Source organism: Tissierella pigra, from assembly GCF_018917845.1.
GTDB classification, from domain to species: Bacteria; Bacillota; Clostridia; order Tissierellales; family Tissierellaceae; genus Tissierella; species Tissierella pigra.
Window position 1 is genome coordinate 516358 of the sequence record NZ_JAHLPJ010000001.1, and the last position, 115343, is coordinate 631700.

Consider the following 115343-nt stretch of genomic DNA (forward strand, 5'->3'; position numbering starts at 1 on the left):
CTGTCCATGAGTTTCAAGAAAAGCTACATTATGAATGTTTTAATATAGGCTTTTCTTATAATAATCCACATTTTTGCTGATTTCATTTAAAAGATGATAAAAGAGATAAATTTCATTATAATCATTATATAATCCAAAACTTATTCTCACTAATCCAGGATCAGGTAAATACTCATCGTTCCTATATCGAAGCATTTCTTCCTTAGATATTTTAAGGAGTTTTTGGACATATGGCTGAGCACAGAAACAACCATTTCTAACAGCAATCCCACCTGCATGAGCTAAAATAAGAGCTAATTCATCGTGGTATAATCCTTCCATATTAAATGATATAATAGATACTTTTTCATCTATATTTTTGTCATCGTATAAAACAATTCCAGGAATATCTTGAATTAAATCTAAGGCATATTTAGTTAAACTTCTTTCATATTCTTCGATTTTTCTCATACCTAAGTTTTGTAATGTCTTTATACTTGTGGAAAGGGCAGCTACACCCATTACATTTGGAGTTCCCGCCTCTTCCTTCATAGGTGGGTCTAGCCATACTACATCTTCTATAGAAACATATTTTACTGTTCCGCCACCTAATTGTTCAGAGAATCCATCTTTAAAAGTTTCCTTTGGTGCTACTAATGCACCTATGCCAAAGGGAGCGTACATTTTATGGGCAGAAAAAACAACAAAATCAATATGTTCTGGATCATTTATATCCCCCATGCTAAAGGAACTATGAGGAATAAGTTGGGCAGCATCTACTAAGATTTTAGCTCCATATTTATGACAAATCTTTGCAATTTCGTATATGGGGTTAATATATCCTGTTACATTGGAGGCACCAGTAACAGCAACTAATCCTACTTTTCCTCCATATAACCTTAGTTTAAATTCCAAGTCCTCTAAACACAACCTTCCAGATTCATCTACTTCTACATAGTCTGTATTATATCTATATTTCCATGGCAGTAGATTTGAATGATGTTCCATGTATGTAGATAATACTACTTTATTCTTTAAAGTTTCTTGAAGTCTATAGGAAAGTTTGTTTATACATTCTGTAGTGTTTTTTAAAAAAACTACTGTATGATAATCTCTATTGCCACCTACAAAATCCAATACTATTTCTCTGCCTTCATCATAAATTCTTGAAGATATTATGGATTTATATCCTGTACCTCTATGAATAGAAGAGTAATTATGAGAAAAATTATTTATTTCATCCATTACTGATTTAAAAGGTGGAGTTGTAGCAGCATTATCAAAATTTATATAATTAACATAGTTTCCATTTGTAAGTCTTACAAGACTATCACTACCTACGATTAAATTTTTTTCCATAAAATCACCCTCATTATTTTTTATTAATATCATTTTATTAATAAACCAAGTTTTGGTGTATGTTTAGGGAAAGAAAGTGAAAAACATTTTAATGGAATAATTCTAATATGATATAATAAAGGGGAAAGGGGATGAGTATTTGGAAAAGAAAAAAATATTATATGCAGATATGTCTCTGCTTTTAGTAGCAATCATTTGGGGCTCAGGATTTGTTGTTACTAAAAATGCTTTAGACTATGTAACTCCATATTATTTGTTATTTTTTAGGTTTACTATTTCAACTATTATTTTATCCATAGTATTTTTTAAGAATATTAAAAATGCTTCAAAACAAGATATTAAAGCTGGAATTATAATTGGGTCATGTTTATTTGCAGCATTTGCTACTCAAACTGTTGGGCTTCAATATACTGAAGCTGGAAAACAAGCTTTTATTACAGCTACAAATGTGGTGATGGTACCATTTATTTATTGGATTATATCTAAGAAAAGGCCAGATAAGTTTGACTTAGCAGCAGCTTTCCTATGTTTAATAGGAATAGGGGTACTTAGTCTAAATAAAGATTTATCTATGGGATATGGGGATTTACTGACTCTTTTATGTGCTGTACTGTTTGCTATGCACATTTCTTCTACAGGACATTTTGCAAAGGAATCTGATCCTTATGTAATAACTATAATACAGTTTTTAACGGCAGCAATTTTATCATTTATATTTGCTTTATCATTTGAGGGAACTAATATTAAATTGGAGTCAAATACAATTTTCCCCATATTATATCTTGCCATTTTTAGTACAATGACTGCATTTTTAATGCAAACTGTTGCACAAAAATATACTAGCTCAACTCATGCAGCCATAATTTTAAGTTTAGAGGCTGTTTTTGGAAGTACATTTTCTATTATATTTTTAAAAGAACCATTGACTATAAAGTTTTTTATAGGATGTATGGCAATTTTAATTTCTGTAATAACAAGTGAAACGAAATGGGAATTTTTAAGGGGTAAAAGGATGGTAGAATAAGCCACTGGAGGTATAAAATGAAGATATTTGTTTTGGATAAAAATTCAAATGATATAAATATCTTGAAAAAGATTATACATAATAACAATTTAGGCTCATTAGTAGGGGAATCAAGGGATTTTAATGAAGGTTTAGAAGAGATAATATTTTCTTCTCCAGATTTAGTGGTTATAGATCGCTTAGGAGATGGAACAGACGGATTTCAAATTATAAATGAAATAAAGAGAAAAGGTATAGATATTAAGTTTATTATGATTTCAGAGTTTGCATCTAAGAAAGATATAGAAAAAGCATATGAAGAAGGTGTAGAATATGCTATTTATAAGCCAATAAATACTTTAGAAGTAAAAACTATAATAGAAAAAGTAAAATATAATATTCAATTGGAAGAAAAAATAAGAAAGATTCAAGAAATATTTAAAGAAACTAATCCACATTCTAACAGCACAGAAGAAATAAAGAATTGTGAACGAAATATCAATATAATTTTATTAAAGTTAGGAATTATGGGACAAATGGGAAGTGAGGACTTACTAAAGGTTGTTAAATTTTTGATTTATAACAATATAAAATTAAATGATATATCCATACGGGATATATGTTCTAAGTTTACACAAAATCCAAAAATCATGGAACAAAAAATGAGAAGGGCTATAAATACAGCTATGGTAAATGTTGCAGCTTTAGGAATAGAGGATTATATGAATGAAACTTTTATGGAATACTCCAATACATTATTTAATTTTGAACAAATAAAACGAGAAATGGATTATATAAGAGGAAAATCTAAAGATAGAGGAACCATAAATATGAAAAAGTTTTTATCTGGAATATGTATACTTTGTGAAAACCAAAACAATTAGAAATATTCTGATAACATATTTGAATAATTTTGAGTTTTTTTGAAGTGTCCCCTTTACAATAGGAATAATATAATAAAAGGGGGAGAGGTAATGGATCAATTAATGAGGTTAAATGAAATTATTAATGATTTTGTATGGGGACCGCCAATGCTTATCTTATTGGTTGGAACAGGGGTTTACTTAACATTACGCACTAATTTTTTCTCAATTACTAAACTAGGTTATATTTTAAAGAACACTTTATTAAAGATGTTTGCAAAGGAAGACAAAGGTGAAGGGGAAGTAACGGCTTTTCAGGCAGTTGCTACTGCATTGGCTGCAACAGTAGGTACAGGTAATATAGCAGGAGTTGCTACAGCTATATCTATTGGTGGTCCAGGGGCAGTATTCTGGATGTGGGTTGCAGCATTATTTGGTATGACTACAAAGTTTGCAGAGGTAGTTTTAGCAGTTCAATATAGAGAAAAGACAGATGATGGCAGATTCGTAGGTGGTCCAATGTATTATATTACAAATGGACTTAATCTAAAGTGGTTAGCCTATATATTTGCATTCTTTGGAGCTTTGGCAGCCTTTGGTATAGGAAATATGGTTCAATCAAATTCCATTGCTGAATCACTTCAAGTTACATTTAATATTCCTAAACTATGGACAGGAATTTTTTTAGCAGTATTTGCTGCTATAGTTGTTATAGGTGGTATTAAAAGAATTGGTCAAGTAACTGAAATATTTGTACCTTTTATGGCGGCATTCTATATTCTTGGGGGATTAGCAATAATTATTATGAATATTTCCCACGTTCCAGAGGCATTTGGTCTAATATTTGGTTCTGCATTTACAGGAACAGCTGCTATAGGAGGATTTACAGGCTCAGTTCTTAAACAGGCTATGAGATATGGAGTTGCTCGTGGAGTATTTACAAATGAAGCAGGACTTGGTAGTGCACCTATAGCTCATGCTGCTGCTACTACAGACCATCCTGTACGTCAAGGACTATGGGGAGTATTTGAAGTATTTGTAGATACAATTGTTATTTGTTCCATAACTGCACTGACAATTTTAACTACAGGAGTATGGAAAAATGGAGCAACAGGGGCTGCTCTTACAACAGAAGCTTTCAATGCTGCAATTCCGACAGTAGGTGGATGGATAGTTTCCATAGGTATTTTACTATTTGCATTCTCAACTATATTAGGTTGGGAATACTATGGAGAACGCTGTGCTGAATATTTATTCGGACCTAAAGTTAATATTTTTTACAGAATATTATATATTCCTTTTATAGTTGTAGGAGCTGTAGGTGGGCTTGAGCTTCTATGGGATATAGCAGATACACTAAATGGTTTAATGGCTATTCCAAACTTAATAGGAGTTGCACTTCTAAGTGGAGTTGTTATTAAACTTACTAAGGAATTCTTTGCCAAAGAAAATGCACTTAATAATAAATAGATAATAAACAGATAATAAATAAAATGAGCATATAATATGCTCATTTTATTCTTTTTGCATATCCTCTCTGTATTTTTCCATAACTCCTGAAAATATTTCTGCACTTGTAGGTGGAGTATAAGTTATTGCATTGGCTCCAGCCTCTATAGTTTCAAGTATGGATTTTTCTGTAGGACCTCCTGTTGCTATAATTGGAAATTCCTTTCCTAAATCTTCCCTTATTTTACGTACTAAATAAGATGTTTTAGCACCACCAGATACGTTTAATATACTGGCTCCTGCTTGAATTTTACCTTTATAATCATCACATTCTGATACTACTGTTGCTATAATTGGTATATCAATTCCTTCTTTCATTTGGGCAATTACATCATTTTTAGTAGGAGCATTTACTACTACTCCATAGGCTCCCATTAGCTCTGCCTGAAGAGCAATATTTACAGCTCTTTTACCTGTAGTAAGTCCACCTCCAACTCCAACAAATACAGGAACTGCTGCAACCTCAAGTATGGATTGAGTAATAGATAATTGTGGAGTAAAGGGATATACTGCTATAATAGAATTAGCATTGGAATTTTTAATTATGGCTACGTCAGTAGTAAATAACAATGATTTAATCCTTGTCCCCAAAATTTTTATACCACTTGCCTTATATATGGAAGATGGTACTTCTATTATTCTAGACCTAAGATGTGATTTTACTTCTGGTATATATTTTTCTTTTTCCATATTACACCTCCTAAATAAATTAGATAATTATATTATACCCTATAACCCTTGTTTACCCAATTATTTTATTTATAAGTAAAATTGTTGTGATTAATATGCTATAATGGGTATAACACTATAAGTTACAAAAAAATATAGAGGAGTGAATTGTTATGAAGGGTTTACAAGGCTTAGGAGCCTTATGGGAAACTGCTGCTAGCATTATACCCCTAGCGGCTATATTAGCCGTGCTTCAAATATTTGTACTAAAAAAACCACTACATAGTGTAAAGGATTTTAGTATTGGATTTTTATTATCTGTAGTAGGTCTTCATTTATTTTTAAAGGGGACAACTATGAGTCTGATACCTTTAGGAGATTCTGTTGGTAGAAATTTTGTCATGATTGAAAGAAAATGGCTTATACTAATAATAGGATTTGCAATAGGCTATTGTGCAACATTAGTAGAACCAGGATTAAAGGCATTGGCATTGGAAGTAGAGGAATTATCTTCTGGAGCTATTCCATATAAACTATTAATCCAAGGTGTTGCCCTAGGATTTGGTGGTGGAATGGCTATAGGTTTACTAAAAATATTATTAAATGTTCCATATATAAAGGTTTTAATACCATTATTATTAGTAGTAATGATTTTGGCATTTTTTGCACCAGAACCTTTTGGTGCCATTGCATTTGATGCTGCTTCTGCAACAACTGGTCCTGTGAATATACCAATTAATATGGCTTTAGCTGTAGGTTTAGCATCAGTTATTGAAGGGGTAGACCCATTGATTTCTGGTTTTGGAATAGTGGGGCTTACATCTATAGGTTCTATGATTTCTGTAATGATATTAGGAATATTAACTAAGATTTAAAAATATTGTTACCATAGAAATGAAAGGAGTGTTATTATGATAGAAATAAAATGTATAGTTGCTGTTGTTGAAAGAGGAAAGGCTGATAAAGTTGTAGAATCTGCTAAAAAAGCAGGAGCCAATGGAGCGACTATATTTTATGGTAGAGGAACAGGGGAATCAGAAGTAAAGAAGTTTTTAAGTATTCATGTTGAAGCTTCGAAGGAAATAATATTGATTCTAACAGAAGTAGATAAATATAAAAATATAATGAAAGCAATGGTAGAAGCTGGAGAATTGAAGAAACCGGGTACAGGAATTATATTTACAGTTCCAGTTAATAATTTAATAGGGTTACATCATAGAGAAGAATTTGAGGATTAAATAAAGATATAGGGGAACAGATATGAGAAAAGAATATGTTGAATATATAAAGGATTTACCTATAAATATATTTCTAGCAAATATTATGGAATATCCAATTCATTGGCAGGATTCTATTCAAGTTTTATTTGTACTGAGGGGTACCATAGATGTTGGTGTAGAAAATGAAATTTATACTTTAGAAGAAAGGGAAATAGAAATAATAAATTCAAATGAAGTCTATAGTATAAAATCTAAGGACCCTGATAATTTAGTTTTAATACTTAATATCGACCCGAACTTTTTTGAAAAATATTATGATGATGCAAAGGAAGTCTTTTTTTATACGGATTCTTCAGATAAAAAAGGACAAGAGGATGAGAAATATTACGAATTAAGAAGATATATCTCTATACTGGTATATGAGGCAATATCAAAGATAGATGATTATGAGGATAAAATAGAGGAATACCTATTGGATATGATGTATCATTTGCTTAATAACTTTCATTATCTTTTCTATGAAGGAGAAGAAAGCCTCAAGAAAGATGAAGAACAGCTTGAAAGATACCATAGAATAGTCAAGTATCTAAGCAACAATTATATGAATAAAGTTAGCCTACAAGATATTGCAGACAAAGAGTTTTTAACCTCTCAGTATTTATCTTATAAAATAAAGGATATATTTGGACAGGGCTTTAATGAATACTTAAACCAAATTAGAGTAGAGGAATCTACTAAACTGTTGCTTGACACAGATAAAAATATTTCTGAAATATCGGAAGAAGTAGGATTTTCTCATGTAAGGTATTATAATAAACACTTTAAAAACCATTATAATTGTACACCAATGGCATATCGTAAGAAAAACAAAGTTAATGAAGAACAATTAGAAAAAATGACCAAGATTAATTATCTAAATATTAAAGAAGCATTTCCATTTCTAAATCATTATATAGAGGACTATGAAAGATATAATTATGATAATAAGATAATTAAAATCGATATAGACCTTAAAAAAGATACTGGAGAAACATTTACAAGACCAGATGTAATAGACTTAGGAGATATTTATCTTCTGTTAGAGGAGGAAAATAGAAGGATATTAGAGGAAATACAAAGAGAAATAGGGTTTAAATATTGTATAGTAAATAGATTATTCTCTGAAGATATGGACATATACAGAGATAAGAACCACAAATTTATTAATTGGACTAGAGTGGAAACCATATTGGATTTTCTAAGGGAGCAGGAATTAATCCCAATAATTAGAACAGAAAATGTAGAAAAATATGTAATAGATGATTTTATAGAGCATTTTTCTAATCTTTATGAAGAAGATGTAGAGGAATGGTTGAATATTAAGTTAAAGAATTTAAAACCATATTTTCCTAAAAAGGATATACATGGAGTTCATGACAATTTAGCAATGGTGCCTTATATACTATACAATTATATTCAATTAAATAATAGAATAGTTTTAAATATGGTAGACGAAATATCTAAAGAAATTATTCTTTATAATGATACATTTTTTGGAGATAAAGGAATATTTACATCTAATCATTTAAAGAAACCTTCATATTATGGCTATATGTTATTATCCTCATTGGGAGACACTATAATAGACAGGGGTGAGGGTTATATAGTTACAAAATCAGAATATGGTTATCAAATAATGCTTTTTAATCCTGTAGAATTAGATGAAGAGTTGATATATGGAGAAAGCCCTCTTGAAAAAATTAAGGAAAGAAAAATATCTTTAAATATATTAAATATGGAAAGTGATTTTCAAGTTACAAAATATGTTTTAGATAAAAGGTATGGATCAGTATATGATAAATGGGTAGGACTTAATAAGCCTGAAAGGTTAGATAATGATAATTGGGAGCTTTTAAAGGAGTATGTTCATCCCAATATATCATTCTATTATGGTAAGAAATCTACTGTATATAATACTGTAGCAAATGTAAAACCCTATGGAGCAGTGCTATTTGTTTTAAATAGTGTACTTAATTAATGTTTTTTTGGATTATTTTAAGGTTTTGCAAAACCTAGATTTATTTAAAAGCCAAAAACAATCCAAAATAGATACTAAAGAAGTGAATGAAAAGAAACCTCCATTTATGTTAACATAATAGAGCAACATAAATGGAGGTTTTATTATGGGTAAAAACAATAAATTATTCGGAGAGGAAAAGATCGGGAAATTACTCCTTAGATTCTCTATTCCAATAATAATTTCATTTTTAGTATCGGAATTATATAATATGGTAGACACTTTGTTTGTAGGCAGAAGTGTAGGAGGATATGGAATAGGTGGATTGGTACTGGTATTTCCTATACAAAGAATAATAATAGCATTAGGTGTAATGATAGCAGTAGGAACATCTACAGCATTTTCTAGAGCAAATGGAGAAAAGAATTTTGAAGAATCTAGAAAGATTATAAGAAATGGTTTTTCCTTATGTTCTTTGATAATGTTGGTACTAACAGCTATTATATATATTTTTTCAGAAAAGGTACTTATAGCACTTGGTGCCAGTGAAAGGATATTACCCTATGCAAAGGAATATTTAGATATAATAATATTTGGGTCAACTTTTTTAACCTTAACAACTTTTATATCCAATATTATGATTGCTGTAGGGAATAATAAAGTTTCAATAATAAGTACTAGTATAGGAGCCATAGCAAATATAATACTAGACTATATTTTAGTTGTGGAATTTAAAATGGGAGTAAAGGGTGCAGCTATTGCTACAGTAGTCTCTCAAATCATAGGATTTAGTTATGCGTACTATAATTATGTAAAGATAAAAAAAGAATATAAAATACCATTAGGTTTTGAAATAGATAAAAAAATTATAATACCAATTATATTAGTAGGGTTATCTGCTTTTATTATAGAATCAGAAGATGGATTTTTAATGGCAGTTCGTAATCATTTATTAGTTAATACAGTAGGAGATACTGGGATTGTAGTACTAGGTGTTATATCTAAGGTGTATATGTTTTTATTTATAACAATGTTTGGAATAGCTTCAGCTATGCAGCCAATAGCAGCATTTAATGTTGGAGCAAAAAATTATAAAAGATTAAAAACAGTAATGCAGAAAACTACTATATATGCTTTTATCACATCTTTAATAATGTGGATAGGTGTAATGATATTTACACCACAGTTAATTTCCATATTTGTAAAAGAGCAAGAAATAATAGTTGAATCTGTAAAGGCATTTAGAATAATAGTAGCAGCACTACCTTTAGTTAGTATTTATTATGTTTCTATATTTTATTTTCAGGCACTTGGGAAAGCGAGGACATCCATATTTTTATCAATATCTAAACAATTGATACTAACTATACCAATATCTATTATACTGGTAAAGGTATTTAATTTAGGAGCTATGGGGGTTTGGCTAGGATACCCAATATCAGATATTTTAGCAAGTATTGGAGCATATATTTTAATTAGAGAAGAAGGACATGAGTTAAATCTAAAGATTGAAAAGGCAAAGACAACTACAAAAGGAACTATTCCTTTTCCATCAAATTAAGATAAAAAAAGCAAGAACATAATATTATGTTTTTGCTTTTTTTATTTTTATTTATATAATTGTAAAAACTATTGAAAAACTGTACTGAAAGTGTTATTATAAATCTAAGCACACTACATAAGATAAATAAACAATGTATCGATACAAAAAAGAGGGGAGAGATTGAAATGAAAGAGATGAATACAAAAACCATAACTAGAATGGCAGTTTTAATGGCATTGACTACAGTTATGACTATGGTAATTCATATTCCTACAATAGGTACAAATGGATATTTGAATTTAGGTGATATGGTAGTATTTTTAGCAGCTTTAACTTTGGGAAAAAAAGGTGGATTCTTAGTAGGAGGAATAGGTTCAGGATTAGCTGATTTGCTATTAGGGTATAGTCACTATGCACCTATTACTTTCATAGTAAAGGGATTAGAAGGATATATTGCAGGAAAAATACTAGAGACTAAACTAGGTCAAGATAAGCCCATTATAGCTACAGTAGTAGGTGGATTATGGATGGCATTTGGATATTATTTTGCTGAGATATTTATGTATGGAGCAAAAGCAGCGCTAGCATCTGTACCAGGAAATATAATGCAGGGACTACTTGGAGCAGTTACAGCAATAGTTTTATTTGAAGCATTAAAGAGAACTAAAGTAGCAAGTTAATATAAAAAATAAAATCGACCATTTTTAAATGGTCGATTTTATTTATGATGAATTTCTCATAAGAATTTTTTAGCCAGTGTTAGGTTTCTTTCGTTGTAAGGTGGATATAGTATATTGGTATCAATGGTTCCCATAGATTTAAATATACTTTTTTCATGAGAAAAAGTATCAAAGGTATATTTAGAGTGATATTTTCCCATACCGCTGAAACCAACTCCACCAAAGGGAAGATTGGAGTTTGCCACATGGGTTATTAAATGATTTATACATCCGCCACCAAATTGAAGATTATCTAAAATATAATGTTCTATCATCCTATCTTTTGTGAAAAGATATAATGCCAATGGATAAGGATTTTTTCTAACAATATCTACAACCTCTGAAATATCTCCATAGGTTAGTATAGGAAGAATTGGTCCAAAGATTTCTTCCTGCATAATTGGGTGATTTATATTTACTTGGTCTACCAATGTAGGGGATATGAATCTAGTTTCTCTATTATAGTCTCCTCCAACTAATATATTAGTATTATCAAGTAAACTTATTAATCTATCAAATCTTTTTTCATTAATTATCCTGCCTAAATTTTTAGAGTCTTGAGGATTATTACCATAATATTTTTCAATATAGCTTTTTATTTTTTCTATTAAGGTCTCTTTTTTAGATTCATGTACTAATAGATAATCAGGAGCAACACAGGTTTGACCTGCATTATAGAACTTTGCCCAGGTAATTCTTTTAGCTGCTAAATCAATATCTCCATCTTCGTGAATTATTGTGGGAGATTTTCCACCTAATTCTAGGGTGACAGGTGTTAAATGTTTTGCAGATAATTCCAATATTTTTTTACCTACATTCATGCTGCCTGTGAAAAATATATGATCAAATCTATAATTCTCTATTAAAGGTGTAACCACACTAGAGCCAGAACCTTCTACTGCACTAATATAATTATCTTCAAATATATTACTAATAATCTTTGAAATTATTTTTTCTATTTCCTTTGATTGGTTAGATGGTTTTAGGATAATACAATTGCCAGCCGCAATAGCACCTATTAATGGGGATATTGCCAATTGAAAAGGATAATTCCATGGGCTAATTATAAGAACTACACCTAAAGGTTCAGAATAAATATAACTATTGGCAGGTTGAAGATATACAGGAGTAGGAACTTTCTTGGGGTTCATCCAAGATTTCAAGTTTTTGATTGTATGATTTAATTCCTGATATACTACTCCAATTTCTGCTGTATAGGATTCAAAAATAGGTTTACCTAAATCCATAGTTAAGGCATTTATTATTTCCTCTTCATTTTTTTTTATTTCATCTCTAAGATTTTTAAGTTGTTTTATTCTAAATTCATAACTTCTAGTATAACCTTTGTGAAAGTACTCTTGTTTTGAGCTATATAAGTTTTCTGCCATGGAATCAATCCTTTCTATGATTCTATCTTAAATCAATTGTATCACAAAATAAGCAGAAATATTATTGGAATTTACTATATATTAGGGAAACATCTATCTCTGTTTTCCCAAATCCATAAGAGCATCTTCCTGTTTTGCATTGCAAGATTCTTAAGTTCCTCTTTTCCATTTAACCATGCAATGAAAATCATTTGAATGGAATATATTACATAAGGAATTGCAAGTTTTTCGGCTTCTGTCAATTTACAGATACTATCATATCCAGTAATTATTCCTTTTAATATTTCATCCCATTTTTCAAACCTATCAGCAATTGTAGTAGCTTCAGCTAAGATTCCTGTTGCACAGTAACAAGGATCAAAGATTCGTACATTTCTCTCGCTGATTTCAAAATCGACAAATCCACTTACTTCACCATCATGGAACATAATATTAGATGGATTGGGATCACGATGAATTATATGTCTTGGTAACTCATTGTAAAGTTTGCTAAAGTTTTTAGTAAAGTCCTCATAAAATTCATCGGGTAATGGACATTCCCATTGTTCCATAGTTATCTTTGTTTGTGGCAATGCCCAGTCTAATACAGTTTTGAGGAGATTACTGTCATTGACTTCTGAATTTTTATCCTGTTTTTTTAAAATCTTGTGTAAATTCCCAATGGCTTCACCGTATTTTTTTCCGGTTTCAATTCTATTGCCTGCATAACGTTCCTCAGGTGTCAGAAATTTACCTTTGATAGCATTGGTAAGACAGAAGTATCTATCATCTTCAATAACAAAATCCTCATCCTTAATGGTTTTAATAGGAGTTGCTGCAAGGACTCCAGATTTTTCTAGTTCCTTTGAAATGGCAATATGTGTTTTTAAACCTGCAATATTTTTTCCTGTTTTGAAGATATATTTTCCATTAATTAACCATGTATTATGAGATTTAACTGTACCACCTAAAGTAAGGGTATCTTCTATTTCTAAATTTGAGTCTAAATTCCAATTTGACAATATTTGTTTTATTTCTCTCTGTGTTAGCATAATTTTTGCCTCCCTAATTAAATTTACTGTTATTGGCCTTTTAACAGTATTTAGCTTTAAAAACTTTGTAGGAGAGCAACCAAATTCACGTTTAAATGCTTTGAAAAATCCTGCATAGGTATCAAAACCATATAAAAGAGCTATGTCTATTATATTCTTACCGTTTTGAATTTCATAGATTCCATGGTAAAGTCTGCGTTTAGTAATAAAAGCAGCTACAGGCATACCTACATAGTTAGAAAAAATTCGACAGAAATGATATACTGAAAATCCTGAAACCTCCGAAACTTCTAATAAGGAAATTGAAGATTTTAAGTTTTCTTCAATATAATCAATGGATTTTTGAAGCAATTGAATAGTAGTCATGGTTATTCTCCTCTCTGCCCTAGGGTAATATAAGTTTAACATAGGGATGGAGCAAAAATATTTCCTGTGTTGCTATATTAATTTTCTGCTTTAAGTTGTTTTCCGATTTTATGTCCTTTAACCGATAAAGAGTTTTTTTGTCTATCTGATGTTTTATATTTCTTAGTGGGATTATTTAAGTCCTGATTTTCTTTAGCCACAGATAACATTAATTTAATCCTATTTTCTTGATTAACCTTAGTAGCCCCTGGGTCATAATCAATGGGGACTATATTTGCATTAGGATAAATATCTCTAATTTTGCGTATCATTCCTTTTCCTACTATATGATTAGGCAAGCATCCAAATGGCTGAGTACATACAATATTTTCATATCCCATTTTAACCAAATCAACCATTTCAGCTGTTAGCACCCAGCCTTCCCCCATTTTACAACCTTCATTTATTATATCTGTAGACAGGGATTTTAAATGTTCAAATGAAGAAGGGGGGGTAAAATCACTATATTTCTTAACTGCATCGATAATCATATTCTCGTACATTCTAAGGTACTTCATTATTAATGATGCACTTGTTCTTTTAATCTTACTTCCACCATAAATATCAACATCTACCATGGAATTATCTACAGTATACATTGCAAACCCCATAATACCAGGGACCATGATCTCACAATCTTCACCCATAAGAAAATCTTCTAGATGGTTATTGCCTAACTTTGAGTATTTTATATAAATTTCTCCAACAATTCCTACTTTTATTTTTTTCTCGTTGAAAACTGGAATCTCTCCAAAGGATTTGACTATTCTCTCTAAGTTTCTATTTACTTCTTTTATTGTATATCCTTTGTCATGTTCAAATTGCATTCCTAAATGATTAATCCAAAAATCTACCAAATCTTCACTGCTACTCTTAGAGATTTCATAGGGTTTAACTTGATTTTTTAAAAGCATCAACATATCACCATAGGTTAAAGCTACTAATAATTTGTTAATCAAAGGTAAAGTAAGTTTGAACCCACTATTCTTTTCAATCCCCTTAACATTGAAGGAGATGACAGGGATATTCTTATATCCAGCTTTGTTTAAAGCTTTTCTAAGTAAATGTATATAATTGGAAGCTCTGCACCCTCCCCCTGTTTGGCTAATAATGAGAGCCACCTTATCTAAATCATATTTACCACTATTTAGGGCATCTATCATCTGACCAATAACAAGTAATGCAGGGTAACAGATGTCATTATGAACATATTTTAATCCCTCATTTACTACAGAAGGGCCTTCATTTTTAAGTATTTCTACTTTATATCCATACTGTTGAAATACGTTTTTAAAAAGAGAAAAATGAATTGAAGACATATCTGGAATTAAAATAGTATAATCTTTTTTCATCTCTTTAGTAAATACGACATTTGAATCCTTTATGTTAGTATGATCTGTTGTCATATTACCATGACTCCTTTCATTGGTTGAGAGTTTCCATCAGACTGCGAAGCCTGATTTTCACAGCTCCAAGATTTGTTATTTCGTCTATCTTTATTTGAGTATAAATCTTTCCTTCAATCTCTAATATCTCACTAACTTCATCTGTAGTGACTGCATCTAAACCACATCCAAAAGAAACTAATTGTACTAAATTCATATTATCTTTATCTCCAATATATTTAGCTGCAGCATATAGTCGAGCATGATAGGTCCATTGGTTTAAGACTGAAGTTGGAAATTTGGATATATTTCCGCTAATAACATCCTCTGATATAACTACAGCACCTAATTGACATATCAATTTATCTATTCCATTGTTTATTTCAGGATCTACATGGTAAGGACGACCTGCTAGAACTATAATAGGTAGATTATTTTTATTTGCATAATCTATATAATGTTTGCCCATGGTCTGAACCCTTTCTAAATAAGAATAGTATTCTTCATAGGCCTTGCTAGAAGCCAACTTTATTTCGTCTAAAGTAATATCCTTAAAGCTTCTGCCTAAAATTCCATAAATTTTCTTTATAAAATCTTTAGGTCTATGAAGACCAATATAATCATAGATAAAGTTAATATTCTTAATCTGTGGTATATTTGCATTGATGACTTCGGGATAGTATGCAACCACAGGACAGTTATAATGGTTATTTCCTAATCCCTCATCTAAATTATAACTCATACATGGATAGAATATATTGTTAATCCCACTATCTATTAGAGATTCAATATGTCCATGAACAAGTTTTGCTGGATAACAAATTGTATCAGAAGGAATAGTATGCTGACCTTTTAGGTATAAATCTCTATTGGATTTAGGAGAAATAATTACTTCGAATCCTAATTCTGTAAAAAATTTATGCCAGAAAGGTAATAATTCATACATATTTAATACCATGGGTATCCCTATTTTGCCTCGTTTTCCTTTAATAGACTGATAGTTATTTAAGAGTTTTATTTTATAGTCATATATACTTAATTGTTTTTTTCCTTCTTTCTTTGATAAAGGTTTTTCACATCGATTGCCACTAATAAACTTTCTGCCGTCATCAAATGTATTAATAGTCAATCTGCAATTATTGCTGCAAAGTCCACAGGTAGTACCTTGTACTTCATGGGAGAAGGATTTCAGTTTATCTTTTGTTAGAATAGTGGAGATATCCTTAGCATTAGATTTTGCATAAAGGGCTGCCCCATAGGCTCCCATTAAACCTGCAATATTTGGTCGAATAACTTCCTGCTCCAATTCCATTTCAAAAGCACGAAGTACAGCATTGTTCAAGAATGTACCACCTTGAACTACAATATTTTTACCCAGACCCTCTCTAGATGTAACTCGAATAACTTTATACAAGGCATTCTTAACTACTGAAGCCGATAAACCTGCCGATATATCTTCAATGGTAGCTCCATCTTTTTGAGCTTGCTTGACAGAAGAATTCATAAAAACTGTGCAACGTGATCCCAAGTCTACAGGGTTTGAAGCAAAGTTTCCTAGGTTTGCAAAATCTTCAATGGTATAATTCAAGGCCCCGGCAAAGGTTTGCAAAAATGAACCGCAGCCAGAGGAACAAGCTTCATTCAGAAATATATTATCAATAACACCATTCTTTATCTTAAAGCATTTAATATCTTGTCCACCTATATCTATTATAAAGTCCACATTAGGCTTAAATTTCTTAGCACCAGTAAAATGTGCAATAGTTTCTACAATACCATAGTCTATTTGAAAGGCATTTTTTATTATTTCTTCACCATATCCAGTTACAGTACTAGAACTTATGATGATATTTGGAAATTTGTTATAAAAATCTTGTAGAAAGTCCTTTACAATAGATACAGGATTTCCTTTGTTGAGAAGATAAACTGAATTTAGGATATTTTCCTTATCATCGATAATTACCATCTTTATGGTAGTTGAACCTGCATCAATACCAATATAGGCATTTCCATTGTATTCATTAGGATTTGAATATATTACCTTTTCCGCATTGTGTCTAGAAATAAAATTATTATATTCTTCTACACTATGAAATAATGGAGAAGTATGGGCAAAATCTCCATCACTATTTTGATTTTCAATCATAGATATAGTAGATTCTAGATTTATCTTTTGGGATTCAGACATAAAGGCAGCACCTAAGGCAACAAAATATAAGGAGTATTCTGGACAAATACCTTCTGTATTAAGAGTTCTGTCAAAGCTTTTTCTAAGTTCTGATAAAAAGGTAAGTGGTCCTCCAAGATATACCACATTACCTAATAACTCTCTACCTTGAGCTAATCCTGCTATGGTCTGATTTACAACAGCGTAAAAGATACTGGCAGCAACATCATTTTTCTTAGCTCCTTGATTTAAAAGAGGTTGAACATCTGATTTGGCAAATACACCACATCTTGAGGCAATTGTATATAACTTATCATAAGATTTGGCTAAATCATTCATTTGGCCAGGAGTAATATTAAGTAAAGTTGCCATTTGGTCAATAAATGCCCCTGTACCACCAGCACAGGAGCCATTCATACGAACTTCTAATCCATTGGTTAAGAATAGTATTTTTGCATCTTCTCCTCCTAATTCAATAACCACATCTGCTTCTGGCATCAGTTTTCCCACTGCTATACGTGTTGCATATACTTCTTGAACAAAGGGAATTTTACATCTATCGGCAAATCCCATACCAGCGGAACCTGAAATAGATAGATTAACATATTCGTCACATTGACATTCTTCCATAATTCTTTCTAGCAATTCTTTAGTTTTTTTAGTGATTTGAGAATAATGACGCTCATAGGAACTAAAAACTATATTGTCATATTCATCTAATACAATACATTTTAATGTTGTAGAACCTACATCAATACCGATTCTCATTTTTATCGTCCCTTCATTTCTATATAATTAACTTTATTATACTATATCATAGTTTTAATATTATTCAATATTCCGATAAAATTTAACAAACACCTCCCCAAAAATAAAATAGAGGACAGTAAGAATACTGTCCCCTATTTGGAAACTAGGCTGTTTTATTTATCTTTTCTATTATGGTCTAGTTCAGAAAGCTTTTTCTTAATATTAGGAAAAGCATTTTCTAAACGCCTATGAATAAAGCTTTTTTCTTTTGACAATTTTTCATATTTTGTCTTTAATTCTTCCATATGTAGCTTTCTTTCATCTATAATATCTTTAAAATCTGACTTCTGTTCTGCAAGTTTATTTTTCATATTATCTTTAGTTTTAATTGCTAATGTCATGCCTTTATAAATATTCTCACCTACATCTTCCGAATAGGATCTTAATTTTTCAGCTATTTCTTCAAGTATAAGCATATGTTTTTTTATTTTCATGATACCTAAAATTGTTATAAGAAAATCTGCTATAAAATATGCCAAAAGTATAATCAATATAATATTACCAATATTACTATTGAAGATAGATACAAACTTTGAAATTGATGGATGAATTATATCTATCATGAAGACTCCGGCAAGACCCCATATAATCGAAAAGGAGAGACATACATAACCTTTTATATTAAAAGGCATATCGTTATAGTCCCACCATTTATTATTAAATACTTTTTCAAGTATAAATCCTGTAATGAGTTCCAAAGTCGATGTAAGCAAAAATGCACCTAAAAATAATAGAAAGAAATTTTCTGATAGGTCTTCTAAGCAAAATATCAATATTATCATACCGAAGCCATAAATCGGACATACGGGACCGTTTAAAAAACCTCTATTAACAAATTTGCCAGATGTTACTGCGTGATAAGCGACTTCTACACACCAACCTAGGAAAGCATAAATAATAAAGAACCATAAATATTCAAGAATAAAATTTATCATATTATATCACATCACATTACTATATTTTTTTAGATTGGTTAATGATATAATTATAATTCAAAAAATCAACAAATGCAATTTTTTTCAGTAGATTTAAAGTTAATTAGGAATTTATTAATATTTTGCTATAATATTAGTAATGAAAGAGGTGTTTATATGATTAAGATACTTTTAGTAGAAGATGATGCTACTTTGGCAATGGGAATAGAATATTCATTAAAATCTGAAGGGTATGATGTGGATATATCCAGTACTGTTTCTAAAGGAAAAGATTTAGTGGATAAAATAGAGTACGATTTAATAATATTAGACATTGGTTTGCCAGATGGAGATGGATTTGAACTTTGTAAATATATAAGAGAAGATAAAGCAACTCCTATTATATTTTTGACTGCTCAAGATGAAGAAGTGAGTATTGTAATGGGATTAGAGATTGGTGGAGATGATTATATAACTAAGCCCTTTAGAATAAGAGAATTAATCTCTAGAATAAAGGCAGTTCTTAGAAGGACAGAAGGTACTAAAGGAAAAAACGTACTAATATCTGGAGATATTAAATTAAATCTAATGGAATATAGAGTTTATAATAAAGATGAACTAGTTCAGCTTACGCCATCGGAATATAAGCTTCTAAGTATATTGATGAATAATTCCGATAAAGTATTATCTAGAACTGTAATGTTGGAGAAACTTTGGGATATAGATGGAGAATTTGTAGATGATAATTCCCTGTCTGTTTATATAAGGAGACTTAGGGAAAAAATAGAGGAAGATTCTTCAAATCCCATATATATAAAAACCATAAGAGGTATAGGATATAGATGGAATGTTGAGGTAAGGGGGTAGGAATTTGCTTAGAAACGAAGAATTTAAATCTATCATATTAAAATTAATACTGTTACAATTAATGTTTGCAATTATAGGGTTTCTAATTGTAAATGTTTTTATAGATAGTATAAATGAAAAAATAATAGAAAGAGATATGGCTCTAGTTGGAAATATAATAAAGCATTATCCAGAAGTAGAAGATGAAATAATTTCATATATAACTAAAGAGGTAACTGAAAATGATAAGTTAATTGGAAAAGAAGTATTGAAATCCTATGGTTATCATGAGAAATTAGATAAGATTTTTCAACCCATATTGAAAAATACTAATATGGAAATATCCATGGCTCTATTAATCTTCTTTTTTATAATACCTTTAGGTTATATCATAAGAGCTGAATATAAAAAGATATATACTAAAGTACAAGATGTATATAATGTGGCAGAGAAAGTTGTGGAAGGAGATTTTAAAGTATATTTGCCTGAGGAAGGAGAAGGGGATTTTAATATACTCAACCATCAATTTAACCAAATGACAAATAGACTGAAGAATAGTTTGGAAATTTTAAAAGATGAAAAAATATTTTTAAAGAATATAATATCTGATATTTCTCACCAGTTAAAGACACCATTATCCTCTTTAATAGTATTTAATGATTTATTAATTGAGGATGATAATATGCCTTTAGAAGTAAGAAAAAATTTTCTGGAAAAAGAAAGGTCTCAATTAGATAGAATGGAATGGCTTACAATTAATCTTTTGAAAGTGGCAAGAATAGAAGCAGGAGCTATTGAATTTAAAAAAGAAAAAGTATTATTAACTGATATAGTAAATATAGCTTTATCTGCATTAAGCCATAGATTGGAAAATCAGATTGTAGAAATAGAAGGTAATAAAAATGCAGGTTTCTATGGAGATAAAGAATGGACAGGAGAAGCCTTAATTAATATAATTAAGAACGCCATAGAACATGGTAAAGGGCAAATCAATATTTTCTTAGAGGAAACATCTTTGTTTTCTACCATTGCTGTGAGAGATAATGGAGATGGTATAGATTATAAACATTTACCTCATATATTTGAAAGATTTTATAAAGTAAGTAATGAAGTTAAAGAAGATAGTATTGGTATAGGATTGAATTTAGCAAAGTTAATAGTGGAGTCTCAAAATGGGACTATTTCTGTAAAAAGTGAGAAAAATAAAGGTACAGAATTTACGATGACATTTTTAAAAGGAGTAGTTTAATCTTTTTTATATCTAAGAGATTTCTTACTAAACTGTAATCCTTCTATTCATGAAGATGTAAGGTTGACACCATATAATATAAATATGATGTTATTACTTACAGTTAATGAGATAAATATAATAGGAGGGATAAAATGGATGTGGTGAAAGTCGTTGATTTATGTAAATCCTATGGTACAGGAAATACTAAAGTAGAGGCTTTAAAAAATATTAATTTAACTATAAAAAATGGAGAATTTGTAGCAGTAGTAGGGGCAAGTGGTTCTGGGAAATCCACTCTTTTACATTTGTTAGGTGGAGTAGATAAGCCTACAAGTGGAAAAATATATATAGATGGAGTAGATATATATAATCTTTCTGAAAAGGAACTGGCTATATTTAGAAGAAGAAAGGTAGGATTTATATTTCAATTTTATAATCTTGTTCCAGTTCTCACGGCAGAGGAAAATATATTATTACCTTTACTTTTAGATACAAAGAAAGTAAATAAAGAACATCTTGAAGAATTAATAAATATTCTTGGATTAGAAGATAGAAAACATCATTTGCCAAATGAACTCTCAGGAGGACAGCAGCAAAGAGTATCTATAGGCAGGGCATTGGTATACAAACCCTCTATAGTGTTGGCAGATGAGCCTACAGGAAACTTAGATAGTAAAAATAGTAAGGAGATAATAGATTTACTTAAAATATCTGTAAGAAAATATAATCAAACATTGATACTTATAACCCATGATTTAAATATTGCTTCTCAAGCTGATAGGATAATAACCATAGGAGACGGCAATATTATAAATGAGGTGATTAACAATGCAAAGTTATAAAGAAATCACCTATAGATATTTGAAAGGACAAAAAAACAGGACATTACTTACTATATTGGGAATTATTTTATCTGTAGCACTTATTTCAGCAATAGGAACTATAATTGTATCTGTAAGAGGAGCATTGATTGCAGATGCCATAAGAGAAAATGGTTCTTATCATGCTAAATTTAATGAGATGAATAGGGATAGTATAAATAAATTAATAAATCATGTAGAAGTATCAGAAGCAGGAATTGGTAAGTTTGAAGGTTCGGCTATAGTACAGGAAACAACTCAAGGAGAAAGGGAAGAATACAGATGGGACATTCCATATAGATATATAGAAATAGAAGGTCTTGAAGATAAAGCTCTAGAAATGCTTCCTCTTAATATAGATGAAGGAAGGCTTCCAAAAACACCAGATGAAATAGCTATAGAGCATTGGGTGGCTAATTATTTTTATAAAGAGGTACAATTAGGAGATAAGATAAAATTAACAGTTGGAAATAGAGTGATTGGAAATGATGAAGAGACCTCAGACGGAAACATTATTAGAAAAGAAACCTTTGAGAAAACTGGAGAAAAGGAATATACAGTTGTAGGTTTTATAAAACCTCAATATATTTGGAAAGGAAACTTAGTTACTAAAGGGGTTATTGGATTAGATAATAAGACAGAAGAAGGAAGTTATAGTGCTTATATAAAGATTCCAAATGTAAAAGACGCATATGAAAAAGTAACATCAATTGCAAAGGATTTGGGAAAGACAGAAAATGACTTTGAATATAATTATAGAGTATTGAGATTATATGCAGAAAGCATGAGTGAAACATTTGATAAATCCATGGTAATTCTTTTATTGTTTGTAGTAGGATTGATTATAGTATCTACTATAGCAGTTATATATAATGCTTTTAATATTTCAGTATTAGAAAGAATAACTCAATTTGGACTTTTGAGATCAGTTGGAGCTACACCAAGGCAAATTAAAGGGATAGTCCTTAAAGAAGCTATGATTCTTAGTATAATAGGTATTCCAATAGGGTTGTTTTCAGGAGTATTTGCCATGAGAGTAGTTTTATATATCATTAATTTATTAAAAGCAGATATACTTGTTTTTAGTGATATGAAAATAACCATATCAGGAATTGTATTTCTAATCAGTACTGTAATAGGATTAGTTACAGTATTTTTATCTGCCATAGGTCCAGCAATAAAAGCAGGAAAGGTGTCTCCAGTGGAAGCAGTTAGGAATACGGGAAGTATTAGGAAAGAAAAGATTGGTAAAACTAAAAATACTATATTTATCAGAAAAATCTTAGGAGTAGAAGGAGAAATTGCATATAAGAATCTAAGAAGAAATCGAAAGAGATTTATAATAACGGTATTTTCCATGGTTATAAGTATATCTCTATTTATTACATTTTCTAGTTTCTCAAATTTTATGTTTAAGATGGGTGTTGTAGAAAGTAGCAATATGGGAAATTTCTCTATCTATGGGGATATAGATGATAATGCAGAAAAAATATATAGAGAGTTAAAAGATATAGAGGATATAAAGAGAGTATATAAAGTAACCTTTAATAATGGAGAAGTCTTAATCAAAGAAAACCGAATTAGCAAGGATATGATAAAAATGGCTCCTATGTTATTTGAAAATAAGAAAGATGATTTAATTGAGATAAATAATGCTCAAATATTTACTATTGGAGATGAAAATTTAGAGGTTTTAAAGGGATTATTAAAAGAAGGGACTTTAGATATAGATAAACTAAATAAAGAAAATGGAGTATTGGTTATAAATAGTACCTATGCCCATAACCAAAAAACTAAGAGGAATTCTTTGATGGAAGGATATAAATTAAAGGTAGGAGATAAACTACCTTATGCTTCCTATGATTTAGATAAAGAAGGAGCAGATCGTGTTTACAAAGAACTAACAGTGGCAGGAGTATTGGAAAAAGGTATATTAGATATGGAATATAATCTAAATGGCAGTATAAATATAATAACTACAGAAGAGGTATTAAATAATTTATTAATGACAAATGATGAAGAGATTGATGATAGTATAAGTAGATACCGTACAAATATGTATATTGATATGACTGAGGATGGAGACATTGAAAATATAAGGTCTTATTTGGATAAATTAGAGGAAAGAACACCAGGGTTTCATTATATAGATTATGCGGAATCAGCTAAGGAAAATAAGATAGTAAGTATAATTGTAAGTATATTTTTATATGGTTTTGTAGCCATAATCACTTTAATAAGTTCAATAAATATAATAAATACCATAAGTACAAATATTATATTGAGAACTAAGGAAATCGCAATGATTAAAGCCATAGGTATGACTCAATCTGGTATTAAGAGAATGGTAGCATTCGAAAGCCTTTTCTATGGTATATATGCTACGATATTTGGTGGAACAATAGGGACAGTATTGTCATATATATTGTTTAATATATTAATGAGAATTAGAGAATTTCAATGGATGATACCATGGAAGAATATATTCATTGCCTGTATAGGGGCTGGAATAATAGCCTTATTATCTGGAGCATATCCCCTTAAGAGAATCAATGATAAAATCATAGTGGAAAGTATAAAAGCAGAAAATTAAAGTAAAAAAGATAGGGATTTCCCTATCTTTTTTTAAAAGTATCCTCTTTCATATTGTCTAGGATATTTTATATCTAAATTATTATCATAAGCCATATTCAGTACAAAATATGGGTCACGAAGAAGTCCCCTGCCAATGGCTACTAAATCAGCTCTATTATTATAAAGAATTTCTTCTATTTGGTCAGATTCTTTAATAAGTCCTACTGCAATTGTAGGCATATTACATTCTTTTTTTATGATATCAGAATGAGATACTTGGTATCCTGGGAATATTGGAAATTTAGCATTGATTAGTCCTCCAGTACTTACATGAACCATATCTATATTTTCTTTTACTTCATTGATAATATTCACCATTTCATATTTATCAATTCCATCATTGTCATAATCATCAGCAGATACCCTAAGAAGAATAGGCTTTTCTTTAGGCCATACTTCTTTTACAGATTCTAATATTTCCTTTAAAAATCTAGTTCTATTTTCTATACTACCACCATATTCATCAGTTCTCTTATTTGTAATAGGAGATAAGAATTCATGTATCAAATATCCATGGGCTCCATGAATCTCTATGGAATCAAAACCAGCCTCATTGGCACGCCTTGAAGCATCTCTGAAAGCCAATACCAATTTTTTGATTTCTTCCTTTGATAATTCACGGGGTATTCTATATTTTTCATTAAATGGAATTGCTGAAGGGGCTACAATATATTCATCATTGGACTCACATTTTCTTCCTGCATGGGCTAATTGTATGGCTATTTTACTGCCGTGAGATTTCACACCATCTACTAATGATTTTAATCCTTCTATATGTTCATTATTCCAAATACCTAGATCATTACTGGTGATTCTGCCATTGGGAACTACACCAGTGGCTTCAACAATGATTAATCCCACATCACCTATGGCTCTAGATATATAGTGAATTTTGTGGAAGTCCTTAACCATTCCACTTTCATCAGAAGAATACATACACATTGGAGGCATTACAATCCTATTTTTTAATTCCATATCTTTAATTTTATATGATGTTAAACTTTTCAAATATATCACCGTCCTTTAAAGATATACTTACCCATAGTGGTAAAATTATCACTGCATAGTATTTTATATATTCTTTTAATAGTGAATAGAGAATTGTAAAACTATATGGTATAATATATTTAAATAATGATTTACATAATATATATTAGTTGATGTAATAAATGGGGGCTAAATATGAATTTGAAGGAAGAATTAGAAGATCGAATTTTTGATATGGAAAAGGTTTCACAGGTTTTTAATATTGAACCCTTTGATATATATTTTCTAGGAGGATCTGCATGTATATTAGGAGATTATACTGAAAGAGCAACTAGAGATTTTGATTTCATAGATTTAGATTATCCTTCTAAATTAGGTCGAGTTTTTGTACTCTTAAGAGATTTTGATATGCTAGAATATGAAAGTACATTAATATCACCTAAATTTAGAGAAAGAGCTAAAAGATTGGATAAGTTTACATATTTAAATATTTATTTGCTATCAGTGGAAGATATAATTGTGAGTAAAATCATCAGGTTGGCGGAAAAGGATTTAGAGGATATTGATATACTTATTAATATGGCTAATAAGGAATTAATAAATGAAATCATATGTGAAGTTTTATCTAGAAATGATTTGTATAAGTCAAAAAAAGAACAATTTAAAAGACAATTAGTACGGTTTAGGGAGAGATATAATGTATAGGATAGTATGTGAAAGCTATGAGAACTATAAAAATGATTTTTTGCCATATGATAGTGATAACTATCGTTATAAGATTACTATACCATTGGAATTGATACAGGACTTATCTTTATATGAACAAGAAAAAAAACATAATACCCTAAAATATCAAAAATTAGAAAATCTTATATATCTTTTAAAAAATAATATCAATGAATATCCTGACTATAAATCATTCTTATGGAGCTTAGAATCTAGAGGAATATATGGGAAGGATTATGGTGTTATTTCTGAGGAAGAATTTAGGGAATTGACTAAAATTATAAATATGTTTCTAAAATTGTCCTATTGGGGTTAATTTAATAATAAAGGATAAGCAAACTTGCTTATCCTTTATCTTATATATTTATTTTAAAATGCCCAGTTACCATTTTCAAATACTTGTAATTTTTCTCCATCTATAGTCTCACCTATGATTGACATATCTTCTGAACCAATCATAAAGTCTACGTGAGTAAGGGAGTTATTTACTCCGTGTTTTTCTAATTCTTCATCTGTCATATTTTCTCCACCAACTATATTAGTAGGATATGCCTTACCAAAGGCAAAGTGACAAGATGCGTTTTCGTCAAATAGCGTGTTCATAAAGATTATATTGGATTTAGAAATAGGTGAACTAAAAGGAACTAGAGCTACTTCTCCAAGGTGTTTTGCACCTTCGTCTATGTCAAATAAATCCTTTAATACATCTCGACCAACTTTGGCATCATAATCTATAACCATTCCATCTTTAAAGGTAAGTTTAAAATCATCTATTAATTTGCCACCATAATTTAGAGGTTTTGTGCTATATACTACACCATTTACTCCTGTTTTTAATGGCATAGTAAATACTTCTTCAGTAGGCATATTTGGTGCAAAGTATACATCTTTAGAGTCAGTAGCCCCGCCACCAGCCCAAATATGATTTTCTGGCAATTCTACCATTAAATCTGTTCCATTGGATGACTTGTAGTGTAAGGATTTTAATTTCTTATTATTTAAGAAATCAACCTTTTCTTTTAAATTATCCATATGATTTTCCCAAGCTTCAACAGGATTTTCTAAATCCATACGAGTAGCATTAAATATGGCAGCCCATAGTTTTTCAACTGCCTCTTCTTCACTTACATTAGGAAATACTCTTTTTGCCCATGATTTAGTAGGAATAGATACTACACACCAAGGGTTTATATCGTTCATAGTATATTTTCTAAATTCTTTTAATCCAATGGAAGAAGATTTGTTATTTGCAGCTATTTTCTTTGGATCAATTTCTTTAAGTAATTCTGGGTCTTGAGCTGAAATTGAAAGGAAACCTGCACCTTTTTTTGCAAAATCCTCTAAAGAATCAGCATACCATGATGGGAAGTTTTCAAATACTTCCATAGGAGCATTTTCGTATTTTAGTTTTGTAAGGACTTCATCATTCCAGTTTACATGAACTTCACTGGCACCAAGTTCATAGGCATTTTTAGCAAGAAGTCTGACAAATTCAATACCCTCAATTGGAGCATTGATTACTAGGGGTTGACCTTTTTGAATATTGATACCTACTTTAACACATAACTTTGCATAATCATTTAATATCATTTCATGATTTTTCAAAATATCACCTCTTTTATGTATTTACCTATAGTTTATAGGAAATTCAATGATTTGTAAATATATGGTTTAGGAATCTGTAAAAAATAAATCCCAATGAAATTATATATCCATTGGGATTTAAATTAAATCTTTACTTTTCATCAATTTTTACAAATTCACGGGTCTGTAAATACCAGGTTAGTTCAGCTTTAGCTTCTCCTCCTTCATCAGGAAGTTTGAAACAGGCTGCAGTTCCTTTTTTAAAACGAAGGAAGGTTCCTGAAAGTTCTTGGCTCCAAAGTGAAAGGAAGGGTTGCTGACCAACTATAATTGCAGCAGTTTCAGGCTCAATATCAGTAACCAGATCCCTAAGTAAACGAACACTGCCTCCAGTTCCAAGAAAATCTAAGTATATTGGATCTTCTAAATCTAGCTCTTCTGATAACATGTCAGCAGTTTCTCTTGCCCTTAGTTTTGGGCTAGAATAAATTTTTATATTTTTATGATTACCTAGCATTGTCTTAAATCCAGATACACTTTTCTTCAGTAGTTTTTTTCCTCTAAGTGAAAGGGACCTTAAATCATCATCTGTAGATTTTTCCTTATCTTCTGCCATTCCGTGTCTGTAGAGTATAAGATATTTGCTCATGTAAGACTCTCCTTTTTAAATGAATTTGGTTATTAAGAATATTACCCATTTTCGTTAAAAAAAACCATGAAAAATATAGGAGATATTTTTATTTGAAGAAGACAAGTAGATATTAAGATGTTGATTTTATGTAAAAAGATTACTTTATACTAAATAAGCCTGATTTTATGGCTATTCGCCTAATATAAGGATTATACATAGCTGGAGATTTTAAATTTTTAGCCATTAGATTAAATTTAATATTATCTGCCTTACTTTTATATCTATTTTGAAATCCATCAATACCTTTTTCAAGACTTTGAGCTAGATATAGAGAAGTTTTCAGCGCATAGCTGATTCCTTCTGCGGAGCTAGGACTAATGGCTCCAGCGGCTTCGCCAATAAGGGCTATATTATCCATTCCAAGATAAAACTGTGATAATTTTTTGGGTCTGTAAATATATGCACTTTCTCTATGGATACTATTGCTAAAGTTAAAACCTAGATTTTTTAATTTTGCTTTTAGTAGATTATACTTTTCTGCCGTATTGTTTCTAGGTCTAAGGGCAGCTCCTAGTAATAGATAATTATCCTTTGGTATTATCCAAGAGTAGAAATCAGTTATTTCTTCATCGAATATGGCTGTAAAATTATGTGCAGGTATAGGAGACTTATAGGATTCTTGAATTGCTATATATCTTTCAGGCATATGAATATTGTTACTTATTAAATTTCTTATTCTTGAAGATGCACCGTCTGCACCTATGATAATCTTTGTTTTCGCTGAAATTTCCTGTTGATTATGAATATATTTAATTTCATAGCCTTCTGATATTTCAGTGAAACCTTTAAAACATGAATCAAATATTTTATCAACGTTAGATGGAATCATGGAAATTAACCATCTATCAAATTTTTCCCTATCCATATTGAAATAGAATTTTTGATATAAGTTATCTAAATTATTATTCATATCAATAGTTCTTACAGCAAAAAGCTGAGGGTCAACTAATATATTTTTAGGTATTCCTAAACCTAATTTTACAAGCATCTTTTGAGCATCTGGTGCTAATAGACCTCCACAACATTTATGGGAGATTTTTTTGGAATTCTCATTTTTAAAATTCCTTTTATCTATTAATAAAACTTTATATTTATTTCCTATTAATCGTGCAAGGTTTGCCCCAGCAGGACCTGAACCTATAATAGCAATATCATACATAAATTCACCTTCTAGATTTTTAGATTTTCAAATATTTATTATTTAAATATCACTTTTATATTCAAGAATATCTCCAGGCTGACATTCTAATGCCTTGCATATGGCCTCTAAAGTTGATAATCTAATGGCTTTTGCTTTTCCATTTTTCAATATGGAAATATTAGCCATGGTTATTCCAACTTTCTCTGAAAGCTCTGTTACACTCATTTTTCTTTTAGCCAACATTACATCAATATTAATTATAATTGCCATGTTATTCACCTCATATGGTTAAATCGTTAATTGACTTTATCTCTACGGCCTCGTTTAAAAGTTTTTGAAGAACTGCGGAAAACACTGCAATTACCATAGAAGCAAAGCTAATTACTAGGCCTAATACTATAATTCCCGGAGCATCATCTATCTCTGCCATAAGATAAAAGAAGGGAATATTCATAGCATATAATACACTAATTGCAACTGCACAGTATTTTATCTTTTTTAAAGCTTTTACAGATAGTTCTGAGAAAGCCTTATTTTTGTCAATATAGTTTAAAAGTTCAAAGGCTTGATATAGGGCAAAATAAAAAGGTATAGCTGTAGCATATAAATTTGCTGAAATTAAGTATTTTATATAATCCATATCTGGATATAGACTTGCTGCATAGTTTCCTATTTTGGGTATCAAGAATATACATACAAGAAAAATAGGAACTCCTATAAGGATAACAGCAATTTTTAAAAAGAGCGTTGACCCCTTTTTCATAAAAACACCTCCATGAAATATCAATAAATAGATTATAAACAATAATTTATCGAATGTCAATAAATTATTGTTGAGAATAAATGGAAATGTATTGAAATTGGATATAATAAAAAAACTCCCAAAAGGGAGTTTTAAAAATGAATTGGTTTATCTATGGCACCAAAGGCTGCTTCCATCATTGCTTCTGATAGGGTAGGATGAGGGTGGATTCCCTCCTTAATATCGTAGACTGTTCCTTCAAGTTTCATAATCATCACTGCTTCTGCAATCATATCTGTAGCATGACTTGCCATAATATGTGTGCCTAAGACTTCACCATATTTTTTATCTGCTATTATCTTTATAAATCCTACATTTTCTCCTTCAGCTAAGGCTTTACCATTGGCTGATAAGGGGAATTTACTAACTATGACATCATATCCTTTTTCCTTAGCCACTTCTTCTGTAAGTCCCACACTGGCTAACTCAGGGAATGTATATATACATTGAGGTACTATATTGTAATCTACTTTAGATTTCATTCCCATAATGTTTTCAGCAGCTACTATGCCTTCATGAGAAGCTACATGGGCTAAGGCGTATTTACCATTTAAGTCTCCTATGGCATATACTCCATCTACACTAGTTTCCATTCTTCCGTTTGTTTCTACAAAACCCTTGGAATCTAGCTTTAGATTTAGACTTTCTAATCCCTTTAATTGTGGCTTCAATCCCAGGGATACAAGATATTTATCTCCTTTAAATAACTTTTCCTTACCTTTGTGTTCAATTAGAACTCCATCATTTGATATAGACTTTAACTTAGTATTGGTCAATATATTGATTCCTACTTTTTTAAGTTGTCTTTCAAGGGTAGTAGCCATTTCTGATTCTGTAGAACTTAATATTCTATTGGACCTTTGAATTAAAGTTACCTTAGAGCCTAAGGAGCTAAAAAGTGTTGCAAATTCCACTGCTATGACTCCACCGCCAACTACTACTAATTCTTCTGGAATTTCTTTTAAGCTTAATGCACCTTTGCTATTTATAACTTTACCAGATTTAACCATATCTTCTAATCCATTTATGGAAGGAAAGTTTTCCTTAGCTCCAGTGGCTATAATAAGGTTCTGTCCCCAAAGAGTAGTATCATTTACCTTAATTTCATTTTTATTTAAAACAGTTCCCATTCCTTCATAAATATCAATTTTATTCTTTTTCATAAGGGATTCTATGCCAGATACTAACTGATTTACAACTTTATCTTTTCTATTTATTAGAGAATTCCAATCTACTTTTATATTATCTACATCAATACCCACTATGCCAAATTCTTCTCCCCGTAAAATATCCTTATAGAGTTTAGCAGTTCTAAGCATTGTCTTAGTAGGAATACAACCCCAATTGAGACAAACACCACCTAATCTTTCTTTTTCTATTAAGGCCACCTTTGCCCCAAGTTGGGCTGCCCTTATGGCAGCCACATAACCTCCTGGGCCTCCGCCTAAAACAAGAATATCATATTTACTCATATAATCACCTTCTCTTTCTATGACATTAGTAAAAGCATTTCTGGGTTAGATAATAATTGAGTTAGCATATTTAGGAAACGAGCACCACTAGCACCGTCAATTATTCTATGGTCATAGGATAGAGATAGAGGCAGCATATGGGCAATTACTATTTCATCATCTTTTACAATAGGTTTCTTTACAATACGACCTATACCAAGGATTGCTGATTCAGGGTAGTTAATAATTGGGATACCAAATAGTCCACCAATTGAACCATAATTAGTTACAGTAAAAGTACTTCCTTTTAACTCATGAAGCTCTGCCTTATTTTCCTTGGCTCTATTACTTAAATCTTCTACTTCTTTAGCAATCTCTACAATACTTTTTTCATCTGCATTTTGAAGGACTGGTACCATAAGTCCTCTATCAGTATCTGTTGCTATGCCAATATGATAGAAATGCTTTAGGACTAATTCCTGATTTTCTTCATCAAAGGATGAGTTAAATTCAGGGAATTCTTTCAATACTCTTATGACAGCCTTAATAATAAATGGCAAATAAGTTAGATTGATATCTTCGGCTTTAAACTTATCCTTGTGCCTATTTCTAAATTCTACTAATTTAGAAACATCTATTTCATCCATTGCGGTTGTATGAGGTATAGTAAATCTAGATTTAGACATTTGTTCTGCAATAGTCTTTCTAATTCTTGTAAGTGGAATTCTTTCCACCTTTTCATTATTATCATAACTTACTTTTACTGGTTCAGCCTTAGGTTCTTCTACTTTAAATGGTTTAGCATCTTTCTTAGAATTTAAAATATCTTCTTTCATTACTCGACCCTGTGGACCTGTTCCTTCTATAGTCTGAATATCTACTCCCAGGTCTTTAGCCATTTTTCTAGCTATAGGAGTAGCTAATACTTTTTTCTTCTCAATGTTTACATTGACTGAACTTTGACCTTCTGTACTAGATGGAATCACTTCTGAGGAAGCTATGACTTCTCCTACAACCCCAGCAGTTTCTTCTTCTACGACTTCTTTTTTTTCAGATAGTTCATTTAGTTCTTGTTCATTTTCTAAAGAGTCATCAGAAGTATCTATTACAATAAAGACCTGCTCTACTTCAATAGTATCTCCTTCTTCAAACTTCAATTCTAATACTTTACCTGATTTTGCAGAAGGGATTTCTGTAGTGACCTTATCTGTTTCTACTTCGGCTACAGATTGACCTTCTTCTATATTGTCACCTTCATGAACTAGCCATTTCATAAGAGTACCTTCTCTTATACCTTCACCTATATCTGGGAAACGAAATTCAAATTTCATAATATACCTCCTAACTAAAACTTAACTACATCTTCAATTGTTTTTGCTATTCTTTCAGGAGATGGAATATAGTGTTTTTCTCCCCTTGGAAGAGGGAAAGTAGTATCAAATCCTGTTACACGAGTAGGAGGAGCTTCTAAATATAAGAATGCCTTTTCATTTAGAATAGCTACAATCTCTGCTCCTGTACCTAAGGTCTTTGGAGCTTCATGGACTACTATGGCTCTTCCAGTTTTCTTAACTGATTCAACAAAAGTCTCTCTGTCCATTGGAGCAATGGTTCTTAAGTCTATTATTTCCGGATGGATTCCTTTGGCTTTTACCATTTGGGCAGCTTTCTGCACATCTCTAACCATTGCACCCCAAGTTATAATAGTTACATCTTCCCCTTCTTCCACAACTTTTGCTTTACCAATAGGAAGTGTATAAGCGTCTTCTGGAATATCTTGTTTAAAGGCTCTATATATTCTCTTTGGTTCTAGAAATAAAACTGGGTCAGGATCTCTAATTGCTGCTATAAGAAGTCCCTTTGCATCATAAGGGGTAGAAGGGATAACAACTTTAAGTCCTGGTATATGAGCATAAAGAGCTTCCGTACTTTCAGAGTGATGTTCCAATGCCCTAATACCTCCGCCGTAAGGAGCACGAATTACCATAGGCAAAGTATATCTACCTCTACTACGGTTTCTCATTCTAGCAACATGAGATATTATTTGGTTAAAGGCAGGATAGGAAAATCCCATAAACTGCATTTCTACAACTGGTTTTAGTCCATTAACTGCCATACCTATTGCTGTACCTACTATGGCAGATTCTGCAAGGGGAGAGTCAAAGGCTCTCATTTTTCCAAACTTTTCTTGTAATCCAACAGTTGCTCTAAAGACTCCACCTTCAAGACCTACGTCTTCACCGTAAACTACTACAGTTTCATCATTTTCCATTTCATTCATTAAAGCTTGATTAACAGCCTGAACTATATTTAATGTGTTAGCCATATTATTTACCTCCTTCTAAAAAAGACTTGTATTCCAACAATTGTTCCTCTAATTGTGGAGGCATTGTTTCATAGTGATACTTAAATATATCATCAATTTCGGTATCAGATTTATTTTCAATTGATTCAAAAGTAGACATTACTTCAGTTTCCAATTCCTTTTTAGTTTTTTCTTCCCATTCCTCTGTTAATATATTTTTATTTAATAAATATTTTCTAAATCGTAATAATGGGTCTTTATGTTTCCATTCTTCAACTTCAGAGTCTTCCCTATATAAAGTAGGGTCATCAGAAGTAGTATGAGCACCTAATCTGTAGGTAAAGGCTTCTATAAGTGTAGGACCTTCACCATTTCTAGCTCTGTCTATGGCTTCTTTTGTAGCAGAATACATGGCAAATATATCATTACCATCTACTACAATACCTGGCATGCCATAAGCAATAGCTTTTTGAGCTAAGGTTTTACTCTTAGTCTGTTTTTCCCTAGAAACTGAAATAGCGTATTGATTATTTTGGATTATAAATACTACTGGAGCATTAAAAACTGCTGCAAAGTTTAAAGCTTCATGGAAATCTCCATGGGAAGTACCACCATCTCCAATATAAGTTACTACTGCATTTTTCTCTTCTTTAATATTGTTTGCCATACCTATACCTACTGCATGTTGATATTGGGAACCTATAGGAACTGATACAGGAAGTACTTTTACACCTTCTGGCATATAACTTCCCCATTCATTTCCATACCAATATAAATAAATATTTTTAAGAGGAACACCTCTAACTAGCCAAGCCCCTAATTCTCTAAAAGCAGGAACTAACCAGTCTTCCTTATCCATGGCATAAGCACTGCCTACTTGGGCAGCTTCTTGACCAGTGTTAGGAGCATAGGTAAGCATCCTTCCCTGTCTTTGATAGGATAAAGCTTTTTCATCTATTGTACGAGTGTATAACATGGTTTTGTAAAGATATAATAATTCGTCATTGGACAGTACTGGAATATCTTTTTCATTTATAATTTCGCCATGGGCATTTAAAATACTATAATATTTTTCATCTAGAGGGTTATAATCTTCAAATCTCATTTTACTACCTCCTTATATATAAATAACTAATTGATAACTATTATCATTTGTATTTATTTTATTCCCTAAATACAATAAACTAAACATGGAGACATGCTTTAATTTTTATATATTTTGAGATTATTTGTAAATAAAAGTGAACTATGGTACTATATATGCCTATGAGAAAATTTAAAATAAATTATAAATTTATATAAAAATTAATGATGAAAGGAGAGGAAAATATGTCAAGTTTACCAAATTGTCCAAAATGTAGTTCAGAATATACTTATGAAGATGGACATCTTCTTGTTTGTCCAGAGTGTGCCCACGAGTGGAACCCAGATATACAACAAGAGTCTACCCATGAGAAGGTAGTAAAAGATGCCAATGGAAATGTACTTAGTGATGGTGATGATATAATAGTGATTAAGGATCTTAAGGTCAAGGGAAGTTCATCATCTGTAAAAATAGGTACAAAGGTGAAAAATATAAAATTAGTCGATGGGGATCACGATATTGATTGTAAAATTGATGGATTTGGAGCCATGAAACTAAAATCTGAATTTGTAAAAAAGGCATAACTGTATACCTAACATATAAAGACCTATGGATTATATATAATCCATAGGTTTTTATTTATTAAAAAATCTTATTTCTATAAAATAGGCTAATATATTCAAGAGTTAGTAATTGAAACAAAGAGAAGATTTGAAATATGATTCTAACATAAACAAAAAAAGCAAACATATCTTATAAAAAAGAATTGCTTCGGGAGATGATGGGATTGTCTGATTTTTATATAAGTATAGTACAAAATTTTTGTATTGCTTTTGGTGTAGTAGTTGGAGGAAGTGTATTTGCTGGAATAGGAGCAATTATAACTAATAACCCACCCCTTCGGACTATGTTAAACGTAGCAGGTTCTATTAAAATATGGGCTGTTGCCATTGCATTAGGTGGAACATTCTCTTCTTTTATAATAATTGATAAAGGTTTAATAGAAGGAGAGTTAAAATCTATTATAAAACAGATGATATATATATTAATAGCTCTTTTAGGGGCAAATTTAGGATTTTCTTTTATTAAGTTAATTCAAAGGAGTAGTGAAATATGGCTAAAGTAAGAAGTTCAAAATATATAGTATGTCTTTTCACAGGATTTATCTCAGGTATCTTAATGGGGATAGCTGTTTTTACTACTTTAGTTAGCTATAGAATAGATGAATATCATAAAACAATAATATCTCTAGAGAATACAATTGAGGATAGAGATGCCAAGTTGGAAAAATTAGAACAAACCATTAGTGATACTAATATGATACTTAAAGATATAGAGATAAAACTAAACTTTGATGGAGATGAGATGGATAGAATAGATATAGAAAAGTCCATAAAAGAAAAATATAATACCTTAATTGGAAAAGAAGTTAAAAGTATAGACACAGATATACTTTCAGAAGTAATAGATAAAAGAATTTTTAAAATAGAAAAAAAGGAATACAAGCTAAAGGTAGAAAAATTAATATTGACAGAAATATTAAAGATATATGTTAATGTAGAGTTAAAGGAATAATAAGGGAGAATGAAATAAAGGAGAGAATGTAAATAACTTTGTGCTTTAGAGAGAATCGTTCATCTCTAATCTGACAAGAAATATTAAACTGGATAAAACTTACAACTAAATATCTTGATTTTATCTTTGCCAAGACTATTTTATTTTATGCATTAAAATGAATAGTTTTGGCAATAATTTTATATAAGTGATGCTATGACTTTTTACAAATGGATTTTAGCTTTACTTTTATAAAAAACTCTTTTGTTTTTTAAGGAGTTATAGGCTTTAAATCAGTATTACAAGCTATTTAAACGCCCATAATTCCAGATTTAGAAGGTTTTTATATGCCACTCAGTATAATTACATTAAAGATGGACATTTACTCGTTCTTCAAAGAAGATGGATAGTTGATTTATAATTAAATCCCAGCTTTTATATCTTTTGGTCCATTTCTTTATGGTATTTTGACTAGCTAAGTAAAGTATCTTTTCTAGAGCTTGATCAGATGGGAACATAGTTTTAGTCTTGGTTACTTTTCTTAGCTGTCTATGAAAACCTTCTATTATATTTGTAGTGTACATTATGGTTCGAATCTCCTGAGGATACTTGAAAAATGGAGATAGTACATCCCAATTTGACTCCCAACTCTTAACTGCATGTGGGTATTTATCTCCCCATTTCTTTTCAAGTTCCCCAAGGTTTTCAAGAGCTTCTTCTTCATTTATCGCCTTATATACTGATTTAAAATCATTAGCAAACTCCTTTGAATGCTTGTAACTAACATATTTAAAAGAATTTCTAAGCTGATGAATTACACATCTTTGTATTTCTGCATTAGGATATGCTGCATTTATTGCCTCTTTAAGCCCTGTTAATCCATCTACGCTAAATATTAATACATCTTGTAGACCTCTATTTTTCAAATCATTCAAAACTCCAAGCCAGAACTTAGCTGATTCATTTTCACCTATCCAAATCCCTAAAACATCTTTAAATCCGTCTAAATTAACACATAAAACTACATAAGCTGCTTTGCTTTTTATCTGTCCATCTTCTCTTACTTTATAATGTATTGCATCCATAAATACAAATGGATATATTGGATTTAGGGGTCTATTCTGCCATTCTTTTATATGTGGAATTATTCCATCAGTCATTTTGCTTACCATTTCGGCTGATATTTCTATTCCATATATATCTTTTATCTGTTCGTGTATATCTCTAGTTGACATACCCCTTCCATAAAGAGCTATTACCTTTTCTTCAATACCAGAAATATCTCTTTTATTTTTAGGTATTACAATTGGCTCAAACTCACCATTTCTATCCCTTGGTACTTCTAGTGGAATTTCACCAAATTGAGTTTTTACAGTCTTTTGGGTATAGCCATTTCGCCTATTATCTGTTTGTTTATTCTTTTTATCTCCTTTAGAGTACCCTAATTCTGCCTCAAGTTCTGCCTCTAACATCTCTTGAAGTACATCTTTAAACATATCCTTTAGATATGAATGAAGATCTCCTGGTGTTGTTAAATTTCCATCACTAATCATATTTCTTAAAACTTCTTTTGGTAATGTTGACATAAAAAATTCTCCTTTCTGGTTCAAATCATATTTTGATTCTTGCCAGAAAAGAGAATTTTATTTCGTAAAAGCACAGATTATTTTACACTACCGTATCTTAATATAAGAGCCTATTGCATTGCAAAAGGCTCTTATATTAAATTATAACTATTCTTCTTTATTATTAAGTTTTCTTTCAGCTCTTTCTACTAAGTTCACAGTCATAGTACCATCCACAGTTTCTTTATCAGTTAAATCAGCATCTAATTCATTAGCAATTTCTGCTTTCATTTGATCTAAAGCTATACTAGCGTTTCTATCTATTGGTTTTGGCATTAAAATCACCTCTTTTTATTTACTTTTATTTTGTACGAAAAATAAGTTCTAATACAAGGTAATTTATAGATATATCAAATCATAATAATTACATCTATGATATAATTATTATATAAATAAAAATGAGTTAAAGTTTACTATTTAGCAAAGAATAAGGAAGTGAGGTATTAATATGAAAAATTTTAAAAAGGCTAGTATGTTTGTATTTATAATGATTATGATATTTTCTCTAATGGGTTGTGAAGATATTATAGATACTAATTTAGATTCTAATACAGGTGATATTCTAGAGATACACTTTATTGATGTGGGACAAGCAGATTCCATTTTTATAAAAAAGGGACAAGAAGCTATGTTAATTGATGCTGGTAACAATAAAGATGGAAAAACCGTTGTAGAATATATTAAAAATCAGAATGTAAGTAAACTAAATTATGTAATAGGAACACACCCTCATGCAGACCATATAGGTGGATTAGATGATGTAATAGATAATTTAGATATTGATAAACTAATTATGCCAAATGCCATAGCTAACACAAAGACCTTTGAAGATGTATTAGATAGTATAGATAAAAAGGGATTAAAGATTACAAAGCCAAAAGTTGGAGATAGATATACTTTAAATGGTGCAGAATTTATTGTCCTTGCACCTAATGGAGAGAGTTATGAAAGTTTAAATGATTATTCAGTTGTAGTAAAACTTATAGATGGAGAGACTTCTTTTCTATTTACAGGAGATGCAGAGGCACTATCGGAAAAGGAAATGTTAAAAAGTAATAGAAATCTATTAAAATCAGATGTACTTAAAGTTGGACACCATGGTAGTGTAACATCAACATCACAAGAATTTTTAGATGCAGTTGACCCTTATATTGCAGTAATATCTTCAGAAACTGGAAATAGTTATGGACACCCTCATAAGGAAATAATAGAAAGACTAACAGAAAAGAACATAGATATATGTAGAACAGATTTGCAAGGGACGATAATAATTAAAAGTAATGGAAAGAGTTTAGAATTCAATGATAAGGAAATAGTTCTTAATAACAATTCTCCTGTTAATAAGCCAGATGTAGTAATAAGCAATGTAGATAAAATAGAAGAAATAGTAACTATAAAGAATAATTCAAAGGATGAGATTAATCTAGAAGGATGGAAACTTCTTTCTGTAACAGGTAATCAAGAATATATATTTCCTAAGTATGTCCTAAAGGGGGGAGGAGTAGTTACAGTAACTAGTGGTGATAAGGAAGGAGATTTAGATTGGGGAAGTAATAATATATGGAACAATACAAAAAGTGATCCTGCTGTACTTTATGATAAGTCTGGTAAAGAAATATTTAGATTTAATGACTAGGGGTGATTAGATGAAATTTACTATTGATAGATTTGAAGAAGATTTTGCAATAGTTGAACTGGAAAACAAAGATATAATTGAAATCCCAAGAATTATAATTCCAGAGGAAGCAAAGGAAGGAGATATTATAAGTATTACTATAGAAAAAGATGAAACTGATAAGAGAAAAGAGAGAATACAAGGAAAGTTTGATAGGCTATTTTGCGGAGAGTAACTAAGATGAAGAAGGGACTTATAATTGTGATTAAATAAAAGCTTCTGGAAAATTTTGGAGTATATCTATTATTTTATAATCTAATGTATATTTAGGGTATAATCTATAATAATAAATTTAAAATGGAAAGGAGTTTTTTAATGAAAACTATTGCAATTGCAGGGACTTTTGACTCTAAAGGTAAAGAATTTGCTTATGTAAAGAATGTTTTAGAAGAATTAGGGTTAAAAACCCTTACAATACATTGTGGTGTATTTGAGCCTATTTTTGAAACAGATATATCTAATGAAGAAGTCGCAAAAGAAGTAGGAGTTGATATTAAAGAGATTGCAGCTAAAAAAGATAGGGCATTGGGAACTGAAATATTATCAAAGGGAATGGAGAAATTAATTCCTAGATTATATTCAGAAGGGAAATTTCATGGAATAATTTCTCTTGGAGGAACTGGAGGGACATCTTTAGTGACTCCTGGTATGAGAGCATTGCCAATAGGAGTACCTAAAGTCATGGTGTCTACAGTTGCATCAGGTAATACTCAGCAATATGTTGGAACTAGTGATATTATGATGTATCCTTCAATTGTTGATGTATCAGGACTGAATTCAATTTCCACTAAGATATTTACAAATGCTGCTTTTGCAATTGCGGGTATGGTAAATTTTGAACATAAGGAGAAGATTGATAAAAAACCTTTAATTGCAGCTACTATGTTTGGAGTAACTACTCCTTGTGTAGATATGGCTAGAGAATATTTAGAAAAAGAAGGATATGAAGTATTGGTATTCCATGCAACGGGTACAGGTGGAAGGACTATGGAAAGACTTATAGAGGATGGATTTTTTGATGGGGTACTTGATTTAACCACAACGGAGTGGTGTGATGAATTAGTGGGAGGAGTTTTAGCTGCTGGACCTCATAGATTGGAAGCAGCAGGAAGAAATAAAGTCCCACAGGTTGTATCTCTTGGGGCATTGGATATGGTAAACTTTGGGCCTATGGATACTGTGCCTAAAGAATTTGATGGAAGAAACTTTTACAAACATAATCCTACTGTAACCTTGATGCGTACTACTATAGATGAAAATAAGAGATTAGGAGAAATAATCTCTGAAAAATTAAATGAGACAAATGGTTCCACAACCTTAATGATTCCTCTTAAAGGAGTATCTATGATTGATGCAGAAGGGCAGCCTTTCTATGGACCAAAAGAAGATAAAATGTTATTTGATACCATAAGAGATAATATTGATAAAGATAAAATAGAATTAATTGAATTAGATTTTAATATTAATGATAGAGAATTTGCAGAAACAGCAGCTAAGAAGCTAATAGAACTAATGAGGAATAACAAATAATATTGGAGGAATATATATGTCTAGAATTGAGATACTCAAGAAACTAAAAGATGAGGTAACAAAGGGAAATATTATTTTAGGGGCAGGAGCAGGTACAGGTATATCTGCAAAAAGTGGAGAAGCTGGTGGAGTAGATTTAATTATTATATATAATTCAGGAAGATATAGAATGGCAGGACGTGGGTCACTGGCAGGACTTCTTTCCTACGGAGATGCAAATCAAATTGTAGTGGATATGGGAAACGAAGTTTTACCTGTAGTTAAAGAAACTCCTGTTCTTGCTGGAGTTTGTGGTACTGACCCTTTCCGTATTATGGATGTATTTTTAAAACAATTAAAGGAACAGGGATTTGCAGGAGTTCAAAACTTTCCGACTGTAGGACTAATAGATGGAGTATTTAGACAAAATTTAGAAGAAACAGGTATGGGATATGACCTTGAAGTAGATATGATAAGAAAGGCTCATGAATTAGATTTATTAACTACACCATATGTATTTGATACTGAACAAGCTAAGAAAATGGCAGAGGCAGGAGCAGATATTTTAGTTGCCCATATGGGTCTTACAACAAAGGGAACAATTGGAGCAAAAACAGCTTTGACCTTAGATGATGCAGTAAAGAAAGTGCAGGAAATTTGTGATGCAGGTAAATCTGTAAACCCTGATATTATGATACTTTGTCATGGAGGACCTATTGCTGAACCAGAGGATGCAGCTTATGTTCTTCAAAGAACTAAAGGTGTAGATGGTTTCTTTGGTGCATCTAGTATTGAACGTTTTGCTACTGAAGTAGGTATCAAAAAACAAGCAGAAATGTTTAAGGAAATTAAGAAATAAATATAGTTATAAATAAAAAAGCTCTTTTCTCAATATGGAAAGGAGCTTTTTGTATGAGCTAGTATATATTAGATTTCATGGCATCTTCTTTAGTCTTATGGATAGTGCCATGAGGATGTTCAGGAGGTGCATAAATAGCATATAATTTAAGAGGAACGCAGCCTATATTAATTACATTATGCCATTTACCAGCAGGTATAAATATTACATAACCATCATAGACCTTTTCTTGAAAGTACAAATTATCTCTACTATCTCCCATTAAAACAAGACCTTGACCTTCCTCGATTCGTATAAATTGATCATGGTCAGTATGGATTTCTAAACCTATATCATCTCTAGGATTAATACTCATTACAGTAAGTTGTAAATAATTTCCTGTCCATAAAGTAGCTCGATAATTATAGTTTTGTCTTGTAGCTTCTTCAATATTAACTACATAGGGGTTTGGACCGTAGTCACTTAAATCAATACATCTTTCCCAGCAATTGGGAGGCATTACTGGTGGTCTATTACAGCAAGGAGATGAATATCCTAGGTGATTATTATACATGGAATTATTGTTATTTTGTTGATTATATGGATTATAGTTGTTATCCATTATATCCTTCCTTTCATTGGCTTTTTAATAGTATATGTAATATGGATTGAGTAGGTGATAAGCTTGATAGTTAGTAGACAAAATATATTTGTAAAAAATAAAGTATTTGTATTAATAGAACGAATAAAATAGCCTTAGATAATGATATAATAAAAACTATAGATATATTAGAGAACTATCAGATTGGAAGTATTATTACATTTAGGGGGAGATAGAATAATGGAGAACCTGCAAAGAAATTCTAAGAAAGTAAGACTTTGGACTAGGCAAGACATTAGAAGCCTCGAAGATATTAGGAAAAATGGTTTACATAGAATCAAAAAGCGATATATAGAAGAACAATTTCAAGATATTGCTATGTATTATATAAGTCTTTATCAATGGTTTGTAGACAAAGCTAGTAAAATAGTTCCCAAACCAGAAGATGTAGAGTTTCCAATATGGTGTTCAATAAGTGAAGAAAATATGCTAAAGCCTATGGAAGGTACTGTAATATATGTATTAGAAGTAGATAAAGCTGAAGTTATATACTTTGATGGAAGAAAGTGGGATTATGTATTAAATCATCTTTATATTCCTAAAGATGAAGAAGACGAAAAAGATTATATAAAGGATATGGAGAGAAAGGGATTTAAAAATTCATTTTCTTTTATAGAAGGAAAGTATGCAAACTTTTATCCTTTAGAAAAGAAAAGAGTAATGGACAGCTGGATGAGAGTATTTGAAATCTCAGATTGGAACATATTTGATGTACAGGCAAATATATGGGAAATAAGGGAAGATATGATTAAGGATATACTGTATTGGAATGGAAGGATTTAGATTATATCATTAATAAATTATAGGGAACGCCTTGGCGTTCCCTAATTTTATTAATATGCAGTCCATCCTCCATCAACTGCTATACATTGTCCGTTTACATAGCTTGCATCGTCACTTGCCAAGAATACTGCAACTGTTGCAATTTCACTGCCTTTTCCAGTTCTTGGATTGCCAGCTGCACCTGATGTTGCCATATTCATTCCTTCCATATTTATGTTTTTCATAAATTCTCCTGTGCCTATTTCCGTTTCAATTCCACCAGGACATATAGCGTTACATCTAATATTTTTCTTAGAATACATAAAAGCAGTATTTTTTGTTAGACCTATTAAAGCATGTTTTGATGCAGTATATGCTGCTCCAGCTCTAGAACCAAATAAACCACCTATGGACGCAATATTTATAATATTTCCACCGCCATTAGCTAAGAAAATTTCTACAGCTTTTCTCATGGAGTAGAAAGGTGAATATACATTTAAGTTGAAAACTTTTTCAATCATTTCATCTTTTACTTCGCCAACAGGACTGAAATCGTCCATTATTCCTGCATTATTAACTAAAATATCTAGTCTTCCCGATTCTTTATAAGCTTTTTCAACCATGTTTTCTGTGGATTCTTTACACATTAAATCAGCGACAATAGGTATTATTTTTCCTTCTAAATCTTTGGAGCTATTTGCTAATTCTTCAAGTCTTTCTATTCTTCTAGCTACGGCATATACAGTAGCACCTTCTTTAGCAAAATAATAAGCTATATCTTTACCCATACCTGCACTAGCACCCGTTACAATAGCTACTTTATCTTTTAATTTCATAAAATACCTCCTATTATCATAAAATTATGGGAATAACTAACGTATATGTTAATAATATCACAAATAAAGAGACACTTCAACAAATTATATTATATAAATACTTTATTTTCCTATTGCAAATTTATTTTGCATCTGATATACTTTCTTGAAATACAAGAATAAATTCGAAGACAAAGAAGAGTAGTTAATTCTTATCTTTCACAGAGAGCTAAAGATTGGTGGGACTTTGGCAAAGAAGGATTTAACGAATGGACTTTGTAGAAGCTGGTGGAAATCTATGGAGAGTACCCCGTGCCGGAAGCCTACCGTTAACTAAGGACAGGATATGTTAGTATCCCATTAAGAGAGATGCATTTTTGCATAATTTAGGTGGCACCGCGAATTCAACCTTCGTCCTATTGAGGATGGAGGTTTTTTTGTATTTAAATTTAATCTAGGAGGAAGAAGGATGAAAAGAGAAAATGGATTATTTGGAGAATTTGGCGGGGCTTATGTACCAGAAGAATTGAAAGTAGTATTAGATGAATTGGAAAAAGAATTCTATAATGCTATGGAAGATGAAGAGTTTTTGAAAGAACTAGGTTATTATTTAAAGGAATATGTAGGCAGAGAAAATCCACTATATTTTGCAGAAAGACTAACAGAAGAAATAGAAGGAGCTAAGATTTATCTAAAGAGGGAAGATCTAAATCATACAGGAGCTCACAAGATTAACAATGCCATAGGACAAGGGTTACTTGCTAAAAGAATGGGAAAAAAGAGAGTAATAGCAGAAACTGGAGCAGGACAGCATGGAGTTGCTACAGCGACAGTATGTGCTTTGCTTGGACTGGATTGTACAATTTATATGGGGGCTGAAGATACTAAAAGGCAAGAGCTAAATGTTTTCAGAATGGAAATGTTAGGAGCAAAGGTAGTGGCAGTTGAGGAAGGAAATAAAACATTAAAAGAAGCAGTAGATAAAGCATTAGGGGATTATGTAGAAAATAAGGATAATACTTTCTATCTTCTTGGTTCAGCAGTAGGACCTCATCCATTCCCAATGATAGTAAGGACATTCCAATCCGTAATAGGAAAAGAAGCAAGAAAACAGATATTAGAAAAGGAAGGAAGATTACCTAATTATGTAGTAGCCTGTGTTGGAGGAGGCAGTAATGCCATAGGTTTATTTTCGCCTTTCTATGATGATAAAGAAGTGAAGATGATAGGAGTAGAACCAGCTGGAAAAGGGATAGATACTAAAGAGCATGCGGCTAGTATATGTAGAGGTAATATGGGGCTAATACATGGTTTCAAATGTTATTTACTAGATCATAGTACCCATTCCATTGCTGCAGGACTAGATTATCCTGGAGTAGGACCGGAACATAGCTATTATAATGAGATTAAAAGAGCAGAATATAAATCTGTAACTGATAAAGAAGCCTTAGATGCTTTCTTTAAGTTATCAAAAACAGAGGGAATAATTCCAGCTTTAGAATCTTCCCATGCCATAGCCTATGGAATGAAGTTGGCTCAGACTTTGGACAAGGATAATATTATAATAATAAACCTTTCTGGTAGAGGAGATAAGGACGTAGCACAAGTAAGAGATATGATAAGATGAAAAGGATAATTTCCCTTATGAGTTTATAAATTTATAAGGGGAATTATTTATAATATTTGAAGATTATAAATTTTTGTATATAATAGGATTAAAGTATGAAATATTGGGGGGATTGAAATGTTGGGAAAAAAAGAATCACAAGATGCAAAGTACAAGGTATTATTAGTGGCTTATAAGGACTTAACAGAGGAAATGGAGAATGAATTGCACTATTATTTTATATCTAATATTAGGAGCAAAGAGGAAATAGAAGAAAACTATGGTATGGATAAAAGTTCTTCTGGATTATCATTTAGAACTGGTCTTTACCATAAATGGTTTAAAGAAACGATTTTACAAAAAATAGAAGAGGGTTATAGTTTAGGTATTGTAGAAATATCAAAATCTTATGGGGATAGTGAAGAGATGAAATTAAAGGAGCTAGACGAAAAATTTGGAGATAGCATACTAATATTAGAAACTCAGGAACTATAATATAAACCACGGGGTTTAACCCCGTGGTTTATATACTAAAACTTGAACATTTCCCATTAAGAATAATAGGCTATTTATTAAGTTTTTAGATTATTTTGAGGTCTGACTTAAATTTAATTAAGCTTCATATTATGTCCTTTTATAAAAATGAAATAAAAGTTGCTGATAGAGAGGTGAAAATCTTGAATAGCAAAAAGATAAAATTTTTAGTTAAAGAAAATAAAGTAGGTATGGCTCAAAAAATATTAGCTGCCTTGGCTTCAAAAGAAATGAATATTATTACTATGGAGATAAATCCCCCTTATATTTCTGTTAAAGTTGAATGGGAAGGTATAGAATGGGATGAGTTTAAGAGATGGATAAAAAATGAGATTAAGGAAATTTTAGATATAACAGAGCTGGATATGATGGACTCGGAAAAAGCAGCTAAGGAACTTCAGATAGTAATAAATAGTATGACAGATGGCATTATTGCAGTAAATAAACAAGGAAATATTGAATATTACAATTCTAAGGCCAGTAAATTATTTAATATTGAACCCAAGGATAAGGATACTAATATAAATCTCATAATACCAAAAGAAGTATATAATCCAAATGTGGATATAGATGATAAAGCTAATATTGAAGTAAGTACAATGATTAGAAATAAAAAGGTAAATCTTATACTAAATATTAAACTTATAAAAAATAATTTAGGCATTAAGATGGGGGCTCTTTTGATTTTTAAAGAAATGGATGATGTTAGAAGGCTGATTCAAACTATTTCGAGGCCTTCTATGATAAGTTTTGAAGATATAATCGGAGAATCAGATAGTATAAAGAACACCATTTCATTAGCTAAGTCAGTTTCAGTAGCAGAGGCAAATATAATGATATTAGGAGAGTCAGGCACGGGGAAGGAGTTATTTGCCAGAGCAATTCATTTAAATAGCAGAAGAGGAAATGGTCCATTTGTAGCAGTTAATTGCTCTGCTGTACCAGATGCTCTTTTGGAATCGGAGTTTTTTGGTTATGAAAAAGGTGCTTTTACAGGTGCGAATACAGGGAAGCAAGGACTCTTTGAATTGGCCACTGGAGGAAGTATATTTCTAGATGAGATAGGAGAACTACCTATTCATTTACAGGCAAAGATACTAAGAGCCATACAAGAAAGACAAATACGAAGAATAGGTGGAACAAAGGAAATACTCATTGATGTAAGAATAATTTCTGCAACTCACAGAAATTTATCTGCCATGGTAAGTGAAAAGACTTTTAGGGAGGATTTATATTATAGATTAAATGTTATACCTGTTAATATACCACCATTGAGGGAAAGAAAAGATGATATATCAATACTTGCAAAATATTTTACAAAGCTTTTAGGAGAAAGTGCAGATAAACCAAGATTAAAAATAACTGAAGATGCCTTAGAAAGATTGCAGGAATATTCTTGGCCTGGAAATATAAGGGAACTACAAAATGTTATGGAAAGAGCTGTAATATTTGCAGAGGATTCAATAGATGTTAAACATTTATTGATTGCTAATAAATTTGATTCATATGAAACAGAAAAGATAATTTATAATGAAGAGAATATTGAATTTCCTGTAAATCTACCAGAAATAATTAAGGCTGTTGAATATAACCATATTATAAAAGCAAGAAAGCAGTTTAATTCATCAAGGGAGATTGCAAAGGCTTTAAATATATCCCATACTACTGTTATTAAACGTATTAAGGAACATGAAGACTGTAAATAATATTTACAAAAATGTAAAATATAATTCCAGTTGTAAACATTATTTACAATTGGAATTATATTTAGCTTGTTAGAGTAACAATATTATAGATATTCCCCAGATTTTAATATTGGCATTAAAATTGCTAATAACTATATTATTAAGATAGATTTTAAAATAAGGGGGAGTAGTATATGGATAAAAAATATATGCCAGAACCATACAAAGTGAAGATGGTAGAACCACTGAGAATTTTACCGAAGGAGGAAAGAATTGAGGCCATTGAAAGAGCAGGTTACAATACTTTCTTACTTAATTCAAGGGATGTATATATTGACCTATTAACAGACAGTGGAACAAATGCCATGAGTGATAGACAATGGGCTGGGCTTATGATGGGCGATGAGGCCTATGCAGGAAGTGAAAATTTCTATCATTTACAAAAGACTGTACAGGATATAATGGGATTTAAGCATGTTGTTCCAACGCATCAAGGCAGAGGTGCAGAAAATCTATTATCACAAATATTAGTTAGGCCAAATACTTATATTCCAGGTAATATGTACTTTACAACTACTAGAGCTCATCAAGAAATGAACGGTGGTACTTTTGTAGATGTTATAATTGACGAAGCTCATATCTCAGATAAAGAAGATGTACATTTTAAAGGAAATATAGATATTAAAAAATATGAGGATTTAATTAATAAAGTTGGAGCTGAAAATATTCCTTATATCTGTGTTGGTGTAACAGTTAATTTAGCTGGTGGGCAGCCGGTTAGTATGCAGAATCTAAGGGAAGTTCATGCCTTATCCAAGAAACATGGAATCAGAGTAATGTTTGACTGTACCAGATATGTGGAAAATGCTTATTTCATTAAAGTAAGAGAAGAAGGATATGCAGATAAATCTATTGCAGAAATTGTTAAGGAAATGTTCTCCTATGCTGATGGAGCTACTATGTCAGGTAAAAAAGACGGTATTGTAAATATAGGTGGGTTCTTAGCTATGAATGAAGATGATCTATATTTCAAAGCTTCGGCGTTAGTAGTAGTTTATGAGGGAATGCCAAGCTATGGTGGTATGACTGGTAGAGATATGGAGGCTTTTGCAATTGGACTTAAGGAAGCTTTAGATTTCAATTATATTAAACATAGAGTTGAGCAAGTTGAATATTTAGGAAATAAATTAATTGAAGCTGGTGTACCAATAGTTAGACCAATAGGGGGTCACGCAGTATTCTTAGATGCTAGAGCATTCTTACCACATATTCCACAATCTGAATATCCAGCTCAAGTTTTAGCAGCTGAAATCTTCATCCAGTCAGGTGTCAGAACAATGGAAAGAGGAAATATTTCTGCTGGTAGAGATAAGGAAGGAAATGAATACTTCCCTAAATTAGAGCTAGTAAGATTGACAATACCAAGAAGAGTTTACAGCTATGCACATTTAGATTATGTTGCAGAAGCCATAATTGCAACATATAAGAGAAGAGATGAAATAAAGGGCTTGAAATTCACTTATGAACCACCAGTATTAAGGTTCTTCACAGGTAGATTCGAGCATATTTAATATGAGATAGAAGATTGGGACTAGAGAGTTTGTTATGGACTCTCTAGTTTTTTGATTTAAAATATAATAATTTTTGGTTCAGCAGTAAATGAATAAATTGTGGCAGTTATATTTTTAAAATAAAAGACTTCCATAAGATTATCATCAGCAGAATACATTTGATTTAATACTTCATTGTCTTCCAACATTTTTACTTAGGTTTCATGTCTTTGATGGTTTGACATAATTATATGGAATATAAAGATAGGAAGCAAATGTAAAGTTTATTTAGAAATTGAGGTGAAAAATGAGGAAATTTATAAAAACAAGAATAAATTGTAGAATATATTTTAGAACCTGAAAAATTTGGTAAATAAAGAAGGACTTTTTGGCTTTATGTAGAATCTATAAATTATGGAGGTAAAGATAAAATGAAAAAATAATCACTTTTTTAGGTACTGGAACTATGATGAAACTGTAATTATAGATAATTTAAAGTATGTTATAGAAGCAGCAGAGAGACATCTTGCAAAGATAACTAAACAGTTAAATGAATGTAAAGACTATGATGAAAAGAATAGTCTATTTAGCTTTAGCAAGAATATCCATTGATTTAGACGATGGAATTAAAGTAAATTATGATAAAATTCAAACTGACGAAAAAGGAGGGAGATATATGAGAAAGGTTGAAATTAAGTTAAAACTTATTACACAATTGATAAGTTTTGGTGCAGATCAAAAAAAGAAAGAATTTAGAGTTACAGAGTTAAAAGCGCTTTTACGTAATACTTTTAGAGAATTATATTATTTTAAAGATTTGGAAGATATAAGAAATAAGGAGGCTTATTTGTTCGGAAACACAGAAAACAAAGCACCTGTTTCTATAGTGTCTGATGGCAATAATGTAAATAATTTGAAAGAAAAGGAAAAAGAATTCAATGAAGGTACAGAGTTTATAATTTACTTTATAGAAAGAAAAAAGAAAGATAATAATATGGATTTTTTAAAATTTTATATTAATTTATTAATTCAATCCTCAATAATAGGTGGAATTGGACAATATGTTTATCTTGGGAAAGGTGCATTTGAAATTTTAGAAATAAAAAATTTATCTAATGAAAAAACAGAAGACTTTAACATATTAATTCCTCATAATACTGGATCATTAGTTAGAAAGTTATGTGACATTGGAGAATTGTATTTAGATAATAATAATAATAAATCGATAACAATAAGAAAATCTAAAAAAAAAATAATGTAATTGAATTTAAAGATTTAGAAAGTTCTTTAGACTTCCCCTATGTAGAAAGTATAGATATAATTGAGTTGAAAAACTCCGGAAAAATTAAGGAATTGAAGGAAATGAAAAAATAGAATTTGCTGAATTTGTAAAAAAATTTCTTATTTCTACGAATAAATGGAATAAGAAAAATGGAGATAAGTTGAATAAGAAAATTGAAAGAATCTGTGAAATTTTAGATTGTCAAATTTAAGTAGGAGCATTTTGAAGTAAGTATGTCCATGGCAGAATTAAATTTAAATCAAATCGAAGATAAATTAAATTTCAAATTTAGCGACGATAACCGTAAATTTGTTTTCTGGTATGATAATGGAGAATTTGTTGAAGATATTAAAAGTTTAGAATTATAAAATGCCAAGATTCATTATCTAACTTCTACTAAGCTATTTGAAACAGGAGAGGGTAAGAAGTATATTGCTGTTGAAGAGATAAATAATATTTGGTTCTTTGGTGAGGTAACTTCAAATAAAACTTTGCTAGACTTTGTATCATAGAAAGAAAAATGTCTACATTCAATGATTTTGAAAATGAATTCAATGGGAAGTTAGACACGGTAATATTAATGTAAGCTATAAACGGCTTACAAGACTAGAATTATATAAAATTCAAAAACATATTACTGAAAACAAGCCATACGAAGGACTTGTAGCGAGATGGTAGAATGTTTATGATATTATTTTATGATTTTGGAGAAAAAAGAGTAGGTGAGGCTTTAAAGGCTTGTAGGAAATATTTAACATGGGTTCAAAATTCTGTGTTTGAAGGTGAAATTACAGAAGGTAATTTAAGGAAGTTAAAGTATGAGCTTGCATCTAAAATGAATAAGGAAGAAGATTCATTGATAATATACACCTTTACAAATATGAAATACTCTAATAGAGAAGTAATAGGTATAGAAAAAATCCCCAATCAATATTTCTTTAAAAATTCGTCGAACCTTAATGGTGTAGAAAACTATAGGGGTCGACGAAAATAAGAATGACTTAATAAGTTAATTTCACGAAAAGATATAAAAGAGCAATAGAATATGATAAAATATAAATGTAGCAGTAGTGCTATGTGTACGGGTACATAGATTACCTATAAGGAATTGAAACCCAAACACAATTCGGATTAAATCTAAGCTATCTCCTAGGTACATAGATTACCTATAAGGAATTGAAACCCTCCTTAGCTTTTTCTATAGCTTCATTTGCTGTACAGTACATAGATTACCTATAAGGAATTGAAACGCTTTTATAACTGTTTCATGTTTTCCTTCTATCTCAGTACATAGATTACCTATAAGGAATTGAAACCTAAGTCTAAATAAACAATACATTTTCTTGTATTCGTGTACATAGATTACCTATAAGGAATTGAAACGCATTAATTAAAAGTGCAATAAGTCCAGCCGAATTTAGTACATAGATTACCTATAAGGAATTGAAACGAATATTAGAGGGTGAAGTAAATGGCTTATAATACTAGTACATAGATTACCTATAAGGAATTGAAACATATCTTGGAGGAAGGATTGTTTTTAACTCCTCTTTCGTACATAGATTACCTATAAGGAATTGAAACACACCTTTAGAAGTGGATTATCTTCTTTTTTAACTTCTTGTACATAGATTACCTATAAGGAATTGAAACTATGGATAAAACTACTAACTATGGCCGGGAAATGTAAGTACATAGATTACCTATAAGGAATTGAAACATACTCTAGATTGTTTACATCATGATGATAAGCTAACGTACATAGATTACCTATAAGGAATTGAAACTTTGAAGCCAACTTCCTCACCTCCCATGAATGTGTTCTGGTACATAGATTACCTATAAGGAATTGAAACCTATTCATATCTTTGTCCTCCTTCATATCAATAAAAGTACATAGATTACCTATAAGGAATTGAAACTTTCTTCATCTTCCGAATCTATAAATGTATAGAATCTTGTACATAGATTACCTATAAGGAATTGAAACCTTGGATTGGAATGATTTCCTCTTGTGCTAATTGAGTACATAGATTACCTATAAGGAATTGAAACATGGATGAGGAAAAGATAGGCAAATTAATAAGTGAACGTACATAGATTACCTATAAGGAATTGAAACCAAAAAGTAGTAATGATGATTTGAATATCTATATAGTACATAGATTACCTATAAGGAATTGAAACACATGACACAAGCAACCTTAGCAGAATATGCAAGGCGTACATAGATTACCTATAAGGAATTGAAACCTGATTCAGCTAATGAATCTCTAAACTTATCAACTGGGTACATAGATTACCTATAAGGAATTGAAACTATAACGTTAAAGGGTGATAATATGGCAAGACCGAGGTACATAGATTACCTATAAGGAATTGAAACGAGTGTACCTTTGAACCCTTAGGTAAATCTATTAACGTACATAGATTACCTATAAGGAATTGAAACGGCAATCTATCACCTTCTTTACATCAAGGGGGATTTCGTACATAGATTACCTATAAGGAATTGAAACTTGAAAATCATACTTTTGATTTAGCTCAAGAATATCTGTACATAGATTACCTATAAGGAATTGAAACTCTAGTATTTCATTATTAATTTTTAATTTCACTTGTACATAGATTACCTATAAGGAATTGAAACTTTCTAATATCTCCTAATAAAATAAGATTTCTATTGTGTACATAGATTACCTATAAGGAATTGAAACGACATAACAGAGGCTAGGAAATATTACGTAGGTAACGTACATAGATTACCTATAAGGAATTGAAACTCTTTTTGAATGTAAACACCAATACCTACTACTTCGTACATAGATTACCTATAAGGAATTGAAACGTGGTAAATATCTTCACTCCAATATCCTCCTCACTAAACGTACATAGATTACCTATAAGGAATTGAAACTAATGAGTACCTTTATCTACTTCTATAGATATTATATTGTACATAGATTACCTATAAGGAATTGAAACTTGCATAGTACAATATAAATACAAAGATTGCATAACGGTACATAGATTACCTATAAGGAATTGAAACCTGAAAATGTTGATTTGCATTTGCCTTTTCCCATATCGTACATAGATTACCTATAAGGAATTGAAACATACAATATTTTGATGTGGCTAGTGAGAATATGAATCCGTACATAGATTACCTATAAGGAATTGAAACCTAGATATGTGGGAAAATAAAGGGGTGTAATATTATGTACATAGATTACCTATAAGGAATTGAAACTAGTAGGGCTGTTTCATGATATAGGAAAGGCAGCATGTACATAGATTACCTATAAGGAATTGAAACAAAATAGAATTTAAGACGTTGGTCGCATTTTGCACCGTACATAGATTACCTATAAGGAATTGAAACTCTAAACAAACACCTATTCCATTTAACGGACAAAAGTACATAGATTACCTATAAGGAATTGAAACCTGAACCGAATCCAATTTTCCCATCTTCGAGTTCCTTCGTACATAGATTACCTATAAGGAATTGAAACCAATAAGATACGCTACATTTTGAGGTTTTCTTCTTTTGTACATAGATTACCTATAAGGATGGATAGGTTACACTAGATAGGACAGTTTTTCTCCGAACATGATATAATAAAACTAGGAGGAGAAAATCATGTCAAGAAAATATTATGAGGAAAATTTCAAGAAGCAATTAGTTAACATATATAACCAAGGTAACCATACCTATAGGGATCTACATGAGCAATATGGGGTCTCTCCATCTACTCTAAGACAATGGGTAGTGAGGTACAATAAAACTGAATCCTTCAATGCTAAAGATAATATGACGGACCAGGAGAAGGAATTAATTGAACTAAGAAAAAGAAATAAACAACTTGAGATGGAGAATGATATTTTAAAGCAGGCAGCACTACTACTAGGCAAAAAGTAGACCTGATTATTTCTAATAGAGGGAAATATAGTATTAGTGCTATGTGTAAGCTTTTAAAGGTCTCAAGAAGCCTAGTATATTATCATCTAAATAATAGGGAAGCTAGTTCTTCTAACAAAGATTCGGAGATAGAGAAACATATAATGAAAATTTTCCATAGAAGTAAAAATAATTATGGTACTAGGAAAATTAAAGTAGAGCTTCAAAAGCTAGGTTATCAAGTTTCACGAAGAAGGATAGCTAGGATTATGAAAGAAAATGCCTTAGTATCTAACTACACTGTAGCTCAATATAAGGTCCATAGCAGGGGCTGTAATGAATCTAAAGTCTCTAATGTAGTTGATAGACAGTTCGATAATAGGGCTAAATTAGAGGTTGCAGTAAGCGACCTTACCTATGTCAGAGTAGGTAGTAAGTGGAACTATTTATGTACCTTGGTAGATCTATCTAATAGGGAAATAATAGGCTATTCAGCTGGTCCCAATAAAGATGCTTCTCTTATAGAAAAAGCACTTTTAAGCTGCCGTTATCCTTTAAAAGATATAAAGATATTTCATTCAGACCGTGGTAAGGAATATGATAATATAAAAATAGATAATATCCTAGAAGCCTTTAACATAGAACGTTCTCTAAGTAGGAAGGGGAATCCCTATGACAATGCTGTAAGTGAAGCTACCAATAAAATCCTAAAAGTAGAGTTTATATATCAAAATAGATTTGAAAGTCTGGAAGTGCTTAAATTAGAGCTTGCAGAATATATTTACTGGTATAATCACATAAGAATTCATGGATCTTTAGGATACATATCACCAATTGAATATAGAAATAGAGCTAGCTTTGATTTAGCAGCTTAGGCAGTATTTAGAAAGTATATTCTTGTTCGGAATAAATTTGTCTAAAAAAGGGTTGCCTTTCCAGGAATTGAAACTTGTACTTCCTGTATTTTGGTTCAATCCCCAGCATTTGTACATAGATTACCTATAAGGAATTGAAACTAAAACTGCTTAAAATCCAAGGCTATTCACCTCCTAGTACATAGATTACCTATAAGGAATTGAAACAAAAATGATGCCGAAACTTTATCATCTTTTATAACTAGTACATAGATTACCTATAAGGAATTGAAACAGGATGTCTATATACTTAGTAATTCTTTTTTCTTTTCAGTACATAGATTACCTATAAGGAATTGAAACCCCAAAGTGTTGATAGTAAGAACCAATAGGAATAAGTACATAGATTACCTATAAGGAATTGAAACCCTAGTAACTGAAGCAGAAGCTACTTTCGGTGATGGGTACATAGATTACCTATAAGGAATTGAAACTCAGATTAGTGAAGTAGATATAATTGCTATATATAGTACATAGATTACCTATAAGGAATTGAAACGAAATAGTTTATGATGATATTCCTCCTGAACCACCAGTACATAGATTACCTATAAGGAATTGAAACTCTTCTTCTAAAGACCAATTCTTTCCTCTAGCCATCTGTACATAGATTACCTATAAGGAATTGAAACCTATTTTATTGTCTTTTTTGGCAACTATATAGGCATTAGTACATAGATTACCTATAAGGAATTGAAACGATGTATATCTATTCATTCCTAATATTGTAAGTACCGTACATAGATTACCTATAAGGAATTGAAACATAACCTACGACAATTAGGTCAAATCCTAAATCTGTACATAGATTACCTATAAGGAATTGAAACGCTTTTCTCTGCTCTTCAAATTTTTCTTCTAGTCCTGTACATAGATTACCTATAAGGAATTGAAACATTTATTATTAAAATTAGAAGAATTAAGAGAAAGAACGTACATAGATTACCTATAAGGAATTGAAACGGGTGGAAAGGCAACCCTTTTTTAGACAAATTTATTCCGAACAAGAATATACTTTCTAAATACTGCCTAAGCTGCTAAATCAAAGCTAGCTCTATTTCTATATTCAATTGGTGATATGTATCCTAAAGATCCATGAATTCTTATGTGATTATACCAGTAAATATATTCTGCAAGCTCTAATTTAAGCACTTCCAGACTTTCAAATCTATTTTGATATATAAACTCTACTTTTAGGATTTTATTGGTAGCTTCACTTACAGCATTGTCATAGGGATTCCCCTTCCTACTTAGAGAACGTTCTATGTTAAAGGCTTCTAGGATATTATCTATTTTTATATTATCATATTCCTTACCACGGTCTGAATGAAATATCTTTATATCTTTTAAAGGATAACGGCAGCTTAAAAGTGCTTTTTCTATAAGAGAAGCATCTTTATTGGGACCAGCTGAATAGCCTATTATTTCCCTATTAGATAGATCTACCAAGGTACATAAATAGTTCCACTTACTACCTACTCTGACATAGGTAAGGTCGCTTACTGCAACCTCTAATTTAGCCCTATTATCGAACTGTCTATCAACTACATTAGAGACTTTAGATTCATTACAGCCCCTGCTATGGACCTTATATTGAGCTACAGTGTAGTTAGATACTAAGGCATTTTCTTTCATAATCCTAGCTATCCTTCTTCGTGAAACTTGATAACCTAGCTTTTGAAGCTCTACTTTAATTTTCCTAGTACCATAATTATTTTTACTTCTATGGAAAATTTTCATTATATGTTTCTCTATCTCCGAATCTTTGTTAGAAGAACTAGCTTCCCTATTATTTAGATGATAATATACTAGGCTTCTTGAGACCTTTAAAAGCTTACACATAGCACTAATACTATATTTCCCTCTATTAGAAATAATCAGGTCTACTTTTTGCCTAGTAGTAGTGCTGCCTGCTTTAAAATATCATTCTCCATCTCAAGTTGTTTATTTCTTTTTCTTAGTTCAATTAATTCCTTCTCCTGGTCCGTCATATTATCTTTAGCATTGAAGGATTCAGTTTTATTGTACCTCACTACCCATTGTCTTAGAGTAGATGGAGAGACCCCATATTGCTCATGTAGATCCCTATAGGTATGGTTACCTTGGTTATATATGTTAACTAATTGCTTCTTGAAATTTTCCTCATAATATTTTCTTGACATGATTTTCTCCTCCTAGTTTTATTATATCATGTTCGGAGAAAAACTGTCCTATCTAGTGTAACCTATCCAGGGTATTCTGTCTTTATTAGAGAGCTTATATCCTCATGTACATAGATTACCTATAAGGAATTGAAACCTCCAAGTCCCTATATCTACATTGTCCCTATTCCAAAAGTACATAGATTACCTATAAGGAATTGAAACAACGTAGAAGCATATAGGGAATTTGCAAAATTAAGGAGTACATAGATTACCTATAAGGAATTGAAACTTTCTTCATCTTCCACGATATTGACCATCGTTTCATATGTACATAGATTACCTATAAGGGATTGAAACATCTGTTCTCTTGTTTCTTTTGCTCCACATACAGTTTCGTACCTAGATTACCTATAAGGAATCGTAACACATATCATCATAATCTATATAATTATTCTTACTTTGATATGTAACACTGAGATGTTTATAAAGTTTATTTTTTATATAAGATCAGAGGTAAAAGGCAATAGAATTAATCAACATAATAAGATTATAAAATATTTGAGAGAAAAAATGAAATGAATATTTCTGAAGGAACTGAATTATTGAAACTATCAGAAACTTGGATAAATGAGGTATTAAAGAAAATGATGTAAGACAGTATTATTTTAAAAGAGAGCAACAGTAGGTTGACTAAGTATATAATAAATATAAATAATTCAGTTATACTATATTTTGCATAAACACTATAGTGTAAAATTTTATTTCCATAAATAATTTAGACTACAATTATAAAAAGAATAATATATAGTTGATATGATTTTAAAACCCTTAGTCGATGAATATTATATAATTCATAGCAAAAACCTTCCTAAAGATATTGACAAAAAAGAAGGAAATTTTAGATTGAATGTCGAATAATATTAATTACTATGAAATATAATGATGGAGGATACAGTATGCATATAAAAATAAGTTTTACCAGCGAAAAAAATATAATTCTACCTATTCAATATAACAGTATCATACAAGCTTTTGTTTACAATAATATTGATGAAGGATTATCAGAATTCTTACATAATAGTGGATATATTAATAACGGTAGAAGTTTTAAATTATTTGCATTTTCTAGGATAATTAACAGAGCAAAAAAGGAAGGGGAGAGGTTTAATTTTGGAAGAAAAATGAATTTAGTAGTTTCTTCACCATTAGATAATTTCTGTAAATCAATTGCAAACCATATGTTGCAAAAAGATGATTTATATATTGGACAAAACAACATAAAAACTGATCAGATACAAATTTTTAATCATATAGTTGAAAAGGATGAAATTCTGATAGACACATTGTCTCCAATTGTAGCATATAGTACACTATTGAAACCAGATGGGGGAAAATATACTTGTTACTTTATGCCTAGAGAAACTGATTTCGATAGAATTATAACAGAGAATTTAATTAAGAAATATAATGCTTTAAATAATACAAATTTAGCTTTTGCAAATAATATAGAATTGACTCCTATAGGACAAGCTAAACAGAATATTGTATATTACAAAAGTACAGTAATAAAAGGAGCAACAGGTAAATTTTTAATAAAGGGGGATAGAAAACTTTTACAAATGGGCTTAGATGCGGGATTTGGAAGCAAGAATAGTCAAGGATTTGGATGTGTAAAGCTTTTATAGAGAGGGGGGATAAAGTGGAATATAGAATTGAAGTAAGAAATCACTGGTGGTTTGATGGAGGGATAGCAGGATTATATTTTGTAGCAGATAGAATTAAAAAAGAAGAAAACTATAATATTGATTTAAGTTTTGATTCAGACGGATTAACTATTGGAGCTGAGGATGAAGAAAAAATAAGAGAATTCTTAGAAAGTTGTTATAGTTTGTTAGCATCTTTATACTGGAATGTGTCTACAAAATCACAAAAGGATAAACTAGAATTAGTTATGTATGATGAAGAGACTAAAGAGTTTTCATTAGCACCAAGAAGACAACCAACACCAGTAGTTGGGAAATTTGTTAAAGGTACTAGTTGGAAGGCTCATTATATTGAGTATGAAGATATGGATGATATACTTAAAGGCAAAACAGATGATTTTACTAAAGAGAACAAAAGAAGTTTATGGGGTGGGAAAAAAAACAGACTATTGTTTTCGCTACCAGAATGTCAACCAGATGTAAAAATATTACCAAAAGAAAACATTAAAAAGCAATTAACTTGCTCAGTATGTGGAAAACTAACTAGTAATTTAAGTGAAATATCTCAACCATCATTTTTATTATTCGCATCGAAGAGTGCGGCACAATCATTTCATACACAGGGAAATAAGGCAGCTAAGATTTGCTGGGAATGTGAACTTTTATCCAAGTTTACGATGGATACTATCAATTACAAGAAAGATGGTTCGACCTTATCAATACTCCTATTAAATTCACCAAATTTAGAACACAATATAAACAATCAAAAGAAAATTGGTAGTAGCTCTGTACTTCGTAGTATTGATAATGACTATTTTTATAAAAATATAGGATTTGAAAAGGATAGTCTGATTAATAAATCAAGGATGTCTTATGAATTATTGTGGGCATATTTTGTAGATACCTATTCTGTTTTAAAGAGTAATACTGTAAGTATAGAGACTGATGGAAATGATATATTTGCAGAATTACTGGGAGACATTATATCCAACCCAATAGAGATTGTAGTTATAGCTCTCGATGAAATGGGACAAACATTCATTACTAAGGAATTAATTTTCTATAATGATGTTAGTTATGCTTATCGATTAATAGATTGTTTTTTTCATAAGTCTCTGGATCTGAAAAATATTTATAATGCATTGTTTGAAAAAGATAACAAAAACAATCCTAAACCATCTAGAAATAATATTCTCAGAAAGATATTGAACAAACATTGTATATTAACTGATATAGAATCCCTTACTCTTAGAAAGGTGTATGATAATAAATTTATCAATGTATCAAATATGCTCGATTTTTTAATAGAGTATTATTTGATAATAAAGGAGGATATCATGAATAGAGAACAAATTGATGTAGCTGTGAAATTGGGAAAACAAATTGTAAATCAAGCATATAGAGTTGCAGGTGAGGACAAAAATATACTAAAAAAGATTAAAGGGGATTTGTTCACACTAAGAAAAACTAGAACAGTAACAGATTTTATTATTCAGTTGAATACACTCCAATTTAGATATGGGATATCAGTATCTAATTCAATTTTAGAAGGAATATTAAACGAAGTGCCATTTGAAGATTTTAAGGGCTATTGTATTATGGGGGCACTTAATAGCTATAACTTTTTTAACTCAAATGTAAAGGATAAGGGGGAAAATGAAGATGAGTAAAGCTAAATCACTAACAATTACCTATCTAACCAAGGCAACTTATGCATCATTAAATGGTTCTGACAAAGAGGTTGATAATATTTCTAGCGTCAAGAAGATAAGAAAAAATGATGGAAAAGATTATCCATATTGTTCTTCTCAAGCAGTTAGGAGGGCGTTAAGAGAACAACTATCAGTAATGGGATTTGAATTGTCTGAGGGAGTGACAGGGGAGAAAGAAAAAGGAGCTGCTACGACTAAATGTGATCCACAAGCATATATAGATGATGATCTTTTTGGATTTATGAATGCTTCTGCAACTACTGTAAAGAGAACAAGTCCTGTTAGAGTTTCTCCTCTAGTAGCTATTACACCTTATTTGGGAGAGCTTGATTTTGCTACGAATTATATGTCAGTAAGTGCAGGTGGAAATCCTAATATATTTGAGACCGAGATACATTCTGGATATTATTGTGGTACTATTTTAATTGAACTAGATAGAATTGGTGAAAAATCAATTGGTGATAAATATGAACTTGAACTTAGTGCTGAAGATAAAATTAAAAGAACTTTAGCATTAGTGGATGCTATACAAAATTTATGGACAGTAGGTAGGCAAAGTAGATTTTTATCTGATGTTTCTCCTAAATTTGTGTGTGCCTCGCTTATGACTGTAAAAAATCCAATATTTATGGAAAGCATTAGAATAAATGATAAGGATGAATTAAATGTTGATTTAATTAACAACACTACTAAAGATTTTAGCAATCAAATAATTCATTCATGCATTGGAGAGAGGAAGGGATTTTTCAGTAAAGATACTGATGAATTTACAACCCTTGGGGAGTGTTTTGAAAATATTCGTGGATGGATAAAAGATACTTACAGTAATAAGCAATAGAAAGAGGGATGTCAATGAAAGGAATAATTGTATCACTTTATGCTACGACAGCTTCCTTTAGAGACCCTAATACTCACCTATATCAAGAGACTATACTTGTTCCACCACCTACTACAATAGTTGGAATTTCAGGAGCTGCGTTGGGGATGGAATTTAGAGATGCGTTAGAATATTTCAAAATTAACAGAATTAGTGTAGGTTGTATAGCAAAAAATCAGGGAATAGGCAAGGACTTGTGGAATTACTCAAAAATTAAAGGAAAAGAAGTGATTAAATCTATATTGATGAGAGAATTTCTATATGGCATTAATGCAGATATTTTCTTTACATGTGAAGATTCTATAAGAATTGAAGAATTATATAATGCTTTTAAAAATCCCTGTTTTGCACTAACTCTAGGAAATAGTGATGAACTAGTAAAGATAACAAATATTGAAATATATGATGAGATATTGATTAGTGAATCAAAAGACATACAAGATACTTGGATATATGGTAATTATATTAAAGATTTTGAGCTAAATTGGGATAAAGTAAAGGAATTACCAATAAAATCAACAATAAGACCTCCAGTTGTAAAGAATTTACCAATAGATTTTAGTTTTAATGATAATGAAGAAAGAGAAGCTACAAGATTAAGTAAATTTACTTTCCTAGCAGATGTTCACTTGTTGAAAAAATCAGTAGTTGTTTATTCATTTAAAGAAAGACTGGTTCCTTTATTTACTTTTAGTGAAATATAAAAGAGGTGCAACTATGTATTATGCTAAGCCAATTGAAGGATATTTAGGTAGCTATGAATACCATGTGAAAAAATGTGTAGAAATATTTCATGGTGAGTTATCTAGGAACAGAGAAGCTTTAACTAATATCATGGATAGCATTAATCATAATATGGATTTCTTTGAAAGAAATTCATATTTAGCTATTTCCATGCATGACATAGGCAAGTTATCATATATGTTCCAGGATCAAATGGAAAAAATTATTAATGGAGAGAAAGGATTTTCATTTTTCAGACATGAGCTTTTATCTGCTGTATATATGATAGTTGCCACTCAGAAATATATCAAAGAAAACAGTGGTGATTTTCCGTATCATTATTATGCAGTACTGTCTCATCATAAGAAATTAAATATCAATTTAGATGAGTTTGATAGGGAAAGAGATAGGATTGAAAAATGGCCAGAATTGACTGAAGAAGAATATCATTATGGATTGAATTTGGTTATGGAACTTAGTAAAAAGGAATTGAATCTTGTTGATAGCATAGGTAGTTATAAGATTAAAAAAGAAACTATATTAAAATATTTTGAATCTCGTATGCAAGAATCTTTTTTAGTGAAGTTAGAGTTAGGAAAAAGTGATATTAGGATGCTTTATTCCATATGTAAGGGGCTTTTACAGTATTGCGACTGGATTGGATCTTCAGATAAAGAGCCATTACAACAAACTTTAACACAAGATGAATTAATTGAGAAAATAAAATATAAGGTTGAAGCTGAGGGAAATCATTATATTGAAAGAATATTTCATAAGGAGTGTGCTACGGCTAGAGAGGATGTAGTAGCCATAGCACCTACTGGTGCAGGTAAAACGGAGGCATCACTTTTATGGGCTATTAAATCGGAGAAGGCTAAAGTAATATTTCTTATGCCTACCATGGTAACATCTAATAGTATATTTTCTAGATTGATTAAATCGTATTTTAGAAGTGAATATTGTGGATTAACTCATTCAAGTTCAGATGTTTATTTTGCCATAAATGATGAATTTAAAACTAAAGATAGCTCTAAATTAAGGTTTGAGTTATTACAGTACAAAGCATTTATACCACCAGTAATGGTTTCAACAATTGATCAATTGCTTACATCAGGGTTTAATCTAGGATATTGGTCTTTAAAAGAGTATGCCCTAGTTGGTAGTTCTATTATTTTTGATGAAATTCAAGCATATGATACATTTACGCTGGGATTGATTACGGAAACTATAAAAAAGATAAAGAAACTCCAAGGTCGCGTTATGATTATGAGTGCAACTATGCCTAAATTTTTATTGAATCATTTTAGTGAATTATTAGAGATAAAATCACCTATTATTGCTACAGAGCTTATGGAAAGAAGGCATAACAAATGGAAATTTATAGATAATCAACTTGAAGAAATTATTGATGAAATAAAGAGCTATATTTATAAAAAGAAAAAGGTTGCGGTTATTGTTAATAATATTGAAAGAGCTAAACAAATTTATGAAGACATGTCTAAAGAGTTTAATGCATTATGTTTACATTCAGAGTTTACTATGGAGGATAGAATGGAAAAAGAAAAACTTCTTGAGGAGGATAATGACTATGAAATAGTGATTTCCACTCAGGTGATGGAAGTATCTTTAGACATTAGTTTTAATATAATGTTTTCAGAATGTGCCCCAATAGATAGTTTAGTTCAAAGGGCAGGTAGATGTAATAGGCGTGGTGAATATGATGATTCTGAGTTTATAGTATTTGATTATTCTGAGACCTCTGAGAAATATGTATATAGGAGACATACAGATGTGCTTAAGAAATCTAAAGAGGTTGTCCAAAAGAATCAAAAATATCTATCTGAATATGAAATATCAGATATGGTGAATGAGGTATATGCCGAATTTAATATGTATGATAATAATTATGATGAGGCAATAAAACTATATTCTAGAATCGAAGAAGAGGAAATTATATTTGATCTAGGTTATGATGAAGATAAATTTAAGACAAGACTTATTAATAATACAAAGATTTCAATTATTCCATATGATTTCAAGGAAGTAGTTGAGGAATTGTTTGAAAATCAAGAATATGCAAAGATATCACTATATGAGGTGCCGGTTAGTATTGGTAGGTTTAATAAATATATATTAATAAACTATTGTGAGAATAAATACAATCTACCAATTTATACTGTTAATTATAATAGTGATATAGGCATCATTTATAATGACAATACTTTTGATATGATATGATGTGAGGTGCTATGAGTGGAGATTAATGGAACCTTAATGTGGTATTACAAAATTTGCAAAAGAGAAGTTTGGATGATGAGTAGAAATATAGTGCCAGATCAAAAAGATACTAATATTGATATTGGAAGATTTATTCACGAAACTGTTTATAAAAGAAATAAGAAAGAAATAGAATTCGGAAATGTTAAGTTTGATGTTTTAGTAAATACCAAAGACGAGTTAGTGATAGGTGAGACCAAGAAGACTTCAAAGTTTCAAGATGCTTCTCAGATGCAGTTACTTTATTATCTTAGAGAATTAAAAAAAGCAGATATAAATGCAAAAGGTGTCCTCTTATATCCAGAAGAAAGGAAAAGAATTGAAGTAGAGTTAACAGAAGAGAATATTTCAGTATTAGAAGAGGCAGAGAGAGAAATTAAAATAATTATGAGCAATGAAATACCACCACCGGTTATAAAGAATAAGTATTGTAGAAGCTGTGGATATAGAGAATACTGCTATGCTTAAGGGGGCTAAGTATTGAAAAGGGAGATATATGTATTTAATGATGGAGAAATGAAGAGAAAGGATAACACTCTGCTATTTGAAACAGAAGAGGGTAAAAAGTATATCCCTGTTGAAGAGATAAATAATATTTGGTTCTTTGGAGAGGTGACCATTAATAAAACTTTTTTAGATTTTGTATCACAAAAAGAGATTTGTCTACATTTCTTTAATTACTATGGATACTATAGTGGAAGTTTTTATCCAAGGGAACACCTTAATTCAGGTTATGTAATACTTAAACAAGCAGAGCATTATTTAGATTATGAGAAGAGGATGATATTAGCAAGAGGAATAATTGAAACGGGTGTCAAAAATATCCTAGTAATACTGAAATACTATAATTCTAGGGGCGTGGATTTAGAAAGTGTAATTATTAGCATTGAAAATAAGATTGAAAAAATGAAAGATGCTAATAGTATTGAACATTTAATGGCCTTAGAAGGAAATATTAGAGATGAATATTATGGGTGTTTTAATCAGATAATTAAAAATCCCGACTTTGAATTTAGGATAAGAAGTAAAAGGCCTCCGCTTGATAACATTAATTCACTTATTAGCTTTGGCAATGCTATAATGTATACAACTATACTCGGAGAAATATATCAAACACAATTAGATCCAAGAATAGGCTATTTACATTCTACTAATGAGAGAAGATTTACTTTAAATCTTGATATTGCCGAAATATTTAAACCTATTATTGTAGATAGAACTATATTTTCATTGCTTAACAAAGGATCCATAACTACAAAAGATTTTGAAAAGGATTTCAATGGGATATTAATTTCTGAAAAGGGAAGAAAGAAATTTTTGGAAGAATACAATGGAAAACTAGATACAGTAATTAAGCATCCTCATCTTAATATTAATGTAAGTTATAAGCGACTTATAAGATTAGAATTATACAAAATACAAAAGCATATTACAGAGAACAAGCCATACGAAGGATTTATAGCGAGGTGGTAAAATGTTTGTGATATTATTTTATGATTTTGGAGAAAAAAGAGTAGGTAAGGCTTTAAAGACTTGTAGGAAATATTTAACATGGGTTCAAAATTCTGTGTTTGAAGGCGAAATTACAGAAGGTAACTTAAAGAAATTAAAATATGAGCTTGCATCTAAAATGAATAAGGAAGAAGATTCATTGATAATATATACCTTTGCAAATATGAGATACTCTAATAGAGAAGTATTAGGAATAGAAAAAAATCCCCAATCAATCTTTCTTTAAAATTTTGTCGACCCTTAATGATGTGAAAATTCCCAGGGATCGACAAAAGTAAAAACGACTTAATGAGCTGATGTTATAAAAAGATACCCCAAAATAATAAAATGTGATAATATATAAATATGGTAATAGTGCTATGTGTACGGGTACCTAGATTACCTATAAGGAATTGAAACCATCTATAGTATCAGCTGTAATTTCAATTCCTCCGGTACCTAGATTACCTATAAGGAATTGAAACTACGTATGTCGACTTGGAAGGACCTATTGGTCCAAGTACCTAGATTACCTATAAGGAATTGAAACCTTAATATCAACTCTTTTAATAGCTTTGTCGGCATAGTACCTAGATTACCTATAAGGAATTGAAACATCTTACATTCTCTAACCTTAGTGATTTCAATGTATCCTTGTACCTAGATTACCTATAAGGAATTGAAACAAAATAGAAATGATATTCTTCATGCCAATACCAAAATGTACCTAGATTACCTATAAGGAATTGAAACTAAATATACTTTCTAAAATACCTAACTATCCTCTAGAGTACCTAGATTACCTATAAGGAATTGAAACGCGAGACAAGTTATCAAGAGTATCAATGAACTTCATAGTACCTAGATTACCTATAAGGAATTGAAACTATACAACTATAGATACTTATGCAAGTGTAATATCAGTACCTAGATTACCTATAAGGAATTGAAACTACCTATAGAAGTATCAAATCCATTAACAGTATTTGGTACCTAGATTACCTATAAGGAATTGAAACATCTTTTCGTCCTTACCAACAAGCTCATCTCTAATCAGTACCTAGATTACCTATAAGGAATTGAAACTTTTTTTTCATACAAACACCTACTTAGAAATTCTATCGTACCTAGATTACCTATAAGGAATTGAAACCACTAATTTTAGGCTGTAAAAGCCTCGCACATAGAAAGTACCTAGATTACCTATAAGGAATTGAAACAAGAAATTCTATAAAGAAAAAGATACTATAATTCTTCGTACCTAGATTACCTATAAGGAATTGAAACCACTATCTTTTAGAATATACCTACTATCATAATATTGTACCTAGATTACCTATAAGGAATTGAAACAAATAAATGTTCAAAACGTTCATTTAGCAGAAATAACGTACCTAGATTACCTATAAGGAATTGAAACATTTACAAAAGACAGAGGAATGGTCAAAAACTCTAACGTACCTAGATTACCTATAAGGAATTGAAACTTTTTTCATAAGGTACTGGTGGTGTTTTATCTCCTTCGTACCTAGATTACCTATAAGGAATTGAAACTGATTCCAACAGCAGAAGAATTTGTTCAAGAAACAGGTACCTAGATTACCTATAAGGAATTGAAACACGCCTAATGTAGCTACAGGTGATTTATATGGAGAAGGTACCTAGATTACCTATAAGGAATTGAAATAACACCCATCTCTTCCAGGTATTGATATTAGTTCTATGTACCTAGATTACCTATAAGGAATTGAAACCAAATGTAGCTACAGATGCTGAATCAACAGCATATGTACCTAGATTACCTATAAGGAATTGAAACAACCAATTGGCTTGGAGTGGAATGGCTGTAACAGAAGGTACCTAGATTACCTATAAGGAATTGAAACTTGGTAAAAGTATTAGAATTATTTTCAAAATTATAAACGTACCTAGATTACCTATAAGGAATTGAAACCTATCTAAATGACGAACAAATAGCTGAAATAAGCAAAGTACCTAGATTACCTATAAGGAATTGAAACCCCATAATAGCAATCCAACCAGCTTTTTCCCAATCAGTGTACCTAGATTACCTATAAGGAATTGAAACCAATATCACTATCTGTCCATACATATTCAACCAAGCCGTACCTAGATTACCTATAAGGAATTGAAACATATTCACTAAAAACTATACAAGCTTAAATCTACGTACCTAGATTACCTATAAGGAATTGAAACTAGAACTCTAGAAATATCTCTTGCTGATAGATATAGTACCTAGATTACCTATAAGGAATTGAAACTTAATAAAATTCAAGAAGCTATGAATTATCATATAGCGTACCTAGATTACCTATAAGGAATTGAAACATTGAAAACGTAAAAATAAGGAGACAAAAAGATTATTGTACCTAGATTACCTATAAGGAATTGAAACTTCCTTTATCTTCTATTATGTGTCTATTTGGAGATAGTACCTAGATTACCTATAAGGAATTGAAACTAGCCCTCTCATATGCTTCTAAATCAGTGAAACCATAGTACCTAGATTACCTATAAGGAATTGAAACTCATGATGCCTTTGTATATGAAAACAAAGCTAAAGGGTACCTAGATTACCTATAAGGAATTGAAACGTGGTATCTGATTTTACTTCATTCATTTTATTGACACGTACCTAGATTACCTATAAGGAATTGAAACTGTCCACATGGTCTAGTTCTTGCTTTTCATTTAAAAGTACCTAGATTACCTATAAGGAATTGAAACAGGAATTAGCAGAGAATCCAGAAAAGAAATTTGTAAGGTACCTAGATTACCTATAAGGAATTGAAACTAAACTTTTCTAAGTTATGCAATCCATTTATTTCTAGGTACCTAGATTACCTATAAGGAATTGAAACATAGTACATCATCTATATTGGGTGTTACTTCTGTTGTACCTAGATTACCTATAAGGAATTGAAACATGTTGTATTGACTAATTTAGAATAAGTCATATATAGTACCTAGATTACCTATAAGGAATTGAAACCCGAGTAGACGCCATGGCTTCGGAGATTTATTGAAAGTACCTAGATTACCTATAAGGAATTGAAACCTAGAAAGATAAGAGATTATATTAAGGATTTTGAAGGTACCTAGATTACCTATAAGGAATTGAAACGTTGAAAGGTTTGGAGCAATCCCCGAAAAAAACAAAGTACCTAGATTACCTATAAGGAATTGAAACTCTTTGAGTCCTGTATATTGTCCCACTGTTTCCCTAGGTACCTAGATTACCTATAAGGAATTGAAACCCATATAAGGGGACAAACTTAAAGGAGGAATGAGAAAGTACCTAGATTACCTATAAGGAATTGAAACATATTAGAAAGTGAGAGAGAATAGAGGTGTAGATATGGTACCTAGATTACCTATAAGGAATTGAAACTATACATATTCTTTAGTATTCCCTATGACCTCAGCGTACCTAGATTACCTATAAGGAATTGAAACGACAGTTTGAGAATAGGGACTGTATTTCTTGGTCGGCGTACCTAGATTACCTATAAGGAATTGAAACATGCTTGTCCTATGTAATTACCTATGATGATATTGTACCTAGATTACCTATAAGGAATTGAAACTCTATTGTCTGAAAGAGGATACTCAAAATTATTAAAAAGTACCTAGATTACCTATAAGGAATTGAAACTCAGCCAGTCAAAGTTAGCTTTCCAATTTCTTTTAGTACCTAGATTACCTATAAGGAATTGAAACATGATTTTCTTGATTCATATGCTTCATATAATGCTTTGTACCTAGATTACCTATAAGGAATTGAAACCCTGAAATAATACAAGCAGCAAGAATGATGGATACCTTGTACCTAGATTACCTATAAGGAATTGAAACCAGTAATTAATATAATCATGAACAATTAAAAAATAAGTACCTAGATTACCTATAAGGAATTGAAACTTCGTAAAGCCTAGTTTATTCCACAGTATACTTATCGTACCTAGATTACCTATAAGGAATTGAAACTGGTATCAAAGATTAAGTCAAAAAGTGGTACTGTTGCGTACCTAGATTACCTATAAGGAATTGAAACATAACTGATTGTATTTCCCTTTTAGCTTGTTCAAGTACCTAGATTACCTATAAGGAATTGAAACATCTTCTTCAGTATCTTCATCTTCCCAAACCTCACTTGTACCTAGATTACCTATAAGGAATTGAAACTTGCACCACTATCTCTTATAGATTGAGCGGTGATAGTACCTAGATTACCTATAAGGAATTGAAACGTGATATTTGCAGGGAATTTGCAATCAATGAAGATTGGTGTTTATGTTAATCTAAAAGTAGACCACCATAATAATTGAAAACTGGTCCACCTTAAAATATAATACCCCTTGAAGATATCTTTTGAGGGGGGACAAGAGGTGATAAAGCTGGATCAGAAAGCAGAAATACTAATGAAATATTTTAGAGAAAATATGTCTCAAAGAGCAATAGCTAGAGAGATGAAGGTTTCTAGAACTACAGTAAGAAAATATATTAATAATTATGAATCTAAGTGTGAAGAAATAGAAGAACTAGCTAAGGATAATAATATTACTAATAGTGATACTTTAAATCTTGTTTCAGAAATGGTATCAGCACCTAAATATGATACTAGTAAAAGGACTAGAATTAAATTAACAGATGAAATAATAGAAAAGATAAATGAATTAATAAAAGAAAATGAGAGAAACCGGTTACTCGGTAGACATAAGCAATTAATGAAGAAAATTGACATACATGAAAAATTGATTGAACTAGGATTTGATATTAGCTATCCTACAGTTTGTAATTACATAAGGGATAATCATGAGAAAAAGGAAGCTTTTATCAGACAGGAATATGATTTAGGGGAAACACTAGAATTTGATTGGGGTGAAGTTAAAATTACAATAGGTGGTAAGCCTACAACTTTTCAAATGGGTCTTTTAACTACAGCCTGTGGTTCACATCACTATGCAAGACTTTACCAAAATCAGAAGATGGAAAACTTTTTAGATATTCATGTTAGGGCCTTTAATCGTATGGGTGGGGTCCATAGAGAATTAGTTTATGATAATCTAAAGCAGGCCGTAAGAAGGTTTGTTGGAAGAAATGAGAAAGAAGCTACAGAGGATTTAATTAAAATATCAATTTACTATGGGTTTAAATACAGGTTCTGCAATGTGGCTAAAGGAAATGAAAAAGGTCATGTAGAAAAAGGGATTGAATATGTTAGAAGAAAAGCATTTTCAAGTCAAACTGACTTTGAGTCTATAGAAGAAGCAAATACTTACCTTGGTGAGAAACTATTAGAACTTAATTCTAAAAAAAGAAACTGGTTACAAAATCAAAGTCCCTTAGATATATTAAATCAAGAAATGGCTTATCTAATACCGTTAAAGCCACCCTATGATGCCTCTAGAAGAGTTGAAGCAAGGGTTAATAAGTATAGTGTAATAACCATAGATCAAAATAAATACTCAGTACCAGATTATCTAGTAGGTAAATTTGTAAATGTAAAAATATATCCAGAGATAATAGAAATATATTACAAAGATAATAAGATAGCTGAACATAAGAGGTCATATCAAGCCCATTATTGGAGTATAGATATAAATCATTTTATTCATACATTAAAAAAGAAGCCTGGAGCATTACACGCAAGTGTTGGTAGACACCAGCTTAGCCCAGAGCTTCAAGAAACATATCAAGAATATTATACCAGTAATCCAAGAGATTTCATAGAACTTTTGGAATTAATAAAGGAAAAAGATTTAGACAGCGTATTAAAAGCAGTAGAAGAATTAAGGAAAATAAAGAAAGAATTAGTAACAACAGATAATATTAAAAATATAATTTTCAAACTTCCAATGGATAAAGAATCCTTAGAAACTAAGGATATATCAATACAAAATGCATCATTAAAGCAAATCTCAATATTAAATGATTTGTTTAACTTAAAACCAATAGGGAGGTATGAAAATTGAATGAAATATTACAAGAAATTAAAAAATATGTATCAGAACTGAAGATTCCAGGTGTGAATCAAGGGTTAAAGATGAGCATTGAAGAAGCATACAAATTTGATAAACCCTATGAAGAATTCTTAAGAGATATCTTAATAGAAGCCTATGATATGAGAAAGGAAAATGGCAAGAAAAACAGAATTAAGAATGCTAGATTTCCCTACAAAAAGTATCTAGATGAACTAAGGGTAGAATATTTACCAGAAGACTGTAGAAAGAGGCTTAAAGAGCTTAAAACACTTAATTTCATAGAGGAAGGTAGGAATATAATACTAGCAGGAAATCCAGGAACGGGTAAGACCCATCTTTCAATAGGACTGGGCATAGAAGCCTGCAATACGGGCTATAAAGTGTACTTTACAACAGTAGCATCCCTAATAAATGAATTGAAAGAATCCAGAAGTGACAAGAAATTATATACTTTTGAAAAAAGATTTGAAAAGTATGATTTAATCGTGGCAGATGAATTAGGATATATTTCTTTTGACAAAGAAGGAAGTGAATTACTTTTTACATTTCTCTCCCTCCGGGCAGAGAGAAAGTCTACAATAATAACTACTAATTTATCATTTGATAGATGGAATGAGATATTCAATGACCCAGTTTTGACAGCTGCATTAATTGATAGATTAACCCATAAATCTTATGTAATAAATATGAATGGTGATTCTTATAGGATTAAAGAAACTAGGGAATGGTTAGAAGAAACCAATTAGTTTACATTACCAAGTGGTACAGTTTTCGATTATTATATGGTACACTTTTCAGTTGACAAATACAATTGGTACCTAGATTACCTATAAGGAATTGAAACTTGTTCGGCAGAGAAGAAAACTATATAGGTAATCTAAGTACCTAGATTACCTATAAGGAATTGAAACGTTATAGCACTGTAAGGTTTCTTAGTAGCTTTATTAAGTACCTAGATTACCTATAAGGAATTGAAACAATAATACCCCCATGGAAGATATAACATTCTCTGATAGTACCTAGATTACCTATAAGGAATTGAAACCAAAGAAAATATTTCCTTTTTGTGTTTTAGTAGGTAAGTACCTAGATTACCTATAAGGAATTGAAACTAATTTGCTCTATGGCCGTGATATAATTAGTGCCTTGTACCTAGATTACCTATAAGGAATTGAAACATTTTTCTTCCTTTTCATCTTTTATTTCTTCTTTCTGTACCTAGATTACCTATAAGGAATTGAAACATATATAAGAAAGATAAAGATATAATATTAAAAACAAGTACCTAGATTACCTATAAGGAATTGAAACTAGTCCTCATACCATATATACATTTAAATTCCTCCTAGTACCTAGATTACCTATAAGGAATTGAAACTAATGATATAATAAGAAAAAGAGCCATAAGAGGCTCAGTACCTAGATTACCTATAAGGAATTGAAACATGTTAGTTGCAATTCTAGTTATGGCAATGACTCCAAGTACCTAGATTACCTATAAGGAATTGAAACTGTCAAATAACAAGGATTTTATGTAGTAATATTAATTGTACCTAGATTACCTATAAGGAATTGAAACCTACATAACTATTGCTACCTACTCTAGAATTATGGTTAGTACCTAGATTACCTATAAGGAATTGAAACATATTAACAATGATTTTAGGTAATTTAAATATTGTTGAAGTACCTAGATTACCTATAAGGAATTGAAACAATATTTTTCTGCTCTTTCAAAATTCTCTTTGTAATGTACCTAGATTACCTATAAGGAATTGAAACGCACCTAGCAAACTAGATACACACTATACCGACTTACCGTACCTAGATTACCTATAAGGAATTGAAACTTATTAATTCATTGAGTAAATTTAGCTTTTCCAATTGTGTACCCATAGGCATCCAACTTCAAAGTTTAACTATTTATAAAAACTTTCTGCATGTACAATAGTGTCAACGACAATCTAATTCTACATAAAAAAGTCATTTAAAAAGTGCAGAGAATTTATTTATTTAAAAGAGTATTTGTGATTTCTTTTCTAGAAGACATATACTCTTTTCTATCTTTTAATCTGTATGATTCTCCTTTAATATTAACTACCGTTGCGTGATGAAGTATTCTATCTAAAATAGCAGCCGCTATTGTATTATCTGAAAATACTTCACCCCACTGTGAAAATGACTTATTTGAAGTAAATATAGTTGAACACTTTTCATATCTTTTAGCTATTAGTTGGAAGAATAGGTTAGCCCCTTGAATATCCATAGGAAGATACCCTATTTCATCTATTATCAATAGCTTGTACTTAGCGTAATGTTTGAGTTTCTTTTGAAGTTGGTTTTCAAAGTGTGCCTTATTTAGTTCTGATATTAAGTCCTGACAACTAATATAATATGTTAAATGCCTATTCTTAGCTGCTGTGATACCTAATCCTATAGCTAAATGGGTCTTACCAACTCCAGGTGGTCCTAAGAACACCACATTTTCAGCATTATGCACAAACCTTAATGTAGATAATTCTTCAACTAATCGTTTATCAACTGAAGGTTGAAATTCAAATTCAAAGTCTTCCAAGGTTTTTCTATATGGAAAACCTGCTACATTTACCTGTATTTCTGAAGCTCTTGTGTCTTTAAATTTAGTTTCTTGATCTAAAAGATAGTCTAGTATATCTACTATATTGGTTTCTTCTTTTAAGGCTATTTCCAAATAGTTATCTATTATTTCATTTATTTTTGTTAGTTTTAGCTTTTCTAAGTTATTTTTAATTCTCTCATAAGCTACATTACTCACTTTTTCCCTCCTCATAAATTTCATCATATGTTGATAAATCTCTATCTTCTACATCAAAAGAGGGATTAACATTTGTTTTAATCAATGTATTTTTACCATATCTTTTTGGAGATACTATACCTATAGATTCATAATGCTCTTTTAAGACTATTAGTTTATTCCTATCAAAGCATGTGCTATGAGTTGATATTAATGAGCTATTATGATAAATTTTAACTAAGTTGTCTGTAGAGAATACTGAAACTTCTTTTCCTATATATTCTGGTGGGACAGAATATTTATTACCCTTAAAGGAAATCAAGCAGTCTTTCTCTACTTTTCTTTTTTCTTCAATACTTAAAACATATTCTCGATCGAATTTATTTAACTTTTCTTTTTGCAGCATTTCATAAGGAATTTTATTTGTAGTTCCGTGGACCTTTCTATTTATCTTTTCACACCAGGAGAGAGCTTCATTATTTAAATCTATTAGGTTAACAAATTTAATACCAGTAAAGAAGTTATCCCTTACATATCTGACTGTTCTTTCAATTTTACCCTTAGTCTGGCCTCGGTAAGGCCTACATAGTATAGGTTTTATTCCGTAAAATCCTGCAAAGTCCTCAAATAATGGATTTAACTTAGAATCTTCTTGCTTTATCATTCTTTTTACAACAACTTGCTTCATGTTGTCATAGAGTATATGCTCTGGATATCCATTAAAATATCTAAAAGCATTATTATGACATCTTATTAGAGTTTCTGTGCTCATCTCTGTAACAAATTCTATATATCGCATTCTCGAGTACCCTAAAATCATTAAAAAACAATACAGTTTATGTTCTCTTCCTAGTTCATCCATGAATGTTCCAAAATGAGCCCAATCAACTTGACCCTGTTTCCCAGGTAAAGTTTCGAATCTGACTGTAGCTTTTGTATTTAGCTCTTTCTTTTTAGTTCTAACATAGTTTTTAACTATACCAATTTTACCATCAAACCCTTGATCAGTTATTATTTCTAATATCCTTACAGCACTATATGGGGCTTCCTCTAGTAACTCATCTATCATAGGTTTAAAGTCATCTAACTTAGAAGGTTTATCTTTAGTTAATGTATATTTTGGCGTCTCAATAGCTGCTGCATACTTTTTAGCTGTTCTCCAATTGATATTATATTTTCTTGATATTTCTGAAATGGATAGCCCCTTAAGATAATCATTTCTTATATCCATCCAAAGTTCTCCTTTCATATTCACACCACCTATTATTTTTTATTCTTTAGGTAGTGTTCCCTCTTTGATTAAGAACTCTGTACTTTTTGATTACCTTTTATCTGTATTTTATCATTGTCCTTTACAATAGATTTCATTTTATATTTTAGAGAATTAAGTTTTTGGTAAACTGATGAAAAATCATTAAATAATTCATCTTCAGAACATCTGGCTACTGTTTGATGAATTATATTTTTAACTCTTGACCATACATTTTCTTGAGGATTTAATTCTGGAGAATATGGCGGAAGATATATTAGCTCAATTCGCTCAGCATTGCTCTTTGAAAATGCCTGTATACCTACTGATTTATGAGACTTGGCATTATCAAGAATAACATAAACTTTTTTGGTAGGATTTTCTTCTAATAATCGCTCTAATAGCTTTTGTACTTCACTAGATGTTATAGATTTTTTGTGAGAATAAACATCAGCATAAGTTTCAAATGTACTTAGTATTTCTGTGGCTCCTATAACATTAACTCCTTTATGTGAGCCATTAGATTCTAGTGCAAGGGGTTTCCCTTTAGGGCTCCAACTCCTGTAGTTATTAGGTTCATTTCTCACATATGTTTCATCGAGTGCATACATTGCTATTTCAGAAGAATTTTCTACAGTATTCAGTAGTTGTTTCATTTTTTTTAAAAGCTAATTGTTCTGATTCTTTAGCTAAAGAGGACTTTCGCTGTGCTTTTTTATATGTGAAATTTTCAGCTTTAATTATTCGTCTTATCCACTCTCCAGAGTACTGAATGTCATATTTGTTTTTAATATAATCTGCTAATAGATTGCAAGTCCATGAATATGAATTAAAGCCATGGTCTATAGGCTTAGTCTCTACTAAAGTTCTTAATAAATCATCTTTCATTTCATCAGTAAATGTCCCTATAGATCCTCCTCTATGGTCTTCAGTAGCCTCAAGGCCATACTCATTCCATTTATGAATATATTTAAGGATTGTAGGTCTAGACTTACCTAATATATTTTCTATTGTTTCGGACTTAATACCTTGATAACGCATCATAATTGCAAGTATAATTTCTTTTTTAAAATTATCATCAGTTTTTTCTCTAATATCTTTTAATTGCTCTATTGTGTATCCATGTAAAGTTTTAACTTCTACGGCTTTTCTTCCCATGCTAATTCTCCTTTGTTAATTACTATAGAATTAGTTTGTGGAAAGAAATTTACTTTATTCACTGATTATTTTAATGTATTGAGTTGGATCCCTATAGATTACCTATAAGGAATTGAAACTATCAATCTCTTGTAACTGCCCTGTAAAGACTCTAACGTACCTAGATTACCTATAAGGAATTGAAACTACCTTTTGTGGAAGACAAGGACACCAAACAATTTGTACCTAGATTACCTATAAGGAATTGAAACATATACTCCACATAAACTCCACATTCACTTCCTTGAAGTGTACCTAGATTACCTATAAGGAATTGAAACTATCTATGGACAAGTGATAATAAAGGTGGAACATCGTACCTAGATTACCTATAAGGAATTGAAACATGGTAGAATGTGAAATAATCGGAGAAGTGCATTTAGTACCTAGATTACCTATAAGGAATTGAAACTCTATAGAAAATAACTATTTTGTACTGGAAGTGATACTGGTACCTAGTGGAGAGGTTACACTTAGTTAGGCAGTAGAAACTCGGACATGATATAATAAATAAAATTATCTTGGAGGTTAATCATGTCTAATAGATCCAAAAGGTATACAGAAGAATTTAAAAATCAGATAGTTGAATTAGTTAAGGATGGTAAAAGCCCATCTGAAGTAGTAAAGGAATATAATATTGCCAGATCAACTGTTAATAAGTGGATCAATGACTATACTACATCAGGTTCTTTTAAAGCTAAGAAAAGAAAACCAGAGACTAAAAATGGAGAATGATATTTTAAAGTAGGCGAAGCTGATAATAGGACGAAAATAGCTATTATTAAGGCTAATAAGCATAAGTACAGTATCAGAGCCATGTGTAAAGCTTTAAAAATAAATAGGAGAGTTGTACTATAATTCTACAGAAAAATCTTGTTATAGTAAGCTAGAAAATGAAATAATAGCTATCTTTAAGAATAGTAGAAATAATTATGGTACAAGAAAAATAAAAAATTAGATAAAAAAGGTTACCAAATTTCTAGGAGGAAAATTGGTCTAATTATGAAAAAATACGGCTTAGTATCTAATTATACAGTCAAGCGGTATAAGGTTCATAAATCCAAGTGTAATGAAGAAAAGATCAATAAGACCGTTAACAGAGAATTTGATAGAAAAGAAACTTTGGAAGTTGTGGTAAGTGACTTAACCTATGTAAATGTTAAAGGTAAGTGGAATTATATATGCATATTATTAGATCTGTATAATCGTGAAATTATAGGTTATGCTTCTGGCAAGAATAAGGCTTCAAACCTTGTTTATAGAGCTTTTACAAGGATTAACAGACTTCTAGAAGATATTTAAATATTACATACTGATTAATAGGGGTAATGGATTTAAAAACAATGTGATAGATGGCTTATTAACTGCATTTAATATAAAACACTCCTTAAGTAAAAAAAGGCTGTCCTTATGATAATGCAGTAGCAGAAGCTACCTTTAAGGTTGTTAAAACAGAGTTTGCTTTTAATAAAATATTTGAAAGTTTTGAAGAACTTGAATCTTTATTGTTGATTATATAAACCGGTACAATAACCACAGGATTCATGGTTCCTTGTACTATTTTAACTCTGTGGAATATAGAGAATATTTATGTTCAACAAAAAGGTGTCTAAAAAAGGGTTGACAATCGACTAGACAGTCAGAGGATAACATATTATTAATAGAATATAAATTACATAAGAATATTGATACAAAATCCAAACGCATATTATCTGATCAATCAAATATTAGACAGAAATCACAAACAATTTTTTTCACTTACCTATGTTCTAATACTTTTCAATTCTTCATATTATACATAGATATTTATCTTTTAAAAGGGTCAAGGTTAGACCTTAGCTTACGTAAGCCCTTGACTTCAGCTAACTTCTCCTTTTCATATATTTTCTGTCAGATATCAACAGATATAGTATCCTATATAATTACTTATATTTTACTTTTCTAGAATTTACCTTACCTATACATCATCATCTTAAAGCTACTTAAACACCCGATTAATCTCCTATTTAGCTTTGTATAAAAATCATAACAAATCAATAGAAATTCATGGTCTAGGAAGCTTTTAAAAATGAGAAATTTGTGAAGGCTTACTTAATGATAATAATTCATCAAAAATATTAAGTTTCTCTATAACGTTGTTTTAATTATAAGAAAAAACTATTTGTGTTAGGGAATAATGTTCTATATTATATATTTGGTAGTTGGGCAGTTAATATATTAAAAATAAGGAAGTGTAGATATGTATGATTTTGATAAGATTATAAACAGATATGGAACTAATTCCATGAAATGGGATGGCTTAAAGGAAACATTTGAACAAGATAATCTACTTCCCTTATGGGTGGCAGATATGGATTTTGAAGTTTCCCCTGCTATTTCAAAGGAGCTAGAGAAAAGAGTTAAACATCCTATATACGGATATATGCATTGGTCTGATGAGTATTATAAATCTGTAATAAGATGGATGAAAAGAAGACATGGATGGGAAATTCATAAGGATTGGATTGTATTTACTCCAGGAGTCGTTCCCGCTGTTAGTTATGCCATTAAAGCACTAACTGATATTGGAGATAGTGTTATAATTCAAACTCCTGTATATCATCCTTTTAAAACAACCATAGAGAGTAATGGTAGAAATGTAGTCACTAATCCTCTAATATATAAAGACGGTACATATTATATGGATTTGGAAGACTTAGAAAGAAAGATAGATTCAAAGACTAAAGTTCTAATACTATGCAGTCCTCATAATCCTATAGGAAGAGTATGGACTAAAAAAGAATTAAATGAATTGGGAGAAATATGTTTAAAGAATAATATTATAATAATTTCTGACGAGATTCATTTTGATTTAATATATAAGGGAAATACTCATACTGTAATGGCAGATATTTCTCCAGAAATTAGAGATAATTGCATAGTTTGTACATCACCTAGCAAGACTTTTAATATAGCTGGATTACAGGTTTCCAATATAATAATACCAAATGAGAAATTAAGAGAAAAATATAGTATGGAATTAGAAAAGGATCATATTGGAAGAGCAAATGTATTTGGACAGGAAGCTTTAATTGCGGCCTATAATGAATCAGAGGATTGGCTAGATTCTTTAATGGAGTACCTAGAGGAGAATAAAAACTTCTTCATAGATTTCATAGAGACAAGAATTCCTCAACTTAAAACAATAAGACCAGAAGGCACTTATTTACTTTGGATTGATTGTTCTGGACTTAATATGAGTTCTGATGAGCTAAATGAATTCTTCTTAAATAAATGTAAATTAGCCTTAAATAGTGGAGAGATGTTTGGAGAGGAAGGAAAACTATTCCAAAGAATTAATATAGCCTGTCCTAGAGCAGTATTACAAGAGGCATTGATAAGAATTGAGAAAGCTGTGAAAGAGAATATATAGACAATTGTTTGATTAGATTAAAAAGGAGGAAACAAAATGAAATTTAAAAAGACTTTAATATCTCTATTGATATTTATATTAGGAATTGGAGCTGTGGCTTGTGGAAATAAGCAAGATCCAGCAGATACATCAGGACAAGCAGAAGGAAAAGTAAAATTAGTAGTAGGAACATCAGCATCTTATAGACCTTGGGCTTTTCAAGAAAATGATGAAGTTAAAGGATTTGAAATGGATGTATGGAAAGAGATTGCAAAAAGAAATGACTATGAATTAGAATTTAAACTTGGACAATTCAGTGGATTAGTAGGAATGCTTGATGCAGGAGAAATAGATACTGTTGCACACCAAATGTCAATTACAAAGGAAAGAGAAGAAAAATATAATTTCTCTGAACCATATGCTTATAGTTATTATGATTTATTTGTAGCAGAAGATAGTGATTATAAAACTAAAGAGGATTTAAGAGGTCAAAAGGTTGGTTGTTGGTTAGGTGGAAATGGAGAAGCTACTTTAAGACAAATAAATGAAGAATATGATTTAGGATTTGATATTGTAACTTTTGATGGGACATCCATAGAAGGTGAATTAGCCATAGGAAGATTGGCAGCTTTATGGCAGGGAGAGATCAAAACAAAAACAACTATTGAAGAAAATAACTTAGATATTAGACAATTAAATGAAAAATTAGTTTATGAAATCAATGCATATCCATTTAGAAAAGATGAAGCGGGAGAAAAATTCTCTAAAGAAGTTACAGAGGCATTAAAGGCTATGAGAGAAGACGGGGCTTTAGAAGAATTATCTATAAAATGGTTTAATATTGACACTACGAAATCAGGAGAATAGGTGATTTAGGTGAACTTTGATTTTGAATTTATGTTTAGAATAGTACCTATTATGCTTAGATATAGCACTGTAACTTTAAAATTATCTTTTTTAGCTATATTATTAGGACTTACTATTTCCTTATTTATTGCAATAGTTATAACTGCTAAAGTACCGATATTGAGTAAAATTTTTAAAGTATACATTTCTTTTTTTAGAGGAACACCTTTAATGGCACAATTGTTTTGTTTTTATTTCGGTATATTACCATTATTATCTAAATTTGTTTTGAAGGTTTCATCTTTTCAAGCGGCATTGGTAATTTTAAGTTTGGCAAGTTCTGCATATATGGCTGAATCCTTACGAGCAGCTATTTCATCCATACATAGAGGCCAGATGGAAGCTGCTCAATCCATAGGAATGACATATATGCAAGCGATGATTCGAATTATATTGCCACAAGCTATTAAAGTAGCAATCCCAACACTTTTTAGTAGCTTCATAAATATAGTGAAGGATACTTCTCTTGTTTTTGCAATAGGAGTTAAAGAGATGATGGCAACAGCTCAATTAGAAGGGGCTTCAGGATACCGTTATTTAGAAGCATATGTATGTGTACTATTTGTTTATTGGGGAATAACATCAATAATGGGACTTGCACAAAAACGAATAGAAATAAGACTTGGAAAGTCAGTAGGTGAGACATTGTGATAAGGCTAAAAAACATTCAGAAAAGATTTGGGGACTTAGATGTAATAAAAGGTATAGACCTAGATATTAATAATGGTGAAGTTATATCTATTATAGGCCCTTCAGGGACTGGAAAATCAACATTATTACGTTGTATAAATTGCTTGGAAATCGCCGATCAAGGTGAAATACAAATAGATGATTATTCAGTTAATATAAGTAAAATAACAAACAAAGATAAGCAATGGATAAGACGTAATACAGCAATGGTATTTCAAGGATTTAATTTATTTAATAACAAAACTGTGCTTCAGAATATTACTGAAGGCTTAATAGTAGTAAAAAAAATGAAAAAGTCTGAAGCTGAAGATAGGGCTTTAAAAATACTGAAAGATGTGGACATATTAGAAAAGAAAGATAATTATCCATCTAGTTTATCTGGAGGACAGCAGCAACGTGTTGCCATTGGCAGAGCATTAGCTCTTGAACCTAAGATTCTTCTATTTGATGAACCTACGTCTGCCTTAGATCCAGAATTAGTAAGTGAAGTCTTAGTATTAATGAAGGCATTGGCGAAGGAAAAAAGGACTATGCTGATTGTTACCCACGAAATTAATTTTGCTAGAAATGTATCTGATAGGGTGTGCTTCATGGATCAGGGGATAATATTAGAAGAAGGCGCTGCAAAGGAGATAATTGATAATCCTAAAAATGAGAGAACCAAACAATTCTTAAATGCAATTAGGTATAGGGAATAGCTACTGTACATTATAAAAATACATATTTTTTATAAGTAAAGGAACACTATTATATAATACTCATATATTTTAAACATTAGACGAGGTGGTGATTTTTATATGGAGATTAAAGAAGGTGTAATGGTTCCTTTGGGATATGGAAAATTTGCTCGTTCTGATAAAATTATTAGTCTTGAGCCTATTGAGGATGATCGTGGACCAGGGAGGAGAACGGTTGTATATATTGAGGAGGTTAAGTCTCCAATAATAGCATCTAAAACAGAGAACTCTATATTAGCGAGAATGGTGGAAATACCAAGAAATGAGTTAGAGGCTTCTGCTGCTTTAGAGCTCTTATATGACATAGGAGACGATATTGGGCAAATCGGACCTATGCTTAGAAAGAGTATAAAAAAAGAAGCAAATTTTGATCTTGATAGGATTGAAAAACGTATAAATGAAATCATTCAACATGAAATTGAATTTGATGAAACACATTAATATATATTTAACTTCAGAACTTAATAATATAGGTACTAGGTTGCCAACCTAGTACCTATATTATTTTTTAAATTTTCAATTTCATAGACCAATAGATTTAGGAATAATCATACATGAACTCACTGTCATTAGCTGTGTTAGAACATTCCCCACAGTTTCACAACTCAAATCTATTTACTAGTATTCTTCATAGCCAAATATTTATTTAAAACATATTGTATGAATTATAACTATATTTGGCAAGGTATATTATATACTTCTTGCTACTTCAGCTGCTTCTGCCACTGCATTAAGTGCTCTACGTGCCCTTACAGCGTCACCGATTATATGATGAGGAATATTATTTTTTTCACAGTATTCCACAATATCAGTGGAAGCACGAGATCTTGCTCCTATAGCAATTACAACTGAATCAGATGGAATTTCTTGTAATTCCCCATTATTTTCTATAACTACAGCATTTGCTTTAATTTCAACGCATTTTGAATTTACAAATGTTTTTATATTATGCTGGTATATGCTTTCCATTACACAAATTTTGCGTAGCTGACCAAGATCTTTTGCCACTTGATCTAGCATTTCTACTACTGTAATACTATCTGCTGATTCCACAAGATATTCTGCAACCTCTAGTCCTACAAGACCCCCACCTATAATTACAACATTTCCTTTAGTAGTTGAGTGTCCTGACAGTATATCATGGGAGTTTGTAACATGAGGTAAATTGCTTCCAGGAATATTTGGATTAAGTGGTTCTGCACCTATGGCTATTATAACCTCGTTAGGTGCTATTTCATCAATAACTTCTGGAGTAACAGAGGTAGATAGTCTTATTTCTATACCCTCTCTTTTTGCCATTTCACCCATAGCAATAGCCGCATCCTTCAATTCTTCTTTTCTTGGAGCTTCTCCAGCTAGTGCAAATTGACCTCCAAGAGATTTACTAGCTTCACATACTATAGGGTTATGACCTCTTCGTTTTAGAGTGATTGCAGCTTCAAGTCCTGCAACGCCACCACCTGATATTAGTACTTTTTTAGGAGTTTCAGTTTTTACAAGCTTATATTCAGCTTCTTTACCTAAAGCTGGGTTTCTTAGACAAGTAATAAATGGTGCTTCTGGATTTATAAAGCTGTCATAGCAACCTTGGTTACAGCCTACACATTTTACTATATTATCCACATCACCATCTTTGGCTTTGTTACAGAATTCTGGGTCAGCTAATTGTCCACGACCTATAACTACCATATCTGCCTTGCCACTTTCTATTATTTCATTTGCTTGTTCAGGATCATTTATACGTCCTACTGCTATTGTAATCATTCCTGTTTCTTTCTTGATTCTCTCAGCATTAGATACATTGAATCCTCTTGGTAGGTCAACAGGAGGTACTTCATATTTTATAGCTGCAGATGAGAAATTTCCTCTAGATACATTAAGTACATCTACACCTGCTTTTTTAGCTAAATTACAGAATTCAATGGTCTCTTCAATAGTTATACCATCTTCTAAATTATCATCATGAGCTACAATACGCATAAACAAAGGCATATCTTCAGGTATATTGCTACGAATTGCTTCTATACATTCAATTAAAAATCTTACTCTATTTTCAAAGGAGCCACCATATTGGTCAGTTCTTTTGTTAAAAGCTGGACTTAAAAATGCGTGTGGTGAGTAATTATGTCCAGCATGAAATTCTACACAGTCAAATCCAGCCTCCACTGCACGTTTAGCAGCATCTCCAAAGGATTTTACTATTTCTTTAATAGTTTCTATACTTGCAGCAGGAATTATTTCGCTTGTTCCATACATAGGAGTATCACTAGGTACTACTATGTCATGGTTCTGGTAACTTGCTGTAGCCATTCCTCCCTGCCAAAGCTGTATCCCAGATTTTCCACCTGCATCATGTATTGCATCACTAAGTTCTTTTAATTTAGGAATATATTTATCGTCTCCAATTGAGAGAAAATGAGCTGGAGTTGATGGATCATGTACACCACAAACTTCGGTAAAGTTTAATCCACATCCACCTAAAACTCTTTCTACATGGTAATCTATGATTTGGTCTGTAACATATTTATCTGCTGTTGGCATTTTGGTTCCCATAGCTGGAAAAACTATTCTGTTTTTCAGTTCCATACCTCTAATTTTTATAGGACTAAAAAGACTATTAAAGGCCATAAAGAATCCTCCTTTTAATATTAGTTAAAATTTTATTTTAATTATCTAATTAGATTATATGTTATTTAACAAACCAAATCAATATGTTTCAAACAAAATGTTTTAATTGTCTTTATTTAACATATCTACCACATAAGTAATATATTTTAGTCTTTCCTCTTTGTTACCCATAGTCTTTTCATTAAAGTTTGCTATGTCAAGATTAAGAGGTGGATATAATATTGAAGATAGAAAAATCATTTTATTATACTGAAAATCCTTAAGGTTCTTATTAAAAAAATTTGATAAAGCTTTGTCTAGTTTTATATTCATACGATCAGTTACTTCTACTATTTTAGCATCTATTTCACTACAGGACTTTCTACTTCTGGCTTCCTTTAAAATAGTAAGAACTCCAGGATATTTTAATGTGTATTCTATTATTTCATTTGCACAGAGAATAATTTTTTCCTTATTATCATATTCATCATTATCTAATATGGAATAGGCGGCTATGGTATTATCTATATAAAATTCTTTTACTAGAAGTAACATTTCCTCCTTAGTGCGGAAATAATAGTTTATGGCACTTACATTTACACCTGCTTCCTTAGCTATGGTTCTTATGGGGACATTGAAAGTACCAATTTTTCCAATAAGGTATAGGGTTTTATCTAAAATTTTTTCTTCAATACTTGTTAAATCTCTCATTTTATCCTCCTACATTTAGGTTTTAAATTCTTATTTATTAATATAACAGTTATTGCTATTATATCAAAAGATAAAAATAGTAAATTCATATATATAATAATCCACCTAATATTAGGTGGATTATTATATATATGAATTTATATTATAGATGATAATACATGAACCTTTGATACAATACCTTTGAGATTACCATTATCCACTACAGCTATGGGGAATCTAGTTTCTGTTGCCATTTCCATTATATCACTTAATAAGGCATCGGGAGATGTGGTTTCTATATCTTTTATTAACACATCTGATATACTTAAATTTTCTTTATGGGCGTTAATAGTATCATCAATAGTAATTACGCCTTCCAGTTTCATTTTTTCTGATACTACATAAGCACTGGATACTCCGTTTTTCCTCATAATGTTTATAGCATAATTAGGATTATCCTTTAGCCTAACTATACTATTTGGAGTAATCATCACATTTCTAACACTTATGACTTGAGTTTTATCTGCACTGTCAATAAATTGCTTAACATAATCATTGGCAGGGTATTCACTCATATTTTCTGGAGTATCTACTTGAATTAATTCACCATCTCGCATTATGGCTACTCTATCTCCTAGTTTAAAGGCCTCATCTATATCATGGGTAATGAATATTACGGTTTTTTCTAACTTTCTCTGAATAGTTAATAATTCAAACTGCATATCCTTTCTAACTAAAGGATCTAAGGCCGAAAAAGGTTCATCCATTAGTAGGATTTCAGGATCATTAGCAAGAGCTCTTGCTATTCCAACTCTTTGTTTCATACCTCCTGAAAGGCTAGATATAGGTTCGTTTTCTAGTCCATTAAGTCCTACCATATTGAGCATTTCTACGGCTTTTTTCTGTCTTTCTTCTTTAGGTATTCCCTTTATTTCAAGGCCATATTCTACGTTGCCAATTACATTTCTATGGGACATTAGTCCAAAATTTTGAAATACCATAGAAATTTTATTTCTTCTATATTCTTCCAACGATCTCTTATCTAATTTATTTATATCTTCATTTCCATATAATATGGTACCAGATGTTGGCTTATTTAATCTATTAAAACATCGTACTAATGTAGATTTTCCAGAACCAGACAATCCTATGATTACAAATATTTCCCCTTTTTTTATATCCATAGACACATTCCATAGGGCTACGGTAACGTTGGTTTTTTTATAAATAGTATCTTTATCCAGTCCAGATTTTTTTAACTTTATTGCTGTATTTTTATCTAAACCATATAGCTTAGATAGATTTTTTACACTTAAAATATTACTAATGGGAATTCACCTCCCCATTTTTAACTAGTCCTTGAGTTATTCTGTCTAAAATTACAGCTATGATTACAACTGCCGTTCCAGATACTAAACCTCTACCAATTTCCACACGGTTAACACTAATTAGTACTTCCATACCAAGTCCTGTGGCTCCAATCATAGACGTAGTAACTACCATAGCCATGGCCATCATTAGAGTTTGATTTACACCTGTCATTATGGTAGGCAGGGCTTGAGGAATTTGCACCTTTACTAGTGATTGAAGTTTAGTTGATCCAAAAGCAATAGATGCCTCGACTATTTCCTCATCAATTTGTCTAATTCCATGATTAGTAAGTCTAATAATTGGAACTATGGCATAGATAGTTGTAGCTATTACAGCAGGAGGTTTACCTAATCCAAAGAATAAAAGAGCTGGAATAAGATAAACAAACACTGGCATTGTCTGCATGGTATCTAAAATAGGTCTAACTATTTTATCAGCTTTATCACTGGTAGATATTAGAATTCCCAAGGGGAATCCTAATACTAATGACATAGCAACTGAAGCTAGGACTATTGCTAAGGTTTCATTCATAAGATCCCATAGTCCTAAAGTTCCTATGAAAAACAATAAGGCTCCATATAATATTCCTTTACTTATTTTTTTACTTATTCTCCAAGTAATATAAACTACAGCTAAAATTGTGATAATCCAAGGAATAAAGCTTAATATAGAATGTATGATGTTGACAAAACTAATTAGAAAGTTTCTAATACTTCCAAAGAATATATCATACTTCACACTAAAATCTCTTACATATTTATCAATGGCACCAGTATTAACTGGAATCTTAAAGGGGAAATTAAACAACCAATCTGAATTCATATAATCTCCTCCTAATTTAAATAATCTCTCATGGTTTTAGCATTTTCTTCATTTAACCATTCATCTAATAAATAATCGTATTCTTTTAAGAACCATTCTGCTGTTTCTATATAATCTGCGTTTGTGTCCTGCATATATGCTAAAGCTTCAGAAGTCATTTTAGATGATGTTTTATAATTACTTAAGAAATCAACTATTTCCTCATTGGAATCATAAAATTCATTACTCATGCCTATTGTAACTGTTACTGCTGGTAATTGAGTTTTACCTTCTTTATAAGTTGATTCATCATAGGGTTCATCTTCCAATAAAACAAAGTCATATTTACCCATTAACCAAGTTGGCTCCCAATAATAAGCAACTATTGGTTCTCCCTTATCATAAGCAGATGTAAGGGCAGCTGATAAAGCAGCATCTGAACCTGGTCTAAAGTATATAAAATTTTCATCTAATCCATAGTTAATATATTTGTTATGAATTATTTCATCCACTTCCCATCCAGGAATAGCACCATAAATTCTTCCCATTCCTTTATTTTCATCATCTGGAAATATATCAGGATAATCTTTTAAATTCCATACATATTTTAAATCAGGTGCTAAGGCTTTTATTCCTCTTTCACTATCTCCTTCAATCACATATCTAGGAACATATAGGCCTTGATAATCATCATCAAAGTTTATACTTAATTCCTTTACTTTACCTTCTGCTAAATCTTGTTCATATGTTGCTAAGTTATCTGTCCAAACCTCCATATGAATATCAACTTCTCCTTTTAAAAGGCCTTCATGTAATACTGTTGTTGATCCTGGTATTTCTCTCCATTTGTATCCATAGACCTTTTCTGCAATTATTCCTGCCACTGCATTATGGAATTTGTTACTATCCCATCCTGCATCTGCAAAAGCAATTTCTTTCCCTGTACCCATGGTTGTATTAGATGCACAACCAACCATAGTAATAATTACTAATATGGTGAGTATTAATAAACCAATAAATTTTTTCATTTCTCTACACCCTTCCTTTAAAAAAATACGTCGACTCTTTTATGGTAACATCATTTTGACAAAGCTGTCAAATTACACGTTCCCTAAAAGTGATATATAAAATGGATGTAAGGTGCAATATAGCAATAGTTAGAAAGGTTTAAAAAAAAGTTTATTTTTGTTGTATATTTACTAACTATCTGGTATAATATTTGGCCATTATATTTGATTATTTAAAGATCATAAGAATTTCTTATACATGCAATAACAAAGATATATTTTACATATAAGTACTAAGTTGTTAAACTTGAGAGGTAAAGGAGAGATGTATATGAAAGAAAACAAACTATGGAAACTTTTCATTTCAACCTTCACCTTAAGTGCATTTACATTTGGAGGTGGATTTGTAATTGTTTCCTTATATAAAAAGAAATTTGTTGAAGAATTAAACTGGCTGGAAGAAGATGAGATGTTAGATATTTCTGCTATTGCACAATCAAGCCCAGGTCCTATACCAGTCAATGCAAGTGTAATCTTAGGATATAGAATACATGGAATTTTAGGAAGTGTAGTTGCCATATTAGGTACAATTATTCCACCTTTTGTTATTATTTCATTTATTTCAATTTTCTATGAGGAATTTAAGAGTAATCAAGTAATAGCAATAGCATTGCAAGTAATGAGAGCGGGAGTAGCCGCTGTAATATTAGATGTAGTTGTAAATTTAGGGAAAAATGTGATTAAGACAAAGAATATCATATATATGGCTGTTATGGTAGTTGCTTTTATTGCAACATATTTCTTTAATTTTGGTGCTATGTACATTATATTTTTCTGTTTAGGTATTGGATTGATTTCCGTATTTTTAAACTATAGAAAGGAGAAAGCAAATGGAACTTCTATGGACTCTATTCATTAGTTTTATACAAGTTGGTTTATTCAGTGTCGGTGGGGGATATGCGGCAATTCCACTTATTCAAGAGCAAGTAGTTCATACCCATAAATTACTAACTATGGCTGAATTTACAGATTTAATCACAATTGCTGAAATGACACCAGGACCAATTTCAATTAACTCAGCTACATTTGTTGGGCAAAGAGTATATGGTACTTTAGGTGCAGTATTGTGTACCATAGGAGTTATTCTACCTGCATTTATTATTTGTTTAACTTTAGCTTATTTCTATTATAAATATAAGAATTTTTCAGGAGTTCAAACTGTATTAGGAGCTCTTAGACCTGCTGTAGTAGCTTTAATTGCCAGTGCTGGTATGTCCATTTTGGTACTGGCTTTATTTAACACAGATTTCAACAACGTAGTGCTTAGTGAATTTAGATGGATTGAATTTATACTATTTATAGGTGGGTTTATAGCTCTTAGAAAATATAAATTAAATGCAGTAACAGTAATTCTAGGAACAGGAGTTGTTGGAACTCTTCTACAACTTGTTATTAATACAATCTAAAATTTTAGATATAAAAACATTGTCTTTTTGATTTTTATTATAAATATATCTTATGGAACGTGTACAACTATAATCTTCAAAATTTAATTGTTTTAACCTTTGGGTTTTTATTGCTTCATCAGCAGCTATTTTAGAAATAATGGTAAAACCATATTTATTCTCAACTGCCTGCATAACGGTTTCTAGATTTGTTGCTCTAAATACTACCTGTGGGTAAATTTTCATTTCATTCATTTCGATTTCAAATTGATTTCTATGACGACTTCCTTCCTCACGAGAAATCCAAGGTAATTGTTCTAAATCTGATAATTTATTTATGCTCTTATTAAGAGGATAATCGTAACTGATTACGGCTATTAATTCATCTTGTAAAATTTCAACCTCAACTATATTTTTAGAATTGATTTTGCCCTCCACAATGGCAACATCAATTCTATTATTTAATATAAGGTTTTCGATTTCCGCTGTATTGTTAATCTCCACTTCAAGGTCTACATTTGGCATTAAGGATTTTAAACTTTCAAGATAATCATTTAATAAATATTGACCAACTGTAACACTGCTGCCAATACGGACTGTCTTATTCTGACTAAACATTGCCTCATTCATTTCTTTAAAATCAGCCATTATTTTTCGTGCATATTTCTCTAATTTTATCCCTTCAGGAGTTAAATAGAGTTTGTTAGAAACGCGATTAAATAATCTAGCTGAATAGTGATTTTCTAAATCCTTAATCATAAGTGAAATATTTGGTTGTGTAGTAAAAAGTTTGTTAGCTGCAGAAGCCATTGTTTTATTATCAATAACAGCTAAGAAAGCTTCTAACAATTTTATATTCATATTTTACCTCCATATGCTGCTCTTAATGTTATTTATATTTTATCATAATTCAATGTAAAATAATATATGGTACTATGTTTCGTAATAGTACATAGGGGAAAGTACATAAATAATATTAAAATTTTGTACATGAGAAAGTTAGGGATAGTTTTTAATGGATATAAATGATAAAGTAATATAAATAGCATGATTATTTTTAATCAGAATAGTTGTATTGAAAGGATGGTTTAAATGAGAATTGCCAAAATTGGTATGAGAACTGTTAAAACTGTTATAGCGGTCCTTTTAACTCTTGGGGTATCAGAAATATTTAAGTTAAGCAGCCCACTACTGGCTAGTATAGCAGCAATAATGACCATAGAAAGTTCAATTGCTGAATCTTTCACTACAGGGAAAAATAGAATATATGGAACTATATTAGGTGGTATAATAGCGTTAATTATGTCCTATATTGTTCCTCTTAACTTCTTCTTTATTGGCATTGGTTTAATCATACTTATAACTATATGTAATATGTTTAAGTGGAGTAAAGCTGTTAGAATGGCAATGATAGTATTTTTATCAATAGCCTTAAACTACGAAGGTATAGCTAGATTTAATTATGCTTTTGATAGAACTTTAGATACACTGGTTGGAGTAATAATAGGAGCTGCCATAAACTATTTCATAAGACCTCCTGATACAGAAGAAAAAATTAAAGATATAATAAATTCTACCTATTTGGATATTAAAGATATATTAGAAAAACTAATATGGAATAAAGAAATAAATAAACTAGAAGATTTAAAAAATGAGATAACAAATATAGAAGAAGGGTATAAAATATTTACAAAGGATTTGAAGTTTTATACTGGTAAAAATAGCAATGAAATCTATTACCAGAAATTATTTAATTCCTTTGAAAAAATCCACAATCATTTAAGTGTAATCTACTCTATAAAAGAATTACCTGTTATTAATGATAATAATAAAGACGTAATAGAAAGTTATTTTAATAAAGAGATACCAGATATAGAATACGATGAAAAGGATGATTTGGATTTAATATATAATTATCATCTAGAAAAGATACTGTCTGAGTTGGCTATTGTAGATTCAATGATATAATAAGCCTAAAATGACAATAGAACCAAGGAGGAGCTTATGTTAAAGGACTTTAAAGAATTTGCAGTAAAAGGAAATGTAATGGATTTAGCAGTAGGGGTAATTATTGGTGGAGCATTTGGTAAAATAGTTACATCTTTAGTCAATGATATGATAATGCCAATAATGGGAGTACTAATTGGAAAAGTAGATTTTACAAATTTATTTATTAGTTTAGATGGTACAAAATATCAGTCTCTATCAATGGCAAAAGATGCTGGTGCAGCAACATTAAATTATGGTGTATTTATCAATACTATAATTGAGTTTTTAATTATATCATTTTCCATATTTATAGTGATTAGGCAATTGAATAAGTTTAATAAAAAACAAGAAAATGAAGAACCAAAACCAAATACGAAAACTTGTCCATACTGTTATACAGAAATTAATCCAAAGGCAACAAAATGTCCTAACTGTACTTCAGTAGTTAATGAATAATAAATAAATTTATAATGACCTAAAAATTAAAGGTGTAGACCTTAAGTCTACACCTTTAATAAATTTCTAATTATAAAAACTATGTCCTCCTATTTTAGTTACATAGGTCTTATTCTTTACAATCCAAGTACCAGCTGATTTACTGGGATTAAAGAAGTATGTTGAATTGCCTACAGGTCTTACTCCATTTAAAGCATCCTTAGCTGCCTTTATACTTTCCTCTGATGGTTTGTTATAAATTGTGCCTTCAGCAACTGGGCTAAATTGAGGAATGTTTTTATAGTACTCAAAAATCACACCATATATAGTATTAGGAAATTCCTTAGAATCAACTCTGTTTAAAATTACATTACCAACTGCTACTTTTCCTTCATAGGATTCGCCACTTGCTTCAGCTTCAATAATCCTAGCTAACCACAATAAATCCTCATCACTATAATTTCTAGAGGAACTTCTTAAAGTGCTTGTACCTCTTGAAACAGTAGTAGATTTATTATATAGAGCATTTTGCGTTTGTTTTCCAGCAATACCATCAATAATTAACTTATTATCTTTTTGAAAATTAATAACAGCATTTTCTGTTACAATACCAAAGATACCATCTATGGAAATATTATAGTATCCAAGTTTTTTTAACTCTTGCTGAAGTTTAGAAACTTCATTTCCCTTACTTGTAAATTCTAACTTTACATAGCTTTCACTTGCAAATACTTCAGTTATTGGTGATAATACCAATACTAAAGCTGATAAAATTGATAAAACTCTTTTTTTCATTTTACATATACACTCCTTCCTTAATAAAGCTTCCGAAGTTAGCTGACGGGTTCGGGATAGAAGGCTCCCTACCACAGATATATGTGGATTAACCCCTGAGTTGGTTCCTCCGTACCTAATAATATATAGGATTCAGCAGTTATAATGGTATGCAATATTGACATTATACAGAAATGTACAAGCCATGTAAACCCAAAATGGAGATATACCAGAATTTACATATTTATAAAATTACAGAAATACATAAAAAAATACCATAATATAGGTTAAGAAATAACCTATATTATGGTATTTATAATACTTATTAATAAGTTTCTACGAAAAATTCAAAATGTCCTTGTGGGTGGATACAAGCTGGACATAGTTCAGGTGCATTTGAACCTTCATGTACATATCCACAGTTGCCACATTTCCATAGTACTTTTTCAGTTTTTTCAAATACTCTATTGTTTAATATATTATCTGCAAGTTTGTTGAATCTAATTTCATGAGCTTTTTCTGCATCAGATATTGCTCTAAAAGCAAGGGCTATATCCTTAAATCCTTCTTCTTCGGCAATATCTGCAAAAGTAGGATAAAGTTCTGTCCATTCTTCATTTTCTCCACTTGCTGCTGCTTTTAAATTATCTAAAGTATTTCCTTGAGCAACAGGAAAATCAGCCTCTATACTAATAGTTGCTGGAAGTTCATCTAATCCTGCAAGTAAAAATTTATAAAATCTTTTTGCGTGTTCCTTTTCATTATCAGCTGTTTCGATAAATATATTTCTAATTTGTTTATATCCTTCTTTATCAGCTACAGAAGCATAATATGTATAACGGTTTCTAGCTTGTGATTCTCCTGCAAAGGATTTCATTAAGTTTTCTGCTGTTTTTGTTCCCTTTAAATTATTCATTTTTACCTCCTAAAAATTCCCTTTAGATTAAGGATGATTTGTGTAATCGTTGCCTATTTGTAATAATTACAGTTATATGCTAACATTAATGTCATAAAATGTCAATCATATGCTCTAGGGAAGTAGATTAAGGAGGTCTCTTTTAAAAATATGAATTCAAATATTAATTTATTTAATTTTTTATAAAGCATAATACATGGCTAATTATACAAATGTGAAAGAGATTAATAGTAGAATAAATATATAAATATATTTTAAATAGGTTGACAAATATAAAATATTGATGTAGACTATGAAACATAATTTAATAAGGCCTCATCTTTTTCAGGTGAGGTAGAGGAGCAGTATTTAACAGTCCTTAATGGAGCATGAGAAAGCTACGATATTAAGGAGAAGGAAATGTTGCCGAAGTGTATAATATTCTCAGTATTATATGCTGGGTCTGCAGTGAATAATTGCAGGACTGTCTCAATAAACTTTCCCAGTTTATTGAGTTGTGCTATCTCATTTTGGGAGAAGGAGGGGAATTAGGTACTACTATGTCTATTAGGATCTGAGTTCATCTCAGGTCTTTTTTTGTTACCCAAAATAGTGCAACTCGCATACAAGGTGGTAAGTTTAAGATTTTAAATTGTTAAATTAAACTTATTATGACAGAAGGAGAGAAGTGGATATGAAAAGAAAAATATTATTATTAGTAGGAATTGCCTTAGTAGGGGTTATGATTTTAGGAGGATGTGGAAAAACATCAGATGATAATACATTTAAAATAGGACTTGAAGCAGGATATGCACCATTTAACTGGACACAAATGGATGATTCAAATGGTGGAGTAAAAATAGATGGAAGCAGAGAATTTGCTGGTGGATATGATGTTGAAATTGCAAAGAAAATTGCAGAAGGACTTGGAAAAGAATTAGTTGTTGTAAAGACCGAGTGGGAAGGTCTCATACCGGCCTTAATATCAGGAAAAATTGATGCTGTAATGGCAGGAATGTCACCAACAGCAGAACGCTTAGAGTCCATTGATTTTTCAAGCAACTATTATAAATCAGATTTAGTTATGGTTGTAAAAAAAGGTGGAGCATATGAAAATGCCACTTCAATAGATGATTTTAAAGGTGCAAAAATAACTGGACAGCTAAATACATTTCATTACTCCGTAATTAAACAAATAGAAGGTGTAAATAAGCAGACAGCAATGGATAACTTTCCAGCCATGAGAGTTGCCCTTGAGTCAGGAATAATTGATGGATATGTATCAGAACGTCCAGAGGGAATAAGTGCTGTTTCTGCCAATGATAAATTTGCAATGGTAGAATTTGAGAATGGATTTAAAACTTCAGATGATGATACAGCCATTGCTGTAGGTCTTATAAAAGGCAGTAAATTAAAAGAACAGATAAATAGTATATTAGATAAAATTTCAGAAGATGAATTTAAAGATATTATGGACAATGCTATTATAAATCAACCTTCAGCTGAATAATGTTTGTTTAAAGGAGTGAAGAAAGTGAGCTTTCAATCAATAATAAAAATAATGTCAGAATACTATCCCATGCTTCTTAGGGGTGCAGGTATAACACTTTTAATATCTATAGTTGGTACAGTTATAGGATTTGTCATTGGACTATTAGTAGGAACTATACGAACTATTCCAATACCTAGAAATAGAATAAAGGCTTTTATCCTTAAAATAGTAAATGTTGTTTTTTCTATTTATATAGAAATATTTCGTGGTACACCTATGATAGTACAGGCTATGGTAATTTACTATGGTTCTGCTTTGGCATTTGGAATAGATATGGATAGAATATTTGCAGCCATACTTATAGTATCTATAAATACTGGAGCCTATATGGCAGAAATAGTTCGTGGTGGTATATCATCAATTGATAAAGGACAGTTTGAAGCAGCACAAGCAATAGGAATGAATCATTTTCAAACCATGACTAATATTATATTGCCACAGTTAATTAGAAATATATTACCTGCAACTGGAAATGAATTTGTTATAAATATAAAGGACACTTCAGTGCTAAATGTAATTTCTGTAACAGAATTATTTTTCCAGACAAAATCTATTGCAGGAAATAATTTTAAATACTTTGAAACATTCTTTGTAGCTTCTATTTTTTATTTTGTAATGACCTTTACAGTAACTAGAATTTTACGTTTTTGTGAAATGAAAATAGATGGTCCTGAAAACTATACTATAAATATAGAGGACATATCAGTAAACAAGTCTGAAAAGTTACTTCCTAGAGTAAAAGACACTAGTGTAAAACAATATTAGGAAGGAGATAGAATATGGAAAAGATAATAGAAATTAAACATTTGAATAAATCTTTTGGAAATCATGAGGTTCTGAAAGACATTAATTTTTCAGTAAATAAAGGTGAAGTAGTATGTATTATTGGTTCATCAGGTTCTGGTAAATCTACTCTTCTTAGATGTATAAATCTCTTAGAAGTACCCAGTGGGGGAGAGATTATATATAAAGGTGAAAATATACTAGATGATAATCATGATATTTGTCTATATCGTAAAAATCTAGGCATGGTGTTTCAACAGTTCAATTTATTTAATAATCATGATGTTTTAGGAAACTGCATGGTGGGACAGAGAAAAGTATTGAATCGTTCTAAAGAAGAAGCAGAAAATATATCTATGAAGTATTTAAAAGTAGTAGATATGGATAAATATATCAATGCAAAACCAAAACAATTATCAGGAGGACAAAAGCAACGGGTAGCAATTGCAAGAAGTTTATCTATGGAACCAGATGTAATATTATTTGATGAGCCAACATCTGCTCTTGATCCTGAAATGGTAGGAGAAGTCCTTAAAGTTATGAATGAACTGGCTAAAACAGGACTTACAATGATAATAGTAACTCATGAAATGGAATTTGCAAAAGATGTGGCAGATCGTATTGTTTTTATGGATAAAGGTGTTATTGCAGAAGAAGGAACTCCAGATAAAATATTTAATAATCCAAGTAAAGAACGTACAAGAGAATTTTTAAGACGTGTAATATAATAAAACTAGTTGCAGCTTTTATGCTGCAACTAGTTTTTTGTTTTATGAGGGGTTAAAAGTGTTCTTATCATCATTGGAATGTTGTTTTTTTCCTGGTGCTATATTTTTAGTCATTCCCATGGAATTTGCCATAGTGGTAAAATCATAGCCCAATTCATTGGCTATTTCTAGTTTCATTTCCTCAAAAGCTTTCATAGCATTTTCATTTATTGGTTTTTTAACCATTAGAATCACCTCATGTATATTATTTATCTTTATTTTATATACTTAGAGGATATTTCATACTAGGTAATTAAATGAAAGTTTTTAGCTAATGGCTTCCTTTAGTGTATGCCATGCTAAAACGGCACATTTTACTCTAGCAGGCATATTGGAAATATTTTGAAGAACTATGGCATCTTCTAACTTTTCCAATTGATCTTCATCTATGATTTCTTTTTTAATCATAGATAGAAATAGTTCTACTAAGCTTAAAGCTTCTTCCTTGGCTATTCCTTTTATTAAATCTATCATCATAGAAGTAGAAGCTTGAGATATGGCACATCCCACTCCTGTAAAGGAGGCATCTTCTATTATATTTTCATTGAGTTTAATCTCTAAAGTAATATCGTCACCACAGCTAGGATTGTGACCTCTTTCTCTTATATCTGGCTCTATTAAGGCTTTTTTATTGTGTCCACTTCTATTATGTTCCATAATTAGTTCGGTATAAATAGAGTTAAGATCCATAGCCAAACCACTTCCTTACATTTTCAATTCCTTCAATAAATCTATCTATATCTTCCTTTGTATTATAAAGGTAGAAACTAATCCTTGAAGTTGCAGGTACATTAAGATATTTCATTAAAGGTTGGCAACAATGGTGTCCTGCTCTTATGGCTATACCATAAGAGTCTAAAATAGAAGCTATGTCATGAGGATGAATATCATCCATAGTAAAGGATATTATACCGCCACGCATATTTAAGTCTTTAGGTCCTTGAATATTTATATATGATAAAGGAAGCATCTTATCTAATGTATATTCCATTAATTTTTTTTCGTGGGATTTAATATTATCTAATCCAATCTTTTGCAAATAATCAATGGCTGATCCTAATCCTACAGCTCCTTCTACATTTTTTGTTCCACTTTCAAACTTAAAGGGCAATGGAGCAAATGTAGCATCTTGTTCATAAACATATTCTATCATATCTCCACCTAATAAAAATGGTGACATGGATTCAAGAAGTTCTATTTTACCATATAATACACCAATTCCCATGGGACCTAACATTTTATGTCCAGAAAAAACAAAGAAATCTGCATCAAGATTTTGGACATCTACTGGCATATGGGGAGTGCTTTGCGCACCATCTACTATGACTACTGCTCCCACTTTATGGGAATAGTCTATAATTTCTTCTATTGGGTGAATAGTTCCAAGAGTATTTGACATTTGTGCAACAGCTACTATTTTTGTTTTATTAGTTATTTTTGATTTAATCTCTTCTAGAGAAATCCTTCCTTCTTCATCTAAATACATATATTTTAGGACTGCACCTTTTTCCTTTGCCACTCTTTGCCAAGGTAGGATATTACTATGATGTTCTGATATGGCAAGAACTATTTCATCGTTTTCTTTAATGAACTCCATACCATAAGAATAAGCAATTAAGTTAAGAGACTCTGTAGCATTTTTAGTAAATATAATTTCTTCTATATGTTTGGCATTTATAAGTTTTTTTACTTTTGCTTTAGATAAATCATATAACTCAGTAGCTCTTATACTAAGTTCATGAGCTCCCCGATGGGGGTTGCCATGAGAAGTTATATTATAATCACTAATGGCGTTTATAACATCTATAGGTTTTTGGGTTGTAGCACCATTATCTAAATAAACTAAACTATTCCCATTTATTTTTTGATTAAATATAGGAAAATCTTTTTTTATTTCTAAAGGGTCTAATTTATTCATCCATAAGTCTCCCTTCAATTTCCTTGTTAATAATAAGTCTAAAGTCTTCAAAGGGTATTTTGTCAATTATAGGTCTAAAAGATGATTCTATAATCATTTTTTTTGCTTCTCTTTCATTTAAACCTCTACTCATAAGATAAAAAAGTCTATTTTCATCAATTTGTCCTGCACTGGCAGCATGTTCTCCTTCCACATCATCTTCTTCACATAATAAAGCAGGAATGGAATCAGATTTTACAGTAGGGTCAAGTAATATTACATATTCTTCTTCAACACCTTTAGAATGTCTAGCACCTCTTTTAAAATCCAGATTTCCTCTAAAGACTTTTTTAGATTTATCTTTAAGAACTCCTTTAGTTTCAATACTGCTTAAACTTCTAGGACCTTTATGAATCATAGAATATCCTAAATCCATTTTACGTTCTTTATCTCCTAAATAAATAGATGAGAGATTGGACTCACTTGCTTCTCCTTCTAGAAATGTAGAGTAATTTGTACCGCTAATACTACTTCCTAATTCTACAGAAATCCAGTTAACATTTCCTTGTCCTTCAACAAAGGCAAAGTTTGAATCAAAATTTAAAGATAGATCATTCATTCTTTGAATTTTGATTATATTTATTTTTGTATTATCTTTTGCATATACAACAGTTAGTCCATTATGAAAAGCTTCTGCTTCTTTTATAGAACTATAGTCAAATATAATAGTAGCTTCGCTACCAGATTCAGCTACAATAATATTTTTATCTATAACCATAGGATTAGCCATGTCCATATTAAATTTTATTATTATAGGTTCTTTTATTTTTACATTTCTAGGAAGGGATAAATCTATGCCGCTATTATAGCATTCTTTAGAAAATGAAATAAATCTATCTCCTAATCCTTTAACATCATTCATATCTATATCTAAATCTATATTCCTAGGATTATTAGTTAATTGGATTTTATCTGAAATATTATTAATATCAATATATTCTTTGTTGTAACTTACTACATTGGGAAAATCAAAATGTTCTAAATTAATTCTTTTCCAAAGCATTGTATCCCTCCTTATCCAATAGAACCTTCAAGTTCTATATTAATTAAATTATTTAATTCAACAGCATATTCAAGAGGAAGTTCTTTTGTTATTGGTTCAACAAATCCTCTGACTATCATAGCTTTAGCTTCCTCTTCACTGATTCCTCTACTCATTAGATAGAAAATTGCTTCATCGCTGATTCTACCTATTTTAGCCTCATGTCCTATATCTATATTATCATTATTTAATTCAATAATAGGTAGAGTATCGGATTTAGAGTAATTATCAAGCATTAAAGATTCACAAGATACAGTGGATTTGCATCCATAAGCATCTTTAGCTACTTTGAGAAGTCCTCTATAAAAGGCATATCCACCATCTTTTGATATGGACTTAGAATTTACAGTAGAAGTAGTATGAGGTGCTGCGTGAATTACCTTTGTACCAGTATCTAAATATTGTCCCTTTGCGGCAAAGGTAATGCCAGTAAATTCAGATTTGGCACCTTCTCCCCTTAATATGCTCATAGGATATAACATGGAAACTTTAGAACCAAAAGAGCCAGAAACCCATTCTATGGTTCCATTTTTATCTACCACAGCTCTTTTAGTATTTAAATTGTACATATTTCTAGACCAGTTTTCTATTGTACTATATCTAAGGGCAGCATCTTCTTTTATAAATAACTCAACACAGCCAGCATGAAGATTATTTACTTTATATTTTGGTGCAGAACAACCTTCTATAAAATGAAGTTTTGCACCTTTTTCAACTATAATTAATGTATGTTCAAATTGTCCTGCTCCAGGTGCATTAAGCCTAAAGTAAGATTGTAAAGGAATATCTACTTGAACTCCTTCAGGAACATAGACAAAAGAACCACCAGACCATACAGCGCCATGAAGGGCAGCAAATTTATGGTCATTAGGCGGAACAAGCTTCATAAAGTATTCTTTAACTATATCTTCATATTCTATTAATGCAGTCTCCATATCCATATAAACTACACCTGCATCCACTAATTCTTGCCTGATATTATGATAAACTACTTCTGAATCATATTGTGCTCCTACTCCAGCTAAAGATTCTCTTTCTGCTTGAGGGAGTCCCAATCGCTCAAAGGTGTCCTTTATATCATCAGGAACATCTTCCCAGCTATTTTTCATATCTGAATCTGGCTTAATATAGGTAATTATATTTTCCATATCAAGATCAGATAAATCTGCCCCCCATGTAGGAATAGGTTTGTTATTATATATTTCTAAAGATTTTAGTCTAAAGTCAGTCATCCACTTTGGTTCATTTTTTTCTCTAGAAATTTCCATTATTATTTCAGGAGTTAATCCCTTATCAGTCTTATATTTATAGGTAAATTCATTTTTAATATCATAAATTCCCCTATCTATATCTTCAATAACAGATTTTTTTCTTTCCATATTTCTCACCTCTATTTATTGGAAAATTCATTTCTAATATTTTCATATCCTTTTTTATCAATTTCTTGAGCTAGTTCTAATCCACCGGTTTTTACTATCTTTCCATCAAGTAAAATATGAACAAAATCAGGTTGAAGATATTCCAGTAATTTATTATAGTGAGTTATTACTATTATAGATTTTTCTGTATCTTGAAGTTTCTTTACACCTTCAGCTACTATTCTTATGGCATCTACATCAAGCCCAGAATCTGTTTCGTCTAGGATTGCAAGTTTTGGTTCAAGAATAGACATTTGAAGAATTTCATTTTTCTTTTTTTCTCCACCAGAAAAACCTAGATTTAAATATCTTGAAGCATAATCTTCTTTCATTTCCAATTGACTCATTTTTTCCTTTAATAATTTTTTAAAAGGAATAATTTTCTGCATTTCTCCAGATACAGAAGTTTTAGCAGTTCTTAAAAATTCCTCTACTGTAACGCCTGGAATTTCTTCTGGATATTGGAAAGATAAAAATATACCTTTTTTAGCTCGTTTATCTACTTTCAAATCATTTATTATTTCTCCATCAAACTCTATATTTCCGTCTGTAATTTCGTATTGAGGATGACCCATTAGAGTATATCCTAAAGTAGATTTACCGCCGCCATTAGGTCCCATGATTACATGGATTTCTCCTTTTGCTACTTGAAGGTCAACACCTCTTAATATTTCCTTGCCTTCTATATTTACCTTTAAATTACTTATATTTAATAAATTGTTAGTCATACAAACCCTCCTATATATGAAATACCTTATCAATTGATAGGTGTTATCAGCTTTATATATTTATAATTATATACTTATAATTTAAGAAAGTAAAGCTACTAATTTAGTAGGAATTAATTATGACTTTATCCTATAACAAAGATATATTAGATATAATTACAAAATCATAAGAATACAATAGATAGAAAGCTTGTTTAGGATATAAAGGAGAGGATTATATGTGGCAAAATGGACTAATATTAGTATTATCTATTATTTCATCTACTATGATTGCTGAACCAAATCAAGAAATATTAAATAAAGTTAATATAAATACTGAAGAAAACATAATAGAAGTTCAAGAAGAAGTTGAAGAAACAGAAGAAACAGAAGAAGTTGAAGAAACAGAAGAAATAGAAGAACAAAAAGAAATCATAAAATTTGTACCAGATAAATTAAAAATAAGAGAAGGTATAGCATCAGAAGATGTTATAAGGATTAAAAGATTTTTAAAGGAAAAAGGATATATGGATATGGCTAGTGATTATTTTTATGATGGGAATACAAAATCCGCAATAGTAAAATATCAAAGAGATAATGGATTATCACCAGATGGAATAATTGGAAACCATACATATGAAAAGATAAACCAAGACATGGAGAACAATAATATAAGTATATCAGAAATAGAAATAGAATTTACGAAGGATACACCTAATGGAAAATTTATAATAATAAATAAAGATAGTAATACTTTATATCACTTAAATGGAAAGGAAATAATAAAGAAATATCCAGTAGCAACAGGAAAAGAACCTGAATATACCCCCGAAGGAAAGTTTAGTATAATCGTTAAATATGTAAACCCAGCGTGGGGTGGAGCAGGTAGAAGTAAGCCCATAAAAGGAGGAGCACCTAATAATCCCTTAGGAAAAAGATGGATGGGATTAAATATTAAAGGTGGAGGAGTATATGGAATCCATGGAAATTCAAATGAGCATAGTATTGGAAAATATATTTCTTTAGGATGTATTAGAATGTTTAATGAAGATGTGGAGTATTTATATAATATAGTAGAAAAAAATACTCCTGTATGGATAGGAAGTGAGGAAAAACTCAAAAGTTTTGGTGTGGTATTTAAGTAAATCCTAGACTTGTAAAGAAAGGATTAATTTGATAAACTAACTATATAGATTTATTGTAAAAGGATGGCTTCTAGTGGAAAATCCACCATGTTGCCATATCTTTTTATTTTTTTGCAGTATTTCTTAAATAGGAGGTAAAAAATGAATAATGAAACAACAGACAAACTAGGAAAAGACAGTGTAGGAAAACTATTATTTAATCTGGCAATGCCGGCAATTATAGCTCAGCTTGTGAATATGCTATATAATATTGTTGATCGTATTTATATAGGACATATACCAGAAATAGGAGCAGCAGCTTTAACAGGTGTAGGAGTTACATTTCCAATTATTATGATAATTACAGCATTTAGTGCTCTTATAGGAATGGGAGGGGCACCAAGGGCGGCTATAAAAATGGGAGAGAAAAATCACAATGAAGCTGAAAAGATATTAGGAAATTGCTTTGTACTTTTAATCCTTATTTCTATTATCTTAACAGCTTTTTTCCTAGCAACAGGTGAAAAGCTGTTGATGTTATTTGGAGCCAGTAGTGATACTATTGGTTACGGACTTAGTTACTTAAATATTTATGTTGGCGGAACCATATTTGTGATGATAACTTTGGGACTAAATAGTTTTATATCAACTCAAGGTTTTGCAAAAATAAGTATGATGACAGTTTTAATAGGTGCTGTAATCAATATAATTTTAGATCCAATTCTAATATTTGGATTTAATATGGGTGTTAAAGGGGCAGCCGTTGCTACAGTTATTTCTCAAGCAGTATCAGCCATTTGGGTTTTAAATTTTATGCTGGGAGAAAAAACTAGATTAAAGATTCGTAAGATAAATATGAGACTAGATAAAAAGGTTATTATTCCAGTTCTTATGTTGGGAATATCTCCCTTTATAATGAATAGTACAGAAAGTCTACTAAATATATCTTTAAACGCATCTTTACAAAGATATGGGGGAGATATGGCAGTGGGAGCAATGACCATATTATCAAGTTTAATGCAGGTCATATTTTTACCAATATCAGGATTGACTCAGGGTGCACAGCCGATAATTAGTTATAACTATGGTGCAAAGAATAATGATAGAGTAAGGGAAACCTTTAAACTACTTATAATATCGGCTATGACTTTTTCTTTTGTAATGTGGGGATTGATGATGATATTCCCAAGAATATTTGTATCTTTATTTAGTAAGGATATGGCACTTATAGATTTTACTTCATGGGGACTTAGGATTTATTTAGGTTTAGGAATTATACTTGGAGCACAAATAGCCTGTCAACAGACGTTTATAGCCATAGGACAAGCCAAAATATCATTATTTCTTGCATTACTTAGAAAAGTAATATTATTGATACCTTTAATATATATATTGCCTCATTTCTTTGCAGATAAAGTATTTGCAATATTTTTTGCAGAGCCTGTAGCAGATTTAATTGCAGTTACTATTACAGTAACAACCTTTTCGATACAATTTAAAAAACTGCTTCGGGAGAATAATTAAATAATTTAATATTAGAATATATTAGGATTATCTGATAGAAAATAAGAAAGCAATGGGATGAATAAGGAAAACTGCCATATGGCAGTTTTCCTTATTCATTATACACTTTAGTTTCATCTTTGTGAAAATATCTATATAGAACTTTCACGAAATTAGGTATAGTTTTAGATACATTTTTTAGCCTTACTTCACTTTCATATTCTTTTTCATTTTTTATAGTTTTAAGAGCATAGTCCAAAATGTTTTTTTCGCTTGATTCTATTCCTGTTTTATAAAAAAACAATTTAGATAATAGTGTTAATGCTTTAGGATTATCTATAAATGCAAAAGAAGCAAATAAGCAAAAACCTAGATTTTCTAAGGTAATTATATATGCGTATAAATAATCTAAATCTGATAATCCGGGTAAATTTATAGTTTTTGACTGAATATCTATATTAAAGTTTTTTTCTTCAACTATGGATGGCTTAGATACCATTTTCTTATATTTTTCTTTTTCTCTAAACAAACTATACATACCATCAGTTTTACTACCTAATACTCTGCCTACTAAAGTAAGATTCTTGACCTCCTCTAAAGCTTTATCCATTTCTTTTATACTACCTTCTATTTCCTGTAGATTAAAATAAAGAGCACAGCTAAAGATGAATTCAATACAATCTATACCTAATTCAAAACATCTATTTGTAAAATTTTTTACATATTGCTTATCATTTATACCAAAACATTCATTCAATGCTGCATATGCTTCACTTTCAGCAGGAGCAGAGTAATAGTCTTCACCTGTTTTAGTATGCCTATTTAAACAACCTACTACGCAAAGAGGAGAACAAGTTCTATTAATTTTAAACGCTGTATCTATATAATTATTTTTGATATTATTGTTGCTATTTAACTCGGACATATCTATATTTTTACCTTGGGATAACATTTTCATTAAAGTAATAGAACCAAGTCCAGGCAAAGCTTTACCACATATAGGATGATCTATAATGATTTTGGATAATTCCTTAGAACATCTTTTCATATTTTCTGCATCATATACTGGAGCGTTGAAATGTTTTTTGTTTTTAACAGTTATGGTCTTTAATCCCTTATATCCAAAAATATCGCCTATACTGTTTCTTGCGCAATAAAAGGAGGGACTTCCTTCTGGATATGTACTAAATAGAGTGGATATTGGTAATAGATTTTCACCTGAAGGACCTATACCAATAACCCCACATTCTTTTCCATATAAGTCTTGTATAATATCTATAGTTGAAGATACATTCATACCTTTAATATTATTTATATTAACTAACTCAATATGATTTTCCTCAATTAATAGTGTTAATGGTATTTCTTCAGTATTTCTTCCAGATATTACAATGGCATCTATATTAAGAGATGCTAATTTTTGTGAGATAGTACCTGCAATATTTGAAATCTGTATTCCTTCATCTTTTGAAGATTTTGTACCTACCAATAGCCTACCAGTACTGGGAGCTAAGGTTCCAGAGAATAGACCTGGGACTAATACTATTACGTTTTCGTCATCAAGTCTGTCAATGTTAGGAGAAACTTCCTCTTTTATAATCTTGGCAATTAAACCTCTGCCATAATCCTCGAAAGCGTTTTGTTTTTTAATTATTTGTTTTTTCGTTAAATCTATATAAAGTAATTTACTCAAATTAAATTTCCTCCTTAATCTTTTCTAATAGATTATACCATTAATTTTTTTCAAACCATCTATAGATTAGTAAAATCTATAGGAAGGATTACAGTATAGATAATCTTTTTAAGAATTGCTAATTAATTGACATTGAAAAAATTATATGGTATATCTTATTTAGATTAATACTTAGATTAATACTGCAATTACCAAGTATTAGAGCAAGATAATATGATGAAAATTAAAGGAGGATTTTAATGAAATTTTGGAAAAGAGGTATTTTATTTCTGTTGGTTTTTGTAATTTCTGTATCCATGGTTGGATGTAAACCAAAGGGTGAATCTAAAGTTGATGAAGAAATAACAGATGCGTCAACAGAAGAACTACAAAATAAAGAATTAGAGCAAGAATCTGAAGAAAGTGAAATTATTATTACAGACCATCTAGGGAGAACAGTAACACTTGATAAAAAGGCAGAAAAAATAGTAAGTGGATACTATATAACTACATCTATGATGATTGCTTTAGGATTAGAGGATAATGTAGCAGGAATAGAGGCAAAAGCTAAATCAAGACCTATCTATTCATTAGCAGCACCTGAGTTTTTAGAACTTCCAAACGTTGGTACAGCAAAAGAATTTAATTTAGAAGGCACAATAGCACTTGAACCAGATTTAGTTATATTACCTATTAGATTAAAGGATGCTGTAGAAAGTTTAGAGAAAATGGGAATAAAAGTTATAGCAGTAAATCCTGAAAATATGGATTTACTGAAAGAAACTCTTAAAATAGTAGGATTAGCTACAGGAACTACAGAGAGAGCTGATAGGCTAATATCTTATTATGATAATAAGTATATACAAATTGAGAAGTTAGCTGGGGCAGAAAAGAAGAAGGTTTATCTAGGAGGTAATAGTGATTTTCTGTCTACAGCAGCAAAGAATATGTACCAAAACCATATGATAGAAGCAGCAGGAGGTATCAACGTTGCTTCTGACATTGATGATACTTATTGGGCTACTATTTCCTATGAGCAATTAATAGCTTATAATCCAGATATTATAGTTATAGTACCAGAAGCAGATTATACAAAAGATGATATAATAAATGATGCTAAATTGGCTGGAATCAATGCAGTGAAAAATAATAGAATATATGTAATGCCAGATACATTTGAAGCTTGGGACTCTCCAGTACCTTCTAGTATATTAGGTACAATGTGGTTAACATTTGTTATAAATGAAGACACTCAAAACTTCGATGATTTTAAAGAAGAAGTGGCTAACTTCTATGAAACATTTTATGATTTTACAGTAGATAGAGAGAAGATTACTAAATAATGAAGATATATTCTTCAGAGGTAAGGAAGACTAATAACAAATATTTCCTTCAATATCTTATGGCAATTATATTATTATGTACTGCATTTGGATTTTCCATAGGAGTAGGAAAGTATCCAATTCCTATTAAAGATATAATAAAAATTATTCTTGGTAAGGAAGTTGATTCAACTGTAAAAATGGTATTTTTCAACCTTCGTTTTCCAAGGACTATTATGGTTATTATGGCAGGAATAGGGCTTAGTATATCGGGAAGTGTATACCAAACTATTTTCAAAAACCCTCTTGCAACACCAGATATTATAGGAGTATCCTCTGGAGCAACTCTTGGGGCTGCCATTGCAATAGTATTTTTATCTGGCGGAACATTTACCATAGCCTTTAGTGCTTTTGCAGGAGGTATAGTAGCAGTTTTTGTAGCTCTTGGACTTACTAGGATGTCAGAAAATAAGGGGATTGCTACTCTTGTATTAGCAGGTATTGTTATTGGTTCAATAACTAACGGACTAATAATGATATTAAAGTTTTTTGCAGACCCTGAAAGGCAGCTTGCAGCAATAGAGTTTTGGTCCATGGGTAGTTTTGCAGGAATTACATCTGATAAAATGTTAGGGATATTACCTTTCTTTTTATTGGGCATTACTATGCTTATACTACTTAGATGGCAGATAAATATTTTATCATTAAGTGATGATGAGGGGAAAAGTCTTGGTCTGAAGATTGAAAGAGTACGCTTACTTATTATTATAGCTGCAACTTTAGTTGTAGCCAGTATTGTAAGTATTACTGGACTTATATCATTTATAAGTTTAATAGCACCACATATAGCAAGGATTATAAGGAAGAGAAATGACTTTAGTACTGCTATTTTTAGTGGATTAATTGGTTCATTAATCCTAATTGTAGCTGATTGCCTAGCAAGAAGTATAGGAAGTAGCGAGATTCCCATTAGCATACTGACTACTTTTATTGGGGCACCTTATTTAGCATATTTAATGAGTCGCCATAGGTAGGAGGAGTATAATGGAGGTATTAAAAATTGAAAATATAGTTGCTAGTTATGGGAGAGAGTTAATAGTTGATGATATTAGTTTTCATATGAAAAAAGGTGAATTCACTGCTCTTTTAGGTTTAAATGGAACTGGAAAAACAACTTTATTAAAAGTGATTTGCGGATTGCTTAAACCGAAAAGTGGAAAATGTTTCATAGATAATAAAGATATGATGAAATATAAGGAAAAAGAAAGGGCAAAGTATATTTCTTTTATGCCCCAACAACATAGTATAATATATGACACAACGGTGTTAGAGGTTGTACTAATGGGAATTACTCCTTATCTTGGCACTTTTAGTCATCCAACTAATGAACATAGAAAAATTGCTTATGATATACTAGAAAAAATGGATATGGAAGAATGTGCTAATAAAAATTTTCTCCATTTAAGTGAAGGGCAAAAGCAATTAATTATTGTAGCTAGGTCTTTAATGCAGAATTCACAATTTATGCTATTTGATGAGCCAAATAGTGCTCTTGACTTCAATAACAGCCATATGATTTTGTCAAAGATAAGGGAAGTAATAAAAAAAGAAAGAAAATCTGGGCTAATAACTTTGCATGACCCCAATATGGCACTGACCTACTGTGATAGGATTATAGTATTAAAAGATAAAAAGAAGTTTGCTGATTTTTATATAAAGGATGCAGATAGTGGATTTATTCAAGAAGTATTTAATAAAATATATGAAGATATAGAGATAATTCATTATAATGGAAAATATATGATAGTAAAATAAAACCAGCGGGATTTCCTACTGGTTTTATTTTTTATATAATTGTATATATTAAAATTATTTGGGTAAGAAATAATAACTAGAAACTATAAAAATATATTGGAGGAAACATGAAAAATATCATATCTCAAGAATGGTTAAAAGATAATATAATGAAAGAAGATTTAATCATATTAGATACTAGAGCTGAATTAAATAATCCTAACTACGGTCTTAATGAATACAAGAAAGGGCATATTAAAGGTGCACAATTTGTGCCTATGGAAGAAATCACCACTGGTGAATTAAGAGAACATGGAGGCAGACACCCATTGCCTAATATGAATGAGTTCATAGAAAACATGAAAAGTTTTGGTATAAAAGATGATTCTACTATAATTATTTATGATGATGGAGATTTGGCCATGGCAGGTAGATTATGGTGGATTCTCAAATACTCTGGAAAACATCAGGTTTATATCCTAGAAGGTGGTATAAAATCTTGGGTAGAAAATGGTATGGAAGTGACTACAGAAATTCCTAAAGTCAAGAAGTCAGATATTCTAACCTTAAACCTAGAGCCATCAATTGAAGTGGATATAGACTATGTAAAAAAAGCCATTGGAAATAAAGATGTGGCTATAATCGATTCCAGAGCTTATGAAAGATATATTGGGGAAGTAGAACCTTTAGATAAAATACCAGGACATATTCCAAATGCCTTAAATTATCCATGGATGAATTTAGTGGAAGATGGATTAAAGTCAAAGGAAGAGCTAGAAGAATATTTTAAAACATTAAAAGGTTATAAGGAAGTAATAGTCCATTGTGGTTCAGGTATTACAGGAACAGTAAATCTAATGTTTATGGAAGAAGTAGGATTGAAGCCTAAATTTTATGTAGGTGGATATAGTGATTGGGTAAGCTATGAAGATAACGAGGTAATAAAAGGAGATAAATAAAACCAGCGGGATTTCCCGCTGGTTTTAAAATGCCCAATTACCATTTTTAAATAATTCTACTTTATTTCCATTTTTTTCATAAGCTGTAATACTTAGTTCAGGACCTCCAACCATAAAATCCACATGGATTAAACTAAAGTTTGAACCCTTAGCTTCCAATTCTTCTTGAGTCATATTTGAACCATTTCTCATGGCATAAGCATAAGCACGACCTAGTGCGAAGTGACAGGAAGCATTTTCATCAAATAGAGTTTCATTAAATAAAATTCCAGTATTGGAAATAGGTGAGTCATCTGGGACTAATGCAACTTCTCCTAAGTATCGAGCACCTTCATCATTTTCCAAAAGCTTTTCAAGAACATCTTTACCTTTTTCTGCATAAAAGTCTACTACTTTTCCATCTTTAAATGTAAATCCAAAATTATCTACAAGCTTTCCATTTAAACTAAGGGGTTTAGTAGATTTAAGAGTTCCATTTACCTTTAGGCGATGGGGAGTAGTAAATACTTCTTCTGTAGGAATATTTGCAACATAGGAATGTCCACTTTGACTTTCCTTTGCACCGCCCATCCAAAAATGGTCTTCAGCTAAATATACCTCTAAATCTGTACCTGGACCTTTAAATACTAATTTATCAAATTGTTTTTCGTTTAAAAAGTTTCTATATTTTTTAAGATTCTTATCATGAATTTCCCATGCTTTTACTGGGTCATCTTGATCAACTCTAGTGGCTGCAAATATTTTCTCCCATAGTTTATCTATTGCTTCTTTTTCATCTAGGTCTGGAAATACAGATTTAGCCCAATCTGGTGATGGCATTGCCACTATATTCCACTTTGTAACTCCTGTCATTCTATATTTCATTACATGGGCCATAGCCTTAGAAGCAGATTTTTGACTTATGGCAATTTTTTCACCATCTACATCCTTTAATAGTTCAGGGTCAGATGCTAAAATAAAAATATGGTGATAATTGTCCTTATACATAGCTTCTAAAGAATTTACTTTCCATTGTGGAAAATTTTCAAATACAAAATCCTTTCCATTTTCAAATCTTATTAAACTCATTTCATCATCATTTAACATAAATTCAACATGTTTTGCACCAATTTCATAAGCTTTTTTCATCATAAGACGAGCTAGGGGTAAAGTTTCTACATTGCCGCTTATTATCAAACCTTCTTTTTCCTTTAAATTAATACCAATTTTTACAGCCAGTTCAGCATATTTTTCTAAGTTATCCATATTTACCTCCTAAAAAAAGTATTACCTATATTTTACCATAAAATGAATATAAGACAGTAAAAACTTATTGATTAGAAAAGATAATCACTGTCAAATCTTTTATTTCTAAATTCCTTAGGGGAAACTCCTGTATATTTTTTAAATTGAGCAGAAAAATAGCTTTGACTGTTAAAACCTATTGATATAGCTATATCTAAAATAGATTTATCAGAATTGCATAAAAGATATTTACTTTTCTCAATACGAGCATAAGCTAAATATTCAGTAAAACTCATATTTAATTCCTTTTTAAATTGAGTGCAAAAATAACATTTACTTAACCCTATATGGTCTGCTGTCATAGATAGAGTCAAATCTTCCCCTAAATTATCCTGGATATAATCAACTGCTTTTCGTATGTAAATATTATCTATAGGGTTTGAAATCTTAATTAATTGCCTGATATATCCATGGATTAGTTGTTTACCAGTATTTAAAATATCCTCTTTAGTTGTGGATTTTTCAATTAAATTTAAGAAGGCATGATATTTAGCTTTTGCACTATAGGCAGAAACCCCTTTTCTAATTACATTATGGCAAATTAAAAGGGAGATAGAAATTATATAACTTTTAATATATTCAAGACTATTATCGTCTATAACATTATAAATAAATTTTCTAGAAAAAAACTCGTCATATAATTTCAATGCTTTTTGTAAATTTCCATTTGAAACTTCCTTTATTAAGTCAATTTCAAACTCATAAATATTATAAAAATCATCTCTATTGGGTTTAGGATAAAACAAATTATTACTAATCAAATTATATGCACTCCTTAAATGAAAATCATTATCAATTAAAAATATAATACCATATTTGTATTGAAAATAAAACAAAACAAAATATATTTAAAAAAATCGAAATATATTAGAGAAATTTAGGAAAATATGAAGTAATATAATCAATATAAATGATAATGATTATCAATGAGGAGGTAAGATTAATGAAAACAAGTATAGTATATTCTTCTTTGACAGGTAATACGAAGAAGGTTGCGGATGAAATTCTGAAAATAATGCCAGAAGGTACAGAGATATATGATTTAAAAGATTTAAATCATTCCTTAGATGATGAGCTTTTGATACTAGGCTATTGGGTAGATAAGGCTAATCCCAATAAAGAAATGTATCAGTTTATGGAAAGTTTAAAGGGAAAGAAAATTATAACCTTTGGTACTTTAGGAGCATATCCAGATTCTTCTCATGCTAAGGAAGTAAAAGAAAATACTGTTAAAATCCTAGAGAAAAATAATGAAGTTTTAGGAACTTTTCTATGCCAAGGAAAGATAAATCCTAAGATAACAGAAATGTTTATGAAAAATGGTGGAGAAAACAATGTACATACAATGACT

Annotated in this window: 101 protein-coding genes, 1 pseudogene, 6 CRISPR repeat arrays, 2 riboswitches and 1 other annotated feature (1 of these 111 running past the window's edge); of the genes and pseudogenes, 59 read left to right on the forward strand and 43 right to left on the reverse strand. The window is 30.7% G+C overall.

The window, feature by feature from the left end:
• Window positions 1-39: 39 nt before the first annotated feature.
• Window positions 40-1338 (reverse strand): aminotransferase class V-fold PLP-dependent enzyme, encoded by a 1299-nt coding sequence (locus KQI41_RS02505; RefSeq protein ID WP_216584787.1) that lies wholly within the window; start codon window positions 1336-1338, stop codon window positions 40-42.
• Between the two features lie 139 nt (window positions 1339-1477).
• Between KQI41_RS02505 and KQI41_RS02510 the strand changes: the two genes are divergently transcribed.
• From KQI41_RS02510 to KQI41_RS02520, 3 genes are all read left to right on the forward strand, one after another.
• Complete coding sequence (locus KQI41_RS02510; RefSeq protein WP_216584788.1) at window positions 1478-2362, forward strand: DMT family transporter; 885 nt, start codon at window positions 1478-1480, stop codon at window positions 2360-2362.
• A gap of 17 nt (window positions 2363-2379) precedes the next feature.
• Window positions 2380-3225, forward strand: coding sequence for a DNA-binding domain-containing protein (locus tag KQI41_RS02515; protein WP_216584789.1), 846 nt, complete (start codon window positions 2380-2382; stop codon window positions 3223-3225).
• 90 nt (window positions 3226-3315) lie between these two features.
• Complete coding sequence (locus KQI41_RS02520) at window positions 3316-4674, forward strand: alanine/glycine:cation symporter family protein (protein WP_216584790.1); 1359 nt, start codon at window positions 3316-3318, stop codon at window positions 4672-4674.
• A 45-nt stretch (window positions 4675-4719) separates the two neighbouring features.
• On the opposite strand, the gene KQI41_RS02525 is transcribed toward KQI41_RS02520, so the two are convergent.
• On the reverse strand, window positions 4720-5403 hold the full coding sequence (locus KQI41_RS02525; RefSeq protein WP_216584791.1) for a hydrolase: 684 nt from the start codon (window positions 5401-5403) through the stop codon (window positions 4720-4722).
• Between the two features lie 152 nt (window positions 5404-5555).
• On the opposite strand from KQI41_RS02525, the gene KQI41_RS02530 reads away from it, so the two are divergent.
• From KQI41_RS02530 to KQI41_RS02550, 5 genes are all read left to right on the forward strand, one after another.
• Entirely contained in the window at window positions 5556-6257 is a 702-nt protein-coding gene (locus KQI41_RS02530; protein WP_216584792.1) for a DUF1538 domain-containing protein, read from the forward strand.
• Window positions 6258-6293: 36 nt separating this feature from the next.
• Window positions 6294-6620 (forward strand): P-II family nitrogen regulator, encoded by a 327-nt coding sequence (locus KQI41_RS02535; protein ID WP_154440734.1) that lies wholly within the window; start codon window positions 6294-6296, stop codon window positions 6618-6620.
• A 22-nt stretch (window positions 6621-6642) separates the two neighbouring features.
• On the forward strand, window positions 6643-8619 hold the full coding sequence (locus KQI41_RS02540) for a helix-turn-helix domain-containing protein (RefSeq protein WP_216584793.1): 1977 nt from the start codon (window positions 6643-6645) through the stop codon (window positions 8617-8619).
• A 145-nt stretch (window positions 8620-8764) separates the two neighbouring features.
• Entirely contained in the window at window positions 8765-10159 is a 1395-nt protein-coding gene (locus KQI41_RS02545; RefSeq protein WP_216584794.1) for an MATE family efflux transporter, read from the forward strand.
• A 167-nt stretch (window positions 10160-10326) separates the two neighbouring features.
• Window positions 10327-10821: an ECF transporter S component gene (locus KQI41_RS02550; RefSeq protein WP_154440731.1), complete on the forward strand. Its 495-nt coding sequence runs from the start codon at window positions 10327-10329 to the stop codon at window positions 10819-10821.
• A gap of 56 nt (window positions 10822-10877) precedes the next feature.
• Here KQI41_RS02550 and KQI41_RS02555 read toward each other — a convergent pair whose 3' ends face one another.
• The 5 genes from KQI41_RS02555 to KQI41_RS02575 form a co-directional block, all read right to left on the reverse strand.
• Window positions 10878-12248, reverse strand: a complete 1371-nt coding sequence (locus KQI41_RS02555) for an aldehyde dehydrogenase (protein WP_216584795.1) — start codon at window positions 12246-12248, stop codon at window positions 10878-10880.
• Between the two features lie 74 nt (window positions 12249-12322).
• Window positions 12323-13645 (reverse strand): helix-turn-helix domain-containing protein, encoded by a 1323-nt coding sequence (locus KQI41_RS02560; RefSeq protein ID WP_216584796.1) that lies wholly within the window; start codon window positions 13643-13645, stop codon window positions 12323-12325.
• A gap of 77 nt (window positions 13646-13722) precedes the next feature.
• Window positions 13723-15090 (reverse strand): 2-hydroxyacyl-CoA dehydratase, encoded by a 1368-nt coding sequence (locus tag KQI41_RS19050; protein WP_216584797.1) that lies wholly within the window; start codon window positions 15088-15090, stop codon window positions 13723-13725.
• 16 nt (window positions 15091-15106) lie between these two features.
• Window positions 15107-18004, reverse strand: a complete 2898-nt coding sequence (locus KQI41_RS02570) for an acyl-CoA dehydratase activase (RefSeq protein WP_216584798.1) — start codon at window positions 18002-18004, stop codon at window positions 15107-15109.
• A gap of 155 nt (window positions 18005-18159) precedes the next feature.
• Window positions 18160-18981, reverse strand: coding sequence for a putative ABC transporter permease (locus tag KQI41_RS02575; protein WP_154440726.1), 822 nt, complete (start codon window positions 18979-18981; stop codon window positions 18160-18162).
• A 156-nt stretch (window positions 18982-19137) separates the two neighbouring features.
• On the opposite strand from KQI41_RS02575, the gene KQI41_RS02580 reads away from it, so the two are divergent.
• From KQI41_RS02580 to KQI41_RS02595, 4 genes are all read left to right on the forward strand, one after another.
• A complete protein-coding gene (locus KQI41_RS02580; protein WP_216584799.1) occupies window positions 19138-19827 on the forward strand; it encodes a response regulator transcription factor in 690 nt (229 codons plus the stop codon).
• Between the two features lie 4 nt (window positions 19828-19831).
• Complete coding sequence (locus tag KQI41_RS02585; RefSeq protein WP_216584800.1) at window positions 19832-21055, forward strand: HAMP domain-containing sensor histidine kinase; 1224 nt, start codon at window positions 19832-19834, stop codon at window positions 21053-21055.
• 134 nt (window positions 21056-21189) lie between these two features.
• Entirely contained in the window at window positions 21190-21879 is a 690-nt protein-coding gene (locus tag KQI41_RS02590; RefSeq protein WP_154440723.1) for an ABC transporter ATP-binding protein, read from the forward strand.
• Window positions 21866-24490 (forward strand): ABC transporter permease, encoded by a 2625-nt coding sequence (locus KQI41_RS02595; RefSeq protein ID WP_216584801.1) that lies wholly within the window; start codon window positions 21866-21868, stop codon window positions 24488-24490. The genes KQI41_RS02590 and KQI41_RS02595 overlap by 14 nt, the downstream gene beginning before the upstream one ends.
• A 32-nt stretch (window positions 24491-24522) precedes the next feature.
• Here KQI41_RS02595 and namA read toward each other — a convergent pair whose 3' ends face one another.
• Window positions 24523-25539 (reverse strand): NADPH dehydrogenase NamA, encoded by a 1017-nt coding sequence (gene namA / locus KQI41_RS02600; RefSeq protein ID WP_244971080.1) that lies wholly within the window; start codon window positions 25537-25539, stop codon window positions 24523-24525.
• A 174-nt stretch (window positions 25540-25713) separates the two neighbouring features.
• Between namA and KQI41_RS02605 the strand changes: the two genes are divergently transcribed.
• Complete coding sequence (locus KQI41_RS02605; protein ID WP_154440717.1) at window positions 25714-26223, forward strand: DUF6036 family nucleotidyltransferase; 510 nt, start codon at window positions 25714-25716, stop codon at window positions 26221-26223.
• A complete protein-coding gene (locus tag KQI41_RS02610) occupies window positions 26216-26560 on the forward strand; it encodes a hypothetical protein (protein WP_154440715.1) in 345 nt (114 codons plus the stop codon). The genes KQI41_RS02605 and KQI41_RS02610 overlap by 8 nt, the downstream gene beginning before the upstream one ends.
• Before the next feature lie 53 nt (window positions 26561-26613).
• On the opposite strand, the gene KQI41_RS02615 is transcribed toward KQI41_RS02610, so the two are convergent.
• The 9 genes from KQI41_RS02615 to pdhA form a co-directional block, all read right to left on the reverse strand.
• Window positions 26614-27849: an aminopeptidase gene (locus KQI41_RS02615; protein ID WP_154440713.1), complete on the reverse strand. Its 1236-nt coding sequence runs from the start codon at window positions 27847-27849 to the stop codon at window positions 26614-26616.
• 130 nt (window positions 27850-27979) lie between these two features.
• Window positions 27980-28477 (reverse strand): SixA phosphatase family protein, encoded by a 498-nt coding sequence (locus tag KQI41_RS02620; protein ID WP_154440711.1) that lies wholly within the window; start codon window positions 28475-28477, stop codon window positions 27980-27982.
• 139 nt (window positions 28478-28616) lie between these two features.
• Window positions 28617-29678, reverse strand: a complete 1062-nt coding sequence (locus KQI41_RS02625) for an FAD-binding protein (protein WP_154440709.1) — start codon at window positions 29676-29678, stop codon at window positions 28617-28619.
• Between the two features lie 42 nt (window positions 29679-29720).
• Window positions 29721-29930 carry a helix-turn-helix domain-containing protein gene (locus tag KQI41_RS02630; protein ID WP_154440707.1) on the reverse strand — a complete coding sequence of 70 codons (210 nt, stop codon included), beginning with the start codon at window positions 29928-29930 and terminating at the stop codon, window positions 29721-29723.
• A 10-nt stretch (window positions 29931-29940) separates the two neighbouring features.
• A complete protein-coding gene (locus tag KQI41_RS02635) occupies window positions 29941-30423 on the reverse strand; it encodes a DUF2975 domain-containing protein (protein ID WP_154440705.1) in 483 nt (160 codons plus the stop codon).
• Between the two features lie 131 nt (window positions 30424-30554).
• Window positions 30555-31934, reverse strand: coding sequence for a dihydrolipoyl dehydrogenase (gene lpdA, locus KQI41_RS02640; RefSeq protein WP_154440703.1), 1380 nt, complete (start codon window positions 31932-31934; stop codon window positions 30555-30557).
• 17 nt (window positions 31935-31951) lie between these two features.
• Complete coding sequence (locus tag KQI41_RS02645; RefSeq protein WP_216584802.1) at window positions 31952-33244, reverse strand: dihydrolipoamide acetyltransferase family protein; 1293 nt, start codon at window positions 33242-33244, stop codon at window positions 31952-31954.
• 14 nt (window positions 33245-33258) lie between these two features.
• On the reverse strand, window positions 33259-34239 hold the full coding sequence (locus KQI41_RS02650) for an alpha-ketoacid dehydrogenase subunit beta (protein ID WP_216584803.1): 981 nt from the start codon (window positions 34237-34239) through the stop codon (window positions 33259-33261).
• Between the two features lies 1 nt (window position 34240).
• Window positions 34241-35323: a pyruvate dehydrogenase (acetyl-transferring) E1 component subunit alpha gene (gene pdhA, locus KQI41_RS02655; RefSeq protein WP_216584804.1), complete on the reverse strand. Its 1083-nt coding sequence runs from the start codon at window positions 35321-35323 to the stop codon at window positions 34241-34243.
• Between the two features lie 224 nt (window positions 35324-35547).
• On the opposite strand from pdhA, the gene KQI41_RS02660 reads away from it, so the two are divergent.
• From KQI41_RS02660 to KQI41_RS02670, 3 genes are all read left to right on the forward strand, one after another.
• Complete coding sequence (locus tag KQI41_RS02660) at window positions 35548-35886, forward strand: zinc ribbon domain-containing protein YjdM (protein ID WP_154440695.1); 339 nt, start codon at window positions 35548-35550, stop codon at window positions 35884-35886.
• Between the two features lie 203 nt (window positions 35887-36089).
• Complete coding sequence (locus tag KQI41_RS02665) at window positions 36090-36428, forward strand: YtrH family sporulation protein (RefSeq protein WP_216584805.1); 339 nt, start codon at window positions 36090-36092, stop codon at window positions 36426-36428.
• Window positions 36416-36877 carry a sporulation membrane protein YtrI gene (locus KQI41_RS02670; RefSeq protein WP_216584806.1) on the forward strand — a complete coding sequence of 154 codons (462 nt, stop codon included), beginning with the start codon at window positions 36416-36418 and terminating at the stop codon, window positions 36875-36877. The genes KQI41_RS02665 and KQI41_RS02670 overlap by 13 nt, the downstream gene beginning before the upstream one ends.
• A 347-nt stretch (window positions 36878-37224) precedes the next feature.
• Here the strand turns inward: KQI41_RS02670 and KQI41_RS02675 are convergent, their stop codons facing one another.
• Window positions 37225-38442, reverse strand: a complete 1218-nt coding sequence (locus KQI41_RS02675; protein ID WP_216584807.1) for an IS256 family transposase — start codon at window positions 38440-38442, stop codon at window positions 37225-37227.
• Between the two features lie 147 nt (window positions 38443-38589).
• Entirely contained in the window at window positions 38590-38757 is a 168-nt protein-coding gene (locus tag KQI41_RS02680) for a small, acid-soluble spore protein, alpha/beta type (protein WP_216584808.1), read from the reverse strand.
• Window positions 38758-38929: 172 nt separating this feature from the next.
• Between KQI41_RS02680 and KQI41_RS02685 the strand changes: the two genes are divergently transcribed.
• The 4 genes from KQI41_RS02685 to KQI41_RS02700 all read left to right on the forward strand — a co-directional run bounded on the left by KQI41_RS02685 (window position 38930) and on the right by KQI41_RS02700 (window position 42524).
• Complete coding sequence (locus tag KQI41_RS02685; RefSeq protein ID WP_216584809.1) at window positions 38930-40117, forward strand: MBL fold metallo-hydrolase; 1188 nt, start codon at window positions 38930-38932, stop codon at window positions 40115-40117.
• Window positions 40118-40127: 10 nt separating this feature from the next.
• Window positions 40128-40331 carry a DUF3006 domain-containing protein gene (locus KQI41_RS02690; RefSeq protein WP_216584810.1) on the forward strand — a complete coding sequence of 68 codons (204 nt, stop codon included), beginning with the start codon at window positions 40128-40130 and terminating at the stop codon, window positions 40329-40331.
• 140 nt (window positions 40332-40471) lie between these two features.
• Window positions 40472-41686, forward strand: coding sequence for a Tm-1-like ATP-binding domain-containing protein (locus tag KQI41_RS02695; protein WP_216584811.1), 1215 nt, complete (start codon window positions 40472-40474; stop codon window positions 41684-41686).
• Window positions 41687-41702: 16 nt separating this feature from the next.
• Window positions 41703-42524, forward strand: coding sequence for a phosphoenolpyruvate hydrolase family protein (locus KQI41_RS02700; protein ID WP_154438870.1), 822 nt, complete (start codon window positions 41703-41705; stop codon window positions 42522-42524).
• 58 nt (window positions 42525-42582) lie between these two features.
• Here the strand turns inward: KQI41_RS02700 and KQI41_RS02705 are convergent, their stop codons facing one another.
• Window positions 42583-43125: a cupin domain-containing protein gene (locus tag KQI41_RS02705; RefSeq protein WP_154438871.1), complete on the reverse strand. Its 543-nt coding sequence runs from the start codon at window positions 43123-43125 to the stop codon at window positions 42583-42585.
• Window positions 43126-43344: 219 nt separating this feature from the next.
• Between KQI41_RS02705 and KQI41_RS02710 the strand changes: the two genes are divergently transcribed.
• On the forward strand, window positions 43345-43947 hold the full coding sequence (locus KQI41_RS02710; RefSeq protein ID WP_154438872.1) for a DUF3841 domain-containing protein: 603 nt from the start codon (window positions 43345-43347) through the stop codon (window positions 43945-43947).
• Window positions 43948-43997: 50 nt separating this feature from the next.
• Here the strand turns inward: KQI41_RS02710 and KQI41_RS02715 are convergent, their stop codons facing one another.
• Window positions 43998-44762 (reverse strand): glucose 1-dehydrogenase, encoded by a 765-nt coding sequence (locus tag KQI41_RS02715; protein WP_216584812.1) that lies wholly within the window; start codon window positions 44760-44762, stop codon window positions 43998-44000.
• 158 nt (window positions 44763-44920) lie between these two features.
• Window positions 44921-45163 (forward strand) — a binding site (T-box leader).
• Between the two features lie 47 nt (window positions 45164-45210).
• On the opposite strand from KQI41_RS02715, the gene trpB reads away from it, so the two are divergent.
• The 7 genes from trpB to KQI41_RS02750 all read left to right on the forward strand — a co-directional run bounded on the left by trpB (window position 45211) and on the right by KQI41_RS02750 (window position 56177).
• Complete coding sequence (gene trpB / locus KQI41_RS02720; protein ID WP_154438874.1) at window positions 45211-46368, forward strand: tryptophan synthase subunit beta; 1158 nt, start codon at window positions 45211-45213, stop codon at window positions 46366-46368.
• 117 nt (window positions 46369-46485) lie between these two features.
• Window positions 46486-46842 (forward strand): hypothetical protein, encoded by a 357-nt coding sequence (locus tag KQI41_RS02725; protein WP_154438875.1) that lies wholly within the window; start codon window positions 46486-46488, stop codon window positions 46840-46842.
• 182 nt (window positions 46843-47024) lie between these two features.
• The gene (locus KQI41_RS02730; protein ID WP_216584813.1) at window positions 47025-48587 is read left to right on the forward strand and encodes a sigma-54 interaction domain-containing protein; all 1563 of its coding nucleotides are present in this window, start codon (window positions 47025-47027) and stop codon (window positions 48585-48587) included.
• A 173-nt stretch (window positions 48588-48760) separates the two neighbouring features.
• Window positions 48761-50137 (forward strand): tyrosine phenol-lyase, encoded by a 1377-nt coding sequence (locus tag KQI41_RS02735; protein ID WP_154438877.1) that lies wholly within the window; start codon window positions 48761-48763, stop codon window positions 50135-50137.
• 544 nt (window positions 50138-50681) lie between these two features.
• Window positions 50682-51377 carry an RAMP superfamily CRISPR-associated protein gene (locus KQI41_RS02740; RefSeq protein ID WP_216584814.1) on the forward strand — a complete coding sequence of 232 codons (696 nt, stop codon included), beginning with the start codon at window positions 50682-50684 and terminating at the stop codon, window positions 51375-51377.
• A 706-nt stretch (window positions 51378-52083) separates the two neighbouring features.
• The gene (gene cas2 / locus KQI41_RS02745) at window positions 52084-52392 is read left to right on the forward strand and encodes a CRISPR-associated endonuclease Cas2 (protein ID WP_216584815.1); all 309 of its coding nucleotides are present in this window, start codon (window positions 52084-52086) and stop codon (window positions 52390-52392) included.
• Between the two features lie 91 nt (window positions 52393-52483).
• Window positions 52484-54917: a CRISPR direct-repeat array (repeat unit 30 nt; unit sequence GTACATAGATTACCTATAAGGAATTGAAAC).
• Window positions 54918-55044: 127 nt separating this feature from the next.
• A protein-coding gene (locus KQI41_RS02750; RefSeq protein ID WP_216584816.1) for an IS3 family transposase occupies window positions 55045-56177 on the forward strand; the annotation gives its coding sequence in 2 pieces (ribosomal slippage) (window positions 55045-55315 and window positions 55315-56177; 1134 coding nt in all).
• Window positions 56178-56288: 111 nt separating this feature from the next.
• Window positions 56289-57180: direct repeats of the CRISPR family, unit length 30 nt; unit sequence GTACATAGATTACCTATAAGGAATTGAAAC.
• 65 nt (window positions 57181-57245) lie between these two features.
• Here KQI41_RS02750 and KQI41_RS02755 read toward each other — a convergent pair.
• Window positions 57246-58378 (reverse strand): IS3 family transposase gene (locus tag KQI41_RS02755; protein ID WP_216584816.1). Its coding sequence is split into 2 segments (ribosomal slippage): window positions 57246-58108 and window positions 58108-58378, totalling 1134 coding nucleotides; the frame shifts between segments, so codons are not numbered across the junction.
• Window positions 58379-58484: 106 nt separating this feature from the next.
• A CRISPR array of direct repeats spans window positions 58485-58785; the repeat unit is 30 nt; unit sequence GTACATAGATTACCTATAAGGAATTGAAAC.
• 531 nt (window positions 58786-59316) lie between these two features.
• Here KQI41_RS02755 and cas6 point away from each other — a divergent pair.
• The 10 genes from cas6 (at window position 59317) to istB (KQI41_RS02805) (ending at window position 73897) form a co-directional block, all read left to right on the forward strand.
• Window positions 59317-60045: a CRISPR-associated endoribonuclease Cas6 gene (gene cas6, locus KQI41_RS02760; RefSeq protein ID WP_216584817.1), complete on the forward strand. Its 729-nt coding sequence runs from the start codon at window positions 59317-59319 to the stop codon at window positions 60043-60045.
• A gap of 14 nt (window positions 60046-60059) precedes the next feature.
• Window positions 60060-61733 (forward strand): hypothetical protein, encoded by a 1674-nt coding sequence (locus KQI41_RS02765; protein WP_216584818.1) that lies wholly within the window; start codon window positions 60060-60062, stop codon window positions 61731-61733.
• Entirely contained in the window at window positions 61726-62613 is an 888-nt protein-coding gene (cas7i, locus tag KQI41_RS02770; protein WP_216584819.1) for a type I-B CRISPR-associated protein Cas7/Cst2/DevR, read from the forward strand. The genes KQI41_RS02765 and cas7i overlap by 8 nt, the downstream gene beginning before the upstream one ends.
• A gap of 14 nt (window positions 62614-62627) precedes the next feature.
• Window positions 62628-63356: a CRISPR-associated protein Cas5 gene (cas5, locus tag KQI41_RS02775; protein ID WP_216584820.1), complete on the forward strand. Its 729-nt coding sequence runs from the start codon at window positions 62628-62630 to the stop codon at window positions 63354-63356.
• Between the two features lie 13 nt (window positions 63357-63369).
• Entirely contained in the window at window positions 63370-65613 is a 2244-nt protein-coding gene (gene cas3, locus KQI41_RS02780; RefSeq protein WP_216584821.1) for a CRISPR-associated helicase Cas3', read from the forward strand.
• 15 nt (window positions 65614-65628) lie between these two features.
• Window positions 65629-66120 carry a CRISPR-associated protein Cas4 gene (cas4, locus tag KQI41_RS02785; protein ID WP_216584822.1) on the forward strand — a complete coding sequence of 164 codons (492 nt, stop codon included), beginning with the start codon at window positions 65629-65631 and terminating at the stop codon, window positions 66118-66120.
• Window positions 66121-66132: 12 nt separating this feature from the next.
• Complete coding sequence (gene cas1b, locus KQI41_RS02790) at window positions 66133-67125, forward strand: type I-B CRISPR-associated endonuclease Cas1b (protein WP_216584823.1); 993 nt, start codon at window positions 66133-66135, stop codon at window positions 67123-67125.
• Window position 67126: 1 nt separating this feature from the next.
• Window positions 67127-67390, forward strand: a complete 264-nt coding sequence (cas2, locus tag KQI41_RS02795; RefSeq protein ID WP_216584824.1) for a CRISPR-associated endonuclease Cas2 — start codon at window positions 67127-67129, stop codon at window positions 67388-67390.
• Between the two features lie 143 nt (window positions 67391-67533).
• Window positions 67534-71417: a CRISPR direct-repeat array (repeat unit 30 nt; unit sequence GTACCTAGATTACCTATAAGGAATTGAAAC).
• Between the two features lie 138 nt (window positions 71418-71555).
• Window positions 71556-73142, forward strand: coding sequence for an IS21 family transposase (gene istA, locus KQI41_RS02800; RefSeq protein WP_216554205.1), 1587 nt, complete (start codon window positions 71556-71558; stop codon window positions 73140-73142).
• Window positions 73139-73897 carry an IS21-like element helper ATPase IstB gene (istB, locus tag KQI41_RS02805; RefSeq protein WP_280634044.1) on the forward strand — a complete coding sequence of 253 codons (759 nt, stop codon included), beginning with the start codon at window positions 73139-73141 and terminating at the stop codon, window positions 73895-73897. Before istA (KQI41_RS02800) ends, istB (KQI41_RS02805) begins: the two co-directional genes overlap by 4 nt.
• A gap of 68 nt (window positions 73898-73965) precedes the next feature.
• A CRISPR array of direct repeats spans window positions 73966-75001; the repeat unit is 30 nt; unit sequence GTACCTAGATTACCTATAAGGAATTGAAAC.
• 155 nt (window positions 75002-75156) lie between these two features.
• Here the strand turns inward: istB (KQI41_RS02805) and istB (KQI41_RS02810) are convergent.
• Genes istB (KQI41_RS02810) through KQI41_RS02825 form a run of 4 tightly spaced genes read right to left on the reverse strand, consistent with a single transcriptional unit; the run spans window position 75157 to window position 78331 of the window.
• Entirely contained in the window at window positions 75157-75945 is a 789-nt protein-coding gene (istB, locus tag KQI41_RS02810) for an IS21-like element helper ATPase IstB (RefSeq protein ID WP_216584825.1), read from the reverse strand.
• A complete protein-coding gene (istA, locus tag KQI41_RS02815; protein WP_216584826.1) occupies window positions 75938-77173 on the reverse strand; it encodes an IS21 family transposase in 1236 nt (411 codons plus the stop codon). Before istA (KQI41_RS02815) ends, istB (KQI41_RS02810) begins: the two co-directional genes overlap by 8 nt.
• A 50-nt stretch (window positions 77174-77223) precedes the next feature.
• The gene (locus KQI41_RS02820) at window positions 77224-77829 is read right to left on the reverse strand and encodes an IS630 family transposase (RefSeq protein ID WP_216584827.1); all 606 of its coding nucleotides are present in this window, start codon (window positions 77827-77829) and stop codon (window positions 77224-77226) included.
• Window positions 77792-78331, reverse strand: coding sequence for a helix-turn-helix domain-containing protein (locus tag KQI41_RS02825; protein WP_216584828.1), 540 nt, complete (start codon window positions 78329-78331; stop codon window positions 77792-77794). The genes KQI41_RS02820 and KQI41_RS02825 overlap by 38 nt, the downstream gene beginning before the upstream one ends.
• Before the next feature lie 89 nt (window positions 78332-78420).
• A CRISPR array of direct repeats spans window positions 78421-78782; the repeat unit is 30 nt; unit sequence GTACCTAGATTACCTATAAGGAATTGAAAC.
• A 122-nt stretch (window positions 78783-78904) separates the two neighbouring features.
• On the opposite strand from KQI41_RS02825, the pseudogene KQI41_RS02830 reads away from it, so the two are divergent.
• From KQI41_RS02830 to KQI41_RS02855, 6 genes and pseudogenes are all read left to right on the forward strand, one after another.
• Window positions 78905-79994 (forward strand): annotated as a pseudogene (locus tag KQI41_RS02830) (IS3 family transposase).
• 615 nt (window positions 79995-80609) lie between these two features.
• Complete coding sequence (locus tag KQI41_RS02835; RefSeq protein WP_216584829.1) at window positions 80610-81782, forward strand: MalY/PatB family protein; 1173 nt, start codon at window positions 80610-80612, stop codon at window positions 81780-81782.
• Window positions 81783-81818: 36 nt separating this feature from the next.
• Entirely contained in the window at window positions 81819-82628 is an 810-nt protein-coding gene (locus KQI41_RS02840) for a transporter substrate-binding domain-containing protein (RefSeq protein ID WP_154438887.1), read from the forward strand.
• A 9-nt stretch (window positions 82629-82637) separates the two neighbouring features.
• Entirely contained in the window at window positions 82638-83318 is a 681-nt protein-coding gene (locus tag KQI41_RS02845) for an amino acid ABC transporter permease (protein WP_216584830.1), read from the forward strand.
• Window positions 83315-84055, forward strand: coding sequence for an amino acid ABC transporter ATP-binding protein (locus KQI41_RS02850; RefSeq protein WP_216584831.1), 741 nt, complete (start codon window positions 83315-83317; stop codon window positions 84053-84055). Before KQI41_RS02845 ends, KQI41_RS02850 begins: the two co-directional genes overlap by 4 nt.
• A gap of 99 nt (window positions 84056-84154) precedes the next feature.
• Window positions 84155-84535, forward strand: a complete 381-nt coding sequence (locus KQI41_RS02855; RefSeq protein ID WP_154438888.1) for a hypothetical protein — start codon at window positions 84155-84157, stop codon at window positions 84533-84535.
• Window positions 84536-84784: 249 nt separating this feature from the next.
• On the opposite strand, the gene baiCD is transcribed toward KQI41_RS02855, so the two are convergent.
• The 5 genes from baiCD to KQI41_RS02880 all read right to left on the reverse strand — a co-directional run bounded on the left by baiCD (window position 84785) and on the right by KQI41_RS02880 (window position 90591).
• The gene (baiCD, locus tag KQI41_RS02860) at window positions 84785-86722 is read right to left on the reverse strand and encodes a bile acid Fe-S flavoenzyme BaiCD (RefSeq protein ID WP_216584832.1); all 1938 of its coding nucleotides are present in this window, start codon (window positions 86720-86722) and stop codon (window positions 84785-84787) included.
• A gap of 102 nt (window positions 86723-86824) precedes the next feature.
• Window positions 86825-87412 (reverse strand): TetR/AcrR family transcriptional regulator, encoded by a 588-nt coding sequence (locus KQI41_RS02865; protein WP_154438890.1) that lies wholly within the window; start codon window positions 87410-87412, stop codon window positions 86825-86827.
• Between the two features lie 137 nt (window positions 87413-87549).
• Complete coding sequence (locus KQI41_RS02870) at window positions 87550-88725, reverse strand: quaternary amine ABC transporter ATP-binding protein (RefSeq protein ID WP_342366207.1); 1176 nt, start codon at window positions 88723-88725, stop codon at window positions 87550-87552.
• Window positions 88715-89584 carry an ABC transporter permease gene (locus KQI41_RS02875; protein ID WP_216584834.1) on the reverse strand — a complete coding sequence of 290 codons (870 nt, stop codon included), beginning with the start codon at window positions 89582-89584 and terminating at the stop codon, window positions 88715-88717. Before KQI41_RS02875 ends, KQI41_RS02870 begins: the two co-directional genes overlap by 11 nt.
• Before the next feature lie 11 nt (window positions 89585-89595).
• The gene (locus KQI41_RS02880; protein WP_216584835.1) at window positions 89596-90591 is read right to left on the reverse strand and encodes an ABC transporter substrate-binding protein; all 996 of its coding nucleotides are present in this window, start codon (window positions 90589-90591) and stop codon (window positions 89596-89598) included.
• A gap of 310 nt (window positions 90592-90901) precedes the next feature.
• On the opposite strand from KQI41_RS02880, the gene KQI41_RS02885 reads away from it, so the two are divergent.
• On the forward strand, window positions 90902-91489 hold the full coding sequence (locus KQI41_RS02885; protein ID WP_216584836.1) for a chromate transporter: 588 nt from the start codon (window positions 90902-90904) through the stop codon (window positions 91487-91489).
• Window positions 91461-92036, forward strand: a complete 576-nt coding sequence (locus tag KQI41_RS02890) for a chromate transporter (protein ID WP_154438894.1) — start codon at window positions 91461-91463, stop codon at window positions 92034-92036. The genes KQI41_RS02885 and KQI41_RS02890 overlap by 29 nt, the downstream gene beginning before the upstream one ends.
• On the opposite strand, the gene KQI41_RS02895 is transcribed toward KQI41_RS02890, so the two are convergent.
• Complete coding sequence (locus tag KQI41_RS02895; RefSeq protein ID WP_216584837.1) at window positions 92010-92876, reverse strand: LysR family transcriptional regulator; 867 nt, start codon at window positions 92874-92876, stop codon at window positions 92010-92012. The two genes, KQI41_RS02890 and KQI41_RS02895, sit on opposite strands and share 27 nt — an antisense overlap.
• Before the next feature lie 231 nt (window positions 92877-93107).
• On the opposite strand from KQI41_RS02895, the gene KQI41_RS02900 reads away from it, so the two are divergent.
• Complete coding sequence (locus KQI41_RS02900) at window positions 93108-93983, forward strand: FUSC family protein (RefSeq protein WP_154438896.1); 876 nt, start codon at window positions 93108-93110, stop codon at window positions 93981-93983.
• Between the two features lie 36 nt (window positions 93984-94019).
• On the forward strand, window positions 94020-94460 hold the full coding sequence (mscL, locus tag KQI41_RS02905; RefSeq protein WP_216584838.1) for a large conductance mechanosensitive channel protein MscL: 441 nt from the start codon (window positions 94020-94022) through the stop codon (window positions 94458-94460).
• 66 nt (window positions 94461-94526) lie between these two features.
• Here mscL and KQI41_RS02910 read toward each other — a convergent pair whose 3' ends face one another.
• Window positions 94527-95234: a cell wall hydrolase gene (locus KQI41_RS02910; protein WP_216584839.1), complete on the reverse strand. Its 708-nt coding sequence runs from the start codon at window positions 95232-95234 to the stop codon at window positions 94527-94529.
• Window positions 95235-95246: 12 nt separating this feature from the next.
• Window positions 95247-95382: riboswitch (cyclic di-AMP (ydaO/yuaA leader) on the reverse strand.
• Window positions 95383-95538: 156 nt separating this feature from the next.
• Window positions 95539-96129, reverse strand: coding sequence for a rubrerythrin (gene rbr, locus KQI41_RS02915; RefSeq protein ID WP_216584840.1), 591 nt, complete (start codon window positions 96127-96129; stop codon window positions 95539-95541).
• A gap of 326 nt (window positions 96130-96455) precedes the next feature.
• Window positions 96456-96639: riboswitch (Lysine riboswitch) on the forward strand.
• A 163-nt stretch (window positions 96640-96802) separates the two neighbouring features.
• Here rbr and KQI41_RS02920 point away from each other — a divergent pair.
• The 3 genes from KQI41_RS02920 to KQI41_RS02930 are packed head-to-tail and all read left to right on the forward strand — an operon-like array spanning window position 96803 to window position 99171.
• On the forward strand, window positions 96803-97618 hold the full coding sequence (locus KQI41_RS02920) for a transporter substrate-binding domain-containing protein (protein ID WP_154438900.1): 816 nt from the start codon (window positions 96803-96805) through the stop codon (window positions 97616-97618).
• 24 nt (window positions 97619-97642) lie between these two features.
• The gene (locus KQI41_RS02925; RefSeq protein ID WP_326828290.1) at window positions 97643-98425 is read left to right on the forward strand and encodes an amino acid ABC transporter permease; all 783 of its coding nucleotides are present in this window, start codon (window positions 97643-97645) and stop codon (window positions 98423-98425) included.
• Window positions 98426-98439: 14 nt separating this feature from the next.
• Window positions 98440-99171, forward strand: coding sequence for an amino acid ABC transporter ATP-binding protein (locus KQI41_RS02930; protein WP_154438901.1), 732 nt, complete (start codon window positions 98440-98442; stop codon window positions 99169-99171).
• Window positions 99172-99213: 42 nt separating this feature from the next.
• Here KQI41_RS02930 and KQI41_RS02935 read toward each other — a convergent pair whose 3' ends face one another.
• From KQI41_RS02935 to sufC, 6 genes are all read right to left on the reverse strand, one after another.
• Entirely contained in the window at window positions 99214-99396 is a 183-nt protein-coding gene (locus tag KQI41_RS02935) for a small, acid-soluble spore protein, alpha/beta type (protein ID WP_154438902.1), read from the reverse strand.
• An 81-nt stretch (window positions 99397-99477) separates the two neighbouring features.
• On the reverse strand, window positions 99478-99900 hold the full coding sequence (sufU, locus tag KQI41_RS02940) for a Fe-S cluster assembly sulfur transfer protein SufU (RefSeq protein ID WP_154438903.1): 423 nt from the start codon (window positions 99898-99900) through the stop codon (window positions 99478-99480).
• Window positions 99890-101128, reverse strand: a complete 1239-nt coding sequence (locus tag KQI41_RS02945; protein WP_216584841.1) for a cysteine desulfurase — start codon at window positions 101126-101128, stop codon at window positions 99890-99892. Before KQI41_RS02945 ends, sufU begins: the two co-directional genes overlap by 11 nt.
• The gene (sufD, locus tag KQI41_RS02950) at window positions 101121-102170 is read right to left on the reverse strand and encodes a Fe-S cluster assembly protein SufD (RefSeq protein WP_216584842.1); all 1050 of its coding nucleotides are present in this window, start codon (window positions 102168-102170) and stop codon (window positions 101121-101123) included. The genes KQI41_RS02945 and sufD overlap by 8 nt, the downstream gene beginning before the upstream one ends.
• 11 nt (window positions 102171-102181) lie before the next feature.
• Window positions 102182-103588, reverse strand: a complete 1407-nt coding sequence (sufB, locus tag KQI41_RS02955) for a Fe-S cluster assembly protein SufB (RefSeq protein WP_154438906.1) — start codon at window positions 103586-103588, stop codon at window positions 102182-102184.
• A gap of 11 nt (window positions 103589-103599) precedes the next feature.
• Window positions 103600-104355: a Fe-S cluster assembly ATPase SufC gene (gene sufC / locus KQI41_RS02960; protein ID WP_216584843.1), complete on the reverse strand. Its 756-nt coding sequence runs from the start codon at window positions 104353-104355 to the stop codon at window positions 103600-103602.
• Window positions 104356-104573: 218 nt separating this feature from the next.
• Between sufC and KQI41_RS02965 the strand changes: the two genes are divergently transcribed.
• Together KQI41_RS02965 and KQI41_RS02970 are read left to right on the forward strand one after the other, a co-directional pair.
• On the forward strand, window positions 104574-105479 hold the full coding sequence (locus KQI41_RS02965; protein WP_216584844.1) for a L,D-transpeptidase family protein: 906 nt from the start codon (window positions 104574-104576) through the stop codon (window positions 105477-105479).
• A gap of 141 nt (window positions 105480-105620) precedes the next feature.
• A complete protein-coding gene (locus KQI41_RS02970; protein WP_216584845.1) occupies window positions 105621-106982 on the forward strand; it encodes an MATE family efflux transporter in 1362 nt (453 codons plus the stop codon).
• Between the two features lie 91 nt (window positions 106983-107073).
• Here the strand turns inward: KQI41_RS02970 and KQI41_RS02975 are convergent, their stop codons facing one another.
• Entirely contained in the window at window positions 107074-108654 is a 1581-nt protein-coding gene (locus KQI41_RS02975; RefSeq protein WP_216584846.1) for an aldehyde ferredoxin oxidoreductase N-terminal domain-containing protein, read from the reverse strand.
• A 239-nt stretch (window positions 108655-108893) separates the two neighbouring features.
• On the opposite strand from KQI41_RS02975, the gene KQI41_RS02980 reads away from it, so the two are divergent.
• The 4 genes from KQI41_RS02980 (at window position 108894) to KQI41_RS02995 (ending at window position 112708) form a co-directional block, all read left to right on the forward strand.
• The gene (locus tag KQI41_RS02980) at window positions 108894-109976 is read left to right on the forward strand and encodes an ABC transporter substrate-binding protein (RefSeq protein WP_216584847.1); all 1083 of its coding nucleotides are present in this window, start codon (window positions 108894-108896) and stop codon (window positions 109974-109976) included.
• Complete coding sequence (locus KQI41_RS02985) at window positions 109976-110989, forward strand: FecCD family ABC transporter permease (protein ID WP_216584848.1); 1014 nt, start codon at window positions 109976-109978, stop codon at window positions 110987-110989. Before KQI41_RS02980 ends, KQI41_RS02985 begins: the two co-directional genes overlap by 1 nt.
• Before the next feature lie 10 nt (window positions 110990-110999).
• Window positions 111000-111770, forward strand: coding sequence for an ABC transporter ATP-binding protein (locus tag KQI41_RS02990; RefSeq protein WP_216584849.1), 771 nt, complete (start codon window positions 111000-111002; stop codon window positions 111768-111770).
• A gap of 107 nt (window positions 111771-111877) precedes the next feature.
• The gene (locus tag KQI41_RS02995; RefSeq protein WP_216584850.1) at window positions 111878-112708 is read left to right on the forward strand and encodes a sulfurtransferase; all 831 of its coding nucleotides are present in this window, start codon (window positions 111878-111880) and stop codon (window positions 112706-112708) included.
• Window positions 112709-112732: 24 nt separating this feature from the next.
• On the opposite strand, the gene KQI41_RS03000 is transcribed toward KQI41_RS02995, so the two are convergent.
• Window positions 112733-113953, reverse strand: coding sequence for an aminopeptidase (locus tag KQI41_RS03000; RefSeq protein ID WP_216584851.1), 1221 nt, complete (start codon window positions 113951-113953; stop codon window positions 112733-112735).
• Between the two features lie 71 nt (window positions 113954-114024).
• On the reverse strand, window positions 114025-114753 hold the full coding sequence (locus KQI41_RS03005; protein WP_216584852.1) for a helix-turn-helix domain-containing protein: 729 nt from the start codon (window positions 114751-114753) through the stop codon (window positions 114025-114027).
• 182 nt (window positions 114754-114935) lie between these two features.
• On the opposite strand from KQI41_RS03005, the gene KQI41_RS03010 reads away from it, so the two are divergent.
• On the forward strand, window positions 114936-115343 hold the 5' portion of the coding sequence (locus KQI41_RS03010) for a flavodoxin family protein (protein WP_216584853.1). Its footprint extends 102 nt past the window's final position; 408 of the gene's 510 nt are visible here — the first part of the coding sequence; it begins with the start codon at window positions 114936-114938; the stop codon falls past the right edge of the window.

Coding starts and splice junctions, on each gene's coding strand:
- lpdA (WP_154440703.1), bottom strand. CDS start 31,934: ATGAGTAAATATGATATTCTTGTTTTAGGCGGAGGCCCAGGAGGTTAT.
- KQI41_RS02660 (WP_154440695.1), top strand. CDS start 35,548: ATGTCAAGTTTACCAAATTGTCCAAAATGTAGTTCAGAATATACTTAT.
- sufB (WP_154438906.1), bottom strand. CDS start 103,588: ATGGAAAGAAAAAAATCTGTTATTGAAGATATAGATAGGGGAATTTAT.
- sufD (WP_216584842.1), bottom strand. CDS start 102,170: ATGCTTTGGAAAAGAATTAATTTAGAACATTTTGATTTTCCCAATGTA.
- KQI41_RS02840 (WP_154438887.1), top strand. CDS start 81,819: ATGAAATTTAAAAAGACTTTAATATCTCTATTGATATTTATATTAGGA.
- KQI41_RS02520 (WP_216584790.1), top strand. CDS start 3,316: ATGGATCAATTAATGAGGTTAAATGAAATTATTAATGATTTTGTATGG.
- KQI41_RS02820 (WP_216584827.1), bottom strand. CDS start 77,829: ATGAAACAACTACTGAATACTGTAGAAAATTCTTCTGAAATAGCAATG.
- KQI41_RS02595 (WP_216584801.1), top strand. CDS start 21,866: ATGCAAAGTTATAAAGAAATCACCTATAGATATTTGAAAGGACAAAAA.
- cas5 (WP_216584820.1), top strand. CDS start 62,628: ATGAAAGGAATAATTGTATCACTTTATGCTACGACAGCTTCCTTTAGA.
- KQI41_RS02885 (WP_216584836.1), top strand. CDS start 90,902: ATGAAAGAAAACAAACTATGGAAACTTTTCATTTCAACCTTCACCTTA.
- KQI41_RS02945 (WP_216584841.1), bottom strand. CDS start 101,128: ATGAATAAATTAGACCCTTTAGAAATAAAAAAAGATTTTCCTATATTT.
- KQI41_RS02725 (WP_154438875.1), top strand. CDS start 46,486: ATGTTGGGAAAAAAAGAATCACAAGATGCAAAGTACAAGGTATTATTA.
- cas2 (WP_216584824.1), top strand. CDS start 67,127: ATGTTTGTGATATTATTTTATGATTTTGGAGAAAAAAGAGTAGGTAAG.
- sufC (WP_216584843.1), bottom strand. CDS start 104,355: ATGACTAACAATTTATTAAATATAAGTAATTTAAAGGTAAATATAGAA.
- pdhA (WP_216584804.1), bottom strand. CDS start 35,323: ATGAGATTTGAAGATTATAACCCTCTAGATGAAAAATATTATAGTATT.
- KQI41_RS02620 (WP_154440711.1), bottom strand. CDS start 28,477: ATGAGCAAATATCTTATACTCTACAGACACGGAATGGCAGAAGATAAG.
- KQI41_RS03000 (WP_216584851.1), bottom strand. CDS start 113,953: ATGGATAACTTAGAAAAATATGCTGAACTGGCTGTAAAAATTGGTATT.
- KQI41_RS02630 (WP_154440707.1), bottom strand. CDS start 29,930: ATGGCAATTATAATTAATATTGATGTAATGTTGGCTAAAAGAAAAATG.
- trpB (WP_154438874.1), top strand. CDS start 45,211: ATGAAAAGAGAAAATGGATTATTTGGAGAATTTGGCGGGGCTTATGTA.
- KQI41_RS02685 (WP_216584809.1), top strand. CDS start 38,930: ATGAAAAATTTTAAAAAGGCTAGTATGTTTGTATTTATAATGATTATG.
- KQI41_RS02700 (WP_154438870.1), top strand. CDS start 41,703: ATGTCTAGAATTGAGATACTCAAGAAACTAAAAGATGAGGTAACAAAG.
- KQI41_RS02645 (WP_216584802.1), bottom strand. CDS start 33,244: ATGAAATTTGAATTTCGTTTCCCAGATATAGGTGAAGGTATAAGAGAA.
- KQI41_RS02545 (WP_216584794.1), top strand. CDS start 8,765: ATGGGTAAAAACAATAAATTATTCGGAGAGGAAAAGATCGGGAAATTA.
- KQI41_RS02710 (WP_154438872.1), top strand. CDS start 43,345: ATGGAGAACCTGCAAAGAAATTCTAAGAAAGTAAGACTTTGGACTAGG.
- KQI41_RS02530 (WP_216584792.1), top strand. CDS start 5,556: ATGAAGGGTTTACAAGGCTTAGGAGCCTTATGGGAAACTGCTGCTAGC.
- KQI41_RS02535 (WP_154440734.1), top strand. CDS start 6,294: ATGATAGAAATAAAATGTATAGTTGCTGTTGTTGAAAGAGGAAAGGCT.
- KQI41_RS02895 (WP_216584837.1), bottom strand. CDS start 92,876: ATGAATATAAAATTGTTAGAAGCTTTCTTAGCTGTTATTGATAATAAA.
- KQI41_RS02980 (WP_216584847.1), top strand. CDS start 108,894: ATGAAATTTTGGAAAAGAGGTATTTTATTTCTGTTGGTTTTTGTAATT.
- baiCD (WP_216584832.1), bottom strand. CDS start 86,722: ATGGCCTTTAATAGTCTTTTTAGTCCTATAAAAATTAGAGGTATGGAA.
- KQI41_RS02625 (WP_154440709.1), bottom strand. CDS start 29,678: ATGTATGATATTGCTATTATAGGTTCAGGTCCTGCTGGGGCAAACCTT.
- KQI41_RS02995 (WP_216584850.1), top strand. CDS start 111,878: ATGAAAAATATCATATCTCAAGAATGGTTAAAAGATAATATAATGAAA.
- KQI41_RS02555 (WP_216584795.1), bottom strand. CDS start 12,248: ATGGCAGAAAACTTATATAGCTCAAAACAAGAGTACTTTCACAAAGGT.
- cas6 (WP_216584817.1), top strand. CDS start 59,317: ATGCATATAAAAATAAGTTTTACCAGCGAAAAAAATATAATTCTACCT.
- cas3 (WP_216584821.1), top strand. CDS start 63,370: ATGTATTATGCTAAGCCAATTGAAGGATATTTAGGTAGCTATGAATAC.
- KQI41_RS02855 (WP_154438888.1), top strand. CDS start 84,155: ATGGAGATTAAAGAAGGTGTAATGGTTCCTTTGGGATATGGAAAATTT.
- KQI41_RS02515 (WP_216584789.1), top strand. CDS start 2,380: ATGAAGATATTTGTTTTGGATAAAAATTCAAATGATATAAATATCTTG.
- KQI41_RS02570 (WP_216584798.1), bottom strand. CDS start 18,004: ATGAGAATCGGTATTGATGTAGGTTCTACAACATTAAAATGTATTGTA.
- KQI41_RS02590 (WP_154440723.1), top strand. CDS start 21,190: ATGGATGTGGTGAAAGTCGTTGATTTATGTAAATCCTATGGTACAGGA.
- KQI41_RS02865 (WP_154438890.1), bottom strand. CDS start 87,412: ATGAGAGATTTAACAAGTATTGAAGAAAAAATTTTAGATAAAACCCTA.
- KQI41_RS02735 (WP_154438877.1), top strand. CDS start 48,761: ATGGATAAAAAATATATGCCAGAACCATACAAAGTGAAGATGGTAGAA.
- istA (WP_216584826.1), bottom strand. CDS start 77,173: ATGAAAGGAGAACTTTGGATGGATATAAGAAATGATTATCTTAAGGGG.
- KQI41_RS02910 (WP_216584839.1), bottom strand. CDS start 95,234: ATGAAAAAAAGAGTTTTATCAATTTTATCAGCTTTAGTATTGGTATTA.
- KQI41_RS02880 (WP_216584835.1), bottom strand. CDS start 90,591: ATGAAAAAATTTATTGGTTTATTAATACTCACCATATTAGTAATTATT.
- KQI41_RS02985 (WP_216584848.1), top strand. CDS start 109,976: ATGAAGATATATTCTTCAGAGGTAAGGAAGACTAATAACAAATATTTC.
- KQI41_RS02920 (WP_154438900.1), top strand. CDS start 96,803: ATGAAAAGAAAAATATTATTATTAGTAGGAATTGCCTTAGTAGGGGTT.
- KQI41_RS02740 (WP_216584814.1), top strand. CDS start 50,682: ATGATGAAAAGAATAGTCTATTTAGCTTTAGCAAGAATATCCATTGAT.
- cas2 (WP_216584815.1), top strand. CDS start 52,084: ATGATATTATTTTATGATTTTGGAGAAAAAAGAGTAGGTGAGGCTTTA.
- KQI41_RS02670 (WP_216584806.1), top strand. CDS start 36,416: ATGGCTAAAGTAAGAAGTTCAAAATATATAGTATGTCTTTTCACAGGA.
- KQI41_RS02690 (WP_216584810.1), top strand. CDS start 40,128: ATGAAATTTACTATTGATAGATTTGAAGAAGATTTTGCAATAGTTGAA.
- KQI41_RS02875 (WP_216584834.1), bottom strand. CDS start 89,584: ATGAATTCAGATTGGTTGTTTAATTTCCCCTTTAAGATTCCAGTTAAT.
- KQI41_RS02705 (WP_154438871.1), bottom strand. CDS start 43,125: ATGGATAACAACTATAATCCATATAATCAACAAAATAACAATAATTCC.
- KQI41_RS02695 (WP_216584811.1), top strand. CDS start 40,472: ATGAAAACTATTGCAATTGCAGGGACTTTTGACTCTAAAGGTAAAGAA.
- cas7i (WP_216584819.1), top strand. CDS start 61,726: ATGAGTAAAGCTAAATCACTAACAATTACCTATCTAACCAAGGCAACT.
- KQI41_RS02935 (WP_154438902.1), bottom strand. CDS start 99,396: ATGGTTAAAAAACCAATAAATGAAAATGCTATGAAAGCTTTTGAGGAA.
- KQI41_RS02560 (WP_216584796.1), bottom strand. CDS start 13,645: ATGACTACTATTCAATTGCTTCAAAAATCCATTGATTATATTGAAGAA.
- KQI41_RS02825 (WP_216584828.1), bottom strand. CDS start 78,331: ATGGGAAGAAAAGCCGTAGAAGTTAAAACTTTACATGGATACACAATA.
- KQI41_RS02680 (WP_216584808.1), bottom strand. CDS start 38,757: ATGCCAAAACCAATAGATAGAAACGCTAGTATAGCTTTAGATCAAATG.
- KQI41_RS02715 (WP_216584812.1), bottom strand. CDS start 44,762: ATGAAATTAAAAGATAAAGTAGCTATTGTAACGGGTGCTAGTGCAGGT.
- sufU (WP_154438903.1), bottom strand. CDS start 99,900: ATGGATCTTAACTCTATTTATACCGAACTAATTATGGAACATAATAGA.
- KQI41_RS02525 (WP_216584791.1), bottom strand. CDS start 5,403: ATGGAAAAAGAAAAATATATACCAGAAGTAAAATCACATCTTAGGTCT.
- KQI41_RS02930 (WP_154438901.1), top strand. CDS start 98,440: ATGGAAAAGATAATAGAAATTAAACATTTGAATAAATCTTTTGGAAAT.
- KQI41_RS02605 (WP_154440717.1), top strand. CDS start 25,714: ATGAATTTGAAGGAAGAATTAGAAGATCGAATTTTTGATATGGAAAAG.
- KQI41_RS02970 (WP_216584845.1), top strand. CDS start 105,621: ATGAATAATGAAACAACAGACAAACTAGGAAAAGACAGTGTAGGAAAA.
- rbr (WP_216584840.1), bottom strand. CDS start 96,129: ATGAATAATTTAAAGGGAACAAAAACAGCAGAAAACTTAATGAAATCC.
- KQI41_RS02580 (WP_216584799.1), top strand. CDS start 19,138: ATGATTAAGATACTTTTAGTAGAAGATGATGCTACTTTGGCAATGGGA.
- KQI41_RS02900 (WP_154438896.1), top strand. CDS start 93,108: ATGAGAATTGCCAAAATTGGTATGAGAACTGTTAAAACTGTTATAGCG.
- KQI41_RS02890 (WP_154438894.1), top strand. CDS start 91,461: ATGGAACTTCTATGGACTCTATTCATTAGTTTTATACAAGTTGGTTTA.
- KQI41_RS02540 (WP_216584793.1), top strand. CDS start 6,643: ATGAGAAAAGAATATGTTGAATATATAAAGGATTTACCTATAAATATA.
- KQI41_RS02635 (WP_154440705.1), bottom strand. CDS start 30,423: ATGAAAAAGGGGTCAACGCTCTTTTTAAAAATTGCTGTTATCCTTATA.
- KQI41_RS02610 (WP_154440715.1), top strand. CDS start 26,216: ATGTATAGGATAGTATGTGAAAGCTATGAGAACTATAAAAATGATTTT.
- KQI41_RS02650 (WP_216584803.1), bottom strand. CDS start 34,239: ATGGCTAACACATTAAATATAGTTCAGGCTGTTAATCAAGCTTTAATG.
- KQI41_RS02550 (WP_154440731.1), top strand. CDS start 10,327: ATGAAAGAGATGAATACAAAAACCATAACTAGAATGGCAGTTTTAATG.
- KQI41_RS19050 (WP_216584797.1), bottom strand. CDS start 15,090: ATGACAACAGATCATACTAACATAAAGGATTCAAATGTCGTATTTACT.
- KQI41_RS02835 (WP_216584829.1), top strand. CDS start 80,610: ATGTATGATTTTGATAAGATTATAAACAGATATGGAACTAATTCCATG.
- KQI41_RS02965 (WP_216584844.1), top strand. CDS start 104,574: ATGTGGCAAAATGGACTAATATTAGTATTATCTATTATTTCATCTACT.
- KQI41_RS02990 (WP_216584849.1), top strand. CDS start 111,000: ATGGAGGTATTAAAAATTGAAAATATAGTTGCTAGTTATGGGAGAGAG.
- KQI41_RS02675 (WP_216584807.1), bottom strand. CDS start 38,442: ATGTCAACATTACCAAAAGAAGTTTTAAGAAATATGATTAGTGATGGA.
- KQI41_RS02575 (WP_154440726.1), bottom strand. CDS start 18,981: ATGATAAATTTTATTCTTGAATATTTATGGTTCTTTATTATTTATGCT.
- mscL (WP_216584838.1), top strand. CDS start 94,020: ATGTTAAAGGACTTTAAAGAATTTGCAGTAAAAGGAAATGTAATGGAT.
- KQI41_RS02505 (WP_216584787.1), bottom strand. CDS start 1,338: ATGGAAAAAAATTTAATCGTAGGTAGTGATAGTCTTGTAAGACTTACA.